The 115343-nt window shown below is 66.3% G+C and carries 93 protein-coding genes and 1 tRNA gene (1 of these 94 running past the window's edge); 42 read left to right on the top strand and 52 right to left on the bottom strand.

The window, feature by feature from the left end; genetic code table 11:
- Positions 1-2642, top strand: the 3' portion of a protein-coding gene (locus ACPUD7_RS04775) for a M3 family metallopeptidase (protein WP_135537339.1). The gene continues 52 nt to the left of window position 1, outside the view; 2642 of the gene's 2694 nt are visible here — the last part of the coding sequence; the start codon falls outside the window, past its left edge; its stop codon occupies positions 2640-2642.
- Positions 2623-3417, top strand: a complete 795-nt coding sequence (locus tag ACPUD7_RS04770) for a queuosine precursor transporter (protein ID WP_240689535.1) — start codon at positions 2623-2625, stop codon at positions 3415-3417. Before ACPUD7_RS04775 ends, ACPUD7_RS04770 begins: the two co-directional genes overlap by 20 nt.
- A gap of 141 nt (positions 3418-3558) precedes the next feature.
- Here the strand turns inward: ACPUD7_RS04770 and tgt are convergent, their stop codons facing one another.
- On the bottom strand, positions 3559-4812 hold the full coding sequence (tgt, locus tag ACPUD7_RS04765) for a tRNA guanosine(34) transglycosylase Tgt (protein WP_205683267.1): 1254 nt from the start codon (positions 4810-4812) through the stop codon (positions 3559-3561).
- Between the two features lie 21 nt (positions 4813-4833).
- On the opposite strand from tgt, the gene mmuM reads away from it, so the two are divergent.
- On the top strand, positions 4834-5937 hold the full coding sequence (mmuM, locus tag ACPUD7_RS04760) for a homocysteine S-methyltransferase (RefSeq protein ID WP_135537340.1): 1104 nt from the start codon (positions 4834-4836) through the stop codon (positions 5935-5937).
- Between the two features lie 131 nt (positions 5938-6068).
- Here the strand turns inward: mmuM and ACPUD7_RS04755 are convergent, their stop codons facing one another.
- The gene (locus ACPUD7_RS04755; RefSeq protein ID WP_240689536.1) at positions 6069-7463 is read right to left on the bottom strand and encodes an FAD-binding oxidoreductase; all 1395 of its coding nucleotides are present in this window, start codon (positions 7461-7463) and stop codon (positions 6069-6071) included.
- A 74-nt stretch (positions 7464-7537) separates the two neighbouring features.
- Positions 7538-8599: an aminotransferase class I/II-fold pyridoxal phosphate-dependent enzyme gene (locus ACPUD7_RS04750; RefSeq protein WP_135537342.1), complete on the bottom strand. Its 1062-nt coding sequence runs from the start codon at positions 8597-8599 to the stop codon at positions 7538-7540.
- A 214-nt stretch (positions 8600-8813) separates the two neighbouring features.
- On the opposite strand from ACPUD7_RS04750, the gene ACPUD7_RS04745 reads away from it, so the two are divergent.
- Positions 8814-10289 (top strand): malate:quinone oxidoreductase, encoded by a 1476-nt coding sequence (locus ACPUD7_RS04745; RefSeq protein ID WP_425119302.1) that lies wholly within the window; start codon positions 8814-8816, stop codon positions 10287-10289.
- Positions 10290-10392: 103 nt separating this feature from the next.
- Here the strand turns inward: ACPUD7_RS04745 and ACPUD7_RS04740 are convergent, their stop codons facing one another.
- The 3 genes from ACPUD7_RS04740 to ACPUD7_RS04730 all read right to left on the bottom strand — a co-directional run bounded on the left by ACPUD7_RS04740 (position 10393) and on the right by ACPUD7_RS04730 (position 14053).
- Complete coding sequence (locus tag ACPUD7_RS04740) at positions 10393-11217, bottom strand: bifunctional allantoicase/(S)-ureidoglycine aminohydrolase (protein ID WP_135537344.1); 825 nt, start codon at positions 11215-11217, stop codon at positions 10393-10395.
- A gap of 29 nt (positions 11218-11246) precedes the next feature.
- Complete coding sequence (locus ACPUD7_RS04735) at positions 11247-12554, bottom strand: DUF6986 family protein (RefSeq protein ID WP_425119301.1); 1308 nt, start codon at positions 12552-12554, stop codon at positions 11247-11249.
- Positions 12555-12673: 119 nt separating this feature from the next.
- The gene (locus ACPUD7_RS04730) at positions 12674-14053 is read right to left on the bottom strand and encodes an NAD-dependent malic enzyme (protein WP_425119300.1); all 1380 of its coding nucleotides are present in this window, start codon (positions 14051-14053) and stop codon (positions 12674-12676) included.
- A 162-nt stretch (positions 14054-14215) separates the two neighbouring features.
- Between ACPUD7_RS04730 and ACPUD7_RS04725 the strand changes: the two genes are divergently transcribed.
- Positions 14216-14998, top strand: coding sequence for an IclR family transcriptional regulator (locus ACPUD7_RS04725; RefSeq protein WP_425119299.1), 783 nt, complete (start codon positions 14216-14218; stop codon positions 14996-14998).
- Positions 14999-15146: 148 nt separating this feature from the next.
- Here the strand turns inward: ACPUD7_RS04725 and aceE are convergent, their stop codons facing one another.
- From aceE to uraD, 4 genes are all read right to left on the bottom strand, one after another.
- Positions 15147-17900, bottom strand: coding sequence for a pyruvate dehydrogenase (acetyl-transferring), homodimeric type (aceE, locus tag ACPUD7_RS04720; RefSeq protein ID WP_425119297.1), 2754 nt, complete (start codon positions 17898-17900; stop codon positions 15147-15149).
- A 115-nt stretch (positions 17901-18015) separates the two neighbouring features.
- Positions 18016-18900, bottom strand: a complete 885-nt coding sequence (gene pucL, locus ACPUD7_RS04715; protein WP_425119296.1) for a factor-independent urate hydroxylase — start codon at positions 18898-18900, stop codon at positions 18016-18018.
- Between the two features lie 157 nt (positions 18901-19057).
- The gene (gene uraH / locus ACPUD7_RS04710; RefSeq protein WP_425119295.1) at positions 19058-19381 is read right to left on the bottom strand and encodes a hydroxyisourate hydrolase; all 324 of its coding nucleotides are present in this window, start codon (positions 19379-19381) and stop codon (positions 19058-19060) included.
- A complete protein-coding gene (gene uraD, locus ACPUD7_RS04705) occupies positions 19378-19872 on the bottom strand; it encodes a 2-oxo-4-hydroxy-4-carboxy-5-ureidoimidazoline decarboxylase (protein ID WP_135537351.1) in 495 nt (164 codons plus the stop codon). The genes uraH and uraD overlap by 4 nt, the downstream gene beginning before the upstream one ends.
- Before the next feature lie 189 nt (positions 19873-20061).
- Here uraD and ACPUD7_RS04700 point away from each other — a divergent pair, with 189 nt between their 5' ends.
- Positions 20062-21273, top strand: coding sequence for a glycerate kinase (locus ACPUD7_RS04700; protein ID WP_425119294.1), 1212 nt, complete (start codon positions 20062-20064; stop codon positions 21271-21273).
- A 14-nt stretch (positions 21274-21287) separates the two neighbouring features.
- Positions 21288-21761, top strand: coding sequence for a thioredoxin-dependent thiol peroxidase (gene bcp / locus ACPUD7_RS04695; protein ID WP_135537353.1), 474 nt, complete (start codon positions 21288-21290; stop codon positions 21759-21761).
- 67 nt (positions 21762-21828) lie between these two features.
- Here the strand turns inward: bcp and ACPUD7_RS04690 are convergent, their stop codons facing one another.
- The 13 genes from ACPUD7_RS04690 to ACPUD7_RS04630 form a co-directional block, all read right to left on the bottom strand.
- Positions 21829-22818 (bottom strand): DUF559 domain-containing protein, encoded by a 990-nt coding sequence (locus tag ACPUD7_RS04690; RefSeq protein WP_425119293.1) that lies wholly within the window; start codon positions 22816-22818, stop codon positions 21829-21831.
- A gap of 150 nt (positions 22819-22968) precedes the next feature.
- Positions 22969-24324 carry an allantoinase AllB gene (gene allB / locus ACPUD7_RS04685; RefSeq protein WP_425119292.1) on the bottom strand — a complete coding sequence of 452 codons (1356 nt, stop codon included), beginning with the start codon at positions 24322-24324 and terminating at the stop codon, positions 22969-22971.
- Between the two features lie 91 nt (positions 24325-24415).
- The gene (gene gcl / locus ACPUD7_RS04680; protein WP_425119291.1) at positions 24416-26209 is read right to left on the bottom strand and encodes a glyoxylate carboligase; all 1794 of its coding nucleotides are present in this window, start codon (positions 26207-26209) and stop codon (positions 24416-24418) included.
- A 147-nt stretch (positions 26210-26356) separates the two neighbouring features.
- Complete coding sequence (locus ACPUD7_RS04675; protein ID WP_425119290.1) at positions 26357-27244, bottom strand: 2-hydroxy-3-oxopropionate reductase; 888 nt, start codon at positions 27242-27244, stop codon at positions 26357-26359.
- Positions 27245-27274: 30 nt separating this feature from the next.
- The gene (locus ACPUD7_RS04670) at positions 27275-28105 is read right to left on the bottom strand and encodes a hydroxypyruvate isomerase family protein (RefSeq protein ID WP_135537357.1); all 831 of its coding nucleotides are present in this window, start codon (positions 28103-28105) and stop codon (positions 27275-27277) included.
- 175 nt (positions 28106-28280) lie between these two features.
- Positions 28281-29564, bottom strand: coding sequence for a guanine deaminase (gene guaD, locus ACPUD7_RS04665; protein WP_135537358.1), 1284 nt, complete (start codon positions 29562-29564; stop codon positions 28281-28283).
- Positions 29565-29678: 114 nt separating this feature from the next.
- Positions 29679-30464: a xanthine dehydrogenase accessory protein XdhC gene (gene xdhC / locus ACPUD7_RS04660; protein ID WP_167854313.1), complete on the bottom strand. Its 786-nt coding sequence runs from the start codon at positions 30462-30464 to the stop codon at positions 29679-29681.
- Positions 30461-32839, bottom strand: a complete 2379-nt coding sequence (xdhB, locus tag ACPUD7_RS04655; RefSeq protein WP_135537359.1) for a xanthine dehydrogenase molybdopterin binding subunit — start codon at positions 32837-32839, stop codon at positions 30461-30463. The genes xdhC and xdhB overlap by 4 nt, the downstream gene beginning before the upstream one ends.
- Complete coding sequence (locus ACPUD7_RS04650; protein ID WP_135537360.1) at positions 32839-34344, bottom strand: xanthine dehydrogenase small subunit; 1506 nt, start codon at positions 34342-34344, stop codon at positions 32839-32841. The genes xdhB and ACPUD7_RS04650 overlap by 1 nt, the downstream gene beginning before the upstream one ends.
- A 209-nt stretch (positions 34345-34553) precedes the next feature.
- Positions 34554-36029, bottom strand: a complete 1476-nt coding sequence (locus ACPUD7_RS04645; protein ID WP_135537509.1) for an NCS2 family permease — start codon at positions 36027-36029, stop codon at positions 34554-34556.
- A 286-nt stretch (positions 36030-36315) separates the two neighbouring features.
- A tRNA-Ser gene (locus tag ACPUD7_RS04640) sits at positions 36316-36406 on the bottom strand.
- A gap of 87 nt (positions 36407-36493) precedes the next feature.
- Entirely contained in the window at positions 36494-36925 is a 432-nt protein-coding gene (locus ACPUD7_RS04635) for a nucleoside deaminase (RefSeq protein WP_135537361.1), read from the bottom strand.
- A 44-nt stretch (positions 36926-36969) separates the two neighbouring features.
- The gene (locus ACPUD7_RS04630; protein WP_135537362.1) at positions 36970-37518 is read right to left on the bottom strand and encodes a tRNA adenosine deaminase-associated protein; all 549 of its coding nucleotides are present in this window, start codon (positions 37516-37518) and stop codon (positions 36970-36972) included.
- Between the two features lie 72 nt (positions 37519-37590).
- Between ACPUD7_RS04630 and upp the strand changes: the two genes are divergently transcribed.
- The 3 genes from upp (at position 37591) to ACPUD7_RS04615 (ending at position 40419) form a co-directional block, all read left to right on the top strand.
- On the top strand, positions 37591-38229 hold the full coding sequence (gene upp, locus ACPUD7_RS04625; protein ID WP_135537363.1) for a uracil phosphoribosyltransferase: 639 nt from the start codon (positions 37591-37593) through the stop codon (positions 38227-38229).
- 327 nt (positions 38230-38556) lie between these two features.
- The gene (locus tag ACPUD7_RS04620; protein WP_135537364.1) at positions 38557-39375 is read left to right on the top strand and encodes a winged helix-turn-helix domain-containing protein; all 819 of its coding nucleotides are present in this window, start codon (positions 38557-38559) and stop codon (positions 39373-39375) included.
- 102 nt (positions 39376-39477) lie between these two features.
- Positions 39478-40419, top strand: coding sequence for an endonuclease/exonuclease/phosphatase family protein (locus ACPUD7_RS04615; protein WP_425119289.1), 942 nt, complete (start codon positions 39478-39480; stop codon positions 40417-40419).
- Between the two features lie 90 nt (positions 40420-40509).
- Here the strand turns inward: ACPUD7_RS04615 and ACPUD7_RS04610 are convergent, their stop codons facing one another.
- Together ACPUD7_RS04610 and ACPUD7_RS04605 are read right to left on the bottom strand one after the other, a co-directional pair.
- Entirely contained in the window at positions 40510-41700 is a 1191-nt protein-coding gene (locus ACPUD7_RS04610; protein WP_135537366.1) for a MarP family serine protease, read from the bottom strand.
- A 9-nt stretch (positions 41701-41709) separates the two neighbouring features.
- Positions 41710-43074: a PrsW family glutamic-type intramembrane protease gene (locus ACPUD7_RS04605; RefSeq protein ID WP_425119288.1), complete on the bottom strand. Its 1365-nt coding sequence runs from the start codon at positions 43072-43074 to the stop codon at positions 41710-41712.
- 774 nt (positions 43075-43848) lie between these two features.
- Here ACPUD7_RS04605 and ACPUD7_RS04600 point away from each other — a divergent pair.
- Complete coding sequence (locus tag ACPUD7_RS04600) at positions 43849-45828, top strand: LPXTG cell wall anchor domain-containing protein (RefSeq protein ID WP_425119287.1); 1980 nt, start codon at positions 43849-43851, stop codon at positions 45826-45828.
- 60 nt (positions 45829-45888) lie between these two features.
- Here the strand turns inward: ACPUD7_RS04600 and ACPUD7_RS04595 are convergent, their stop codons facing one another.
- Genes ACPUD7_RS04595 through ACPUD7_RS04570 form a run of 6 tightly spaced genes read right to left on the bottom strand, consistent with a single transcriptional unit; the run spans position 45889 to position 52369 of the window.
- On the bottom strand, positions 45889-46677 hold the full coding sequence (locus ACPUD7_RS04595; protein ID WP_135537368.1) for an HpcH/HpaI aldolase family protein: 789 nt from the start codon (positions 46675-46677) through the stop codon (positions 45889-45891).
- Positions 46662-47447 (bottom strand): fumarylacetoacetate hydrolase family protein, encoded by a 786-nt coding sequence (locus tag ACPUD7_RS04590; RefSeq protein ID WP_425119286.1) that lies wholly within the window; start codon positions 47445-47447, stop codon positions 46662-46664. Before ACPUD7_RS04590 ends, ACPUD7_RS04595 begins: the two co-directional genes overlap by 16 nt.
- Before the next feature lie 33 nt (positions 47448-47480).
- Positions 47481-48593 carry a 3,4-dihydroxyphenylacetate 2,3-dioxygenase gene (hpaD, locus tag ACPUD7_RS04585; protein ID WP_425119285.1) on the bottom strand — a complete coding sequence of 371 codons (1113 nt, stop codon included), beginning with the start codon at positions 48591-48593 and terminating at the stop codon, positions 47481-47483.
- Between the two features lie 49 nt (positions 48594-48642).
- A complete protein-coding gene (hpaE, locus tag ACPUD7_RS04580; RefSeq protein ID WP_425119284.1) occupies positions 48643-50148 on the bottom strand; it encodes a 5-carboxymethyl-2-hydroxymuconate semialdehyde dehydrogenase in 1506 nt (501 codons plus the stop codon).
- Entirely contained in the window at positions 50145-50885 is a 741-nt protein-coding gene (locus tag ACPUD7_RS04575) for a GntR family transcriptional regulator (RefSeq protein ID WP_425119283.1), read from the bottom strand. Before ACPUD7_RS04575 ends, hpaE begins: the two co-directional genes overlap by 4 nt.
- Positions 50882-52369 carry a fumarylacetoacetate hydrolase family protein gene (locus tag ACPUD7_RS04570; protein ID WP_135537373.1) on the bottom strand — a complete coding sequence of 496 codons (1488 nt, stop codon included), beginning with the start codon at positions 52367-52369 and terminating at the stop codon, positions 50882-50884. Before ACPUD7_RS04570 ends, ACPUD7_RS04575 begins: the two co-directional genes overlap by 4 nt.
- 129 nt (positions 52370-52498) lie before the next feature.
- Here ACPUD7_RS04570 and ACPUD7_RS04565 point away from each other — a divergent pair, with 129 nt between their 5' ends.
- Positions 52499-53881: an MFS transporter gene (locus ACPUD7_RS04565; protein WP_135537374.1), complete on the top strand. Its 1383-nt coding sequence runs from the start codon at positions 52499-52501 to the stop codon at positions 53879-53881.
- Positions 53882-53982: 101 nt separating this feature from the next.
- Positions 53983-55926, top strand: coding sequence for an FAD-binding monooxygenase (locus ACPUD7_RS04560; protein ID WP_425119282.1), 1944 nt, complete (start codon positions 53983-53985; stop codon positions 55924-55926).
- 148 nt (positions 55927-56074) lie between these two features.
- On the opposite strand, the gene ACPUD7_RS04555 is transcribed toward ACPUD7_RS04560, so the two are convergent.
- The 3 genes from ACPUD7_RS04555 to udk all read right to left on the bottom strand — a co-directional run bounded on the left by ACPUD7_RS04555 (position 56075) and on the right by udk (position 59220).
- On the bottom strand, positions 56075-56569 hold the full coding sequence (locus tag ACPUD7_RS04555; protein WP_135537376.1) for a hypothetical protein: 495 nt from the start codon (positions 56567-56569) through the stop codon (positions 56075-56077).
- Positions 56570-56754: 185 nt separating this feature from the next.
- Complete coding sequence (locus ACPUD7_RS04550) at positions 56755-58431, bottom strand: DUF222 domain-containing protein (protein ID WP_425119281.1); 1677 nt, start codon at positions 58429-58431, stop codon at positions 56755-56757.
- Between the two features lie 168 nt (positions 58432-58599).
- Positions 58600-59220, bottom strand: a complete 621-nt coding sequence (udk, locus tag ACPUD7_RS04545) for a uridine kinase (protein ID WP_135537378.1) — start codon at positions 59218-59220, stop codon at positions 58600-58602.
- Between the two features lie 263 nt (positions 59221-59483).
- Between udk and mgtE the strand changes: the two genes are divergently transcribed.
- On the top strand, positions 59484-60827 hold the full coding sequence (gene mgtE / locus ACPUD7_RS04540; protein WP_135537379.1) for a magnesium transporter: 1344 nt from the start codon (positions 59484-59486) through the stop codon (positions 60825-60827).
- A 23-nt stretch (positions 60828-60850) separates the two neighbouring features.
- Here mgtE and ACPUD7_RS04535 read toward each other — a convergent pair whose 3' ends face one another.
- Positions 60851-62392, bottom strand: coding sequence for an FCD domain-containing protein (locus ACPUD7_RS04535; protein WP_135537380.1), 1542 nt, complete (start codon positions 62390-62392; stop codon positions 60851-60853).
- Between the two features lie 149 nt (positions 62393-62541).
- Here ACPUD7_RS04535 and ACPUD7_RS04530 point away from each other — a divergent pair, with 149 nt between their 5' ends.
- Positions 62542-65976 (top strand): bifunctional proline dehydrogenase/L-glutamate gamma-semialdehyde dehydrogenase, encoded by a 3435-nt coding sequence (locus tag ACPUD7_RS04530; protein ID WP_425119280.1) that lies wholly within the window; start codon positions 62542-62544, stop codon positions 65974-65976.
- An 88-nt stretch (positions 65977-66064) separates the two neighbouring features.
- Here the strand turns inward: ACPUD7_RS04530 and ACPUD7_RS04525 are convergent, their stop codons facing one another.
- Complete coding sequence (locus ACPUD7_RS04525) at positions 66065-66856, bottom strand: GntR family transcriptional regulator (RefSeq protein ID WP_205683268.1); 792 nt, start codon at positions 66854-66856, stop codon at positions 66065-66067.
- A gap of 348 nt (positions 66857-67204) precedes the next feature.
- On the opposite strand from ACPUD7_RS04525, the gene ACPUD7_RS04520 reads away from it, so the two are divergent.
- The 6 genes from ACPUD7_RS04520 to ACPUD7_RS04495 are packed head-to-tail and all read left to right on the top strand — an operon-like array spanning position 67205 to position 72890.
- Positions 67205-68344 carry an ABC transporter substrate-binding protein gene (locus tag ACPUD7_RS04520; RefSeq protein ID WP_135537381.1) on the top strand — a complete coding sequence of 380 codons (1140 nt, stop codon included), beginning with the start codon at positions 67205-67207 and terminating at the stop codon, positions 68342-68344.
- Positions 68341-69270, top strand: a complete 930-nt coding sequence (locus tag ACPUD7_RS04515; protein ID WP_135537382.1) for an ABC transporter permease — start codon at positions 68341-68343, stop codon at positions 69268-69270. The genes ACPUD7_RS04520 and ACPUD7_RS04515 overlap by 4 nt, the downstream gene beginning before the upstream one ends.
- Before the next feature lie 26 nt (positions 69271-69296).
- A complete protein-coding gene (locus ACPUD7_RS04510; RefSeq protein ID WP_205683269.1) occupies positions 69297-70172 on the top strand; it encodes an ABC transporter permease in 876 nt (291 codons plus the stop codon).
- The gene (locus tag ACPUD7_RS04505) at positions 70169-71263 is read left to right on the top strand and encodes an ABC transporter ATP-binding protein (protein ID WP_135537383.1); all 1095 of its coding nucleotides are present in this window, start codon (positions 70169-70171) and stop codon (positions 71261-71263) included. Before ACPUD7_RS04510 ends, ACPUD7_RS04505 begins: the two co-directional genes overlap by 4 nt.
- Entirely contained in the window at positions 71260-71940 is a 681-nt protein-coding gene (locus ACPUD7_RS04500; protein WP_135537384.1) for an HAD family hydrolase, read from the top strand. The genes ACPUD7_RS04505 and ACPUD7_RS04500 overlap by 4 nt, the downstream gene beginning before the upstream one ends.
- Positions 71941-71975: 35 nt before the next feature.
- Positions 71976-72890 (top strand): endonuclease/exonuclease/phosphatase family protein, encoded by a 915-nt coding sequence (locus tag ACPUD7_RS04495; RefSeq protein ID WP_425119279.1) that lies wholly within the window; start codon positions 71976-71978, stop codon positions 72888-72890.
- 43 nt (positions 72891-72933) lie between these two features.
- On the opposite strand, the gene ACPUD7_RS04490 is transcribed toward ACPUD7_RS04495, so the two are convergent.
- Positions 72934-73836, bottom strand: a complete 903-nt coding sequence (locus ACPUD7_RS04490) for an alpha/beta hydrolase (protein ID WP_425119278.1) — start codon at positions 73834-73836, stop codon at positions 72934-72936.
- 260 nt (positions 73837-74096) lie between these two features.
- On the opposite strand from ACPUD7_RS04490, the gene ACPUD7_RS04485 reads away from it, so the two are divergent.
- A complete protein-coding gene (locus ACPUD7_RS04485; RefSeq protein ID WP_425119277.1) occupies positions 74097-76931 on the top strand; it encodes an ExeM/NucH family extracellular endonuclease in 2835 nt (944 codons plus the stop codon).
- A 13-nt stretch (positions 76932-76944) separates the two neighbouring features.
- Here the strand turns inward: ACPUD7_RS04485 and ACPUD7_RS04480 are convergent, their stop codons facing one another.
- The 4 genes from ACPUD7_RS04480 to mdlC are packed head-to-tail and all read right to left on the bottom strand — an operon-like array spanning position 76945 to position 82527.
- On the bottom strand, positions 76945-78099 hold the full coding sequence (locus tag ACPUD7_RS04480; protein WP_425119276.1) for a PrpF domain-containing protein: 1155 nt from the start codon (positions 78097-78099) through the stop codon (positions 76945-76947).
- 28 nt (positions 78100-78127) lie between these two features.
- Positions 78128-79408, bottom strand: a complete 1281-nt coding sequence (locus ACPUD7_RS04475; RefSeq protein WP_425119275.1) for an MFS transporter — start codon at positions 79406-79408, stop codon at positions 78128-78130.
- Positions 79409-79438: 30 nt separating this feature from the next.
- Positions 79439-80902: a benzaldehyde dehydrogenase gene (locus ACPUD7_RS04470; RefSeq protein ID WP_425119274.1), complete on the bottom strand. Its 1464-nt coding sequence runs from the start codon at positions 80900-80902 to the stop codon at positions 79439-79441.
- A gap of 8 nt (positions 80903-80910) precedes the next feature.
- Positions 80911-82527, bottom strand: coding sequence for a benzoylformate decarboxylase (gene mdlC, locus ACPUD7_RS04465; protein WP_425119273.1), 1617 nt, complete (start codon positions 82525-82527; stop codon positions 80911-80913).
- 150 nt (positions 82528-82677) lie between these two features.
- Between mdlC and ACPUD7_RS04460 the strand changes: the two genes are divergently transcribed.
- A complete protein-coding gene (locus ACPUD7_RS04460) occupies positions 82678-83448 on the top strand; it encodes an IclR family transcriptional regulator (protein WP_425119272.1) in 771 nt (256 codons plus the stop codon).
- Positions 83449-83483: 35 nt separating this feature from the next.
- On the opposite strand, the gene ACPUD7_RS04455 is transcribed toward ACPUD7_RS04460, so the two are convergent.
- From ACPUD7_RS04455 to ACPUD7_RS04445, 3 genes are read right to left on the bottom strand one after another with little or no spacing between them, the layout of a single operon-like run.
- A complete protein-coding gene (locus ACPUD7_RS04455) occupies positions 83484-83870 on the bottom strand; it encodes a DUF1304 domain-containing protein (RefSeq protein ID WP_135537393.1) in 387 nt (128 codons plus the stop codon).
- Complete coding sequence (locus tag ACPUD7_RS04450; RefSeq protein WP_135537394.1) at positions 83867-84130, bottom strand: DUF2277 domain-containing protein; 264 nt, start codon at positions 84128-84130, stop codon at positions 83867-83869. The genes ACPUD7_RS04455 and ACPUD7_RS04450 overlap by 4 nt, the downstream gene beginning before the upstream one ends.
- A 9-nt stretch (positions 84131-84139) precedes the next feature.
- Positions 84140-84703: a dihydrofolate reductase family protein gene (locus ACPUD7_RS04445; protein ID WP_135537395.1), complete on the bottom strand. Its 564-nt coding sequence runs from the start codon at positions 84701-84703 to the stop codon at positions 84140-84142.
- Between the two features lie 201 nt (positions 84704-84904).
- Here ACPUD7_RS04445 and ACPUD7_RS04440 point away from each other — a divergent pair, with 201 nt between their 5' ends.
- Both ACPUD7_RS04440 and ACPUD7_RS04435 read left to right on the top strand, forming a co-directional pair.
- Complete coding sequence (locus ACPUD7_RS04440; RefSeq protein WP_135537396.1) at positions 84905-85663, top strand: SDR family NAD(P)-dependent oxidoreductase; 759 nt, start codon at positions 84905-84907, stop codon at positions 85661-85663.
- Positions 85664-86076: 413 nt separating this feature from the next.
- Positions 86077-86328, top strand: coding sequence for a hypothetical protein (locus ACPUD7_RS04435; protein WP_135537397.1), 252 nt, complete (start codon positions 86077-86079; stop codon positions 86326-86328).
- 63 nt (positions 86329-86391) lie between these two features.
- Here the strand turns inward: ACPUD7_RS04435 and ACPUD7_RS04430 are convergent, their stop codons facing one another.
- On the bottom strand, positions 86392-86925 hold the full coding sequence (locus ACPUD7_RS04430; RefSeq protein WP_135537398.1) for an O-acetyl-ADP-ribose deacetylase: 534 nt from the start codon (positions 86923-86925) through the stop codon (positions 86392-86394).
- A 74-nt stretch (positions 86926-86999) separates the two neighbouring features.
- Here ACPUD7_RS04430 and ACPUD7_RS04425 point away from each other — a divergent pair, with 74 nt between their 5' ends.
- A complete protein-coding gene (locus ACPUD7_RS04425; protein WP_135537399.1) occupies positions 87000-87770 on the top strand; it encodes a class II glutamine amidotransferase in 771 nt (256 codons plus the stop codon).
- Positions 87771-87803: 33 nt separating this feature from the next.
- Here the strand turns inward: ACPUD7_RS04425 and ACPUD7_RS04420 are convergent, their stop codons facing one another.
- Both ACPUD7_RS04420 and ACPUD7_RS04415 read right to left on the bottom strand, forming a co-directional pair.
- Positions 87804-88028, bottom strand: coding sequence for a sulfurtransferase TusA family protein (locus ACPUD7_RS04420; RefSeq protein WP_135537400.1), 225 nt, complete (start codon positions 88026-88028; stop codon positions 87804-87806).
- Entirely contained in the window at positions 88025-89080 is a 1056-nt protein-coding gene (locus tag ACPUD7_RS04415; RefSeq protein WP_425119271.1) for a YeeE/YedE family protein, read from the bottom strand. The genes ACPUD7_RS04420 and ACPUD7_RS04415 overlap by 4 nt, the downstream gene beginning before the upstream one ends.
- A gap of 202 nt (positions 89081-89282) precedes the next feature.
- Here ACPUD7_RS04415 and ACPUD7_RS04410 point away from each other — a divergent pair, with 202 nt between their 5' ends.
- The 13 genes from ACPUD7_RS04410 to ACPUD7_RS04350 all read left to right on the top strand — a co-directional run bounded on the left by ACPUD7_RS04410 (position 89283) and on the right by ACPUD7_RS04350 (position 104083).
- Complete coding sequence (locus ACPUD7_RS04410; protein WP_425119270.1) at positions 89283-90674, top strand: MmgE/PrpD family protein; 1392 nt, start codon at positions 89283-89285, stop codon at positions 90672-90674.
- A 93-nt stretch (positions 90675-90767) separates the two neighbouring features.
- Positions 90768-91604 (top strand): phosphosulfolactate synthase, encoded by an 837-nt coding sequence (locus ACPUD7_RS04405; RefSeq protein ID WP_135537402.1) that lies wholly within the window; start codon positions 90768-90770, stop codon positions 91602-91604.
- A gap of 206 nt (positions 91605-91810) precedes the next feature.
- Positions 91811-92995, top strand: coding sequence for a 4-hydroxybenzoate 3-monooxygenase (locus ACPUD7_RS04400; protein WP_425119269.1), 1185 nt, complete (start codon positions 91811-91813; stop codon positions 92993-92995).
- A gap of 45 nt (positions 92996-93040) precedes the next feature.
- Complete coding sequence (pcaH, locus tag ACPUD7_RS04395; RefSeq protein ID WP_425119268.1) at positions 93041-93901, top strand: protocatechuate 3,4-dioxygenase subunit beta; 861 nt, start codon at positions 93041-93043, stop codon at positions 93899-93901.
- Entirely contained in the window at positions 93894-94478 is a 585-nt protein-coding gene (gene pcaG / locus ACPUD7_RS04390; RefSeq protein WP_425119267.1) for a protocatechuate 3,4-dioxygenase subunit alpha, read from the top strand. Before pcaH ends, pcaG begins: the two co-directional genes overlap by 8 nt.
- Before the next feature lie 5 nt (positions 94479-94483).
- Positions 94484-95854, top strand: a complete 1371-nt coding sequence (locus ACPUD7_RS04385) for a lyase family protein (RefSeq protein ID WP_425119266.1) — start codon at positions 94484-94486, stop codon at positions 95852-95854.
- 42 nt (positions 95855-95896) lie between these two features.
- Positions 95897-97252 (top strand): 4-carboxymuconolactone decarboxylase, encoded by a 1356-nt coding sequence (gene pcaC / locus ACPUD7_RS04380; protein ID WP_425119265.1) that lies wholly within the window; start codon positions 95897-95899, stop codon positions 97250-97252.
- A gap of 192 nt (positions 97253-97444) precedes the next feature.
- Positions 97445-98656: an MFS transporter gene (locus tag ACPUD7_RS04375; protein ID WP_425119264.1), complete on the top strand. Its 1212-nt coding sequence runs from the start codon at positions 97445-97447 to the stop codon at positions 98654-98656.
- 164 nt (positions 98657-98820) lie between these two features.
- A complete protein-coding gene (locus tag ACPUD7_RS04370; RefSeq protein WP_425119263.1) occupies positions 98821-99555 on the top strand; it encodes a peptidylprolyl isomerase in 735 nt (244 codons plus the stop codon).
- A gap of 235 nt (positions 99556-99790) precedes the next feature.
- Complete coding sequence (locus ACPUD7_RS04365) at positions 99791-101233, top strand: MFS transporter (protein ID WP_135537410.1); 1443 nt, start codon at positions 99791-99793, stop codon at positions 101231-101233.
- Between the two features lie 365 nt (positions 101234-101598).
- Positions 101599-102288, top strand: a complete 690-nt coding sequence (locus ACPUD7_RS04360; protein WP_205683271.1) for a basic amino acid ABC transporter substrate-binding protein — start codon at positions 101599-101601, stop codon at positions 102286-102288.
- A gap of 215 nt (positions 102289-102503) precedes the next feature.
- Positions 102504-103298, top strand: coding sequence for an amino acid ABC transporter permease (locus tag ACPUD7_RS04355; protein ID WP_135537515.1), 795 nt, complete (start codon positions 102504-102506; stop codon positions 103296-103298).
- Positions 103298-104083 (top strand): amino acid ABC transporter ATP-binding protein, encoded by a 786-nt coding sequence (locus tag ACPUD7_RS04350; RefSeq protein ID WP_276606417.1) that lies wholly within the window; start codon positions 103298-103300, stop codon positions 104081-104083. The genes ACPUD7_RS04355 and ACPUD7_RS04350 overlap by 1 nt, the downstream gene beginning before the upstream one ends.
- A gap of 89 nt (positions 104084-104172) precedes the next feature.
- Here the strand turns inward: ACPUD7_RS04350 and ACPUD7_RS04345 are convergent, their stop codons facing one another.
- Together ACPUD7_RS04345 and ACPUD7_RS04340 are read right to left on the bottom strand one after the other, a co-directional pair.
- Positions 104173-105132 carry a hypothetical protein gene (locus tag ACPUD7_RS04345; RefSeq protein ID WP_425119261.1) on the bottom strand — a complete coding sequence of 320 codons (960 nt, stop codon included), beginning with the start codon at positions 105130-105132 and terminating at the stop codon, positions 104173-104175.
- Between the two features lie 285 nt (positions 105133-105417).
- On the bottom strand, positions 105418-108117 hold the full coding sequence (locus ACPUD7_RS04340; RefSeq protein ID WP_425119347.1) for an aminotransferase class I/II-fold pyridoxal phosphate-dependent enzyme: 2700 nt from the start codon (positions 108115-108117) through the stop codon (positions 105418-105420).
- A 319-nt stretch (positions 108118-108436) separates the two neighbouring features.
- Here ACPUD7_RS04340 and ACPUD7_RS04335 point away from each other — a divergent pair, with 319 nt between their 5' ends.
- Both ACPUD7_RS04335 and ACPUD7_RS04330 read left to right on the top strand, forming a co-directional pair.
- Positions 108437-110164 (top strand): thiamine pyrophosphate-dependent enzyme, encoded by a 1728-nt coding sequence (locus ACPUD7_RS04335; RefSeq protein ID WP_135537517.1) that lies wholly within the window; start codon positions 108437-108439, stop codon positions 110162-110164.
- Between the two features lie 104 nt (positions 110165-110268).
- Positions 110269-111900 carry an amidohydrolase gene (locus tag ACPUD7_RS04330; RefSeq protein ID WP_135537413.1) on the top strand — a complete coding sequence of 544 codons (1632 nt, stop codon included), beginning with the start codon at positions 110269-110271 and terminating at the stop codon, positions 111898-111900.
- Between the two features lie 72 nt (positions 111901-111972).
- On the opposite strand, the gene ACPUD7_RS04325 is transcribed toward ACPUD7_RS04330, so the two are convergent.
- Positions 111973-113337: an aspartate aminotransferase family protein gene (locus tag ACPUD7_RS04325; protein WP_425119260.1), complete on the bottom strand. Its 1365-nt coding sequence runs from the start codon at positions 113335-113337 to the stop codon at positions 111973-111975.
- 88 nt (positions 113338-113425) lie between these two features.
- Between ACPUD7_RS04325 and ACPUD7_RS04320 the strand changes: the two genes are divergently transcribed.
- Positions 113426-114037, top strand: coding sequence for a YigZ family protein (locus tag ACPUD7_RS04320; protein WP_425119259.1), 612 nt, complete (start codon positions 113426-113428; stop codon positions 114035-114037).
- A 24-nt stretch (positions 114038-114061) separates the two neighbouring features.
- Here the strand turns inward: ACPUD7_RS04320 and ybaK are convergent, their stop codons facing one another.
- Positions 114062-114562: a Cys-tRNA(Pro) deacylase gene (gene ybaK / locus ACPUD7_RS04315; RefSeq protein ID WP_135537416.1), complete on the bottom strand. Its 501-nt coding sequence runs from the start codon at positions 114560-114562 to the stop codon at positions 114062-114064.
- Between the two features lie 236 nt (positions 114563-114798).
- Positions 114799-115146: a metallopeptidase family protein gene (locus ACPUD7_RS04310; RefSeq protein ID WP_135537417.1), complete on the bottom strand. Its 348-nt coding sequence runs from the start codon at positions 115144-115146 to the stop codon at positions 114799-114801.
- Positions 115147-115343: the final 197 nt, after the last annotated feature.

Genomic DNA, 115343 nt, shown 5'->3' with positions numbered 1-115343 from the left:
AGGGCGACTATTCGCTGCCCGACTTCACCGCGGTGACCCCGGAGGCCCTGTTGACCGCGGTTCACACGGCGACCGATTTCGCCCGCGCCGAGGTGGCCGCCATCATCGCTGATGAAGCGGAGTCCACGTTCTTCTCCACCACCGTGAGGTTCGAGTCCGCGTCCGTGCCGATGACCCGCATCGCCTCCGTGGCCGCGGCCGTCGAGTCGAATCATCTGCGTCCTGAACTCACCGACGCCATCGCCGAGGTGTGGGAGGTCCTGTCCGCGACCCGCACCGAGATCCTGCTCGACGTCGACCTCTTCCACCGGATCGAACAGGTCTCGGTCACCGACCTCAACCCCGAGGACAAACGGCAGCAGGAGCTCACCGTCGAACTCTTCGTCCGGGCCGGTGCCCGCCTCGGCGAGGAGGGCCGGGAGCAGATGGCCACGATCGCGGCGGAACTGACCACGCTGGAGAACTCCTTCTCCCGCGCCCTGCAGCTCGATACACGGGAACTGGCCGTCCACCTCGGCGAGGTCGAAGCCCTGGCCGGGATGAACGAGGACCAGATCGCGGCAGCGGCGACTCGCGCGAACGAGCGCGGGGTCGACGGCTACCTGCTGCCGCTGAACAACTTCACGCAGCAGATCGTGCTCGAATCCCTCAACACGGCGCAGACCCGTCGGCACGTGCTGAACAATTCGATGGCCCGCGGGTCCCGCGGCGGCGACGGGGACACCCGCACCCAGGTCGCTGACACCACGGCGCTGCGCGCCCTGCAGGCGCACCTGCTCGGATACCCCTCGTATTCGTCGTTCGCCATCGACAATCAGACCGCAGGCAACCCCGATGCCGCCGCGGACATCGTCTCTTCCCTCATCAATGCCGCGAATGCCCAACTCGATGAGGAGCTCGCGCAGGTCAAGGACCGCTACGGCCTCGAAGCCGTCGCAGCCGAGGACGTCAAGCACTATCTGGCGAAGTTCCGGGCCGATGAATTCGGCATCGACCCCGACGAAGTGGCTAAGTACTTCGAGTTCGACACCGTGCTCACCGAAGGAGTCTTCCGCGCCGCGACCGGTCTCTACGGCATCACCTTCGCCCCTTATGACGGAGTCCGTGCCTGGCACGAGGATGTCCGCGCCTTCGAAGTCACCGATACCACCGAACGCCCCCTGGGCCTGGTGCTCATCGACCCGTATGCCCGAGATACGAAGCGCGGCGGCGCCTGGATGGACCAGCTGGTTCCGGCCTCCCGCCTGACGGGGCTGCTGCCGGTCGTCACTCTCTCGCTCAACCTCGCCAAGCCGGGACAGGGACGGCCCACCCTGCTCAACCCGACCGAGCTGACGACCTTCTTCCACGAATTCGGCCATGTCCTCCACGGACTGTTCGCGAACTCGACATACCCGTCGACGGCGGGTACCGCGGTACCGCGCGACTATGTCGAGTTCCCCTCCCAGCTCAACGAGATGTGGCGCTTCCACCCGCAGGTCCTCCCCCACTTCGCCAAGCACGTCGACACGGGTGAGCCGATGCCGGCCGAACTCGTCGACGCCCTCATCGCCAGTGAGAAGTTCGGGCAGGGCTTCGACACGATCGAATACCTCGCCGCGGCCATGCTCGACCTGTCCTGGCATTCGCTCGAAGCCGGCGAGCACATCACCGATGTGCTGTCCTTCGAATCCGAAGTGCTTGCCGCTGCCGGGTTCTCCCCGCTCGTTCCGCCGCGCTACCGGTCGACGTACTTCGGGCACATCTTCGCCTCCGGTTATGCATCCGGCTACTACTCCTACCTCTACTCCGAGGTCATCGCCGCCTGGGTGAGCGAATGGTTCGACGAGCAGGGCGGGCTCAGCCGCGAGGCCGGCGATGCCTTCCGCGAGGCCATTCTCGCTCCCGGCTATTCGGTCGACCCGATGTCGGCGATCGAACGCTTCTTCGGCACCCGCCCCGATGTCGGCCCGCTCCTGCGCCGCCGCGGACTCGCCGAACCCGTGACCGAGGCCGAGGCAGAGACCGAGGTTGAGGCTGAAGGTACTGAAGCGGATGCGAACGCGGAGGCCGGCGCGGGAACGGGTGCGAGCCTCGGCGCGGAATCGGTGGGTGAGTCGGACCCCGCCGAGGAGGTCACTGCCGAGTCCGGGCCCGGAGCCGCCTCGTCGAGCGGGGAGACGAAGATCCACCCCAACCATGAGGCGGTCGCGGCCGATCTCGTCGCCGCGGGCATCGAACCGCGCATCGAAATCTTCACCGAATCGACGCCGACCGCGGCGACCGCAGCCGAAGCTCTGGGTATCGAGGTCGGGGCGATCGCGAACAGCCTCATCTTCTCCGCGGCCGGTTCCCCGGTGCTCATCATGGCCTCGGGAGCCCACCGCGTCGACACCGCGCATGTGGCGTCACTCATCGGAGTCGACTCGCTCGACCGGGCGAGCAAGGAACTCGTCCGTGAGGCGACCGGTCACGTCATCGGCGGTGTCGCCCCCTGCGGTCATCCGGGCCCGATTCCCACTTTCGTCGATGTCACGCTCAAGGATTATCCTGTTCTCTGGGCCGGCGCGGGGACGCCGAATTCGATGATGCCCCTGACGTATGAGCAGCTGCTCACCGTCACGGGAGGGAAGGAAATCACCGTTGTCGCAGAAGAGTCCTGAGGCGGAGTCTGGGCGCTCGGCGTCGGAGTCCGAACGTTCCGAAGCGGAGTCTGGGCAGCCGGGTCGAGCAGTCGACTCGGCGGACACCGACACCACCTCCGCTGCACGCTTCGCAGCTTTCGCTTCCTCTCGGGGCCGCTACTATGCGGTCTTCCTCGCCGTGTTCTGCGCGGTGCTCATCATCTCGAACATCTCGGCCACGAAGGTCATCGGCTTCGGTCCGATCGTCACCGACGGCGGCGCTTTCCTCTTCCCCATCGCGTACATCCTCGGCGATGTGATCAGCGAGGTGTACGGCTTCAAAGCCGCCCGCAAGGCTGTGATCACCGGATTCGGCCTGCAGATCCTCGCGACCTTCGTGTTCTGGCTCGTACTCATCTCCCCACCGGGGCCCGGCTATGAGAATCAGGAAGCCTTCGCCGCGGTGCTCGGCTTCTACCCGCGCATCGTCGCGGCCTCGCTCGTCGGGTACTTCGTCGGCCAGCTGCTCAATTCGTGGGTGCTCGTGGCCGTGAAGAAGCGGATGGGCGAGTCGAAGCTGTGGGTGCGGCTGCTGACCTCGACGGGTGTCGGCGAGTTCGTCGATACGCTGCTGTTCTGCGTCATCGCCTTCGCCGGAGTCATCCCGGGCCTCGACTTCCTCAACTACATCATCGTCGGCTTCGTCTACAAGGTCGCCGTTGAGATCATCTTCCTGCCCGTCACCTACCGGGTCATCAAACTCGTCAAACGCCACGAACCCAGTTACGAGCTCGACCCCGCCGGCGCTCACTGAGGCGTCGTCCGTCGCATTCCGGCCGGCGCTCGAGGCTCAGGTCACGCGAAACTCGAAAAAGTCGTCGCCAGCGGCGTTGTTTTCGAGTTTCGCGTGACCTGAGACGCTGAAGCCCTGCTGGCCACGGCTGCCGGACCCGAGCTACTTCGAGTAATAGCGGCCGAGGACCTCGGACTCGAGTTCGTCGAAGCGGCCATCGATCATCGCCTGCCGGATCTCGGCGACGAGTGAGACGACGAAGTGCTCGTTGTGGATCGTGCACAGCGTGGAGAAGAGCATCTCCTTCGCCTTGTACAGGTGGCGCAGGTAGGCCCGTGAGTAGTTCTGACACGTGTAGCACGAGCAGTCGGGGTCGAGCGGGCCGAAGTCTCTGCGGTACTTCGCCCCGGTGAGGTTGTACCGCCCATCGCGGGTGTAGATCGCAGCGTTGCGGGCCACGCGGGAGGGTGAGACGCAGTCGAAGGTGTCGGCACCGGTCTTGATCGCTTCGAACAGGTCATCGGGTTCGGAGATGCCCAGCAGATGCCGAGGCTTGTTCTCCGGCAGCTCCTCGCACACCCACCGGATGATGATGCCGAGGTTCTCCTTCTCCAGTGCCCCGCCGATGCCGAAACCGTCGAAGTCCATGGCCCCCAGGTCCCTGGCGGCCTTGCGCCGCAGGTCTTCGTACTGCGCACCCTGGAGCACCCCGAAGAGCGCCTGATAGGGCCGGTGCGAACGCTCCTCGGTGAGCCGGAAGTGCTCGTCGATGCAGCGGATCGCCCACTGTCGAGTCCGTTCGAGCGATTCCTCCTGGTAGCCGCGGGTGTTGACGAGCGTGGTCAGCTCGTCGAAGGCGAACATGATGTCGGCACCGAGCTCGTGCTGCACCCGCATCGAGATCTCCGGCGTGAAGCGGTGCATCGACCCGTCGAGATGCGATTTGAACGTCACCCCGTCATCGTCGACGTTCGACAGCCTTTCCTTGCCCACGGCCACGAGTTCGTCGTTCTGCACCCCCGTCGACTCCATCGAGATGACCTTCTTGAACCCCGAACCGAGGCTCATCACCTGGAATCCGCCGGAGTCGGTGAACGTCGGCCCCGGCCAGTTCATGAACTTGCCGAGTCCTCCGGCCTCGTCGATGAGGTCCGAACCGGGCTGCAGATACAGGTGATAGGCGTTGGCGAGCACCGCCTGCCCGCCGAGCTCGGCGACCTCGTCTGGGCGGACGGCCTTGACCGTGGCCTTCGTGCCGACCGGAATGAACGCGGGAGTCTGAATGTCTCCGTGCGGAGTGCGGAGGAGCCCGGTGCGTCCACCCGTGTCCATGCGGGTACCCACCTCGAAGCCGAACTGCGAACGGTCGTTGATGGGCGCAGTCTCGGATGCTGCCGGAGATTCGTCTGTAGTCACCGGACAAGCTTAACTAAGTCCATGACCTTTCCGCAGATACGCACCCACGCCGAGGCGACCGCCCCCATCGTCATCGACGGCGGGTTGGGCACCGCGGCCGAGGACCGCGGCATCGACCTCGACCACGACCTGTGGTCAGCCGAACTCATCCGCAGGAACCCCGACGCCCTCGCCGAGGTGCACGCCGCCTTCGCCGCATCCGGTGCCCGGATCCTCACGACCGCGAGCTATCAGGCGACGCCGCTCGGCTTCGAGCGGGCAGGAATCGGTGCGGCCGAGGGCCGTCGGATCGTCACCGAGAGCGTGCGGATCGCCCGAGCTGCGGCGACCGCAGCCGCAGGCATCGAATCGGAGGGCACAGGCACAGCCGCCGCGACGCCGCACAGGGTGCCGGCCGCAGCGAACGCGAACGCAGGCGAGGCATCGGCTGCAGCCACGAGTGCCGGACCTGCACACATACTCATCGCAGGCTCCGTCGGGCCATATGGTGCCGCGCTGGGCGACGGCGGCGAGTACACCGGTGCCTACCGTCTCAACTCCGAGGAGTACGCGTCCTTTCACCGTCCGCGCATCGAAGCCCTCGCCGAGGCGGGTGCGGACCTGCTCGCCATCGAGACCCAGCCGCGTCTCGACGAGATCCGCGCGATCATGAACCTGGCCGAAGAGGTGGGTCTTCCTGCGTGGGTGAGTGTGACCCTACAGGCAGGCACGGACACGACTCCGCACGACTGCCCCACCCTGCCCGACGGATCGAGCTTGGCCGAACTCGCTGAGGCAGCGTCCGTCTCGGTGGCGGTGAAAGCGATCGGGGTCAACTGTGTGCGTCCTTCGATCGTCGCCCCGGCACTCGCGGAACTCGCGCGGCACACGCAGCTGCCGCTCGTCGCCTACCCGAACTCGGGCGAAACCTATGATGCAGCGGCACTGGCCTGGGCCGGTGAGCGCACGGAGGCGGGAACCAACTCGTCGCCAGTGGCGGGGGTCGAGACGTGGCCGGTCGCGGAGTGGGCCCGACTCGGGGCGCAGATCATCGGCGGCTGCTGCCGGGTTCGGCCCGCCGATATCGCGGTGCTGAGCGGCGGTCTGGAACCCACTGGCTGCCAAGGGCCGACCGGCGACCGGTGATCGACCGGAAACCGACCAGCCACCGGAGACCGACCAGCGATCGGCCGGGACCGATAGGAGACCGGTGATCGACCGGCGACTCAGCCCTGAACAGCGGCCGAGACGTCCTCGACGATCCGGCCCCTGAAGTCTCAGCCGAGCATCTTGCCCGGGTTGAGGATCCCCAGCGGATCCACGGCGGTCTTGATCCCATCCTGCAGGGAGCGCGCCCCCGCATCGAGCTCACGGACCAGCCAGTCCCGTTTGAGGTACCCGACCCCGTGCTCGCCGGTGATCGTCCCACCGAGGTCGAGCCCGAGCTGCATGATCTCAGCGAACGTCTCCTTCGCCTCGGCCACGCTCGCCTCATCCGAGGCATCGAAGAGCACGCTCGGGTGCATGTTCCCGTCACCGGCATGACCGGCCGTGGACACCTCGACCGTGTGCCTGGCATCGATCTCGGCCAGACGTGCGAAGAACTCGCCGAGGCGGGACCGCGGCACGCACACATCGTCGATGAGTTCGCCCCCACCGATCGTCGACACGTACTTCTCCAGCGCTGGCGACACGGCCCGACGTGCGGCGACGAAGAGCTCGGAGTCGGCGGGGTCGTCGGAGAAGAAGACCTCGCTGGCCCCCTGCTCCTCGGCGATGGTCTGGAACGATTCGAGTTCTGCCACTCCGGAGGCCCCTGGAGCGTCGGACTGCACGAGCAGCAGCGCACCCGCCTCATCGGGCAGACCGAAGTCCCCATAGGCGTTGACCATCGCCACCGTCGCCCCGTCCATGAGTTCGAGCATCGAGGGTGCGGCGCCGGAGGCCATGTACGCAGACACCGTTCGGCCTGCCGATTCCATGTCCGGGAAGATGCCGACCCCGGTCACCGGCAGCGCCAGCAGCGGTTTGAGCCCCAAGGTGATCTCCACGATGACGCCCAGAGTGCCCTCGGAGCCGATGAACAGGGCAGCCAGGTCGAGGCCGGCCACGCCCTTGGCCGTCTGACGGCCCAGCTTCGTCACCGTGCCATCGGCGAGCACCACGGTCAGCGCCCGCACATAGTCCTTCGTCACCCCGTATTTCACACAGCACATGCCCCCGGCGTTCGTGGCAACATTGCCGCCGATCGTCGAAATCGCCACCGACCCCGGATCCGGAGGGTAGGACAATCCGTGCTCGGCCAGGGCATGCTTGAGATCCTGGTTGATGACACCGGGCTGGACCCGGCAGGTCTGATCGACCTCATCGATGTCGAGAATCGCATCGAGCTTGGCGACATTGAGCAGAATCGCCCCATCGACGGCGTTCGCCGCTCCGGACAGGCCCGTCCGCGCGCCCTGCGTGACGACGGGGACCCGATGCTCCGCAGCGAAACGCATCACCGCCGCCACGTCATCGATGTTCGCGGCCCTGACCAGAGCCAGCGCAGCACCGGCCGGACAGAACAAGGCCTTGTCCGACGAGTAGGAGTCGATGACGTCGCGGTCGGTCACAAGCGCATCCGGACTGAGCACAGAGGCGAGCTCCGGCAGCGGCGCTTGCGTGTTCACAATCGGGCCCCCGTTCTCAGTCGAATCCCCGCTCCCGGTCGAATCCGCACTCACGGTCGAGTTCGCACTCGTCGTCATAGAGCGGCAGCGACCTTGAGCACGCGTTCGAGAGCCTCATCGGGTCCGATGCTCACCCGCACACCGCCCTGCAGACGACGCACGGCTACGGCCTGTTCAGCGCAGGCGCCTTCGAACGCGACTGCCGCCTCGGGGTCGAGGGCGATCCACACATAGTTGCCCTGTGCCTCGGGGACCGTGAGACCCAGCTTGCGCAGCTCATCGGCGAACCGGTCGCGCACCGTCGCAACCTGCTTGGCCCGCACGGCCACCTCGTCGATCCGAGCCAGAGATTCCCGAGCCGCGGCCTGGGCACCGGCGGTGACGGAGAATGGGGCGATGACCTGGCGCAGCGCCGAGGCGATCTCGGCATCGGCGATACCGAAGCCCACCCGCAGACCGGCCAGCCCATGGGCCTTGGAGAAGGTTCGGGCGAGGACGAGATTCGGATGCTTCCGCCGCGCCGCCAGACCATCGGCCGCCTCGCTGGCGAATTCGAGGTACGCCTCGTCGAGAACGACGATGACGTCCTCGGGCACCTCGGTGAGGAACCCTTCGAGTTCGGCATCGGTGATCGTCGGACCCGTCGGGTTGTTCGGCGAGCACAGCAGCACGAGCCGGGTCGTGTCATCGATGGCCGCGGCCATCGCACCGAAGTCGTGGCGACCGTCGTCGAGGAGGTCGACGGGGCGCTTCTGCGCACCGCGGGCGGCCGCGAGGATCGGGTACATCTCGAACGACGGCCACGGGTAGACCACGGACGTGCCGTCCTCGAGCGTGATGTTCGTCAACGCTGACAGGACTTCGGAGGCACCGGCGCCGGGGACCACCTCAGCGGGTTCGACCCCGAGGTGGGAGGCGATATCGGCCACGAGCGCGGCCGACGTGGGGTCGGGATAGTTCCCCGGAATCGCCGAGGCGGAGGCGACGGCGTCGAGGACGCCTGGCAGCGGCGGCAGGTGGTTCTCGTTCGAGGACAGTTTGTACGGAGTCAGGCCCGGGGAATTGACGGGAGGCTTGCCGGGGGCATACGGAGGGAACTCGGCCAGCGCGTCACGGAGAAGGAAACGTTTGGACATGTGCCCATATTTGCACACCTTGTGGCACGCGACACAGACTGTCTTGCCAAAGTGTCCGATCGGTCGGATCTGCACGGTTTTCGCGGACACCCATCCGCTGTGAGAATGCTCTCCCACCGCGGGCCCCGGTCGGCCCTGGTTACGGCACTGCGGCATCCGAAGAGTACGCTGAGAGACAACTACAAGCAGTCAGTGACGAGGAATGAGAGTCCAAATGCCCTCACCGCAGGAAAAGGTCGACGTCGTCTTGATCGGCGGCGGCATCATGAGCGCCACGCTCGGTGCCATGCTGACCGAACTTCAGCCCGACTGGGACATCCGTGTCTACGAGAAGCTCGACTATGTGGCCACGGAGAGCTCGGACCCCTGGAACAACGCCGGCACCGGCCACGCCGCACTCTGCGAACTCAACTACACCCCCGAGGACTCCAATGGTCATATCGACCTGGAAAAGGCCTCGAACATCAACCAGCAGTTCCATCACTCGCGCCAGTACTGGTCCCACCTCGTCGACACCGGTGTGCTCACTGATCCGAAGTCCTTCATCAACCCCATCGCCCACGTCAGCTACGGACGCGGCGACAAGGGACGCGACTACATCAAGAACCGCTACGAGCAGATGGTGCGCAACCCGCTGTTCGCGGATATGGAGTACACCGAGGATCCGGCCACCCAGGCCGAATGGCTGCCGCTGATGTTCGAGGGCCGCGGCCCCGGACAGGTCAACGGCACCTCGCGCATCCAGCAGGGCACCGATGTCGACTTCGGCGCTCTGTCGAGTCAGCTGCTCAGCTACGTCGCCGACAAGGGCGCGACCGTGCGCACCAGCCACCAGGTCACCGACCTCGACCGTTCCTCCGACGGCTGGACGATCACCGTCAAGGATCTGCTCTCGCATGAGACCCATCAAGTGGGCGCGAAGTTCGTCTTCGTCGGTGCCGGCGGCGGAGCCCTGCCGCTGCTGCAGAAGTCCGGCATCCCCGAGGGACGCGGCTACGGCGGCTTCCCGGTCTCCGGCTACTTCCTGCGCACCGCGAACCAGGATCTCGTCGCCCGCCACCAGGCGAAGGTGTACGGCCAGGCCGCTCAGGATGCTCCCCCGATGTCCGTGCCGCACCTCGACACCCGTGTCGTCGACGGCAAGGACTACCTCATGTTCGGCCCCTACGCCGGCTTCTCGCCGAAGTTCCTCAAGAAGGGCCGTTTCACCGATCTGCCGTTCTCCGTGCGCGGAAACAACATCGCCACGATGCTCAATGTCGCCAAGGACAACACGGACCTCGTCACGTATCTCCTCGGTGAGCTCGCCGCGACGAAGAAGGCCCGCTTCGAGGCCCTGCACAACTTCATCCCCTCCGTCGACCCCAGCGACTGGGAGCTCATCCAGGCCGGTCAGCGCGTGCAGGTGATGAAGAAGGATCCGAAGAAGGGCGGTGTCCTTCAGTTCGGCACCGAACTCATCTCGTCCGCCGACGGTTCGCTGGCGACTCTGCTCGGTGCTTCACCGGGTGCGTCGACGGCCGTGCCGATCATGATCGAGCTGCTCAAGACCTGCTTCCCGCGTGAGTACGCGGGCTGGGAGAAGAACTTCAAGGACATGATCCCCTCGCTCGGCCGCGACCTCGCCGACGACGAGACGCTGCTCAAGGAACTCTCCGAGTACACCTCGCGGACCCTGCAGCTCATCTGAGTCGGTTCGTTCCAAGACTCAACTGCGCGCCGCCGAAACAGCGGAAACGACAACTGCTTGCCGGAATCACTTCCGGCAAGCAGTTGTCGTTTTCACGCTCGGTTCAGAGTTCGACCTGACGGTTGACGTCCTTGTAGAGCAGGTAGCGGAACCGCCCCGGTCCCCCGGCGTAGCAGGCCTGCGGGCAGAAGGCGCGCATGGAGATGAAGTCGCCTTCCTGCACCTCGACCCAGTCGCCGTTGAGACGGTAGACGGCCTTGCCTTCGAGCACGTAGAGCCCGTGCTCCATCTCGTGCGTCTCCGCGAACGGAATGACCGCACCGGCCTCGAAGGTGACGATGTTGACGTGCATGTCGTAGGCGAGATCCTCCGGATCGAGCGGACGCGTCGTCCGCCACCGGCCGTCGGTGCCGGGCATCGGCGAGGGCTCGACTTCGGCCTCGTTTCCGAACTTCGCCTCCGGGGTCAGCCCGGCCACGGGCTGATAGCGTTTGCGCACCCAATGGAAACGGGCCGCCTCGGTGCCGGTGGACTTCGCGGACCACGTCGAACCGGCCGGCAGGAACGCGAACCCTCCGGGGGTCAGAGTGTGGGCCTGCCCCTCGTGGGTGACCTCGAGCTGGCCGGCCATGACGAAGAGGAATCCTTCGACCTCGGGCTGCGGTTCCGGCTTCTCGGAGCCGCCGCCGGGGGTGACTTCGAGGATCGTCTGCGAGAACGTCACCGCTCCCCCGGCCACGGGTTTGCTCAGCACCCAGGACCGTGTCCCGGTCCATTCGGGAAGATTCGAGGTGACGATATCGCGCAGCACTCCGCGCGGGATGACCGTATAGGCCTCGGTGACCAGGGCGCGGTCGGTGAGCAGATCCGACTGCGGAGGGTGGCCTCCGGTCGGAGCCCAATAGGTGTAGGGATCGGTCGTCGTCATGGGCGGGGTCTCCTTCGGTCGGTGTGTTCTCAGTCCAGGGATCCGGTGCGGGCGAGCTGCCCGAGTTCGGCAAGGCTGAGGTTCGTGCGGGAGGTCACGAAATCCTCGGTGTGGGCACCGCAGACGAGTCCGCGGTCGAGGTAGCGGGCGAGCGCCTTCGCGGTCGCCGGTTCGTCGAGGACGGTCGAGTCCGCTTTGAACACATAGTTGTACAGGCGCTGGGCGGCCTTCGCTCCGCCTTCGCGGTAGAAGGCGAAGGTCGCGAGGAACCGGGTCGGCAGCTGATGCGGGTGGAGGTCCCAGCCCTGGTAGATTCCGCGCTTGAGATGGCGGCGCACGAGGCTGGCGTGCAGTGCCCACCCGTGGTGGACCTCGGCGGGTTCGCCCAGCGGGAGGATGTTCGTCGAACCGTCGGAGAGGTGGACCCCGGTGCCGGCGACGGCGAGCATCATCTGGTTCTTCGCGAAGTCCGCGACCGGGTGGTCCATGGCCTGGTAGGCCGCGGCCACACCCAGCGACGCAGAATAGTCGTACGTGCCGTAGTGCAGAGAGGTGACCCGACCCGCCCCCACATGCAGGGCCGGGGCCAGCGGCACGGTGCCATCGGCGCCGAGGATGAGCTGCGGGGTCTCGACCTGGATCTCGAAGGTCAGTGTGCCCTCGGCCAGGCCGTGTTCGGCTTCGAGGCTGCGGCAGGCGATCACCATGGCGCGCACCTGGTCGATCGTGGTGACCTTCGGCAGAGTGAGGACGAGGTTGTCCGGCAGCTGCCCGCCGGCCCTGACGAGTTCGGAGAGGAAGAGGTCGAGGGTGCGCAGCCCGCGGGCTCGTGTGTCCTCCTCCATGCACTTGAAGCGGATGCCCACGAACGCCGGTGCCCCGGTCTCGCTGCGCCCGGCCACCGCGTCGCGGGCGGCCTGGATCACCCACCGGTCTTCGCTCTCATCGCCCTGATCGCCGAACCCGTCTTCGAAGTCCAGGCGCAGGTCCTCGATCGGTTCGCGCTCGAGCTTCGCGGTGACCGCCTCGGCGAGCATTTCGGCTTCCCGGGCGACCTGGTGGAGGCTGGGCATCTGCCCGGCGGGGCCGGGGCCGGCTTCCTTGCGGGCGGCGGTGATGACGCGTTCGGCCAGTTGGAGCATGCCACCGTGGGCCTCGACGCATTCGAGCGCCTGCTGGCCCCACTGGTACGGCAGGTCCGGTGTCGTTCGGTCCCCGGGCACGTAGACGGTGTGCACGGGCTGGCGCACATCCCGTTCGCCCGGATAGCTCCGCTTCAGGAGCTCATCCGTGTCCCCCAGCAGTGAGTCGATATCAGCCAGTGTTGATCGTTCCACTTTCACATTCTCTTTCTCTGCACAGGATTCAACGGCGGGGCGGCGATGCCGGGCCTGTGTTCATTGTCTCTCATTCCCCGCACCTGGGCACGGCGACTCTCGGAGCGGCCGCGCTCCGTTCAGGACGAAACCGCCGCGACCGCCTCGGCAACCTTCGCCGCGACCTCGGGGTCGAAGACCGAGGGGACGACGTAGCCGGGGTGGAGTTCGTCCTCGGGGATGCACGAGGCGATGGCGTCGGCGGCCGCGACCATGATGTTCTCGTCGATGTCGGTCGCCTCGGCGTCGAGCAGGCCGCGGAAGATGCCGGGGAAGGCGAGCACATTGTTGATCTGGTTCGGGTAGTCGCTGCGTCCGGTGGCGACGACGGCTGCGTACTTCAGCGCCTCGGCGGGGTCGACCTCCGGGTCGGGGTTGGCCATGGCGAAGACGAGGGCGTCGGAGCTCATCGCCTGGATGTCGGAGCCGTCGAGGACGTTCGGGGCGGAGACGCCGATGAACACATCCGCGCCGACGACGGCCTCCTTGAGGGATCCGTCGAAGCCTTCGGGGTTCGTGTTCGCCTGCAGCCACTTCTTGTGCTCGGTGTCGACGGTCGAGTGCGGGCCGATCGCGCCGCCTCGTCCGCAGGCGATGATGTTCGTGGCCCCCGCGACCTGGAGGAGTCGGATGATCGCGTTACCGGCCGCCCCGACGCCGGAGATGACGATGCGCAGGTCCTCGATCCTCTTGCCCACGACCTTGAGTGCGTTCTTCAGTGCGGCCAGGGTGACGACGCCGGTGCCGTGCTGATCATCGTGGAAGACCGGGATGTCGAGCTCTTCGCGCAGTCGGGCCTCGATCTCGAAGCAGCGCGGGGCGGCGATGTCCTCGAGGTTGATGCCGCCGTAGGCCGGGGCGATGGCCTTGCAGATCGCGATGATCTCCTCGGTGTCCTTCGTGTCGAGGGCCACCGGCCAGGCATCGACGCCGGCGAACTGCTTGAACAGCACGGCCTTGCCCTCCATCACGGGCATGGCCGCTTCGGGGCCGATGTCGCCGAGTCCGAGCACCGCGGTGCCGTCGGTGACGACGGCGACGGTGTTGCGTTTGATCGTCAGCCGCCGGGCATCGTCCTTGTTCTTCGCGATCGCCTGGCACACGCGGGCCACGCCCGGGGTGTAGGCGCGGGAGAGATCATCGCGGTTGCGCAGGGGCACCTTCGAGGCGGATTCGAGTTTGCCGCCGAGGTGGAGCAGGAAGGTCCGGTCCGAGACCTTGTGGACCTCGACCCCGGGCAGCTTCTCCAGCGCGTCGGAGACCTCACCGGCATGGGCGACGTCGCGGGTGTCGGCGCTGACGTCGATGGTCACCGTGTGCGGGGTGGATTCGACGACGTCGAGCGCCGTGACCCCCGCACCGGTGGCCGCGGCTGCGGCCACGAGGTCGGACGTCGACGACTCTCCGACGGTCGTGCCGACGCGCAGGGTGATGGAGTATCCGGGACTGGTTGCGGCCATGGGCAATATCCTCTCTGATATTGATTTTCCGTATTACGGACATTATCTTCTACCTAGTGGAAATTCTAGAGGTTATTCACCGATTCGGAAAGTTTCTTCCATTTCGGGATTAGACTGAACCCAGTTTCACAGCCGAAACATCCCCCGGAAGAAGGATGATCGATGAGCAGCAAGGACACTCCTGCAATCCGCCAGACCAAGGGCGGTGTGCAGTCCGTCGAGCGTGCGTTCGGTCTGCTCGAATGCATCGCGAACTCCGCGGGCTCGGCGACGCTGAGCCATATCGCAGCCGACGTCAACCTGCCCTTGCCCACAATCCACCGTCTGCTGAACACGCTGGTCAACCTCGGCGTGGTCCGGCAGCTGCCCAATCGCGGCTATGCGCTGGGTCCGGGGCTCGTGCGGCTGGGCAACCTCGCCGGCTCCCAGCTCGGGGCCATCGCCCGCCCCTACCTGCGCGACCTCGTCGCCGAACTCGGTGAGTCGGCGAATGTCGCGACGATGGACGGGGACATGGTCGTCTACGTCGATCAGGTCGCCTCCGAACGTCAGATGCGCATGTTCACCGAGGTGGGACGCCGGGCGCATATGCACGACACGGGCGTCGGCAAGGCGATCCTCGCGGGTCTCGACTCCGAGCAGGTCCGCCACATCGTCACGACCGCGGGCATGCCCACACCCACGGAGTTCAGCATCGGTTCGGTCTCCGAGCTCGAGGCCGAGCTCGAGCGCATCCGCGAACGCGGCTATGCCATCGATGAGCAGGAGCAGGAGCTCGGGGTGCGGTGCTTCGCAATGGCGATCCCCGATTCCCCCGCACCGCTGGCGATCTCGGTGTCAGGGCCGGTCAGCCGCGTCGACAAGAGCTTCGCCGACCGCGCCGTTCCGCTTCTGCGGGCCGCCGCCGACCGCATCTCCGCGGAGATGCAGGGCACCGACCGGTAGTCGGCGCCACCAGTCGTCTCCGCCGAAACACGGGCGTTGGACCGAGACCCGGGTGTACACCCGTGCTTCGATCCAGCGCCCGTGTTTCGGTGCCGAAGCCCAGGGGCTTGCCCTGGGGATTGCCCAGAGCATGCCCAGGGCCGGGGTCTTAGGAATCGCCGCCGGCGGTTCCCGAGGTCCCGGCGTTGACGTCGGTGAGTCGGTAGCGTCGGGCCGCCTCGGCGGGGGTGCCGGGATCGACCTCCCCGCGTTCGGCCAAGAGCTGCAGGGTTCGGACCACCATCGAATGGGCGTCGATCTTGAAGTGCCGGCGGGCCGCCGCCCGAGTGTCGGAGAAGCCGAAGCCGTCGGCACCGAGTGTCGCGAAGTCGTGCGACAGGAACGGCCGGATGAGGTCCGGCTGGGTCGAATCGAAATCGCTTGTGGCCACGATCGGTCCGGCCTCGGCCCCGAGGCGCTGGCGCACATACGGCACACGCGGTTCCGCCTCGACCTCGTGCAGCTTCGCCGCCTCCACTTCGAGGGCGTCCCGGCGCAGCTGCGCCCACGAGGTCACCGACCACACGGCCGCATCGACGCCCCAGTCCGCGGCGAGCAGCTCGCGGGCCTCAAGCGCCCAAGGCACGGCCACGCCGGAGGCGAGCAGCTGCGCTTGCGGGCGGGACCCCGGTTCCGCCTCGGCGCCGGATCCGGCTTCCGCGATCCGGTGGATGCCGCGCAGGATGCCCTCGACGTCGACATCATCGGGTTCGGGCGGCTGGAGCATCGGTTCGTTGTACACGGTGAGGTAGTACATGACATTGCGCACATCCTCGCCGAGGTCGTGCTCGCCGTACATGCGATGCAGCCCATCACGGACGATGTGGCCGATCTCGTACCCGTAGGCCGGATCGTAGACACGTACGGCCGGGTTCGTGGCCGCCAGCACCGGCGAATGCCCATCGGCGTGCTGGAGCCCCTCCCCGGTCAGGGTGGTGCGTCCGGCAGTGGCGCCGATGATGAACCCGCGGGTCATCTGGTCACCGGCGGCCCAGAATGCATCGCCGGTGCGCTGGAAGCCGAACATCGAGTAGAACACATAGATCGGGATCATCGGTTCGCCGTGAGTGGAGTAAGCGGTGCCGGCGGCGGTGAATCCGGCGGCGGCACCGGCCTCGTTGATGCCCACGTGGAGCAGCTGACCCGAGGTCGCCTCCTTGTAAGAGAGGAAGAGCTCACGATCGACGGCGAGGTAGTTCTGCCCGTTCGGGTTGTAGATCTTCGCGGTCGGGAAGAACGCGTCGATGCCGAATGTCCGGGCCTCATCGGGGATGATCGGCACGATCCGCTCGCCGAGTCCCTTCTCCCGCATGAGGTCCTTGAGCAGTCTGACGAAGGCCATGGTCGTCGCAGCCTGCTGCTGGCCCGACCCCTTCTTCGTCTGTGCGAACGCCTTGTCGCTGACCGCAGGCAGGGTCACCTTGCTGTTCTCCGGCTTCCGCGCCGGCAGGAACCCGCCGAGCTCGCGGCGCCGCTCAAGCAGGTACTGGATCTCCTCCGTTTCGGTGCCCGGATGGTAGTAGGGCACCGCGTAGGGGTCGTCGTCGATGACCTTGTCGGAGATCGGGATGTCCATCCGATCGCGGAAGGCCTTGACGTCGGCGGCGGTGAACTTCTTCATCTGGTGCGTGGCGTTGCGGGATTCGAAGCTCGTACCCAGCCCGTAGCCCTTGACCGTCTGGACGAGGATGACCGTGGGCCGGCCCGTGGTGTTCACCGCCCGCTGATAGGCGGCGAAGACCTTGTGGTAATCGTGGCCGCCGCGCTTGAGGTTCCAGATGTCGTCATCGCTCAGGTGCTCGACGAGGCCCTTGGTCACCGGGGAGCGGCCGAAGAAGTTGTCGCGGATGAATCCACCGGATTCGGCTTTGAAGGTCTGGTAGTCCCCGTCGAGGGTCTCGTTCATGATCCGCACGAGTTCGCCGGTGCGGTCGGCGGCCAGGAGGTCGTCCCATTCTCGACCCCACAGGACCTTGATGACGTCCCAGCCGGCGCCGGTGAATGTCGCTTCGAGCTCCTGGACGATCTTGCCGTTGCCGCGCACGGGCCCGTCGAGGCGCTGGAGGTTGCAGTTGATGACGAAGGTGAGGTTGTCGAGCCCCTCATTCGCGGCCAGCTGCAGGGCCCCGCGCGATTCGGGTTCGTCCATCTCCCCATCACCGAGGAACGCCCACACCCGCTGATCGGTGGTGTCCTTGATCCCCCGGTGGTGCAGGTAGCGGTTCATCTGCGCCTGATAGATCGCGTTGATCGGACCCAGCCCCATCGACACGGTCGGGAACTGCCAGAATTCGGGCATCAGCCGCGGGTGCGGGTAGGAGCTCAGCCCGTGCGGAGCACGTGAGACCTCCTGCCGGAACCCGTCGAGATCGGCCTCGCCGAGGCGGCCCTCGAGGAACGCACGCGCGTACATTCCCGGTGAGGCGTGGCCCTGGAAGAAGACCTGGTCGCCGCCGCCGGGATGGTCCTGGCCGCGGAAGAAGTTGTTGAATCCGATCTCGTAGAGGGTTGCGGCTCCGGCGTAGGTGGAGATGTGTCCACCCACGGAGATCTCGGGCCGCTGCGCGCGGTGGACGAGCATGGCCGCGTTCCAGCGCAGCCACTTCCGGTAGCGGCGTTCGATCCGCTCATCGCCGGGATAGGTCGGTTCCTGATCGGCGGGGATCGTATTCACGTAGTCGGTGGTGGTGACCTTGGGCTGGGCGACGGAATTCGTGGCTGCGCGACGGCGCAGCGCCTCCATGATCTCGCCGGCGCGCAGGGTTCCGCGCACGTTGACGAGTCCCTCCCAGGACTCGAGCCATTCATCGACCTCTTCGTCGGTGGTGCTCCTCAGACTCGCCGAGGTGGTGTCCTGTGTCATTTCGGGGTTTCCTTCTCACGGGGTCCGGGCTCCCGGAGCCGTGTCCCGGCCGGGAGCCCGGAGACTGAAAGACCTGCTGCAGCGGCTCTGCTGACTCAGCAGGTGGTGCGCCGGGTCAGCAGAAGCCGGCGATCTGTGCCCACGCGTCCTTGTTCTCGTCGACGCCTTCGCGGGTGAACGTGGCTTCGATGAGGCCGTAGGGACGGTCGGCGACGATGAAGACCTCGTTCGGGTTCTCGAGCCCGAACCGTTCGATGTCGTAGAGGAAGTGGTGCTTGTTCGGGCAGGAGAAGCGGATCTCGTCGATCTGCGGCACGGCCTCGATGACCTTCTCACCCATCTGGTAGAGGGTGTGCTGCAGAGCGTGGGAGAAGTGGTCGGTGAAGGAGTCGAGGATGATCTCCTTGACCTGCTTGTACACGGCCTCGAAATCGAGATCGGTGGAGTTGTAGATCCACCGGGTGGCGATGTCGGTGGCGAGGATCCGGTCCTCGGTCTCCGGCAGGGTCGTGTACTTGTCCTTCGGGTAGCCGACGAAGCCCGATTCGGTCGTCTTGAGCACGGTGAGTCCGTTGAAGCCGGAGATCAGTGTGTCCTTGTCGCCGTCACGGGTGAACACGGCGGTGCGCACCTCGGGGGCGGACTTGAAGAACGAGTGATTGTGATCGTTGATCCGGCTCCAGCCGTACTCCTCGGCTTCCCAGCGTCCGCCGGTGACCCAGTCGAAGCTCGAGGTGAAGTGGTCGGCCAGACCCATGATGAACTGTTCGGGCGAACTCACGCCCAGTTCCTTGGCCTTCGCGAAGACCGTGTTCTTCTGCGTATCGGTGGCGACGACGTGTTCGTTGTTGCCTTCGGTGTGCGCGGTCTCGAAGTCACCCCACAGCTGTGAGGTGACATTGAGATCGCGGAGTTCGTGGCGTTCGGAGTCGCGGTAGACCCGCATCAGTCGGTTCTCCGCCTTGCCGTACTGGTTCGATGTCAGTCGGACCTTGCTCATCTTGGTATTCCTCCAGTTCGTCGGCATGCGGGCATGCGCATACCGTGACCATTCGATTGACGAGGCCTGCCGGCGAGTTTCCGGTCGGCTTCGGCGGTTTGTTGAGGATCTGATCCTGCAGGGGGCCTGCTTCCCCTGATGTCGCTGTGGGGGCGGCTCAGCTGCCGCGGTAGGTGCTGTAGGCGAAGGGGCTCAGCAGCAGCGGGATGTGGTAGTGAGCCTGCCCGGCCTGGACGGTGAAGTCGATCGTCACCACGGGGTGGAAGTGGTCGATGTCCCGGGCGGCGAAGTAGGCGCCGGTGCCGAAGACGATCCGGTAGTCACCGGGTTCGAGGTGGTCGGGGCCGAAGTCGGAGACGCGCCCGTTGTCGTCGGTGCGGGCCGAAACGATCTCTTCGTCGCCCGCGTAGAGGGTGACTTCGAGGTCTGCGGCAGGAGTGCCGACGGTCGAGTCGAGGGCGTGGGCGGTGATGAAGCTCATGCGAGGATTCCTTCGAGTCTCAGGGCGGCGATCTGGATCAGCTGTTCGCCGACTTCGGCGGTTTCGTCCGCATCGGTGTTGTCCATGCGCCGCTGCAGCTCGGACAGGACCTCTGCGGGTGTGCGCCCGGCGGCACGGATGAGGAACACTCGGTCGAAGCGTTCCTCGTAGGCGGCGTTTCCGGCGGCCAGCTGCGATTGCACCTCATCGTCGAGGGTGCCGAGTCCGGCCTGTTCACGACTCGAGTGGGCCGCCTCGGCGCTCTGTCCCTTCGCTTTCTCCCCGATGCGGGGGTGGTGGGACATGGCGGCGTCGATCTCGTCGGTGCGCAGCGGGGCGGCGTCATTGCGTGCCGACTCCAGCGCGGAGTCGAGGTCGGGGAACGGCCGTGCGGCGATGACCGCGTCGATCCACCGGTCGACGTCGAGGCAGGGGCGCAGAACATTCCGGGCCTCGTCGGCTGGGAGTCGATTGAACTCGGCCAGGTCCACGGTGACCTCCTTGACGTGCACTGACGGGTTTTCACGGTTCGGAATACCATTTCCGAACAACTGGTTCGAGTGTGCTGGGCCTGCGCGGCAATGTCAAATTGCTCACACCATTTTGTGGAAACTTTATTCCGAATCGTGGATAATGGCATGAGGACGATCCCGCTCCCGACGATGAGGTTGAATGAGGGAATGAGCGACACATCTTCGACACACAGCACCTCGGCACCGGCCGCACGAACAGCTGCGGCCGCGTACCCGAGGATCGTCTGCGCCCCTGATTCCTTCAAAGGCTCGGCATCCGCGCCGGCGGCCGCGGCCGCTTTGGCCCGCGGCGCCCGCACGGCCTTCCCGCACGCCGCCGTGACCGAGCTGCCCTTCGCCGACGGAGGGGAGGGCACTCTCGATGCGCTGCTCGCGGTCTGGGGAACCCCGCGACGCACCGTGGACACGGTCGACGCCCTGGGCAGGGCCGCCTCGGCGGCGTTCGGCATTTCCCCCGACGGCACGACTGCAGTCATCGAGGCCGCGCAGGCCAACGGACTGCCCCAGGTCTCGGACGTGCCGCTGCAGCCCGAGCGCGCCGACACGTTCGGGGTCGGCCTCATCGCCCGGGCCGTGCTCGATCTCGGCGTCGAGGAGATCCTGCTGTGCATCGGCGGTTCGGCGAGCACCGACGGCGGAGTCGGCATCGCCGCGGCCCTCGGCGCCCGCTTCGTCGATGCCGGCGGCGCTTCCGTCACTCCCGGCGGCGGAGGGCTGGCCGCGGTCGCCGCCGTCGACACCACGGATCTCGACCCGCGCGCCCGCACGGTGCGCTGGCGCATCGCCGTCGACGTCGACAATCCGCTGACCGGACCCCGCGGAGCCGCCGCGGTCTTCGGCCCGCAGAAGGGCGCCGACGCGGAGTCCGTGACCGTGCTCGATACGGGGCTCGGCCACCTCGCCGAGGTGCTCGCCGCCTCCCCCACCGAGGCCGAGGCACTGGCTGCGACGCCGGGGTTCGGGGCCGCCGGCGGTATCCCATTGGTGCTCACGACGCTGTTCGGCGCCGAGGTGGTGCCCGGCTCCACCATGGTCGCCGAGACCGTGGGACTGGCCGCGGCCCTGGCCGAGGCCGACATCGTCCTCACCGGAGAGGGATCGTTCGACTCGCAGTCCCTGGGCGGGAAGGTCGTCGCGGCCGTGCGGCACCACGCCCCCGCCTCGGCGCGGGTGATCGTCATCGCCGGACGCGTCGGGCTCTCGCCCGCGCAGTGCCGGGAGGCAGGGATCACGGCCGCTCTGTCGATCGCACCGGGCCCGGCCGATCTGACCACCCTGTCCGAGCGCGCCGAAGCGCTCATCGAGGACACGGCCGCGCATGCGTGCGCACTCGTGGCCGCTGGAAGCACCACTCAATGACGAAAGGATTCACCATGATCACTCAGACTCAGCTTGCCGTCGGGGACATCGCTCCCGACTTCTGCCTCACCGACGCCGAGGGGCGGACCGTGTCGAAGGAGGACTACGCCGGCCGCCGCGTCATCCTCTACTTCTACCCGAAGGCTGCCTCGCCGGGCTGCACGACCGAGGCCTGCGATTTCCGGGACAATCTCTCCGCGCTCGCGGCCGCCGGGTTCGAGGTCCTCGGCATCTCGCCCGATGATACGGAGTCGCTCAAGGAATTCGCCGCCGAGGAGGGGCTGACGTTCTCTCTGCTCTCCGATGAGGGCGCTGCCGTCGCGAAGGCCTACGGCAGCTACGGGCAGAAGACGATCGGCGAGCACACCTTCCAGGGCACGCAGCGTTCAACCTTCGTCATCGGCGCCGACGGCACCCTCACCCACGCCGAATACAATGTCGACGCGCGCGGCCACGTCGCCCGCCTCCGCACCCAACTCGGTGCCTAATTGCTACCCGACGGCGGCCCAGCAACCTCGCGCCAGGTTGCTGGGCCGCCGTCGGGTGCTTCCGCGATCATCCGGTGCGCAACCGTGAGGCGAGCACGCCGAGGATCCGCTCGAAGGGCGCGGTGCGGAAGAGTTCGCCGAAGGTCAGACGGATGACCTTGTAGCCTCGGGCTTCGAGAGCGGCCTCCCGTGCCTTCTCTGCGGCGATGCTCGCGCGGGGAGTCCGGCCGTTCATCGTGTACTTCTCAACGCCGTCGATCTCGACGATGAGTTTGGCGTCCCGATGGCAGAAGTCGACGCGGGCAAAGACCTCGCCGTGGTCACCGAAGAATTCGACCTGCGGTTCGAAGCCGGCGACCCCGTGTTCGAAGAACCGCACGGCGGCGATGGACTCCGACGGTGCCTCCCTGCGCCCGTCGGTCAAGTTCAGCGCGCAGAGGACGGCAGCGTCGCCGCGGGATTCCGGGCACTCCTCGAGGACGGCCTCCAACCGCAGCCGGCTTGTCAGACGTCGGCGGATCGCCTCGTCGAGCATCGGCACGGACACATCAGGGTCGTAGTCGCGGGCGACATCGATGAGCGTGCGCTCCACCGTCGTCACCGCGTAGATGCCGACCATCTTCCGATGCGCCGAGGGGATCTCCCGGTTGCGGACGTAGAGGTGACGGTACTTGCGGCTGACGTTCGGTCGGAACACCTCCACCCGCGTCTGTGCAGGGTAGGCAATCGGCAGACCGTGGACGAGGGCGGCCGAGAGGTGGGAGAAGACCTCGCGACCCTTCGTCACTCGCCAGCGCCCGGATGCAGTGTGGATCTGTTCGGCACGGGTGCGGATGAGGACCCGCAAGGGTTCGATCTCATCGCGCATATCGTCTCGGTGGGCGAACTCCTCGAAGTCCTCCTCACTCAGTGCCGCCCAGATGGCTTCATGCCGTGCGTCTTCGCAGGACCCGGTCGCCACATACCGCCCACGGGCGATGCGTCTCAGACAGCAGCGCACAGCGCGTCTGACTTCGTCCTTGGAAAACCCCAGCCGATACAGCTTCGCGGTCGTCATACACAAGTACATGACACCAAACTGCATCATTCGACTCCGAACGGCAATAGGCGAAGGCAATCTGTGGATAACTTCTTCCCCGGACTACCCGACGGCGGCCCAGCAATCTCGCGCGAGGTTGCTGGGCCGCCGTCGGGTAGTAAGGGAGGGTCAGCGGGCGGTGAGGAGGTGGCCGGTCGGGGTTTCGAAGTCGACCGGGGCTCCCCGCAGCAGCGTCTGCACCACGCGACCGCGGACGGCGCGGGAGTCGTACGCGCTGATCTGGTTGCGGTGGTAGAGATCCGTGGCATGCACGGTCCACTCCTCGTCGGGGGCGAATACGGCGAAGTCCGCGTCATTGCCCTCAGCGATCGCACCCTTGTTCGCCACCCGGGCCACGGCCGCCGGTGCCGCGGACATCCAGCGGACCACCTCGGCGAGGTCGATGCCGCGCTTGGCCGCCTCGGTCCACACGAGCGAGAGCCCCAGCTGCAGCGAGGAGATTCCGCCCCAGGCCGCACCGAAGTCACCGGTGTCGAGCAGTTTGAGTTCGGCCGTCGACGGCGAATGATCGGAGACGATGCAGTCGATCGTGCCGTCGATGAGTCCCTGCCACAGCGCCTCCCGGTTCGACTCCTCACGGATCGGCGGGCAGCACTTGTGCGTCGTCGCCCCGTCGGGGATCTCCTCGGCGGTGAAGACGAGATAGTGCGGGCAGGTCTCGACGGTGAGCTTGATGCCTTCCGCCTTGGCCGCAGCGATCTGGTCGAGCGAATCCGCCGAGGACAGGTGGAGGATGTGCGCCCTCGCCCCGGTCGCCCGCGCCGCGTCGATGACGCGGGCGATCGCGACGTTCTCGGCCTCGCGCGGACGCGTGGCGAGGAAATCAGCGAACTTCGGACCCGAGTTCTTCGGCGCTTCAGCCATCACCGCATGGTCTTCGGCGTGGACGATGAGCATCCCGTCGAAAGCGGCGATCTCGGCCATGTCGGCGGCCATCTCATCCGGCTCCAGCGGAGGGAACTCCTCGACCCCGGAGTCCTCGAGGAAGCACTTGAACCCATAGACCCCGGCCTCGTGCAGAGGACGCAGATCCGCGGTGTTGCCGGGGATCGCCCCGCCCCAGAAGCCGACATCGACGAAGGCCTTGGGGCCGGCGACCTCGCGTTTGGCGTCGAGCGCGGCGACGCTGACCGTCGGCGGCAGCGAGTTCAGGGGCATGTCGACGATCGTCGTCACTCCCCCGGCCGCGGCCGCGCGAGTGGCGCTGGCGAATCCCTCCCACTCGGCACGACCGGGATCGTTGACGTGGACGTGGGAGTCGACGAGCCCGGGCATCAGCACCTGATCGGCTCCAACCTCGATGATCGTCGCCCCCGCCGAGGCGGCCGTATCCAGATCCTGGCCACCGCGGGCGATCGCAGCGATCCTTCCGTCCGCGACACCGATCTTCACGGAGTCGGTGCCGTCGGGCAGCAGAGCCCTCTCGGCGTGGATGATCAGATCGAAGTTGGCGTCATTGCTCAATGTTCCTCCTCAGTCGCCCGACCCGGGCGGCCGGTGTATGCGGGTTCGGTATACCGTTCTAGCCTACTCGTCCCGGGCGTTTCGGCCCAGCCTATTTCGCTGCGGCCAGTTCTCCCATCGGTGTCAGCGCCGTCGGAGCGTCCGCCGGGGTCTGGGCCAGGGTCTCGAACTCGTTGATCGCATCGAGCGCGGCTCCCATCGAGATGTTCGTGATGCGTTCGAGGATGACCTCGACGACCACGGGCACCTGATGTTCGTCCATAAGTTCCTTGGCCACGCGCAGTCCTTCGCCGATGAGCTCGGGGTCTTCGACCCGCAGCGCCTTGCATCCGAGCCCCTGCGCCACGGCCACGTGGTCGACTCCGTACCCCGCCGAGCCGGACCCGGCGGAGTTGATGTTCTCGAACGCCAGCGACACCTCGTAGTCCATCTCGAATCCGCGCTGAGACTGGCGGATGAGCCCGAGGTAGGAGTTGTTGACGACGACGTGGACGTAGGGGATCTTGTGCTGCGCGCCGACAGCGAGTTCTTCGAGCATGAACTGGAAGTCGTAGTCACCGGACAGGGCGACGACGGTTTCGCCCGCCTTGCCCCTGGCCACGCCGAGAGCCGCGGGCCCGGTCCAACCGAGGGGGCCGGCCTGTCCGGCGTTGATCCAGCGCCTCGGCCGGTAGACGTGGAGCATCTGGGCTCCGGCGATCTGACTCAGCCCGATCGTCGATACATAGGTGACGTCCTTGCCGAACGCCTGGTTCATCTCCTGGTAGACCCGCTGCGGCTTGATCGGCACCTCGGTGAAGTTCGTCTTCCGGTGCTCGGTCGACTTCCGTGCCGTGCACTCACCGGCCCAGCCGGTGAAGTCCGGCAGAGAGCCGGCCCGGTCGCGAGCGGCCGCAATGAGTGCCTCGAGGGCCGCTCCGGCGTCCGAGACCACCCCGTAGTCGGGCGAGAACACGCGCCCGATCTGCGTCGGTTCGATGTCGATGTGGACGAACTTCCGCCCCTTCCGGTAGACGCCGAGGTCACCGGTGTGCCGGTTGGCCCAGCGGTTGCCGATGCCGATGACGAGGTCCGATTCGAGGAAGGAGGCGTTGCCGTAGCGCACGTGCGTCTGGATGCCGACCATCCCGGCCTGCAGCACATGGTCATCGGGGATGGTGCCCCAGCCCATGAGGGTCGGTGAGACCGGAATCGAGGTGAGTTCGGCGAATTCGACGAGCCGATCGGACGCATCGGCGTTGATGATTCCGCCGCCGGCGATGATGAGCGGATGCTCCGCCTCGGCGATGAGGTCGAGGATCTTCTCCGCCTGCGCCGAGGTGGCCGCAGGTTTCGACGGCGCCAGCGGTTCGTAGGTGTCGATGTCGAAGTCGATCTCGGTCTGCTGCACATCGATGGGCAGGTCGATGAGCACGGGCCCGGGTCGGGCCGAGCGCATGATCTGGAACGCAGACTGAATGGCTCCGGGGACCTGCCCGGCTTCGAGCACCGTCTTGGCCATCTTCGTCACCGGTTTCGCGATCGAGGCGATGTCGACGGCTTGGAAGTCCTCCTTGTCGAGCACGGCGACCGGGGCCTGGCCGGTGATGCACAGGATCGGCTGGGAATCGGCGGCCGCGGCGTAGAGGCCGGTGATCATATCGGTGCCGGCCGGCCCCGAGGTGCCGAGGCAGACGCCGATGTTGCCCGGTGCCGAACGGGTGTAACCGTCGGCCATGTGGGAGGCCCCTTCGACGTGACGGGCCAGGGTGTGGCGGATGCCGCCATGGGCCTTCATCGCCGAGTACAGCGGATTGATCGCGGCTCCCGGCAGGCCGAAGGTCTCCGTCGCGCCTTCCTTTTCGAGGATGAGCACAACGGCGTCGACTGCGCGCATACGTGTCATTGTTCGTCCTTTGTTCATGAACCGACGACGACACTGTCGCCGGCTCGGTTCGTGGTGGGGCGGGGCCGTCGGTGTCGTTGGGCCGACGGCCCCGCCCGGCTGGTGTGGCCTCGCGACGGGCTGATCACCCTCGCCGAGGCGGCCGTTTCAGTTCTCGTTCTTCCCGGAGAGCTGTTCGACGACGGTGAAGAGACCCGAGTGGTCGAGTCCTCCGTTGCCCTGCTGCACGGTCGAGGCGACGAGCTGGGCGACGGCGGACCCGAGCGGGATGGCGACTCCGGCCTCTCGCGCGGCGGCGGTGACGATGCCCATGTCCTTGTGGTGGAGTTCCAGGCGGAACCCGGGACCGAACTCACGATCGAGCATCTTCTGCCCCTTCTGTTCGAGCACCTTGGATCCGGCCAGTCCCCCGCCGAGGACCTGCAGCGCCGGGGTGGTCTCGACGCCGTAGGCTTCGAGGAAGACGACGGCTTCGGCCAGCAGGCCGATGTTGCCGGCGACGATGAGCTGGTTGGCGGCCTTGACGGTCTGACCGGCGCCCGAGGGGCCGACGAGCACGATGGTCTTGCCGACGGCGTCGAAGACATCGGCCACGGAGTCGAAGTCGGCTCTGTCTCCGCCGACCATGATCGACAGAACGCCGTCGACGGCGCCGGGCTCTCCGCCGGAGACGGGAGCGTCGAGCGGTTTGAGTCCGGTTTCCTTCGCCTGCTCGGCGAGTTGCTTGGCCACGTCGGGGCGGATGGTGGAGAAGTCGATCCAGGTGGCGCCGGGCTCGGCGTGGGCGAGGATGCCGTCGTCGCCGGTGAGCACGGCTTCGACGTCGGGTGAGTCCGGGACCATGGTGATGATGACATCGGCACCGGTTACCGCCTCGGCGATGGTGGCTGCGGCGGTTCCTCCCGCCTCGGCGAGGGAATCGGCTTTGGCCGGGGTGCGGTTGAAGCCGCGGACGTCGAAGCCGGCGGCGACGAGGTTCTTGGCCATGGGCAGGCCCATGATGCCGAGTCCGATGAATGCGATTGTCTTGCTCATGGGGTTTCCTTCGTGTGGAGTTCGGGGTTCTCAGGCGGACTGGGCGGCGTGGGCCAGCCAGTCGAAGGCGGTGGCACGGTCCTGCTTGTATTCGAGCGCGACCGAGCCGGTGTAGCCGAGCGCATAGGCACGGTTGATCCAGTCGCGCAGCGGCAACGATCCGGTGCCCGGTGCTCCGCGCCCCTCAGCGTCGGCGATCTGGATGTGGCCGAAGTCGGCGGCCGCGGCTTCGATGACGGCGGCCACATCGTCGCCATTGACGCTCATGTGGAAGAAGTCGGCGAGCACGGCGATGTTCGATGGTCCGTCGGCGCGGACGGCGGCGACCACCTCGGCGGCGTCGGCGAAGCGCTTGAGCGGGTAGGCCTCGGCCCCGGAGACGGGTTCGACGAGGACGGTGCCGCCGATCGCGGCGACCGCGTTCGCGGCCAGGGAGAGGTTGGCGACGGCCGTGGCGTCCTGGCCGGCGGCGTCCTGGCCTTCGGTGCGCAGTCCGTAGAGGGCGTTGAAGGCGCGGCAGCCGGTGCGGCGGCCGATCTCAACGACGATGTCGACGTTCGCGGCGAAGTCCTCCTCGGCGCCGATGACGGAGACCATGCCTCGGTCACCGGCGGCCATATTCCCTGCCCAGAAGTTCAGCCCGGCGAGTTCGACTCCGGCGGTCTCGAGCGAGGCGATGAACTCATCGACCTCCGCCGAGGTGGGGCGCGGGTTGCCGTCGAAGGGCCACCAGAATTCGACGCGGTCGAAGCCGGCGTCCTTCGCGGCCTGGGCGCGTTCGAGGACGGGCAGTTCGGTGAGCAGGGTGGAGCAGTTGAGGATGTAGCTGTCGGGAGCGGTGAAGTCGAAGGCCTGGGTCATGGAGCTCTCCTTTGAGGATCTCTTTTTTCCGTATTGCGGAAGTTCATTTCCATTCAGTGAAATAAGCATAGGCAGTTGGCGAAGCCCGCGTCAAGACCCCTCCCCAAAACAACCCGACGGCGGCCCAGCAACTTGGCGCGAGGTTGCTGGGCCGCCGTCGGGTAGTAAGGGAGGGTCAGTTTTTGGTGGGGTGGCCGTCGATCCAGACTTCGGCGATGTCAGCGGGAGTGCCCATGGCAAAGATCGTCGCCAAGGCGTCTCCGTCGTCGGCGGCATGCCGGATGCCGACGTCGAGGGGCTCGCCGGCGGCCGGGCGGACGAGCACGGCGTCGAAGCGCTTGCCTACGGACAGATCCCCGACTTCGTCGAGTTCGAGCGCCTCGGCGCCGGCCGCCGTGGCCAGGTGCAGCAGGTGCGCGGAGTTCAGTGCCACTCCCCCGGACGGGTCGAGCTGCTGCATGAAGTACGACTGCACCCCTTCCTTGAGCAGGTTGAATCCGGTGCCTGCACCCACATCGGATCCCAAGGCGACCCGGACTCCGGCGTCGAGGTGGCGGCGCAGGGGGAAGAAGCCGCTGGCCAGCGCCGAGTTCGACGTCGGGCAGTGTGCAGCGACGGCCCCGACCTCGGCCATGCGCTCGAGCTCCCGGTCCTGCGGGTGGACATTGTGGGCGAGCACGGTGCGCCGCCCGAGCAGTCCCGCCCGGTCGTAGGTGTCGAGGTAGTCCCGCGATTCGGGGTGGATCGCCGCCACCCCGGAGACCTCGTCGAGGTTCTCGTTGAGGTGCGAGGTCACCCAGATGCCGGGATTGTCGGTCACGAGCTGACCGCCCGCGGCGAGGAGTTCGGGACCGGCGGAGAACGAGAACCGTGGGGTCACCGCATAGCGCAGCCGCCCCTTCCCGTGCCAGGCGTCGATGAGCGCCTGCCCTTCGGCCACCGATCGGTCGACGTCGGTGAGCAGGGACTCCGGCAGATTCCGGTCGCTGGTGACCAGGCCCGATGTCACCCGCAGTCCGGCCCGCGCGGCGGCAGAGAAGAAGATGTCCATGGCCCCGGCGAAGTGCGAACCGAAGACCATCGCCGAGGTGGTCCCCGCCGCGATCAGTCCCGTGAGGAACTCTCCGGCCACGGCTTCCGCGTACGCGGGCTCACCGAGTCTCGCCTCTTCGGGCAGGGCGCACTGGTCGAGCCATTCGAGCAGGGGCTTGCCGAGATGACCGATGGCGCGGACCTGCGGCAGGTGGACGTGGGTGTCGATGAGCCCCGGCAGCAGCACGCCGTCTCGCAGGTCGACGACCTCTGCGTCGGGGTGGGCATTCCGGGCGGCGGCGAAGTCGGTGCGGGCGGTGATGAGCCCGTCGTCGACGACGAGGGCGATGTCGGTCTCGGAGCGCAGCTGCCCTCCGGTGAAGGGGTTGTCAGGCGTGTCGAAGACGCGCGCACGATAGATGACCACGATGGTTCTCCTTGAGTCAGGGGGTGGAAGACTGTTTGAGTCAGGGGTGGAAGACAGTGTCGGTCGGCTGCGACGGAGCACAGACGCAGAAGGCGCCCTCAGCTCCTGCCGGCCTCAGCCGATGCGGCCGAGCAGCTCGGCGGCGACGCTCACGGCGATCGTCGCCGGTGCCTTGCCCGGCAGTTCGGGCAGTCCGATGGGGCAGCGGATGGTGTCGACGACCTCGGGCGCGAAGCCCTCGGCGGTGAGGTTCTTGCGGAAGCGCTGCCACTTCGCGCCCGAACCGATGAGTCCGACGGAGCCGAGGTCGCCGCGGGCCAGCGCGGCCGCGCACAGGTGCAGGTCCTCGGCATGGTCGTGGGTCATGATGACCACGTGCGATCCGGCCGGCAGCGTGGTGAGCACTTCCTCCCCGACGACGGCGAACTCGCGGCGCAGCCGCGCCACGGGTGCCTCGAGGGAATCGAGAGCCTCCAACTGCTCGGGCCGCGAATCGGACACGACGAGGTCGACGTCGTGACGGGCGAGGATGCGGGTGAGTTCGAGTCCGATGTTGCCGATGCCGAAGATCCCCACCGAGGCGGGCACGGGCAGCGGTTCGAGCAGCACCGTGACCTCCCCGCCGCAGCATTGCCTGCCGTACTTGGCCGGGGCCTTGTCGTTGAGCCGCAGGGTGAGCATCTCCGGGGCGCGCTGATCCTCGGCGAGCAGTTCGCGGGCACGGGTGAGGGCCGTCATCTCGAGATTGCCGCCGCCGATGGTCCCGAACAGGTCATCGGCGGTGACGATCATCTTCGCTCCCGCCTCGCGTGGGGCGTGCCCACGCACGGTGGCGAGAGTGACGAGGACGGCCGGCACCCGAGCTCCGCGAAGCTCGGCTGCGGTGTCCATCCAGGTCATGACGGAACTCGTTGTCCTTCCGTCACCGAGGCGGCCGCCCTCGATTCCTCGGCGCGCACGTCCTCGATCGCCCAGAACACCGCTTCAGGGGTGGCCGGGGAGGCCAGTTCCACGCCGCGTCCGGGTCCGCCGAAGGCGCGCACCGCTTCGCGCAGGGCTTCACGCACGGAGAAGGCGAGCATGAGCGGGGGCTCGCCCACGGCCTTCGAACCGTAGACCGCTCCCTCTTCATGGGCTTTGTCCAGCAGGGAGACGTTGAAGACCTCCGGCGCCTCGGAGAAGCTCGGGATCTTGTACGTGCTCGCCGCCTGGGTGGCCAAGCGCCCTCGGCTGGGTCGGTCGGATTCGTCCCAGCGCAGGTCCTCCAGGGTCAGCCAGCCGGCCCCCTGGACGAAGCCGCCTTCGATCTGTCCGAGGTCGATGAGCGGGGACAGAGAATCCCCGACATCGTGGACGATGTCGACGCGGCGCAGCGTGTACGAACCGTCGAAGCGATTGACCTCGACCTCGGAGACCGCGGCTCCGTAGGCGAAGTACTTGAAGGGTTCGCCGCGCATCTGGCTGAGGTTCCAGTGCAGGCCCTCGGTCCGGTAGAAACCGGAGGCCGAGAGCTGGATGCGCTGGAAGTACGCGGTGTTGATGAGCTCTTCCCAGGTCACGGTCTTCGGCGAGGACAGTGCGGAGACGATTCCGCGGGAGATGTCCACCTCATGGGCGGGAGCGCCGAGGATGCCCGCGGCGACCTGCCGCAGCCGATCGAGGATCTGATCGCAGGCGTTCTTCACCGCCCCGCCGTTGAGGTCGGAGCCCGAGCTCGCCGCCGTCGCGGAGGTATTGGGCACCTTGTCCGTGCGGGTCGGCGCCAGGCGCACCGTCGACAGCGGCACCCCGAGGGTGGTGGCCGCGACCTGCAGCATCTTCTGATGCAGTCCCTGCCCCATCTCGGTGCCGCCGTGGGTGACGAGGACGGATCCGTCCTTGTACACGAGCACGAGCGCACCGCCCTGGTTGAACGCGGTGAGGTTGAACGAGATTCCGAACTTCACCGGGGTGATCGCCAGTCCGCGCTTGATGTGGTCGCTGCCGGCGTTGAAGGCCTCGATCTCGAGTTCGCGGGCCTCGAGTTCGGATTCGTCGATGAGCTGGTCCCAGCAGGCTTCGATCCGCTCGGGATGACGAACCGGCTGATAGTAGGGAGTGTCCTGCCCCTGCGCGTAGAAGTTCCGGCGCCGCAGCTCCCGGGCACTGAGCCCGAGCTGCGGGGCGACCCGGCCGAGGATGTCCTCGAGCACGAGCATGCCCTGGGGTCCGCCGAAGCCGCGGAAAGCAGTCTGCGAGGTCTTGTTGCACTTCGCGATGCGACCGGTGACGCGGATGTTCGGCACCCAGTAGGCATTGTCGATATGGCACATCGCGCGGGTGAGCACGGGTTCGGACAGGTCGAGGCTCCAGCCGCCGTCGGCGGTCAGGCTCGCGTCGAGGGCGAGGATCTTGCCGTCGTCGGTGAACCCGATCTTCCACGAAGAGTGGAATCCGTGCCGTTTTCCGGTCATCGTGATGTCCAGCGTCCGGTTGAGGCGCAGCCGCACCGGCCTCCCTGTGAGGGTGGCCCCGAGAGCGGCGAGCGCGGCATAGCCGTGCGGCTGCATCTCCTTGCCGCCGAAGCCGCCGCCCATGCGCAGGCACTGCACGGTGACTTCGTGGGCGGGGATGCCGAGGACGTGGGAGATGATGTCCTGCGTCTCGGTCGGGTGCTGGGTCGAGGACTGGACGAAGATCTGTCCGTTCTCGTCGACGTGGGCCAGGCAGGCCTGCGTCTCGAGGTAGAAGTGCTCCTGCCCGGCGAATTCGAATTCGCCTTCGAAGACGTGCGCGGCGTCGGCGAAGGCCGCGTCGACCTCGCCCTTGTCGATGTGCAGCGGCTGCCCGTGGTAGCTCTCCGCGGCGATGGCATCACGGACGGTGACCAGCGAGGGCAGTTCGTCGACCTCGGCGGTCACGGCGGCCGCGCCTTCGCGTGCGGCGTCGAGATCGTCGGCGAGCACCCAGGCCAGCGGCTGACCGAAGAACATGATCTCGTCGGTCGGCAGCATCGGCTCATCGTGTTTGACACCTTGGTCGTTGACTCCCGGAATGTCCGCGGCGGTGATGACCCGAACGACTCCGGGCATCGCATAGGCGGGCTCGACGTCGAGGGAGAGCAGCCGCGCATGCGCGGTCGTCGACTGCACAGGGTAGGCGTGGAGGACTCCGGTCAGCCGACCGACGAGGTCGTCGGTGTAGAGAGCGGAGCCGGTGACATGTCCGAAGGCGCTTTCATGGTGGTGGCGTTCGCCGACGACCGGGTCGGCGGGGCGCTGGGAGAGCTGACTCATCACTGGACCTCCTGGCTGGTCACTGCCGTGTTTCCGAGCTGTTCGGCATAGAAGCGTTCGAGTGAGGACCGCAGCATCGCGGTGCGGTACTTCGCGCTCGCGCGGTGGTCGTCCATCGGTGTGCCCTCTGCGGCGAGCGTCTCGGTCGCCGCGTGCACGGTCTCGAGGCTCCACGGCCGGCCCTCGAGCATGGCTTCGGTGGCTCGCGCCCGCAGCGGGGTGGCCGCGACTCCGCCGAGCCCGATCCGGGCCTTGGCGATCTGCCCCTGACGCACATCGACGGCGTAGCCGATGGCGACCGAGGAGATGTCGTCGAAGCGACGCTTGGCGATCTTCTGGAACGAGGTCAGCGGCGACAGCGGCAGCGGGATGCGGACGGCGGTGATGAGCTCGTCTGCTTCCCGCACGGTCTGCCGGTAGCCGGTGAAGTAATCGGCCAGGGCCACGCTCCGGTCTCCGCGCACCGAGGTGAGCACGAGTTCGGCATCGAGGGCGAGCAGCGCCGGCGGGGTGTCGCCGATCGGCGAACCGGTGCCGAGGTTGCCGCCGATCGTCGCCGCATTGCGGATGAGGCGGGAGGCGAACTGCGGGAACAGCTTGCCCAGCAGCGGAATGTCGCCGGCGAGTTCGCGTTCGAGTTCGGACAGGGTGTGGGCCGCGCCGAGTTCGATGTGGTCGGCGCTGCGGCGGACGCCGCGCATCTCGTCGAGCCGGTCGACGGCGAGGACGTTCTCGGCTCGTGCACCCTTGATGTTGACCTCGACACCCCAGTCGGTGGCCCCGGCCACGACGGTGGTGTCGGGTTCGCTGCTGAGGATCTCGACCGCCTCGGCGAGGGTGGCAGGACGGCGGTAGCGGCCGATCCTGCCGGTCGCGGTGTCGGCGCGCTGATAGTCGGTGGCCACGGCCGCGGGGGCCGGCAGTTCGCGGCGGGCCGCGAGCGCATCGTCGGCGCTCGGCTGCCCGAGGGCGAAGGCGGCGTCGCGGATGGGGCGGTATCCGGTGCAGCGGCAGAGGTTGCCCGACAGAGAGTGGAGGTCGAAACCGTTGGGCCCGCAGTGGTGCTCGGCCTCGGCGGCATCAGCGTCTGCGGCGTCTGCCGCGCGTTCGGGACGATAGTATTCGGCGGCCATCGAGGAGACGAAGCCAGGGGTGCAGTATCCGCACTGGGATCCGCCGCGTACGGCCATCTCCTCTTGGACGGGGTGGACGGTCTTGCCGTCGACGAGTCCTTCGGCGGTGACGACCTCACCTCCGTCGAGGGCGGCGGCCGGCAGCAGGCACGAGTTCACCGAGGTCCAGCGAGTGGTGCCCTCGGCGTCGGGGCGGGCGATCATGATCGCGCAGGCCCCGCATTCGCCTTCCGCGCAGCCTTCCTTGGCCGCGGTCAGGCCGTGGCCCCGGAGGAAGTCCAGGGCATTGGTGTGTGGTGGTCCGTCGAATTCGCGGGTCTCTCCGTTGACCGAGACCTCAGCGATCGAGCGGTCTGTCGTCGTCGCAGACATCGCACTTTCCTCCTGCGCCTCGTCACTGAGACGCACCGTGCATGGTTGGAGCGGTTGCTATGTTCTTCGAGACTTCTGGTTATCCATGCGAACAGCAGTGAAGAACATCGTCGTGTCGCCAGCGGCAGGTCTCGCCGCCCACGGCGATGTTCGTCATTCTCCGTGGGCGATCTGCCCTTTCGGCCAGGCTGTGATCTGACTCATCGTGCTCATCCTCCCAAGATAGCCGAAATCGGGCCGCGAACGAAGTACAGGACGAATCCGGCTGAGACGACCCACAGAAGCCAGTGGACATCACGACCGCGCTTGCTCATGGCGTGGATGAGCGCCCAGGAGATGAATCCGACGCCGATGCCGTTGGCGATCGAGTAGGTCAGCGGCATCGTGACCATGGTGAGGAAGACCGGCAGCGAGGTGCGGAAATCGCTCATGTCGATCTCGCGGATCTGAGTGACCATCATGGCTCCGACGACGACGAGCGCTGCGGCTCCGGCTTCCATCGGGATGACGGCGATGAGCGGGGAGAAGAACATCGACAGCAGGAACAGCACTCCGGTGATGCAGGCGGCGAGCCCTGTCCTCGCACCCTCGGCGATGCCGGCAGCGGCGTCGACGAAAACGGTGTTCGACGACGCAGAGGCTCCACCTCCGGCGACGGCGCCGAGGCCCTCGACGACGAAGGCTCCGCGGATGCGGGGGAACATTCCGTCCGAGGTCTGCAGGCCGGCGCTGCGAGCCAGTCCGGTCATGGTGCCCATAGCGTCGAAGAAGTTCGTGAACACGAGGGTGAACACGAGCATCGTGGCGGCGAGGACGCCGACATGCTGGAAGCCGCCGATGAGGTCGAAGGACCCGACGAGACTGAAGTCGGGGGCGGCGACGACCTGCTTGGGGAACTCCGGAGCCGCGAGATTCCAGCCCAGCGGATCCGGGTCCACCGGGTCGCCGACAGTGCCGAGCTTCGCGAACGCCTGGATGACGATCGCGAGGATCGTCGCCACGACGATGCCGATGAGGATACCGCCCGGGACATTGCGCGCCACGAGGATGCCGATGAGGATCAGCGCCACGACGAAGACGAGCGTCGGCAGTGAAGCGATGGACCCGTCCTGCCCCAGCTGGACCGGCGGACCCGACGGGGTGCGGGTGACGAATCCGGAGTTGACGAAGCCGATGAAGGCGATGAAGAGCCCGATGCCGACGGTGATCGCCACCTTGAGGGCATGCGGGACGGCATTGAAGATCGCCGTGCGGATGCCCGTGGCTCCCAGAATGACGATGATGACACCGTTGATGACCACGAGCCCCATCGCATCGGCCCAGGTGACTTCCTGGACCACGGAGACTGCGAGGAAGCTGTTCATGCCCAGGCCCGCAGCGAGTGCGAACGGCAGCCGGGCCACGACGCCGAAGAGGATCGTGATGACACCGGCGACGAGGCCGGTCACCGCGGTCAGCTGAGCGAAGTCGAGGCTGCCGCCGGCGACGTCCTCGGAACCGCCGAGGATGAGCGGGTTGAGCACAACGATGTAGGCCATCGCGACGAAGGCGACGAGACCTCCGCGGATCTCCTGTCTGATCGTCGAGCCGCGAGCTGTGATTTCGAAGAACTTGTCGAGCAGGCCGGGACTTCCGGTGCTCTCGGGGGCAGTTGTCGTATTCCGCCCTTCGTCTTTGTCAGCCATTTTCATGGACCACCTCAGGTTGTTCGATTTGGTCAGTCGCCGACATCATTGTCGCCGACCCTGCGCCTTGAACGTGCGCAATGAAGCAGACTAGCCATCGGTCCGGGACCGAAGCCGGAATTTCCACATCCCGGAAAGCTTTTTCTGTTTCATCGAGTCAGTCTGGCCGCTCGACCATCGTGTGTCAATCATCACATTTCCCGCCGTCTCGGCGCGAGCCCGCCTCGGACCAGGCCGCGAACAGACGAAAACCCCTGACCGGACGGAGCCGGTCAGGGGTTCCACATGGCGGTGGCGGTGGGATTTGAACCCACGGTAGGGGGTTGCCCTACACGACATTTCGAGTGTCGCACCTTCGGCCGCTCGGACACGCCACCGCCGACAACTGTACAGCGGTGCACTTTCCGCGGCCAAATCGAGTCAGCGTGAGGTGGGCCACGTCAGCACGGGCCCCTGGGAGTCAGTCATCGCCGAGCTGAGAAGAACTCCCGCAGCAGGTCCGCGCTCTCCGCCGCCCGCACCCCGGACCTCACCGTCGGATGGTGGAGTGCGGCACGGTCGCGCAGCAGATCCCAGACCGAACCGACGGCGCCGGCCTTGTCGTCGAAGGCACCGAAGACGACCCGGGAGATGCGGGAGCCGACGAGGGCGCCGGCGCACATCGCGCACGGTTCCAAGGTGACGACGAGCGTGGCATCGTCGAGGCGCCAGCGACCGGTGGTCGTCGCGGCCTCGGCGATGGCCATGAGTTCGGCATGGCCGAGCGGATCGGCGTCGACTTCGCGGCGATTGTGACCGCGCCCGATAACAGTGCCGACCCGGTCGAGGACGACGGCCCCGACGGGAACGTCGTCATGAGCGGGCGCCCGCGCCGCCTCGGCGAGGGCGAGTCCCATCCATTCGAACAGCTGCGCCTCGTCCGCATCTGGGGAAGCCGGGTTCAGCGTGCGGCCTCGAGCTGGTCGGCGAAGCCGACGGTCTCACCGACGTGGGCGACGACGCGAGCCGGGTCGGAACGGTACGCCTCGACCTGCTCGATGAGGGTCGCGGCAGACACTCCCCGATCGGCGTAGATGTCGGCGTCCCCTCCCCATTCGGCGTCGGGGTCGAGCTCGAGCATCTCGACCTCGTCTTCCTCGTCCTCATCCTCGGCGGCCTCATCCACGTCGATGCCGAAGTCCTCTTCGGGCTCGGCCTCATAGGCGTCGGGCCGGGAGTCGAGGAAGTCGGCGAAGATCTCTGCGAACGGGCTCGCCTCGACGGCGACGAGATCGGAGAGGAAGACCTTGACCTCGTTGTCCGCGCACAGGCGCACGAGGCCGAACCATTCGTCTTCGTGTTCGATGACGGCCACGGCCTCGCCGTCATCACCTGCTGCTCCGCGCATCGTGTCGACGAGATCGTCGAGGTCGGAGGCATCGCGGACGTCGACATCGAGGGCACGGTAGCCATCGCCGGAATCGGTCAGGATCTCAGTGAAGTACGACATGCCTCCATTGTGAACGCTTCGCCGCGTGTTGACCACTGCCGGGAGCACCGAGTTCTCCCGTACCATTTGGGTATGCATCTTCACGTAGCCGATCACCCGCTCATCGCCCATAAGCTCACTGCCCTGCGCGATCGGAACGCGGACTCCGCCCGCTTCCGCCAGCTCACCGAAGAGCTCGTCATGCTGCTGGCCTACGAGGCGACTCGGTCGGTGGCGGTCGAAGACAAGGAGATCTCGACCCCCGTGTCGACATTCACCGGCACCCGCATCGCCGAGCCCCGACCCATCGTCGTGCCGATCCTGCGCGCCGGCCTGGGCATGCTCGACGGAATGCTGCGCATCCTGCCCACCGCCGAGGTGGGCTTCCTCGGCATGGTCCGCGATGAGACGACGTTCGAGCCCAGCGCCTATGCCGATCGGCTGCCCGACGACCTCACGGGTCGGCAGATCTTCGTCGTCGACCCGATGCTCGCCACCGGCGGCACCCTGGCCATGGCGATCGATTTCCTCCTCGCCCGCGGCGCTCGCGACGTCACCGCCGTGTGCCTCGTCTCCGCCCCCGAGGGGGTGCGCCGCATCGAAGCCGACTACAGCGATGCCGCGGAAGTGAAGATCTACACGGCCGCGCTCGATGAGAAGCTCAACGAGAAGGGCTACATCATCCCCGGCCTCGGCGATGCCGGGGACCGGATGTACGGAATCGTCGACTGACCCCGCACGGAGGCGATGTCGGCTGACACCCCGCGGGCGAAGGAGCCCGCCGATGACGGGTTCGACGGGCCGCCTCGGCGAGCGTTTCGTCATAAACCGTCACAGTCGTCTCATTTTCGGCCGTTGCATTGCAGCGCCAGCGCAATGTGACAAATAATGAAGCCATGACTTCAGTGATCGAACTACAGCGAATGCCTGCGGCAGCCATGTGCATGCCCTGCGTTCGTGGTCGGTGATCGCCCTCCCGCTGTCCGGCCCCGAACGAGTAGACGCAAGCAGCGGACTCATTCAGTCATCTCGATCCGATGATCGGAGCAAAGGACAGTCATGCCGAATCCAGAACCCGCCTACGTCCACCCACGCAGTGCCGTGGCCACTCGACGTGCAGGAGCCAGGTTGAGCGCAGTCGACCCGCAGAACCCCCCGCACACCTATGGGCCGGCCGGGGTCGTTCCCTCCCCGAAGGCCGCTCGCGGAATCATCGTCTACATCGGACTCGACGAGTCCAAGGCCGCCGCCGACGGCACGAACCTCTCGGCCATCGCCGGTGAGCTGCAGGCCTATGCGAAGGAACTGGCCAGCCAGGCCGAGACCCAGGCCGTCATCGCCTTGGCCCCGGAGGGCCGCGGCAGCGACATCGACGCCGTCCGGGCCGTGGCCACCGGTTCCCCGGCCGCCACCGGCGCCCCGGCCGCCACACACGGCCCCGTGCGCTCGCGGATTCCCAACCGCATCCACCCGCCGACGCTGCGGGACGAGACTGCGCCGGCGGCTCCCGCACCGCGCGGTTTCGGAGGCCGTGCCGGAGACGCCTACACGCATGCCGCATCCGAACGTCTGCGCATCGACATCCCCCGCCGGGAGGTCCGCGTCGACGGTGACCTCGTCGATGTCACGACGAAGGAATTCGATCTGCTCGCCACCCTCGTCACGCATGCGGATGAGACCCTGCCGCGCGAAGACCTCATCAGCGCCGTGTGGTCCGGCGGCGAAGTCCCCGACGAACGCACCGTGGACGTCCACATCCGGCGACTGCGGCGCCGCCTCGGCGAATATGCCTCGGTGGTGCGCACCATGCGGGGTTCGGGCTACCGATACGACACCCACCCGGATGTCACGGTGTGGAGCGCCACCGCGCGTCACTGACGCGGTGGCGGCAGCGTCCGCACCGGGCGCGAGCCGACTGTGAGACGCATCGCACCACCCACCCAGCCTGGGGCCAGACTTCCCGGTTAAGATCGTTGATCGATGAACCAGGCATATTCTTCACCGCGCAGACGGCACAGTCCCGCAAAGGGCATCACCGCATTGATCTTCGGGATCCTCTATGCGGCGTTCCTGCTTCTCCACGAACTGCTGCCGACGCGGATGGGCATCGCTCTCATCGTCGAATCGGTGCTGCCGTGGACGGGGATCCTCCTCGCGCTCGTGCTGCTGATGTTCCTCATCCGGTTCTCGTGGCTGTCGGCCATCGGGTTCCTCGTGCCGACGCTGGTGTGGACGGGAATGTTCGGTCCGGCGCTGCTGCCCAATGAGGACTCCGGTGAGGCGGATCTGACCGTGGCCACCCACAATGTGGGTGCCCGGATGCCTCAGCCCACGGCGGCGGCACAGAATATCGTCGATCACGACCCGGACATCGTCACGATCCAGGAGCTCGAATCCCTGTCGGGCAAGATCATCCACAAAGAGCTCGACTCCTCATTCGCCCACGCACAGGTCCTCGACACCGTCGGAGTGTGGTCGAAGTGGCCGATGTCCGAACCCGAAGAGGTCGACCTGGGTCTGCAGTGGCCGCGTGCGTTCGCCACAACGGTCTCGACCGACCACGGCGACATCCGCTTCTATGCTGTGCACATGCCCTCGGTGCGGCCGGGACACGAATCGATGCGCAATGCCGCACTGCGTCGTCTCGCCACGACCGTCGAGACCGACGACGCCGAGCATGTCATCGTCGCCGGTGACTTCAACACGGCATCGACGGACAACAATCTCAAGAGCCTGGTTCCCCCGCTCGAAGACTCCCGCGTACAGGCCCGCGGCGGCTTCGGCTTCACCTGGCCCGCCCGGTTCCCCGTGACCCGGCTCGACCACGTCCTCTACCGCGGCTTCGCTGCCACCTCGGACGAGGTGCTCGAACGCGGGTCGAGCGATCACCGCGCCGTCCTGGCCGGGCTCGACCTCAAGTAGTCTGCGGGGTCGCGCGCTTCCGTTCGAGCGCGCGCTTGTGTGCAGGTCCGCAATTCTGTTCGGGCCCACGCGTCATTTCGTGCACGCGTTTCAGTTCGTGCACTGTCCGGTCGGCTGCGGGCTGCGGTTGTTCGCTCCGGCCCGCAGTTCGTCGGCGATCTCGGCGCGCGTGAGGGCGTAGCCGGTCTCATCATCGGTGGCGGATCGGGCGAAGACCATGCCGACGACATCGCCCTGATCATCGATGAGCGGGCCGCCCGAATTGCCTTCGCGGACGATTCCACGCAGCGAATACACTTCGCGCACCACCGATTTCGAATCGTAGATGTCGAGACCGCGTGCGTTGATCTTCTCTCGCACACGGGTCGGTGAGATCGTGTAGGGACCGTTGGCGGGGAAGCCCACGACCACGGAGTCGTCCCCGGGCCCGAGTCCGTCGCCGAAGTCGAGGGCGGGAGCCTGAAGCCCCGGAACACGGAGCACGGCGACGTCGGCTTCGGCCTCGAATCCGACCACCTCGGCGCGGTAGGGCCGGCCCTTTCCTCCCACCTGGACGGCGAGCTCCGAGGACCCGGCCACGACGTGGGCGTTGGTGGCGACGAGTCCGTCCTCATAGACGAATCCCGAGCCTTCGGAACCGGTGGCGCAGGACGTCGCTGTGGTCGTGATCTTCACGACCGAGTCCTCGACGTCGCGGCCGACGTCGACCACGGCTTCGTCGGGTTCGCCGACGCCGCGGATCTGCTCGGTCTGGCCGGAGAACACCTGCGGGAAGCCCGAGGCGCTCAGTCCTTTGGCGAGACCGCCGAGGGCGCTTTGGGAGGAGTAGGGAATGGTGCGGTCAACGGCTGCGATAACGGCCGAGTCGGCGACCCACCGGTTGGGGTCGACGAGCGGGGTGGTGCGGATGAAGCCGGCAGCGAGCCAGACGACGAGGATGTAGACGATACCGGCGGTGATGGTGCCGCCGATGGCGTCGATGCCCTGTCCGAGCTCGGAATCCATTGAGCGTCTGATCCATGCGCCGATGCCGCTGCCGGCGAAGGCGAAGAGGACGCTGAGGACCAGCGGCATGGACGCCAGCAGCATGAGCACGCCGGGGTTGTCCATGGCGCTCGTGCCTTCGCTGAGCGTTTCGACGAGCGGGGAGAGCAGCCGACCGAGGATCCAGCCGACGACGAAGCCTGCCGCGGTGCCGAGCCCGGTGATGAAACCTTGGCGGAAACCGGCGAAGAGCGCACCGACGCCGAAGATGATGAGGAGGATATCGAGGACTGTCACCGGACGAACTTACCGAACCGTCCGCTTGGAGGCGGCGAGCAGTCTGTCTCGGGCGTCGGCGAACTGCTGGAGTTCGGCCCGCTCGATCTTGCGCTCCTGATCGCCGCCGATGCCTGCCAACACTCGCATGCGGGTCGTCGACAGCTTTCCCGAGGTGCGGATCATCGTCTTCATCTCATCCTTGCCGCCCGGGAAGGATTTCGCCCACTGACGGCCGTTCTTCCGACCCTTCCAGGTGCCGAGCATGTCGACTTCGGCGTGAGTGAGCCAGCCGGAGTTCGCGTAGTCGCCGAGCATGTTCTGTGTGTGGATGCGTTCGCTGCGGCGCAGGACGAGTCCGAGCGCCACCCAGGCGGCAGAGAGGATGACGCTGATGACGATGAGGCCGATGATCTGAATGAGCGGTCCGATGAGACTGAACAGCGACATCGAGGCGTTCCAGAAACCGTGCAGGACCATGCCGAGGACGAGGCCGGGCAGCCACATGAGGATCAGCGACCACCAGGGCCATTTGCGGGCGGCGAAGCCGATGGACACTCCCGCACAGGTCGAGAACGTCGTGTGCAGCAGCGGCGAACCGATGCAGCGCAGGAGGAATGTCCATTTCAGGGCATCGAGCTGACCGTCGTTCCATGACTGGCCGAGATAGAGGATGTTCTCCGTGAAGGCGAAACCTGCGCCGATGAGGGCGCCGTAGACGAGCCCGTCGAGAGGACCCTCGAAGTACCGGCGGGCGGCGAGGACGATGACGAGCAGGAGGACGGTCTTCGTCGATTCCTCGAGGATTGGGGCCTGGATGACCGCACCGATGACGTCGGGAACCCCGTTGATGCCGACCAGGTAGAGCGCGATGTCGCCGACGAGCGAGAAGCCGAGGGTGAGGATGACCGCAGCGACGGCGCCCCAGAGCAGGCAGATGCCGAGGATGAGCTTCGGCTGCGGTTTCCACCGGTCGAGCCAGAGCACATAGGAGATGATGCCGACGAGCGGGATCGCTGAGAGCCCGATGAGGGCGAACAGGCGTGCCCCGAAGCTCAGCCCGCCGAGGAGCGCAAGGCCGCCCAGTCCGACGAGGAGGATGACGAGGACGAGGACGGCGGCGACGAGCCTGATGATGTTGCCGGTCGAATCGGGTGCGGTCTCCGGCTGTGCTTTCCGTACGGCTCCGGTCCACGGGGTCTCGGTGACCACCTGTTGGGGTGCCTGCATCCCGGCCCGGACCCGCATCTCCTGGGTGACTGTCGGGGCGAAGCGCGGCTGCGCGTAGACGCGTGCCTGCACCGGCGGTCGGCCCGGCATCGGCTGCCCGGGCATCATCGGCTGGCCGTGCATCATCGGCTGGCCGTGAGCCGGCTGAGACTGGCCATGCATCATGGGCTGAGGCTGTCCTTGGAAGGAAGGACTGCCCTGGCCCGGCATCGGCTGGCCCTGCATCGGCTGGCCCTGTGCTGGCACAGGCTGAGGTGCCTGCACGCCCGGCATCGGTTGACCCGGTGCAGGCACAGGCTGTGGTGCCTGGGCAGGTACCTGCTGCGGATTCTGCTGGGTGCCTTGAGGCCGAGGTCGGAACCGATCGTTGTTCTGCGGTCGTTGTGACTGCGACTGCGGCGGCACTTGCCCCGGCGGCACTTGGCCCTGCTGCGGCACCTGCGGCTCGGGCGCGGACGGAGCGTTCGGGTTCCGTGGATCCTGCACCTGGGGCGGCTGGGATCGCTGCACTCCGGGTTGGTTCGGACCCTGCGCTCCGGGACCGTTCTGTGCCGACATAGATCGTCCTTCTTCGATGGGGAATGTACCGCTCCCCACAAGTCTATGGTCGAACGTCGTCGGCAGAGACCCGCGCCATGTATCCGTCCAGCAACACTTCAGCCGACTGCCACCTATTGCGAATGTCAGCCGAAATCCGACTCGAACGTATTCGGCTGTGGACAGCAGACGGTTTGACGGCGACTGCTTCGGGCGCTGATGCGGCCGCTTCGGCGCGAAGTCCGACCGGAGGCGCCAGACCCAGGCCACCCCACTCTCCCACCCGGAGACGCCCTGATCATCGTCGACTCGAACGCTGAAACCTGTGGACACAGGACCCCGTTTCCACAGGCGCTCCGACAGCTCTGGCCCAGCGACGGACGTGCCATGTCGAATCGGTCCATGACTACTCTCAGACTCGCATCGCTGCGCACCGCACTGCTCCTCACCGTCCTCACCGTGGCCTCACTCATCGGGCTGGGCCCGGCGATGGCCGCGGGCCCGCCGGTCAGCCTCGGCGAGGTTCCCGTGCTCACCGCGCCGAACGCCTACGGACCGGGCATCTGGCACCATGCGAAGCAGGGCAAGACCTGGTACGGCTCGTATCGGACCTTCCCGGACACCTCGGCCTACTGCATCGATGCGGGGAAGAAGTCTCCGCTGGCGAAGTACTTCAAGGGCGCCGAAGCCGAACAGGTGACTTCGGCCCGCACCGCGTGGGCTCTGCACGAATACGCCGACTCGAAATCGAAGGACGTGCAGGCGGCGCTGAGCGCCATGGCCCGTCTCGACAAGGCACTCCCCCATGATCACAAGGTGCCTCCACAGAAACCGGGCGACCTGGGCAAGAAGTTCGACAGTGCTGCGAAACAGCACTCGACGATCCTTGCGAAGGCGAAGAAGTACGCGGGCCCGTACACGCTCGATATCAGCCTCGAACCAGTCCTGCAGATGCCCGTGCTCGAGCCCTATGCGGTCGCGGAGTCCTCCTCTTCTCCTGACTCCGAGACACCTGACTCCGACACGCCTGAACCCGAGCCTGATACCGACAAGGGCAAGATCCTCGGCACCCCCACCGACGAGGCGACGCTGACGATCTCGCTGACCAGCGCCTCCGGAGCACAGGTTCCCGATGTCCCCATCACGCTCCAGGCGGCCGGGGCGAAAGACGTCCCGACGACGCTGACCACCGGGGATGAAGCCGTGACTACGACGCTGCAGGCGAGCGCACCCGGCACCCTGTCGGTCACCGCCTCCGCGAAGGTCGCCCCGCAGACCGTGCGCGTCTTCGAACCGACTTCGGGCACCCGGGTCCAGCGGGTCATCACCCCCGACAGTCCTACAGAAGTCGCGGACAAGGCGACCCTCGAACTGAGTTCCCAACCGAAGGTGACCACCGAGATCTCGGACCAGACTCCGACGCCCGGCGATGCCGTCACCGATGAGTTCACCGTCTCCGGCCTCATCGGCGACCACACCGTCACTGTCGAACACACTCTGTGGCAGACAGCTGCACGACCGACACTCGGTACGAAGAACGACGATGCCCGCGCGATCGGGTCCGTGACCTCGAAGAAGGTCGGCAACGGCACGCACACCTCCGATGAGATCAGTGTGCCGGAGGATTTCCGCGGCTGGCTGTACTTCACCGAGACGATCGCCGGGGACAAGGCAACGAAGGAATGGAAGGGCATCCACGGTCAGCCCCGCGAGACCGGATTCGTCCCCTGGACTCCGCAGGCCGACACCGAGGCGGTGCTCGAGGGAACATCGACCCACGACGAGGTGGCCGTGACCGGGCTGCACCCCGGATCCGAAGCCGTGCTCACCGTCACCGCCTACCACGTGGAGGATGAGCCCGAGCAGTCCGCGAAGCCCGACGGCGAGGAACTGTCCGTGCAGGACTTCACCGTCGTCGCCGACGCGGACGGTCGCGCCGAGGTGAGCACCGAAGCCATCGACATGCCGGTCGGGTGGGTCACCTATGTGACAGAGATCGCGGGCAGCGATGTCAACGCGGCATGGACGAGCGACTGGGGCGTCCCGGCCGAGACCGTGCACCGTCCGCCCGAGGAGAAGCCGAGCACCCCGCCGGCACCACCGGAGAAACCCAGCACTCCGCCGGAATCCCCGGCCCCGCCTGAGCAGCCGACGACTCCCCCAGCGCCTCCCGAGCAGCCTGAGCAGCCCGCGGCCCCGAAGAAGCCGCAGACCCCACCGGTCGCACCGGTTGCCGAGACCCCGGCGGCCCCGGGCCCACCGGCCGAACTGCCTCGCACCGGCGCCACGGGCAATGGAATGCTCATCGGCATGGGCATCGTCCTCGTCGGCCTCGGCTCCACGGTCCTGCTCCTGACAGGTCGCAGCCGCGACAAGGAATGAGGCCGACGGCAAATGCACTTCACCCCCGACCGCATGTTCGCGGACGGGGGTGAGGTGTGCTCAGTCCTGGACCCAGGTCTTCGCCCAGGCTCGGGCACCGTTCATCATCAGTCCGACATCGGCGCCGACGAGGACGAACGAGGCCCCGGCATCCAAGTACTTCTGCGCCTGCTCCGGATCGAAGGCATTGACGCCGACGGGTTTGCCCGCCGCCTTCACCGCCTCGAAGGTCCTGGCCACCGCGTCCGTGACATCCGGATGCGTCTGCTGGCCGAGCAGCCCCATCGACGCCGCCAGGTCGGAGGGCCCGACGAAGATCTGGTCGATGCCCTCGACGGCGGCGATCTCCGCAGCATTGTCGACCGCGGTCGCCGATTCGATCTGGACGGTCAGAGACACGAACTCCGCGGCCCGCGTCAGGTACCCGTCCACAGCGTTCCACCGGGAGACCCTGGCCAGGGCCGAACCGACCCCGCGCACACCCCTCGGCGGATAGTGCATGGCCGCCACAGCCGCCTCGGCGTCGGCTTTCGTGTCGATCATCGGAACGAGCAGGTTCTGCGCACCGAGGTCGAGGTACTGCTTGATGAGCACCCGATCGTTGACCGGCACCCGGACCACGGCGGTGGCCGGATAGCCGTTCATCGCCTGCAGCAGACTCACCGTGGTCTCGAGTCCGATCGGCGAATGCTCGGCGTCGATGAGCACCCACTGCATTCCGGAGGCTGCCGCAATCTCGGCGGCCACGGGCGAACCCGAGCACACCCACATCCCGGCCAGGTGCTGTCCTTCGTCGAGGCCAGCGACCCGGTCGGCGAAGGTCTGCGGAAGTTCTACGCGAAACGACATGTGATGACTCCCAGTTCTCCGTAGTCGGCGTGGACGGTGTCGCCGGGATGGACCCACATGGGGCGGGTGAACGACCCGGCCAGCACCGTCTCCCCGGCTTGCAGCACATCGCCGTGTTCGGCGAGTTTGTTCGCCAGCCACACGATGCCGCGGGCCGGATGATCGAGCACGGCGGCGGCGACCCCGGAGTCCTCGATCGTCTCATTGCGGTAGAGCAGCGCATTGACCCGACGCAGATCCACGGCATCGACGGCGACCGGCCGCCCGCCGAGGACCATCGCACCCAACGCCGCATTGTCCGAAATGGTGTCGACGATCGTGCGCCCTTCCATCTCGATGCGCGAGGACAGGACCTCGAGCGCCGGGATGACGTATTCGGTGGCGCGGAGGACGTCGAAGAGGCTGACATCGGGTCCGCGCAGCTCGTCCTTCAGCACGAAGGCGAGTTCGACTTCGATGCGCACCCCCGAATACTTCGAGTGATCGATCACGGACCCGGTGTCATAGACCTGGTCGGCGAAGATCGCCCCGTAGTCGGGTTCGCTGATGCCGGTGGCCTGCTGCATCGGCTTCGAGGTCAGTCCGATCTTGTGGCCAAAGAGCCGTCTGCCCTCGGCCTCTCCGCGGCGGCGCCATTCGTTCTGCACCGCGTAGGAGTCCTCAACGGTCATGTCCGGGTACTTCGCGGTGAGCAGACCGATCTTCGACCGGGTCCGCTCGGCTTGCGCGAGATCGTCGGCGATGGCCGCGATCGTCGTCTCATCGAGCATTGTCATCCTCTCTGCGCTGTCGCCGGCCGTCGGTCACAGCTGGTGACCGAGCTTGAACTCGTCCTCGCCGTCATCGGCTCCCGAGCGGGCACCGAACTTCGAGTCCGCGTCCTCACGCCGGGTGTAGGAGAACCCGTCGGCGCCGATGGTCACTTCCATCTCGGAGTCGTCGGTGCGTTCGAGGACCGGCATCGGCGCCCCGTCGAGGTCGAGCACGAGCGAGGCGTCGGTGTACCAGGAGGGCACGACCGGGTTGCCCCACCAGTCGCGACGCTGATTGTCGTGGACGTCCCAGGTCACGCGCGGGTTGTCGGGGTCACCGGTGTAGTAGTCCTGGGTGTAGATCTCGATCCGGTGCCCGTCCGGGTCACGCAGGTAGAGGTAGAAGGCGTTCGAGACGCCGTGGCGCCCGGGTCCGCGCTCGATCGAGTCCGACAGTCGCAGCGCACCGAGCTTGTCGCAGATGGCGAGGATGTTGTGCTTCTCATGCGTGGCGAAGGCGACATGGTGCATGCGCGGGCCGTCACCGCCGGTCATCGCGGTGTCGTGGACGGTCGGTTTGCGACGCATCCACGCCGCATAGACGGTGCCCTCGGAGTCCTGGATGTCCTCGGTGACACGGAAGCCGAGCTTCTCCATGTAGTCCACGGCCTTCGGCACGTCCGGGGTGACCTGGTTGAAGTGGTCGAGCCGGACGAGCGCTCCCGGCGAGTACAGGTCGTAGCGCCAGGCCAGGCGCTCGACATGCTCGACCTCATAGAAGAACTCGTAGGGGAAGCCCAACGGGTCCTGCACGCGCACCGAATCGCCGATGCCGCGCACGAAGCCGTCCTTGCTGCGGCGGACTTCGCAGCCGAGCTCGCGGTAGTACGCTTCGGCGCGGTCGACGTCTTCGGGGGTCCGCACGCGGTAGGAGAACGCGGCCGCGGCGGCGACCGGCCCCTGCCGAAGCACGAGGTTGTGGTGGATGAATTCCTCCATCGACCGCAGGTAGACGGTGGTCTCGTCCTCCTCGGTGACCTGCAGGTCGAGCACGTCGACGTAGAAGTCACGCGACTTCTTCAGGTCGGTGACGACGAGTTCCATATACGCGCAGCGCAGGACATCCGGAGCGGGGACGGACGGGGTTGGGATGGCAGTGGACATGGGTTTTCCTTAAAGGGTCAGTGAGTCGAAGGAATGACGGCGGGCGGGATCACTGCTTGCCGAAGACCGGGTTGTGGACCTCGCCGAGGTTGATGTGCACGGACTGCTGTTCCGTGTAGAAGTCGATCGAACGGTAGCCGCCCTCGTGGCCGAGGCCCGAAGCCTTGACTCCGCCGAAGGGGGTGCGCAGGTCACGGACGTTGTTCGAGTTCAACCACACCATGCCCGACTCGACGGCCTGCGAGAAGTTGTGCGCCCGCTTGAGATCCGAGGTCCAGATGTAGGCGGCCAGACCGTACTTCGTGTTGTTGGCCAGCTCCAGGGCCTCCTCGTCGGAGGAGAAGGGGGTGATGGCGACGACGGGCCCGAAGATCTCCTCCTGGAAGATCCGAGCATCGGGAGCCACATCGGCGAATACGGTGGGTTCGACGAAGTTGCCGGTCTCGAAGCCGTCCGGCCGTCCGCCGCCGGCGACGAGGCGGGCCTCGGTCTTGCCGATCTCGACGTAGGACATGACCTTCTCGTAGTGCTCGGGGTGGACGAGCGCAGCCACCTCGGTGGTTTCATCCGAGGGCAGACCGACCTTCACACGCTTGGCCTGGGCGGCGTAGCGCTCGACGAACTCGTCGTAGATCGAGTCCTCGACGAGGATGCGCGAACCGGCGGTGCAGCGTTCGCCGTTGAGCGAGAAGACGCCGAAGATCGTGGCGTTGACGGCCGCGTCGAGGTCCGCATCGGCGAAGACCACGGCAGGTGACTTCCCGCCGAGCTCCATCGACAGGCCTTTGAGCCAGGGAGCGGCATTGGCGAAGATCGTCTGCCCGGTCGCCGACTCGCCGGTGAAGGAGATGAGCGGGACGTCCGGGTGCTTGACCAGCGAATCGCCGGCGAAGCCCTCTTCGCCATAGCCGTTGACCATGTTGAAGACACCGGTGGGCAGTCCGGCCTCTTCGAAGATGCCGGGCCAGAGTGAGGCCGAGAGCGGGGTGAACTCGGCGGGCTTGAGCACGACGGTGTTGCCGGTCGCGATCGCCGGTCCCAGCTTCCAGGATTCGAGCATGAACGGAGTGTTCCACGGGGTGATGAGTCCGGCCACGCCGATGGGCTTGCGGTTGACGTAGTTCGCCTGTCGCCCGGGGACCTTGAAGGCATCGTCGACCTGGGCGACGATGAGGTCGGCGAAGAAGCGGAAGTTCTCCGCCGCCCGGGCCGCCTGACCCTTGGCCTGAGTGATCGGCAGACCGGAGTCGAAGGACTCCATCGCGGCGAGCTCGTCCTTGCGGGACTCGACGATATCGGCGATCCGGCCCAGGATGCGGGCGCGCTCACGCGGCAGCATCGTCGGCCACGGGCCCTCATCGAAGGCCTTCTTCGCCGAGGCGACAGCGGCCTCGATGTCGGCCTTCTTACCCGAGGCGGCCTTGATGTAGGGCTCGTTCGTCACCGGGTTGAGGACGTCGAATTCGTCTCCGTCGATCGAGTCGACGAACTCGCCGCCGATGTAGTGGCGGATCTTCTCCGGCATATCGGTCGGTGGGGTGATGGACTGTGTCATGACTTGTCCTTTCGTGGTTCTGTGGTCGAAGCGGTGGTCATCTGCAGGTTCTGGTAGCAGTGCAGTGTGGCCGAACGGTGCTCGCGCACGGCCCGTTCGATCTCCTGAGCCGAGGCGCGGGCCCGGATGAGCGCGACGATGCGGGAGTGCTCCTCGACGGATTCGAGCGCCCGTTCGGGCACGAAGGAGAACGTCGAATCCCGCAGGTGCGAGAGCCGATCCCATTCGAGTCCGACGAGGGTGCACAGCCGTTCGTTGGGGCAGCGCCGGTAGAGCGCTTCGTGGAACTCGTGGTTGAGCCGAGTGAATTCGGACGGCTCGAAGTCCGTCAGCAGCACCCGCATCCGATCGTTGATCTCCTCGGCGGCGTCGAGATCAGCGGCGCCGAGGTGGTCCTTGGCCTGGGCGACCGCCGCCCCTTCGAGGATCGCAACGGTGTCCATCGACTGTGCGTAGGAGCCCTGATCGACCATGGCCACGCGGGCGCCGACATTGCGTTCGAAGGTCACGAGCCCATCGGCTTCGAGCCGGCGGATCGCCTCGCGCACCGGCACCACCGAGGTGTCGAGGGCGAGCGCGATCTGCGCGAGCACGAGCTTATGCCCGGGCTGATACGTCTGGTCGGCGACGCGTTCACGGATCCACCGATACGCCGTCTCGGCCTTGCTCAGCGAGGCCGTGGAGGAGGCGGACGCGGGCGACGGGGCGGACGCGGGTGACGGGGTCTCGGTCGTCACCGGGAGGCCTTCCAATCCTCGAATTTCGCCTTCCACTCGCCCTTGGGCGGGAAGAGCCCTTCGATCGGGTTGCCGGCGGCGACCTGGTCGGCCACCCAGCCGTCTTCGATCTCCTTGGCCAGGGCGGCGTCGACGACTTCCTCGGCGAGGTCGCGCGGGATGACGATGGCTCCGTCGTCGTCGGCGACGATGACATCACCGGGCAGGACGGTGGCGTTGCCGCAGGCCACAGCCACGTCCGACTCCCACGGCACGTGGCGGCGGCCGAGCACGGCGGGGTTCTTCGCGGTGGCGAACACAGGCAGGATGCCGGCCACCTCGGCGGAGTCGCGGACTCCCCCGTCGGTGATGACACCGGTGGCGCCGAGTGACTTCGCGCGCAGGGCGAGGATGTCGCCGAGTGTGCCCGAACCGGATTCGCCGCGGGCCTCGATGACGATGACCTCTCCGGGGCGGATGGAGTCGAAGGCCTGCTTCTGCGCGTTGTAGCCGCCGCCGTGGGACTTGAACAGGTCCTCACGATTGGGCACGAAACGCAGAGTCTTCGCGGTCCCGACGACCTTCGCTCCCGGCTGCAGCGGGGCCACGCCTTCGATGACGACATTGTTGAGTCCGCGAGCTCGCAGCTGCGCGGACAGCCCGGCGGTCGGGGCCTCGGTGAGCCTGGCGACGAGATCCTCGCCGAGTCCGCCCTCCACGGTCGCCGCGGCGTCCTCGGCAGGCAGCCCCGCGGCTTCGCGGGAGCCCCACGCGTCGACGGTCAGCGTCTCGTTCACGGCAGGCAGGCTGCCGAGGCTTTCGTCGAATCCGCCGGGGCCCTCGACCACGGTGGTGCTCAGACGACCGGAGCTCAGTTCCCCTCCGTTCGCCGAGGCGGCCGTGACCTCGACCTCGACCGTGTCGCCGGGCGCGACGACCGAGGATCCGGCCGGGGTGCCGGTGAGGATGACGTCGCCGGGTTCGAGGGTGAGGTGCTGGCTGAGGTCGGCGATGATGCGCGGCAGGCTGAAGATGAGCTGTTCGGCACTGGTGCCGTCGTCTTGGACGACTTCGCCGTTGACCCAGGTGCGGATGCGCAGGGATTCGGGGGCCGCCTCGGCGGCGGGGATGAGCTCGGGGCCCAGCGGGGTGTAGCCGTCGCGGCTCTTCGAGCGCACGTTCGATCCCTTGTCCGGGGTCTTCATGTCGTAGAGGCCGAAGTCGTTCGACGCGGTCACTCCGGCCACATGGGACCAGGCATCGGTCTCGGTGATGCCGCGGGCGGCGGTGCCGATGACGATGGCGACCTCCCCTTCGAAGGCGAGCAGCGAGGTTCCGGCCGGCCGCTCGATGGTCTCCCCGGTTCCGGCGACTGAGCTCGCGGTCTTGAGGAAGTAGGACGGCTGCGCGGGACGCTTTCCGCGCTGAGCCGCGCGGGACTCATAGGCCACATGAACGGCAATGATCTTGCCGGGACGGACGGGAACACCAGTTGGAGTCGACATCGATCTCACACCTCATTTCGATTGGCTTCACAATGAATCGTATATGATACGGTTCCCAGCGACAAGTAATCCAGACCACAGAGAATGCGGTCGGGATGCACCGCAGACGCACGACAGGACACAGGAGTCATGGCAGCACAGAAGCACACTCAGACCCGAGTGGCGTTCGCGACGATCGTGGGCACGAGCATCGAGTGGTACGACTACTTCCTCTACGCCGCGGCCTCGGGGCTGATCTTCAACGAGCTCTTCTTCGGCCCGCTCGGGTCGACCCTGTCGACCATGGTCGCCTTCGCGACGGTCGGCATCAGCTTCCTCTTCCGCCCCCTGGGCGCCTTCCTCGCCGGACACTTCGGCGACAAGCTCGGCCGTCGCGCCGTCCTCATCATCACACTCATCGCCATGGGCGCGGCCACGGCTCTCATCGGCGCCCTGCCGACCTATGACTCCGTCGGCGTCATCGCCCCGGCCATGCTCATCGTCCTGCGTATCATCCAGGGCATCTCGGCCGGCGGCGAATGGGGCGGAGCCGTCCTCCTCGCCGTCGAGCACGCGGACGAGGAGTCCCGCGGACTGCGCGGTTCCTTCCCGCAGATCGGCGTGTCCATCGGCCTGCTCCTGTCCTCGGGTGTGCTCGCGCTGATGACCTCGATCGCTCCGGGCGACGCCTTCCTCGAGTGGGGGTGGCGAGTGCCGTTCTTCCTGTCCATCGCGCTCGTCCTCATCGGCTACTGGATCCGCCGCGGAGTCGAGGAGTCCCCCGTCTTCCATGAGATCGCCGCACGCAAGGAACAGGTGTCGAACCCGCTGGGCAAGCTCTTCAGGGGCCACTGGCTGCTCGTCATCCTCGCCTCGCTCGTGTTCATGGGCAACAACGCCGCCGGGTACATGACCACCGGCGGATACATCCAGAACTACGCCACGGATCCGGCCGGACCCATCGGCCTCGAGCGCGGTCCCGTGCTGTGGGCGGTGGCCGCCTCGGCGGTGTCCTGGCTGATCTTCACGATCCTCGCCGGCGCGGTGTCGGACAAGATCGGGCGGCGGAACTCCTACCTGCTCGGCTGGGCCTTCCTGCTCGTGGGCATCTTCTCGCTGTTCCCGCTGGTCAACACCGGATCACTGGGCATGCTCCTGCTCGGCCTCGTCATCCTCACCGTCGGCCTCGGCTTCACCTACGGTCAGCAGCCAGCGATGTACGCCGAGCTCTTTCCCTCCAGCGTCCGCTTCTCCGGGGTGTCGGTGTCCTATGCGATCGGGTCGATCCTCGGCGGCGCCTTCGCCCCGACGATCGCGAAAGCTCTCGTGTCCGAGACGGGCACGACCACCTCGGTGGCGGTGTATCTGGGTGTCGTGGCCGCGCTCGCACTGGTCGCGACTCTGCTGCTGCGCGATCGCACCGGCATCCCGCTGGGCCCCGACCACGAGGAGGAGCAGGCCGTGAGTCCGATCATCGGGATCGGCTCGCGGAGGCAGGCGACTTCCGCCACCGAAGCGGCTCTTCGCCAGTGACCTGCGACGACGGTGACGAGTGCCACCCTGAAAACGCTCGATCGTATATGAACTGATAGCATTCGAGTATCACGACGACGTGTCAAGAACCGGAGGTTGACATGCATTTCCATCAGAACGGCTATGTGTCCGCTGACCCGCGGATCGAGGAAGCCGCGGGCTGCGGAATCGATCGCAGCGAGGACCTGCCCGATGAGGTCGACGTCCTCATCGTCGGCAGCGGCCCCGCGGGAATGATCGCGGCCGCTCAGCTCTCGCAGTATCCCGAGGTCAACGCCCGGATGATCGAGAAGCGCGATTCCCGTCTGGTCATCGGTCAGGCCGATGGCATCCAGGCTCGATCGGTCGAGACCTTCCAGGCCTTCGGTTTCGCCGAGGAGATCATGCGCGAGGGTTATCACATCACGGAGATGTCGTTCTGGAATCCGGATCCGGACAACCCCGAGCACATCATCCGCACCGGACGGCCCAAGGATGACGAACACGGGATCAGCGAGTTCCCGCACCTCATCGTCAACCAGGCCCGCGTGCTCGACTACTTCGCCCAGTTCGCCGTCCAGTCCCCCGGTCGGATCACTCCTGACTACGGCATCGAGTTCGTCGACCTCTCCGTCGGTTCCGCCGGTGAGGATGCGCCGGTCAACGACCATCCGGTGTCCGTCACCGTCCGCTACACCGCCGGTGACCGTGCCGGTGAGGAACGGACCATCCGTGCCGGTTACGTCGTCGGCTGCGATGGGGCCCGGTCGAAGGTGCGCTCGTCGATCGGGCGGACCATGTCCGGTGACCAGGCCAATCATGCCTGGGGTGTCATGGATGTCCTCGCGAACTCCGACTTCCCCGACATCCGCACCAAGTGCGCGATCTCGTCGAAGCACGGCAACATCCTCCACATCCCCCGCGAGGGCGGTCACCTCTTCCGGATGTACGTCGACCTCGGCGAGGTGCCCGAAGACGATGCTCGCAAGGTCCGGCAGACGAGCATCGACGAGATCATCCGGCGCGCGAATGCGATCATCGCGCCCTACAGCCTCGATGTGAAGAATGTCGCCTGGCATTCGGTCTACGAAGTCGGCCACCGACTCACCGATGCCTTCGACGATACCGATGAGACCGACCCGGGTTCGCCCTGCCCGCGCGTGTTCATCACCGGCGATGCCTGCCACACGCACTCGGCGAAGGCCGGTCAGGGCATGAACGTGTCGATGCAGGACGGCTTCAACATCGCCTGGAAGCTCGGCCAGGTCATCACGGGCCGGTCGTCGACGGAGCTGCTGCGCACCTATTCGGCCGAGCGTCAGGTGACGGCGAAGAACCTCATCGATTTCGACAAGGAGTGGTCGACGCTCATGGCGACTCCGCAGGAGGAACTCCCGGACAAGGCCTACCTCGAGGAGTTCTACGTCAAGACTGCGGAGTTCCCCGCCGGGTTCATGACCGAGTACACGGAGTCGATGATCACGACGTCGACGAAGCATCAGGAGCTGGCCGCCGGGTTCCCGATCGGCAAACGCTTCAAATCCGCTCGTGTCCAGCGCAGCTGCGATGCGAACTTCATCCACCTCGGCCATGAGGCGAAGGCCGATGGCCGTTGGCGCGTGTACGTCTTCGCTGATGCCGCGGCTCCGACCGCAGCGGTCGATGGCACCGCAGCGGTCGATGGCACCGCAGAGTCCAAGGTGGCAGGACTGGCGCAGTGGCTCGAATCCGATCCGACCTCTCCCCTGGTCGCCTACCGCCGCGCCGACGAAGACCTCGACGCCCTCATCGAGCTCAGCGTCATCTACCAGCAGGAGCATGCCGAGTTCGCGTTCCCCGATGTGCCGCGGGTCTTCCGCCCGCATGTCGGTGCCTTCGATCTCGAATACGTAGAGAAGATCTACGCTGCCCTGTCCGACGACGACATCTTCGACGTGCGTGAGATCAGCCGTGACGGTGCCGTCGTCGTGGTCCGGCCCGATCAGTACGTGTCGGGTGTCTTCCCGCTCGAGGCGCACTCCGAGATCGGCGACTACTTCGCAGGAGTCTTCGAACCCGTGAAGTGACGCGAATGACTGCAGCGGCTGACTGAGGCAACAGCCCCTTTTCAGAATGCTGAGGCTCAAGTGCCCTCGACCTGTGGTCGGGGGCATTTCGCTTGTGCTGCCAACCCTCGACGCCGGCAGCGATGTGTCCGAAGACCCGGAACCAGCCTCACGCGGCGGGACCATGGCGTTTGGCCATGCAGCGTTTGATTCGTTCACGGCGGTGACGATTCTTTTGGGCCTCGGCGACCAGTCCACAAATTCCCGCGGCGACGAAGAGGATGCTTCCCAGGACCCACAAACCGAAGCCTGCCGCAGGATAGGCGACCTCCATGCCCCCGGTGAGCATCCCGTTCGCGGTCTGTCCGTCCCACATCAGGATCGGCGGATCGGCGACCATCTGCAGCAGGTGCAGCCCCAGGACCGTACCGAGAACGATCGCTGCGATCGACCACCATTTCGAGGCGGACAGCAGCCAGGCAGTGAACGCGCCGGTGAGGATGATGATCCAGAGCGCGAGGTACCCCGGATTGAGGTCATTCATGTCGATCGGGGAGAATCCGAGAGACGTCACACGGATCCGCATCGATCCGTTCCCGCCGCTGTCGAGGACAGGCACGAAGGCCGTGATCACCCAGCAGGCCACCGATCCCAACGGGAGCACACGCGCTGCGAGGTTGAGACTTCGCCCTCGCGCTGTCGTCCATCGTGAACTGCCGTTCCTACCCGCCGTGCCCATACCCACGATTATCTGCAGCATTCGTGTGACAGGTGTTCCCACGATGTTCCAGATCCGACACGCTGCCTCAGCCCAGGTACGCAGCCTCGGCTCAGGTATGCAGCTCCGACTCAGTCCGGTCCGAAGACTGCCTTTACCAGTTCCGTCTCGACCGGGCTGCCTTTGCAGTCCGTCGCTGTCAGCCGCCGGTGCGCATTGCGTCTGCGCCAGTCGGCGATCTTCTCGGCACGGGTGCAATACCGCTGTTGCAACTGCTCGGGCAGTACGAATCTCGGGACGATCGACTGGAACTCGATCGGAAAACCCTCAGCCCTGCGCGGCGACTCGCCCCGCTGTGGTTCGGGGAGGTCCCGCTGTGGTTGGCGGAGGTCTCGCTGCGGCTCGAGGAGGTCCGGCTGTGGTTGGCGGAGGTCTCGCTGTGGCTCTTCTTCCCGCTGCGGTTCGAGGAATCGAGAGAGGGCTTGGCGCCAATCGACCCCTGGCGGCGAACCTCCGGGTTCGGACACCGCTTCGGGGCGCGGAAACCGCATGCGGCGGATCACCGCGGGCGTGGCCACATCGTAGGTGCGCCCGCTCGGTGTGGTGACCCGCAGGCCCTCCGCTGTGGCTTCGTGCTTCCATCCGGGGTGCTCTTTCGCGTAGTTGCAAGATGCGCACAGGCCTGAACCGTTCTCCCAGGTGGTCGCTCCACCCGATGCGACCGGCCGGGCGTGGTCGGCGTGCCGGATCGGGGCATCACACCACGGAGTCCGGCACACATCGTCGCGGAACGTGATCATCTGCCGCAGTCGTCCGGTGAACTCCCGGCTCTTCGAGTCCATTCCCACCAGCTGTCCGTCGTCGGGGCGGGTGAAGATCCTGCTGATGAACATCTTCGCCTCGTTCGCGGCAACGAATTCCCTTGCCGTCTTCGCCGGAAACGGCCCGAACCCGGGCAGCCAGGCCGGTACGAGTCCGTCAGAAAGCAGAGATTCGGCCTCGACGAGCAGATGGATCTCCGAGGGCACCGCCGTAGCGCTCGATTGGCCGCTCAGTCGTTCGACAAAGGTGTCGGCGAGCACCTGCTGGCGGTTCCGCCCGCCTGCATCAGCGGCGACAGTGATCGACTCAGCACCGGCCCGGAGGCTCTCATAGGCGGCGACGGCCTGTGGAAGCGGCAGGATCGCGGAGATCCTGGCCATCCCGTCATCGATCACGGTCAGGTTCACACGACGATTGGTCGCTGCTTTCGCTGCCCGCTTCGCAGCCGCTTCGGCGTCCATCTCGGCGCTGAGCGCACGTACTTCGGCGCGCAGGCTGCGCAGCCCTGTCGGCTCCAGACTGCGCTTCATCCGCGTATCGACCTTGCGCCGATCGGCATCGGCGAGGACCGCGGTCTCGTCGACCATGATGCGCGCTTTGTCCTCGGAGATCTCCCCCTTGGCCAGGGCCTTGAAGGTGTTGGGCATCCCGATGACGATCGTGCGGGCAGTGCTGAGAAACTTCCTGCCCGATCCGGGAGAGACCTTCTTCGCCAGTCCGACCTCGTCGCCGGCGCGCTTTCCGCAGTCGATCGCCGGCACCCGGTTGAGCCGGTCCCGTCCGATGCGCAGCGCTTCGAAGGCCACGGCCTCTTTGGACTGTGCGGCGACGACAGCGGATCTGAGTTCTTCGAGCGCAGTGATCCGCGCCAGCGTCTCCGCTTCGGTGTCGCCCTGGTCGAGACCGCGCAGGAACTCGCCGAACCGAGTGATCTCGGTCAGCGGATCCGGAGCCATCGCTGGTTCCCGTGCGGAGTCGACGTCCATATGAAGACGCTACCCGTCGGCACTGACACGACATCGGAGACAAACCCGGCAAACGCCGTTCGTCCAGGTCAGGCACGTCCAGGTCAGACATGTCAGGTCAGACACGTCCAGCTCAGAAACGTCCCAGTCAGGCACTATGCCGGCTCACACAGGATGCGGGGCCGCGACTCAGCCGGCTCCGCCGACACCCCTCTGGATCCGATTGAGGATCATGTCCATGGCCACGATGTTGTGGCCGCCCTCGGGGATGATGAGATCGGCGTTGCGTTTCGAGGGTTCGACATAGAGTTCGTGCATCGGCTTGACCGTGCCGAGGTACTGGTCTTCGACCGACTGCAGGGTCCTCCCCCGGTCGACGACATCGCGTTTGATCCGACGCAGCAGACGCACATCGGCGTCGGTGTCGACGAAGAGTTTGATGTCGAGCAGTCGGCAGATGCGCGGCTCCGCGAAGATGAGTATGCCTTCGACGATGATCACCGGCGACGGTTCGACGAGCGTCGTGGCATCGCTGCGATTGTGGATCGAGAAGTCGTAGACCGGACTCTGCACCGCCTGTGAGGCGCGCAGCGTGGTGAGATGTTCGACGAAGAGATCGTTGTCGAAGGCGTCGAGATCGTCGTAGTTGACCTTCTCACGTTCGGCATAGCTGAGCTCATCGCGTCGCTTGTAGTAGTTGTCGTGGAACAGCACCGAGGGCGGGCCCTCGCATCTGTCCAACAGCGCCTGTGTGAGTGTCGTCTTTCCGCTGCCGGTTCCGCCGGCCACACCCACAACCAAAGTCTCCACGGTTCGATTCTCCTCCTCGGCTTCGCTCCTCCCCAAATCTATACCAGCCGATTGGGAGCGCCCTGCCTCGGATTCTCGATGCCCCACCGGCGTCCGTTAGACTCGGACCGCGCGCCGATGATGCGCGCGCAGAAGTTTCTTCGAGCAGATTCCCGGGAGGTGGTTGTCAATGGATTCCGACAGTCGATTGTGCCCCCTCCCTCTCTTCCGCTGACGCCTGCCCCACCGCGCACGCGTCGACCCGACTCTGCTTGGAGTACGTCATGACCTCTGTCCTCGACGCCGCCACTGTCCGGACGCTGACCGACGATCGTGATCTCGCGGCCCTCGGTTCCGCCATCCGCGATCTCGGTCCCAACGCGACCACTGAGCTCATCGCCGAGCTCTCGGCCACCGAAGCCGCGATCGTCTTCCGCCTCCTGCCCAAAGACGAATCCGTCGAGGTCTTCGACGGTCTCGACCGCGGCACGCGCTCGGATATCATCGATGCCCTCCACACCGAGGAGCTGAGCACGATCTTCAGCGACCTCGATCCCGAGGATCAGGGCCGCCTCGTCGATGAGCTGCCCGCGAATGTCACGACGAAGCTGCTCAACGCCGTCCCCGCCTCCGACCTCGGCGCGGTGATGGCGATCGCCGGCTATGGCCGGAATTCGATCGCCCGCCGGATGTCGCCGACGGCCGTCATCGCGTGGACGAACGACACCGTCGCCGAGGTGACCGGTCGACTGCGCGACACCGAGGTCGACCTCGAGGACGTCCGCCTCATCCCCGTCCTCACCCCCGATCGTCGGATCGTCGGCACCCTCGACGCGCTCGAGCTCCTCCGCTACGCGCCCGGTACCGGAGTGGAGGGCCTGGCCGTGCCCGTCGAGGAGATCACGCACACCGATGACGATATGGAGACCGCCGCCAGAACCGCGCTGCGCGAGGACGTCACCGTCCTGCCCATCGGCGACCGTGAGGGTCGCCTCGTCGGAATCCTGCCGATCAAGGATGCCGCACGCATCATCGCCGAGGCCGACGAGGAGGACTACGCGCTGTCCGGCGGCACCCAGCCGCTCTATCGCCGGTACCTTCCCACATCGGTCCTCACCATCGCCCGCACCCGCATCGTGTGGCTGCTCGTTCTCGCGATCTCGGCGGTGCTCACCGTCCACGTGCTCGAGATCTTCGAATCGACGCTGGCCGAGGTGGTTGCGCTCGCGCTGTTCATCCCGCTGCTGACCGGCATCGGCGGCAATACGGGTTCGCAGGCCGCGACGACGGTGACCCGTGCACTGGCGATGGACGAGATCGGACTGCGCGACTTCATCCGAGTCGCCGGCAAGGAACTGACGACGGGTCTGCTGCTCGGTGTGCTCCTGGCCGTACCGGCGTTCGCGATCGCCTCCCCGCTCTACGGCCTCGAGATCGGTGCCGTCATCGCGCTGACGCTCACGGTCAACTGCCCGATCGCGGCCGTGGTCGGAGGCTCGATTCCGATTGCGGCGAAGGCGTGCAGGGTCGATCCCGCGGTCGTGTCGACACCGTTCATCTCGACCTTCTGCGATGCCAGCGGTCTGCTCGTGTACTTCACCATCGCGATCGCGCTGCTCGGCCTCTGAGCCGACCGTCTCCCAGCCCGGCCTCACCCGAGGCTGCGGGTGAGCTGAGTCCACAGCTGCTGGTCGAAGCGACGCCGACCGAGCAGACCGGCCATATGACGGACCGCATTGTCGACCTTGCCGCGCCAGACGTCGATCGCGGTCTTCGCATCCGCTCCGCTCAGCGCGCGGAACATCGCCCGATCGTCGCTGACGATGCGGTCGCTGGCCGGTGAGTAGTCGAGCTGGAGGACGGAGATGAACAGGCGCAGCCGCAGGGTCAGGGATTCGAAGGCCCGCGCCGATTCCCGCAGTCCCGAGGCTCGGGCAAGCTCCTGTTGGAAATGGAGGTCGGCGTCTTCGACGTCGATTCCGCTGCGAGTCGGTGCCGAGGCCTCGACCTGCCGCAGGGCCAACTGCACGGGCACGAGGTAACGCTGCGGGCGCAGGGACAGCGATCTCAGCACAACCTCGCCGATGGCCATGCGGGCGGCATAGAGGTCGAGCACGTCGACGGTGGTGATGAGCGGGATCCGCGCCCCGCCGCGAGAACCGTCGAGCAGCTTGTCATCGACCATCCGGCGCAGGGCGGCGTCAACGGAGGCCCTGGGCACACGCATCCGTCGAGAGAGCAGGCGCGGGTTGATTCGGTCCCCGGGTTCGTAACCGGAGTCGATGATCTCCTCGCGCAGGGCGATCGCCAGGTGTTCGGTGATCGACCGGGTCTCCTTCGGCAGCCATGAAGAGATCTCCATTGAGTCAGAACTCATGGAACTTCTCACGGGCTCGACGGGCACAGACTCCCGCCACAGCACCCCCTCGAGTCCGTGCCGGACCCGTGCGGAGAGCAGATCGAGCAGAGACCCGGGGATGTCCTGGCATCCGGCCAGCATGGCCTTGAGCGCGTCGAGGAATTCCTCGAAGTCAACGCATGCGCTCACCCGTGATTCCGGCCCCGCACCGAGGTCGTCGGGAACTTCTCGCAGCGGGTCGAAGACGAGGAAACGGCCCTCGCCTGACAACAGATCGAGCAGCTGACCGGTGGGCATCTGCCGGTGTTCGCTGTCGAAGCGCTGCCGCCACCGCCCCACGCCGGCCGAGCGCAGCGCCGCCGCGATTCCCGCGATCCGACGCTGGATCCGTCGTGGCGGCACCGACGGGCCTCCGCCCCCGTTCTCACCCTCGTCACCAGCATCGACGCGCCGGACACCGACGATGACGAGAGGGAACCCGCTGGCGGCGAGGATGATCTCGTGGCCGCCTGTCACCGTGGCCACGGGCACGGTGAGAGAGCGGACGGAGCGGGAGACGATGCTCTGACTCAGACCGGTCGCCTCCGCCAGCGCACGAGTCGAATAGTCTCGTCCGGAGATCCGGGCCCCGGCCGTCGCGACAAGAGCCTCGACGACGCGGTCGGCGGTGTCTTGGATCGGCGGGCGCCCGCTGCGCGGGCGATCGCTCAGGTCGGATCTGCTCGCCCAGCGCCGCAGCGACGTCGGGGACGCGCCCGTGGCCAGCGCCACCTCGGCGAGGGTGGAGGTCTCCAGCGCTGCCACCGCCTGACGACGGAACTCCGGGGAATACATCCCGTCATTCTAATATTTCTGACTCAAAGATGTCAGTGATGGTCTCCGGTCTCTTCACCCCCGGATTCCCGCGGAGCATACTGAGATCGAAGCCACGCGGTCAGCGCCGATGCGCGAAGGCACCATCCACGACAAGCAAGGGAGCGCAGTTGCTGCACACCGATACCGATCTCGAACAGCTCACGGCCCGGTCGATCGACACCGTCCGCAGATGGCTGCGGGTGGCAACTTCGAAGACCGCTGCGAAGAACCCGGCGGCCGAACGCCTCTCCGCGGTCCTCTCCGATGAGAACGGTCTCGACTTCACGGTCGGATTCGTCGATCGTGTGGTCCGCACCGATGATGTGCATGCGGCCGCCGATGCCCTCGCCGAGGTCGGCAAGCTCGCCCCGGAGACGATGTCCGCCCTCGACCGCGCGCAGATCAAGGCCGGCGCCGCGCTGGCGAAGATCGCCCCGCAGGTCGTCGTCCCCGCCGCCCGCACCCGTTTGCGCCAGATGGTCGGGCACATGGTCGTCGACGCCCGCGACAAGCAGTTCGGCAAAACCGTCGCGAAACTCACCGCCGACGGCCACCGGCTCAACATCAACCTCCTCGGCGAGGCCGTGCTCGGCGACGGCGAAGCCGACCACCACCTCGAGGAGACCCACCGCCTCCTCGCCCGCGAGGATGTCGACTACGTCTCGGTCAAGGTCTCCTCGGTGGCTTCGCAGATCTCGATGTGGGCCTTCGACGAGACCGTCGACTATGTCGTCGAGCGTCTCCGCCCCCTCTACCAACAGGCTGCGAAGGCCCCGACGGGCGCGAAATTCGTCAACCTCGATATGGAGGAGTACCAGGATCTCGAACTGACGATCGCTGTGTTCACGCGCCTGCTCTCCGAACCGGAGTTCAAGGACCTCGAGGCCGGAATCGTCATTCAGGCCTACCAGCCCGATGCGCTCGGCGCGGTGCAGCGGCTGAGCGAATTCTCCGCCGAACGTGTGGACAACGGCGGCGTCGGGATCAAGGTCCGCCTCGTCAAGGGCGCGAATCTCGCGTTGGAGACCGTGCACGCCGAGATCGCCGGATGGCCGGTGACGACGTGCGACTCGAAGCAGTCCACCGATGCCAACTACAAGCGCGTCCTGCACTGGCTGTTCACTCCGGAGCGGATGAAGGGCCTGCGCATCGGCGTGGCCGGACACAACCTCTTCGACATCGCCTTCGCCCATCATCTCTCCGTCGACCGTTCGGTCACCGACCGGGTCGAGTTCGAGATGCTCCAGGGCATGGCCAGCGAGCAGGCCGCCGCCGTGACCGAGGACGTCGGCGACCTCCTCCTCTACGTCCCGGCCGTGCACCCGAAGGAGTTCGACGTCGCGATCTCCTACCTGGTGCGCCGCCTCGAGGAGAACTCGGCTTCCGAGAACTTCATGTCCGGCATCTTCGACCTCGCCAACGGCAACGACGTGTTCAAGCGCGAGGCCGATCGGTTCACCGCCGCTGTCGCCGACCTCGAGTCGATCCTCGACTCCGAAGGTGAAGCCGCGCCCCTTCCCAACCGCCACCAGGACCGTTCGACAGAAGTCCTCGGCGAGACCGTCGTCCCGACCGAGTTCTTCAACGAACCCGACACCGATCCCTCGCTGCCGGCGAACCAGGCGTGGGTCCGGAAGATCATCGCCGAGGCGACCGCTCCCGGGTACCTCGACGATCGTCCGCACGCGCCGACGGTCGAATCGACCGAGCAGCTCGATGAGATGATCGCATCCGGGCGCGCCGCGGCCAAGGGCTGGCGTGAGCTCGGGGCTGCCGGACGAGCCGAGATCCTCCACCGGGCCGCGGACATCTTCGCCGCCCGTCGCGGTGAGTTCATCGCGGTCGAGGCCGCCGAGGTCGGCAAGATGCCCGCGCAGTCGGACCCCGAGGTCTCCGAAGCCATCGACTTCATCCGCTACTACGCCCTGAATTCCCTCGAACTCGACTCGCTCGACGGGGCGAAGTTCACCCCCGATGAGATGGTCGTCATCACCCCGCCGTGGAACTTCCCCGTCGCAATCCCGACCGGCGGCACCGTGGCGGCCCTGGCGGCCGGGTCGGCCGTGATCCACAAGCCTTCGAAGCCGACGCCGCACTGTTCGGCGCTCATCGTCGACTGCCTGTGGCAGGCCGGTGTCCCGAAGGACGTTCTGCAGCTGTGCGCCCCGATCGAACGGGACCTCGGTCAGCACCTCGTCTCCCACCCCGATGTCGACCGGGTCATCCTCACCGGGGCCTCGGAGACCGCGGCCCTGTTCAAGTCCTTCCGCCTCGAACTCCACGTCAACGCCGAGACCTCGGGCAAGAACGCTCTCATCGTCACGCCCGCAGCCGACCGTGATCTGGCCATGGCCGATCTCGTCCATTCGGCCTTCGGCCATGCCGGGCAGAAGTGTTCGGCCGCCTCGTTGGGCATCATGGTCGGGTCGACCTACGACTCCGAGCGCTACCGCAGCCAGCTCATCGATGCCGCGTCCTCGATGGTCGTCGATTGGCCGGCGAACCTCGCGGCCACCATGGGCCCGCTGACCGAGGATCCTTCGGACAAGCTCCGTCGCGCCCTGACCTCGCTCGAGCCCGGAGAGTCCTGGCTGCTCGAGCCCAAGCAGCTCGACGACACCGGACGCCTGTGGAGCCCGGGTATCAAGGACGGGGTCAAACCGGGGTCGTTCTTCCACCTCACCGAGGTCTTCGGTCCGGTCCTCGGGCTCATGCACGCGAAGGATCTCGACGAGGCGATCGAGTTCCAGAACGCCGTGGACTTCGGTCTCACCGGCGGCATCCACTCCCTCGACCCGGAGGAGGTGCGGACCTGGCTCGATCGTGTTCAGGTCGGCAACGCCTACGTCAACCGCGGCATCACCGGAGCGATCGTGCGCCGGCAGTCCTTCGGCGGCTGGAAGCAGTCCTCGGTGGGTCTGGGTTCGAAAGCCGGCGGGCCGAACTACCTCATGCTCTTCGGCCACTACGCCGACGATCCCGCGAGCTTGCCGGGCGCCGTCGGCCCCGAGCAGGACCTCGATCTGGCCAAGGCCGATGACGAACGCTGGCTGGCCCGCGAATTCGGGGCGGCCAAGGACCACACCGGGCTGGCCTCCGAGGCCAACATCTTCCGCTACCGCCCTCGTCCGGTCACTCTGCGAGTGACGTCGACGGCGACGCTGTTCGACCTCGAACGCTCGGTTCACGCGGCCAAGACCGTCGGGGCGACGGTTCAGCTCTCCGTCGCCGAGGATGTACCCGCCGCGGTGAAGATCGCCGTGACGAACGCCGGGGTCGCCGCACGCACCGAGTCCGCCGCGGACTTCGCCGAGATGGTCGCCGCGGGCAGGTACGACGACACGGTCGGGGCCCGCATCCGCGTGCTCGGCGCCCTTGAGGACGAACTGCTGGCCGCGGCCGCTCCTCGCCCCGAAGTTGCGATCATCGATGAGCCGGTGACCTCCTCTGCCCGGGTGGAGCTGCGCTACTACGTGCAGGAGCAGGCGGTGTCGATGACTCTGCACCGCTTCGGCAACCCCAGTCGCGACTTCCACGAACTTGCGGCCGAACTCAAGGGCTGAACGCGAACCTCTCACTGAAGGCGGCCCGCCTCCTCGCAAGGGGAGCCGGGCCGCCTTCGTCTGTGGCTTCACGCAGCCCGCGAGGACCTCAGAACCAGTTCGGCTCGTCGGCGGTCAGCCAGCTGATCGGATTGACATTGCGGCCGTTCGACATCGCCACGGACAGGATGTTGGCCAGATAGCGATCTTCGGAGATCTCCAGCGGCCGGCCCGCGCTGTCACGACTGCGGCGGAGGTGACGCAGCAGCGGTCGCCCGCGGGCGACACCCAGGAGGGCAGCGTCCTGTTGGCCGCAGACGGTGGCTGAGAAGACATGATCGGCACCGGCGAACACGATTCCGTGCTGCTGGGCGAGGCTGCGGCTGACCGATGCCGCATCACCGGGAATCTTCTCGACCATCTCGCCGAGCTGCTCGGGGTAGCTCGTCCTCTCAACCATGACCTTCTCCCCGTCGAGCAGACGCACACGCAGAACCCGCAGCACACGTGCACGGGGGTCGACTTTGAGTGCCGCGGCCGTCTCCTCCCCCGCGATGCGCCAGTTCTGTTCGATGACATGACCGCCGGGAGTCCGTCCGTGTGCACTCGCCCACTGCGCGAAGCTGCGGAACTCCTCGGCCACGGCCGCCGGACGGGGACGTCGCAGCACCGTCTTCCGCGCGCCCCGGCGGCCTCCCAGCGTGCCCTCGCTGACCAGCAGGCGCAGGGCTTCGCGCACCGTGCCCGGAGCGACTCGGTACTCGGCGGCCAGAGCCGCTTCGGATTCGAGGCTCTGACCCACCTGACGTGCCCCGGTGCGAATCGACTCCCGCATCTGCTCCGCGATCTGCTCGTACCTTGCGCCACTCGCCCCGGTTGACTCCCGCTGCGCTTCGGTCACGCCTTCAGTCCTCTCATGATGTTCCTCCAGTCCCGCCAGCACGCTCAGCACCGCATACGGTGCTGTGCATCTACGCTACCGCAAGCACCGAGATGTCGATGACAGCGCACTCACCGCATGCTGACCATCCGGATGCGGCAACGTCGACGGGCGTCCAGTGTTCACCCGAGAGGGGCGACAGTGTCACTCTCCATTCACACTTCGCTGGTGAGGTTATTCTTAATTCCACATCCTCACTAGTGAGCTAAATTGCCTATCCTTCATCTGTTCCCTATCGTGGATGGGGATCGAAGCACTTCGAATAAGAACACATGCGCTTACGCGCAAGTCCGAAAGGCGAGTACGACGATGCTCAAACACACACGAAAGCTCACAGCTGTCCTCGCAGTGGGCGCTCTGGCGGCCCTGTCCGGCTGCGGTGGCAGCGGGGAATCTGAGGAATCCGCCAATTGGCGATCGGCGACGTCGGTCGAAGACGGCGGGGGCATGGATGCTCTCGTCGAAGCGGCTCAGGCGGAGGGATCGCTCAACGTCATGGGCCTCTACCCCGATTGGGCCAACTACGGCGGGCTGCTCGACGCGTTCGCGGAGAAGTACGACATCGAGATCGACAACGACACCTCGACCGGCGCGAGCCAGGACCTCATCAACGCGGTGAAGAACAGGCAGGGGCAGGAGACCTCTCTCGACTATCTCGACACCGGCGAATCCTTTGCCGTCGATGCCGCCGAAGAGGGTCTGCTCGCCGAGTACTACCCTGAAACCGCCGATGACATCCCCGAAAACATGAAGTCACCGGACGGCACCTGGTTCAACCACCTCGGCGGGACCATGGCCATCGGCTGCGACGCCGAAGCGGTGAAGAAGTGCCCCACGAGTTTCGAGGAGCTGCTCGACCCGGAGTACAAGGGCAAGGTCGCTATGCGCGGAAACCCGACCACGGGCGAGGCCGGCTTCATGGCCGTCGTCGCCGCGTCCCTGGCCAACGACGGCTCACTCGATGACATCCAGCCGGGCATCGACTACTTCGCGGAGCTCTCGGACAAGGGCAACCTCGTGCCGACCGAGGCCGAGGCCGGAACGTTCGAGACTGGTGAGACGCCGATCGCCGTCAACTGGGACTACCTGCTCCTGCAGTGGGCGGACGACCTCGCTGACGGCGGGGTGGACATGTCGATCTCCATCCCGTCGGACGGCACTGTCGCCTCCTACTACGCAGCATCGATCAACGAGGATGCACCGCACCCGGCAGTTGCTCGCCTGTGGCAGGAATTCGTCTTCAGTGACGAGGGGCAGAACCTGCTGCTCGAGGGGTATGTCATGCCCGGACGACTCGACGCCATGGTCGAGTCCGACACGGTCGACGACGATGCGCTGTCGAAGCTGCTCGATGATGCGGTGGACCAGACAGCACCGCAGCCGACTCAGGAACAGCGGGATTCGCAGCAGAAGGTCCTCGCCGACAACTGGGCGAAAGCGATCGGATGACCTCAGTCCCACAGTCGCTGCCGCACACCGGTGGGCCGGCCGGAGAAGATTCCTCTCCGGCCGGCCCACGGCGCAGGCGCACCCCCTCACCGGCCCTGACGGCTCTGGCACCGATCACGATCATCATCGTGCTGTTCTTCGTGATCCCGATCGGCGGAATGGCGGCGACATCGTTCCTCGTCCCGGGCAGCGAACCGGGGACGAAGACCTTCGGCCTCGACAACTACACCGCGCTGGGTTCGGGTTCGCGCTCGATGGCCCTGGGCAACAGCCTGCTGCTGTCGTTCACCGCCGCCACGGTAGCCGCGGTCTTCGGCGGCATCTGCGCCTGGGCGATCTCGACCGTGAAGTCGAAGATCGTCGACTCCATCACCGCGGTCATCTCCAGCGTGCTGGCCAACGACGGAGGCGTCCCTCTGGCGTTCTCCTTCATCGTTGCGGTCGGCAACACCGGATACTTCACCGCGCTGATCACTGCGGTCGATTCGACGTTCACGCTCTACAGTGTCAAGGGCCTGATCCTCATGTACCAGTACTTCCTCATCCCCACGATGATCCTGCTCACGCTGCCCAGCTTCGTCGCGCTCAGACAGCAGTGGCGTGAGGCCAACACCTCCTTGGGCGGCACCGACCTGACCTTCTGGCGCCGAGTCGGACTGCCGGTCATCACCCCTGCCCTGCTGGGCGCCTGGCTGCTGATGTTCGGCTCCGCCTTCGGCACTCACGCCTCGGCGGCGGTGCTCATCGGCACGGGCGGCTTCCCCCTCATCCCCCTCGAGATCGCCGGCCAGCTCGCAGGCTCTGCTGCCACCGGCGGAGAAGGGGTGGCCATGGCGCTGGGTGTGACGACGGGAGCGATCGCCGTCATCGTCCTGATCGCCTTCAACGCACTGACGAAGAGGAGCGCCAAGTGGCTCAACACCTGAACAGCTCTCCGCGGATGAGGAGATTCTTGGCCTGGCTGCCACTGGCGGCCCTGGCGATCTTCATCCTCACACCGCTGTTGAGCTCGCTGACCTACTCGTTCTTCCGTGCCGACGGCAGCTTCACCACATCCGGGCTCACCGGTCTGGCTGACTCAGGAAAGATCGTGGCCCCGCTCATGCGCAGCCTCATCGTGTCGGTGCTCGCCGCCGTCATCCTCGTCGTCACGCTGGTTCCCGCGGTCGTCGCCGTCCACCTCTGGGCGCCCCGACTGCGATCGGTGCTCAGCATCCTGTGCACCCTTCCGCTGGTCGTCCCGGCGATCGCGATCGTCGCCGGGCTCTCGGCGGTTCTGCGCAGCCTCGCATCCCAGGGACGCGGCAGCTTCGGCATGCAGCTGAACACCATGCTGCAGTCCCAGGACCTGCCGCTCGTGCTCGTCGGCACCTACGTCATCCTGTGTCTTCCCTTCACCTTCCGGTCGATCGATGCCGGACTGTCCACCCTGCCGCTGCGCACCCTCTTCGAGTCCTCGTCGATCCTCGGTGCCGGACTGGGAACCACGCTCCGCCGGGTCGTCATCCCCAACATCCGCGGACCGGTGATGTTCTCCCTCTTCTTCACCTTCGCCCTGTCCATTGCGGAGTACACGGTGGCCGCGACCCTGTCGATCAACACCCTGCCGGTCTTCCTCAACACGCTCTCGAGCACGAACTTCCGCGGTTCGATCACGCTGTCCGTGCTGCTCAACCTCACCACGTGGCTGCTCTTGGCAGCTGCAACCGTGAGCGCATCGCGGTTCGGTCACCGACCGAACGCTGTGAGCGAAGACGATGAGACAGAGGCCGACGACCCGGCCCCCGCTTCGGCCGCCGCCTCAAGAAAGGACGCTGTGACCTCATGACCATCTCTGAACGCACTCGACCATCGCCCGCGGGCCCCGAGCAGTCGAACGAGCCCGAGTCCGTGCGCTTCGAGCACGTGGACAAGTCCTATGGCAGCACCGAGGTGCTCAAGGACTTCAACATCGACATCGAGGCCGGCAGCATGGTCAGCTTCCTCGGCCCTTCGGGCTGCGGCAAGACGACGACTCTGCGCATCCTCGCCGGTTTCGAACCGGTCAACGGAGGAGACGTGCTCGTCGGCGGCGAATCCGTACTGAAACTGCCGCCGAACAGCCGGGACATGGGCATGGTGTTCCAGAGCTACAGCCTGTTCCCCAACCTCAGTGTCAGCGACAACATCGAATACGGTCTGCGGATCCGCAAGGTCGATGTCGGAGCACGGCGCCGACGCACCGAGGAACTCCTCGAGATCTGCGGGCTGACCGGCATGGGCGGCCGCTTCCCGCATCAGCTCTCGGGAGGCCAGCAGCAGCGCGTGGCTCTGGCCCGCGCATTGGCCACCCAGCCGAAGGTCCTTCTGCTCGACGAGCCGCTGTCGGCACTCGACGCCTCGGTCCGTTCCTCACTGCGTGATGAGATCCGTCGGGTGCAGCAGGCGCTGGGCACCACGACGGTCTTCATCACCCACGATCAGGGAGAGGCGCTGGCGATCGCCGACCGTGTGGCCGTGATGAACGGCGGCAGGATCGAGCAGTACTCCGCCCCTCACGAGGTGTACTCCTCCCCCGCCACCGCGTTCGTCGCCCGCTTCGTCGGATCGATCAATGAGTTCGCCGTCGGCCGCGATTGGACGATCCGGGACCGTCTGCCCGTCGAACCCGCACCCGATGACACCATCTTCGTCCGGCCCGAGAATCTCTCGATCACCGCGGCCGCTGATGGCTTCCTCGAGGTCAAGCACAGCACCTACACCGGCGAGCGCACGATGGTCCACCTCGGTCTGCCCGGCGACCACAGCGCACAGTGGTCGGCATCGCTGGCCTCCGCTGACGCCGACGCTATGCGACCGGGACTGCGCATCGATGCCTCAGTCACCGCCGAGCCCGCACTGCGCCTGGGCCGCAACGACGCCGCAGGACTCCGCGCATGAGCGGCTCCATCACCGGCTTCTCCGGTGCCGTCTTCGACTGCGACGGTATCCTCGTCGACTCCGAAGCGCCCTGGATCGAACTCATGGGAGACTACCTGGAGTCGCTGGCCGCAGACGACATCGCAGCCGAGGATCTCCGCGGACTCACAGCAGCCGAAGCCGTGGCGCGACTGCAGCAGGTGCATAAGAGCCTCGGTTCCCCCAGCGATGTCCGACCGCCGACAGCCGAGGAGGTCGACCGCGCTTACAGCGCCGCTCTGGAACACGTCGCAGCACCCGTGCCCGGTGCTCCCGAACTCGTGGCATCACTGTCAGGCAGCATCCCGATCGCCGTGGCCAGCAACGGTCGCGGCGGCGACGTGCGCGGCCTTCTCGAGCGAGCAGGCATGCTCGACCTCTTCGACGCGATCATCACGATCGACGATGTCGATCAGGGCAAGCCCGCGCCGGACCCCTACCTTCTGGCCGCACAGCGACTCGGGTTGGCCGCCTCGGCGGTGGTCGCCTTCGAGGACTCACCTGTAGGGTCACAGGCAGCTCACACGGCCGGATGCACGGTGATCGGAGTCAACAGCGATCCCAGCATCGAACTGGCCGGCGAGGTGCGGCTGCGGCACTTCGCCCAGCTGCGCTTCGACTCCCGAACCCGCACGCTCCTCCTCGACTCCGACTACTGACCACCCACCCGATGCCGATCATTGGAGAAGATCCCATGCCCGCTGAGACCACTTTCACCCTGCAGACATGGAACGTCTGGTACGGCGGTCGAGAAGTCGACTTCGGCCAGGAGAAGCAGTACGCGATCGCAGCGCAGTTCCCGGCAGACGTCCTGGCGCTGCAGGAGTGCTGGGGCAGCGCTGCGGAGAACCTGGCCCCGAAGCTCCTGGCGGACCATGCGCAGCGCGGATGGGATACAGCCGTGCTCAGCACCGGGCAGCTGACGCCGGTGGACACCAGCACGCTGCCCTACGCTCAGGCCGCACTCGTGCGACCGCTGCCGGACTCGCCGCGGATCCTCGTGTGGTCCGTCCACCTCGCGCCGTACCCCTATGCGGTCTACCGAGCCCTGCAGGGTGAGGGCCAAGAGGTCGCCGATGCCGAGGAGGCTCCTCGTCTGCAGCAGATCGAAGAGATCCTCTCCGAGACTGCCCGCATCAGCGCTGAGGTCGACGAGGAGGACCTGCCGGTGGTCATCTGCGGTGATTTCAACACCCCGTCCACCGGGGATTGGGCGGCGCGCACCGACCGACCCGATATCGCCTGGCGCTCTCCCGATGCGCTGCTGGCCGCCGGATTCACCGACACCTTCCGCGCGATCCACCCCGACCCCGTCGCCGCGCCGGCCGATACCTGGTCTCCGATCGAACCGCTCACCCATGCCGGTCATGAGGAGAAGCCCGAACCGGGCCGCACCGACGGCGCCGAACCTCGTGATCGCATCGATTTCATCTTCTCCCGCGGCCTCGACATCGTCGACAGCGTGATGCGCGGCTGCAGTGCCGAAGGCCTGACCGAAGACGGGTTCGTCGATGTGGGCGGCCGCTGTGAACTCATCCCGAACCAGCGGCAGAACCGCTTCCCGTCCGATCATCAGCTCGTTGAGACGAGCTTCGCCTTCCGCAGCTGATCGTCTTGTCGCGATCGGCGGGGTGTCACGCGGTCGATCGCACTCAAGGACCGGTCTTCAGCTGCTGCCCGACCTCCTCGGCGATCCGTTCGTAGACGGGCAGCACCGTCTGTCGTGTGGCGCCGATGAGGTTGAAGCCATGACCGACCTCGGGCAGGTCGACGTGCCCGCGCAGCGACCCGGCCCGTTCGAGACGCTCGGCGTAGCGGATGCCCTCATCACGAAGGATGTCTCTGCCGCAGGTGATGATGAGGGCGGGGGCGATGCCGTCCAGTGGTGCAGTGTCGTGGTCGCCGGCCGGTGACGCCAGACGACTGCGACGGTCGGTCGCATCCGGACAGTAGGCGACGTCGAAGATCGGGCCCATGCGCGCCAGGAACGTCTCCTTGCCCTCGCGCAGCTTCTGGGCGGCGGGGATGCTCAGGTCGAGAGGCGGGTACATGAGCATCTGCAGAGCGAGTTCAGGACCGCCGTGTTCGAGCGCGAGCCGCGCCGCGCCCGCGGCCAAGGCACCGCCGGCGGACTGACCACCGATGGCGCATCGTGTGCCGTCCCAGGGGCGCTCCTTGTCCGCCGCCCACAGCGCCACATCATAGGCCTGTTCGACAGGGCCGGGGAAGCGACACTGCGGCGCGGGAATGTAATCGACGTTGATCACGGTCACCTCCGCTTCAGCTGCGAGGTACCGACACAGCGGGTCGTCCTGTTCGGGGTGGCGCAGGATGAAGCCGCCGCCGTGCAGATTCACATAGACGCCCCTGCCTTCCATCCCCTGCGGAGGGGAGTAGACCGTCGCGGGCAGACTGCCGTGACGCGTGGGAATCCTGATGTCCTCGGTGCTCGCCGGGATCTCCGCGAACGAGACCTCCGACGGTCGGCGGGAACCGCCTGGGCCCTTCTGCGCCAGACGGGCAATGACATCGGCGATGGGACGGGGAACTGCCATGACTGACCTCTTTCGGTTTCGGCCTCGTCTGAGTCTCTGCCACCTCGGCGGCATTCCGAGACGACGGTACTCCACCGTACTGCGATGCCCACACGGCGAGCCCGGATCGCTCGGATAGACGTCACATCGGCAGAAGTCCGTAGTACAGTCAGTTCACATCGTATTCACATGGTCGACACCGTTGTCGACCTGTCGCCGGATAACGTGCAGGAGATTGCGCTGATTCCGTGCGCGGTGTTCCGTTCCCACGAAAGGCCCCTATGAACGTCTCCAAGACGGCTTCATCCGCTGCTGCTCTCTGCCTCGTCGCAGGGCTCGGACTTGTTTTTCCCGCCGGCCCGGCTCTTGCTGCCGATGCTGTCCACATCAGCGAGATCGGCTACACCCTCGACACCGATTTCATCGAGATCGCCGCGGAACCGGGCACGGACGTTTCGGGGTGGACCATCGGGTCCGTCACTCGCGGCGGCAGCGTCCAGGCCGAGGAGAACACGACGACGCTGCCCGAGGACAGCACCGTCGGTGATTCCGGCGCACTGGCCGTCGAGGTTCCGATCACCAACTCCGTGAACTCCGGTCCCGCCGCCGACGGCAGCTACGGCTCGTCCGCCTACGCCATCGACGACGAGGGCGCACTCGTGTCCTTCGCACAGATCGGCGGTGTCGTCGGCGGCAAGGGCGTGACCGGGACGACGGGAAAGTACACGCCCGCACCCGTGGTCGGTGAGGAAGCCGAACCCACAGGTGCCACGGCGGCCGGCGGGCAGTCGATCCAGCTCGTCGACGGCACATGGACATCCGCGGCCCCCACCCCCAACGCCCTGCCCGGTGATGATGGCGGCGAGGATCCAGGCCCTGACCCCGAGGACGTCACTCCGATCGCTGACATCCAGGGCACGGGCAGCGAGAGCCCCCTTCAGGGTGAGACCGTGAAGACCCGCGGCGTCGTCACCGCTTCCTACCCCGACGGCGGTCTCAACGGCTACTACGTGCAGACACCCGGCACCGGCGGGGCCGATGACGAGACTCCGGGTGCCTCCGACGGCATCTTCGTCTACTCCCCCGACACCGTCGGCAGCATCAGCATCGGCGATCGCCTCGAACTGACCGGCATCGTATCCGAGCACTACGGTCAGACGCAGATCTCCGTCGGTGCGAACGGATTGACGACTCTGGAAGAACCCGCCGAGGCGGTCAAACCGGTCGAGGATGCGTTCCCCACGGATGAGGCCGAACGCGAGGCCCTCGAAGGTATGCTCCTCCAGCCCAGCGGTGAGCTCACCGTCTCCGACAACTACAACACGAACACCTATGGTGAAGTCGTGTTGGCCACCGGTGAGGAAACCCTCCCTCAGGCCACGGATGTGGCCCGCCCGGGCTCCGAAGAGGCCGAGGCGATCGAGGCGGACAACCTCGAACGCGAGGTCATCCTCGACGACGGAGCGACCGTGAACTTCCTGGAGAACGATAAGGATGTGCCTCTGCCCTATGTCTCGAACGACGCTCCCGTCCGGGTCGGCGCCACGGCAACGATCACCTCGCCGGTGGTGCTCGGATTCGATCACGAGAAGTGGCGCTTCCAGCCCACAACCCGCCTGACCGGGGCCAACGCTGACGCGGTCCAGCCGGCGAGCTTCTCCGACACCCGCACCGAGGTTCCGGAGGCCGTCGGCGGTCAGATCAGTCTCGCCAGCTTCAACGTCCTCAACTACTTCACCACGACCGGTGACCAGCTCTCCGGCTGCACCTACTACGACGACCGCGAGGGCAACCACATCACCGTCCGCGGCGGCTGCGAGGCTCGAGGGGCTGCGAATGCCGAGAGCCTCAAGCGGCAGGAGTCGAAGATCGTCACGGCGATCAACAAGCTCGACGCTTCCGTCGTCTCCCTCATGGAGATCGAGAACTCCGCGAAGTTCGGTGACGACCGCGATGTCGCGCTCGAGACGCTCGTCGAACGCCTCAACGAGGCGGCCGGAACCGAGAAGTGGGACTTCGTGCCCTCACCCGAAGAGGTCCCGGCCGATGAGGACGTCATCCGCACAGCGCTGATCTATCAGCCCGCCGAGGTGGCCCCGCAGAAGGACTCCACGATCCTTGACGATGAGGATGCGTTCTCGAACGCACGCGAACCCCTGTCTCAGGCGTTCGCCCCGAAGGACGACTCCGGTGAGGTCGAGGCCGAGAAGACCTTCGTGACGATCTCGAATCACTTCAAGTCCAAGGGCTCGGGCGAAGGTCCGGGCAATGAGGACTCCGGCGACGGCCAGGGTGCCTCGAACGCCGATCGCGTCAAGCAGGCGAAGTCGCTCGTCGACTTCGCCGGAGACCGGCAGAAGGCTGCCGGCAGCGACTATGTCTACCTCCTCGGCGACTTCAATTCGTACACACAGGAGGATCCGATGCAGGTCTTCTACGAGGCCGGCTTCAAGGACGTCGCCTCGGAGAAGACGGATAAGTCGACCTACGTCTACGGTTCGCGCACCGGCAGTCTCGACCACGTGCTCGCCCTCGATTCCGCTGGAGGCGCAGAAAACGCGGCGAACACACAGAACACCAGCACCGAGGCGGCCCTTCCTTCCAGCGGATTCGACGCGATCACCGGGGCCGATATCTGGAACATCAACTCGGTGGAGGCGCTGGCCCTCGAATACAGCCGCTTCAACTACAACGCGGCTGACCTCTTCGCACCGGATCAGTTCCGTGCCTCCGATCACGATCCCGTGATCGTCGGGCTCTTCGACGAGGACTCCGATGACGGGGGCTCGGATGGTGCGAGCTCTGACTCGGACGGCGCAGATGGCGGGTCAGAGGAAGCCGACGGTTCGGACTCTGCCGGTTCGGACGGCGCTGGAAGCAGCGCCGACGGCGCTGACGCTGGCTCCGACAGCGCGAGCGACAGCGACAGCGGGAACAACGGCACCGCGTCAGCCTCGAGCGACGCCAGCGCGAGCGACGCCGACTCGGGCAGCGACGCGGGAGGCCATCTGCCCCGGACGGGTACCGACCTGACGGTGATGATGGCGATCGCGGCGGGGCTCATCGCAATCGGCGCGGGCGTCGTCTTCCTCGTTCGTCGGCGCCGCCTGAGCTGAGGCCGGCCACCCCTCAGTCGCTGACGGCGACCTTCCCGACCATGAGCACCCGTGCGGTGCGGAACAGGGAGGTCGCCGTCACCGTCTGCGCGTCGTCGTCCCACACTGCCGAGGCGGTCACTACTCCCGATGGTGTGCCCAGTCGCACCTCTGGGCCGGTCCATTCGGGATTGTTGCGTTCGATGATTCCGCGGACGAACGAATCACGTTCGGGCAGAAGTGCGGCCGCGGCCAGGCACATCGCCGCGGTTCCCGGGACGGCTTTGTGCGCCTGTCCCATCGAGATGACGCGGACCAGGACGTCGACGTCGGCAGCCGCAAGTCCGGTGCCGTCGAGGAGTGTCGTCGCCTGCGGATTGCTGACGATCGCGACCTTCGGCACGACCTCCGGCGCCGTCTCCGGAGTCTCGCACAGCCCCATGCGCACGGCGGCTTTGCGCCGCAGCTCGTCGATGAGGCGCAATGACGGCGCGTTTGCGTCGATAGCCCCGGGTGCTTCGGTGCCACGCAGCATCACCAACGAGGACGGCACGACCACGAGCGGCAGGGTCGCATCGACAAGCGTAGCCTCGAACCGACATCCGCCCACCTCGAATTCTTCGCGTGCGACTCCGGTCGGCAACAGTGCACCGGTCCGACTGCCCGCGGGGTCGGGGTAGGTGAGTTCGATCGTCGCGCCCGTGCCGCTGACACCGGGCAGCTTCAGGTCGCCCTCGACCGCGGCCTGCCCGTCGACGACGTCGAGGCCGACGTCGACGAACTTCTCGGTGTTCGTGTTGAAGAGGCGAAAGACATGCCACCCGTCGTCGGCAGAGACCAGCCCGGACGACAGGGCGAAGGGCACGACCCCGGAGGAGAGGTTTCCGCAGTTGCCGGAATAGTCGACGACCGCCTCGGCGACTGCGACCTGCCCGAAGGTGTAGTCGAGGTCGACCCCGGCACGGGTCGAGGCGGACACGACCATCACCTTCGACAGCGAGGAGAGGCCTCCGCCCATCCCATCGAGCTGCCGGCCGAACGAGTCCGGTGTTCCCAAGGCGGCAGTGAAGATCGCGTCCCGCTCCGAGGTGTCACCCCCGGGGTCCAACGGCGGCAGAGCGTCCTCACGGAAGAACAGGCCTTTGCTTGTGCCGCCGCGCACGAAAGCGGCATCGATCCAGCGGGTCATACCCCCAGAGTAGCCAACACCCCGGACATCACTTCACCGACTTCGGCACGATGGCCATGGCCGCGAACCCGAGCACCGCGACGACGGCGAAGAGGTAGAAGCCCCAGGGGTAGGCGATGCCGGCGGTGACGAGGGCACCGGTGATGAACGGTCCGACGATGGCACCGAGGCGGCCGATTCCCGAGGCCATGCCGAGCGCGGTGCCGCGGGCCTGGGCCGGGTAGATCGCTGAGACGAAAGCGTAGACGAGGACCTGGGCGGAGAAGACGAAGACACCGGTGACGAAGACGGCGACGTTGAGCAGAATCTGGCTGGTCATCGGCACGGACAGCGCTGCGAGGAAGATCGCGGCGAGGATGAACCACATGAGGACGATCTTCTTCGTCCCGTGCTTATCGGCCAGCCATCCGGCCAGGACGAGCCCGACGACGGCTCCGATATTCATGACGAAGAGCATGACGAGGGAGTCCGAGACCTCGTAGCCGGCGTCGGCCATGATCTTCGGCAGCCAGGTGTTGAGGCCGTAGACGAGCAGGAGGCCCATGAAGCTCGCCGCCCACACACCGATGGTCACGAGTGCGAGTTTGCCCTCGAAGAGTCCGGCCATGCCCGTCTTCGCCTTCGCATCGACCCCGCCGGCGGGGTCGACGTCCGCTCCCACCGTCGCCGAGGCGGCCGCCGGGTTCCGTTTGATCTCCTGCGCGATGAGGAATGCTTCGGACTCCGGCAGCTTCCACCACAGGAGCGGAACCATGAGCAGGCCCGCGGCACCGCCGGCGATGAAGAGGAGATGCCAGTTGTGGGAGTAGGCGACGGCGAGCAGGGAGATCGCAACGGCGCCGGCGTGGTAGCCGGTCATCGTCAGGGTCGTAGCCTTGCCCGTCTTTCCGGACTTGTTGTATTCGCTGATGTAGGCCAGGGCGCTGGGCATCACGGCGCCGAGGAAGAGACCGGCGATGAACCGGAACGTCGTGAACAGGGCGACGTTCGGGGCGAAGGCGACGAGGAGGGTGAAGACACTGAAACCGATGACGCAGGCGATGATCGCCCAGCGTCGGCCGATCCGGTCGACGACGGGACCGACGGAGACGGCACCGAGTCCGACGCCGACGAGGCTGAGCGTGGCCACGACGGTGGCCGCCTCGGGGGTGAAGCCGAGCGCCTGGGTGGCGAGGAGCTCGGGGATGACCGCGCCGAGCACGACGAGGTCGAAACCTTCGAGGGCGACGGCGAGCCAGCAGAGGACGGCGGGCCACCGACCAGCCGGGGTGACGGCAGGCATGGTTGCGGACGGGGCGGATGAGGACATCGGAGTCTCCGAATCAGGTGGTGTGGCGAATCAGAACGGGTAGGGCGCGATGGTCGAACGCATCGTCACCCATTGGGTTTCGGTGAAGGCCTCGATATTGGCGTCGGCACCACCGAAGCGCGAACCGTTGCCGGAGTCCTTCATCCCGCCGAAGGGGACGTTGGCCTCATCGGAGACGGTCTGTTCGTTGATGTGGACCTTTCCGGTATCGACGAGATCGGCCAGCTCCATGGCCGACCCCACATCACCGAGGATGCCCAAGGACAGGCCGTATTCGCTGGCGTTGACCATCTCCGCGGCTTCTTCGAGGGTGGAGAACCGGGCCACGGGGGCGACGGGGCCGAAGATCTCGGTCGTCCACGCCGGGTTCGACGGGCTGAGGTCAGTGAGCACCGTGGGTGGGACGAAGGCGCCCTCGCCCACTCCCCCGGCGACGAGGCGGGCACCGTCGGCGGTGGCTTTGTCGATGATGTCGCGGACGTGGGTGCGCTGCTTCTCGTCGATGATCGGTCCGATCGCGACGTCTTCGGTGGCGGGGTTGCCGACCGGCAGATTCCGGGCACGTTCGGCCAGGCCCTCGACGTATTCGTCGAAGATCGATTCGTGGACGAGGTGGCGGCCGGTGGTCATGCAGATCTGGCCCTGGTGCATCCATGATCCGAAGGCCCCCGCCGAGGTGGCCGGACCGACCTCGGCACCGGGCAGGACGACGAGTGCATTGTTGCCGCCGAGCTCGAGGTGGCAGCGTTTGAGGAGGCGACCGGCGGCCTCGCCGACCTTGCGTCCGGCCGCGGTCGATCCGGTGAAGGAGATGACGGAGACCTCGGGGGCGGCGACGACGGCCTCACCGGCGTCGAGCCCACCGGGAAGGACCTGGAGGAGTCCCTCGGGCAGGCCCGCCTCGGCGAAGATCTTCGCAATGGTCACACCCGCGCACACGGCGGTGCGGGGGTCCGGCTTGAGCAGGACCGCGTTGCCGAGGGCCAGCGCCGGCGCGACCGAGCGGATGCCGAGGATGAGCGGGAAGTTGAAGGGGGCGATGACGGACACGACTCCGGCCGGGACCCGGCGGGCGAAGGACCAGCGCGGTTCGTTCGACGTCAGCACCTGGCCTTTCGGGTGGCTCGGCAGCGCGGAGGACTCGTAGCAGATCTGCTCGGCGGAGCTGACCTCCAAGGCGGCCTTGTCCGGGATGGAGCCGGCCTCCCGGACGATCCAGTCGGAGATCTCCGCGGAGTGCTCGGCCCACAGGGCCCCGGCGCGGCGGAGGACGGCGGCGCGTTCGGCCGGTGTCGTGCGCGCCCATTCCCTCTGCGCGGCGGCGGCACGGGCAGCGGCGGCGTTGACGTCATCGGCGCTGGCGGCGCCGAGGCGGCCGAGGGTGCCTCCGGTGGCTGGTTCGATGACGTCGTAGGTCTCCCCCGCCCCGTCGGTCCAGGTGCCGGTGAAGATCTTTTCGTGCCAGTCGGTTTCCAGGAACGTGTTCTCACTCATCGTCTTCCTCACTTCTTCTCAGGGCGGGTCTTCTCGGTGCTGACTTCGATCAAGCTCGCTTGGCCGCGTCCGGCACGGTCGATCGCCTCGCTGAGGGCACGGTCGAACTCTTCGGCGTTTCCGGCGTGTGCGGCCGACATCTGGTAGCCGGCGGCGATGGAGACGAAGTCGACCTCGCCGAGGTCGAGTCCCGGGGCCTTGTCGACGCCGAGCATGTCGGCGAACCAGTCGAGTGCCCCGTAGGTGCCGTTGCGCAGCAGGACGATGATGACTCCGATATCCTCCTCGACGGCGGTGCGCAGGGCCGAGATCGAATAATGGGCGGAACCGTCGCCGATGATCGCGACGACCGGACGGTGGGGATCGGCCAGGGCCACACCCATGGAGGCGGGCATTCCCCAGCCGAGTCCACCGGAGGCCGGGAAGAAGTAGGAACCGGGCAGCTCGAGGTTCATCTGCGCCCAGAACGCCGCGTTCGTCGAGGTGGACTCGACGACGTAGCGGGTCTCGCGCGGCATCGTCTCGCGCAGACCGGCGAAGACTTCTTCCGGGTGGAGGACACCGTCGGTCGCCGAGGTGGCCGGAGCGGCGATCTCGCGTGCCGGGGCGGCAACGGGATCGGCGATCGGGCCGGGCTCGGCGACATCGAGGGAGTTGCCGAGAGCGAGGAGGGTCTCGACGGGGTCGGCGATGAGGGCGTCGCCGAAAGGCGCGCGGGCGGCGGCCGCGGTGTCCTCGCCGATCTGGATGAGTTCGGTGGTCTCGGGCAGGTACTGGCCCGGCTGCCACTGGTGGTAACGGAAGACCGGGGCGCCGATGACGAGCGCAAGATCGTGGGGCCTGAGGATCTGCCCGATCGGGGCGATGCCGGCGGGCAGGACTCCGCGGAAGTTCGGGTGCTGGTTGGGAAACGGCAGACGCGACAGCGACGGGGCCGCCCAGACGGGCAGGTCGCAGGCCTCGGACAGGGCGATCGTCGTGTTCCAGACGCGTTCGTCGTCGACCTCGGGGCCGAGGACGAGCACCGGCGAGACCGCCGCTCGCAGCTTCTGCGCGAGTTCGGCGACGACGGCCGGGTCGACGGAGCGGGCGGAAGTGACATGACGGGAGAGCTGACCGATCCGATCGGCCGGCACCTCGGCGTCCCAATCGTCGTAGGGCACCGAAAGATAGACGGGCCCGTGTTCGGAGGCGAAGACGGACTGGGAGAACGCGCGGGGCACATCGTGAGCGCTCAGGGGTTCCAGCGATTGGCGGACGAGGGGCTCGGCGAGCTTCGGGGCCTGCACATTGGCGAGCATGACCTCGGGGCCGATCATGTCCCGAACCTGCTGACCTGCGGTGATGACGAGCTTCGACCTCGAGATCACCGAGTTCGTCAGCGCCCCGAGGCCGTTGCCTGTGCCCGAGGCGGCGTGGAGGTTGACCAGGGTGGGACGGTTCGTGATCTGTGAGTACCCATCGGCCATCGCCACCACCGCGGCCTCGTGGAGACCGAGGATGTAGCGGGCGGGCAGGTCCTTGAGGAAGGGCAGCTCATTGGAGCCGGGGTTGCCGAACATCGTGGTCATCCCATGGAAGGCCATGAGTTCGTGGACTGTCTGGCGGACCGTAACTGTCGTCATCGACGCGATGCTCCTTGAAGTGATGGATCTGGGGCACCCTCGACAGCGGACTGTGGTGCACATCTCGCCACAGTAGTGACCCGAACCACCATCGGCCACAGTGTTCCCGTTCATTGAGAATATTGTCTCGTCACCGCTAGGATCGGGATCATGGCGAACTCCCGATCCGGCGACTCGATGATCGATCGCCTCGTCCGCGTGCTCGCCTCCTTCGACCCCGACCACCAGAGCCTGAGCACCGAGGAGATCGCCGACCGCGCCGAGCTGCCGAAGTCCACGGCCTACCGTCTGGTGGGCGACATGATGCGCCATGACCTGCTGCAGCGCGATCCCACCGGGCGGCTCCGGATCGGCGTAGGGATGTGGGAGCTGTCGAACCGCGCCTCCGACGCCGTCGATCTCGCCTCGGTGGCCAGACCGCACATGATGGCCGTCCATGAGTTCGTCGGCGAGAACACCCAGTTGGGCATTCTGCGTGAGCGTGAGGTGCTCATCATCGAACGGATGTCGGCCCCGAACGCTGTCATCCACCGGTCGAAGACGGCCGGCCGCCTGCCGGCGCACGCTTCCTCGTGCGGTCTCGTCCTGCTGGCCTATGCACCCAAGCACGTGCGTGAGACCTATCTGCGCGGACCGCTGGCGGCGATCACGGAGAAGACGACGACGGATCCAGCGACTCTGCGGCGGATGTTCTCCTCCATCCGCGCCCATCACTTCGCCGAACTCTCCGGGCATATCGATGACGGCACGACCGGCATCACGGTTCCGGTCTTCGACGCCGGCGGGGTGGCGATCGCCGGGCTCGGCGTCGTCATCGACTCCGAGCACCGCAAGGGGGTGCCCGCGATCATGCAGGCACTGAGGACCGCCTCGGCGAGGATCACTCAGGACCTTGCCGCCGATGATCGCTTCGTCGGCTGAGGTCCGTCACCTCGGCTGACCACTCGCCCCAGGATTCAGACGAGCAGTGCGACGATCAGGCAGACCACGCCGAGGAGGGGCAGTGTTCCCTGCTTGAGCGCTGCCCCGAGCTGTTCGGGGCTCGACACGGCGAGCACGAACGCCGCAGCGAGCATCGATCCGGCTCCGACGAAGACGAGGGTGAGGCCGATCGGGGACGATCCGGCCGCGACGACGATGATGCCGATGATCACGGCAAGCGCGAGGAAGAGGTTGTAGAAGCCTTGGTTGAAGGCGAGGGATTTCGTCGCCTCGGCTTCGGCCTCGGTGGTGCCGAAGGTCGCACGGGCACGCGCACTCGTCCAGGCGATGGATTCCATGTAGAAGATGAAGACGTGCAGGGCGGCGGCGAGGCCCGCGAGGACGAGGCCGGCGATGATCATCCGCGGGCCTCAAATCTGGCTCGGCGCTTCTCGGCCTCGACCTCCCGATCCTTCGGCGGCGCGTTCGTCACGAGCGCGTCGAGGAGGTGCTGGGTGGAGTGGGCGATCTCGGCGACGGCGGAGTCGAAAGCCTTGGCATTGGCCAGGGAAGGCTTTGTCGTCCCGGCGATCTTGCGCACATACTGCAGCGCCGCAGCATGGACTTCGTCGGAGGTGGCGGCGGGCTCGAAGTTATGGAGTGTCCTGATGTTCCTGCACATGGTCGAAGACTACGCTCTCCTGGGTCGATAGGCGCGTCCGAAGCTGCGTCGGTTGGACTCGTCGATCTCGACGAGCTCCCAATCCACACGCCGACCGCCGGGAACGTCGAAGATCCGGGTTCCGTCGCCGAGGAAGACCGGAGCGACGTAGACCTGAAGCTCGTCGATGAGGTCGATCTCGAGCGCCTGCCGAGCGATGTCGGCGCTGATGATCTGGATATCGCGGTCCCCGGCGATCTGCTGGGCCCTCTCGACCGCCTCGGTGATGGTGCAGTTCATCGCCGTCACCGAGGCGTCTGCGGCCAATTCCTCGGGACGGTGAGTGAGGATGAACTCCGTTCCCGACCACGCACCGCCGTAGGCCTCGGATGTCATCTCGTCGCGTTCGTCGGCCTGCGCCTTGGCCGCGTCGTAGCCTCGGCGCCCGGAGATGATGACGGCGACCTTCGAAGCCATGCTTTCGGTGGTGCCCTCGGAGTTCGGTTCCGATGCCGAGAGCCAGGACATGTCATGCCCGTGCCCGGCGATGAACCCGTCGATCGAACAGGTGAAACCCCATGCCACTTTTCCCATCGCTCCCCCTCGAGCATCGGCGATCGCCGACATCTGATTGCGGAATGCAACCAGTGAACCACTGCTGTGGAGCTCAATCAATGCCTCGTGTGACCGATCAGTCCCGCAGGCAACGGAATGCTCTCCGTCCGTTCTTCGTTGTTCCTGGTGAGGGCCACACCAGCATGGCTCCACAGATTTTCGAGAAAGTAGGTCACCACCATGGCAGATTTCACGAACAAGGTCGCACTCGTCACCGGCGGCGGATCGGGTCTCGGAGAAGCGATCTCGAAGGATCTCGCTTCCAAGGGTGCGAAGGTCGTCATCACGGACATCGATCTCGATGCCGCGCAGCGCGTTGCCGATGAGATCACCGAAACCGGCGGGACCGCCTCGGCGATCAAGCAGGACACGAGCGCGAAGGAAGACTCGGAGAAGGTCGTGCAGTTCGCCGTCGACACCTACGGCGGACTCAACTATGCGGTGAATAATGCCGGCATCGGCGGCAAGCAGGCGCCAGCAGGCGAGACCGACCTGGACTCCTGGGACAAGGTCATCGACATCAACCTCAACGGCGTGCTCTACGGCATGCGGCACCAGATCCCGGCGATGCTCAAGGCCGGAGCGAAGGACTCGGCGATCGTCAATATGGCCTCGGTCCACGGAACGGTCGCGGCGATCAACAACGGCGCCTATACCGCAGCCAAGCACGGCGTCGTCGGCATCACGAAGAACGCCGCCGCAGAATACGGTGCCGAGGGACTGCGCATCAACGCGGTCGGTCCCGGCTACATCACGACTCCCCTGCTGGAGAACAGCCTCGACGCCGAAACCCTCGAGGGCCTCAAGGCCAAGCACCCGCTCGGACGCCTGGGCACCGCCGAGGAGGTCGCGAAGGTCGTGAGCTTCCTGCTCTCCGACGACGCCTCGTTCGTCACCGGTGCCTACTATCTCATCGACGGCGGCTATACCGCGGTGTGAGGTTCAATGCGGTGATCTCCTGACCGGGTGTTCAACGTTTGCCGATGTTCAATCTTTTGAACATGCACGGTTCGTTGAGCACTCGGGACCGCGAGCGAAACTCACAATTGCGGTCGTGGACAACGCAGCGAGGACGTGGGAGGTGACATGGTCATGGCGTCCGCCCTGTCTCCCCCACGATCTCCCTCACTGCGTCATTCGCTCGGGTTGAGTCCTCGAGCAGCTCGGCGAATTCGTCGAGGTCGATCTGCGACTGCAAGTTCCTCGCGCCTTCTGCAGCTAGTTCGCGAGGCGCCGACCTCGTTCCCACCGAACGCTCTTAAATCGCCCAGAACTCACACTGTTTTCCAGCGTAGCGTCGCAGGCACAGCCCAAAGACTTTGGACCGTGGACGATACCGAAGGTGATCGACCATGAGCACAAACCAGATCTACCAGCACCCGAAACCCCTGCACGTGGTCCTCGGCAGGCGAGCGGGACTCTTCCTGCTCATCGGAGTCCTCGGATTCCTCTTCGTCAAAATCATCGGCCCGATCCTCCAGACCGGTCCCGAACTCGTCGTCGAGGCCATCATCTCCGGGATCCCGCTGCTCCTTGCCGCCGGCTGCGCAATCACCGCGGCGGCGCTGGCGATCGTGCACTGGATGCGTCATTCGGCGGCGTGAGCAGCGGCCGAATCGAGCCGCTCGCGCTCCTCGCGGGCGGACGGGTGAGCGGTCTTTCCGTCCTCACCACTGATCGTGGTCGAATACCTGGCAGAACACGCTCGTCATCTGGTCGCTGAAGAGGACGAACTGGACCTCGGCGATCGATTCCCAGCGGCCGCGGGACCGCCCGTCGACGATGACGCTGTGAGCCGCCTCGGCGACGTCGCGGGCGGACCAGCCATAGACACCGCCGCCGATGGCCGGGAACGCGATCGAGGTCGCACCGAGTTCCTCGGCGAGGTTGAGACTCGACTCGAAGCACGACTCGAGGATTTCCGGATCGGCCTCACCGGCGTGCCGATTCGGCCCGACCGTGTGGATGACCCAGCGGGCCGGAAGGTCACCGGCGCTCGTGGCCACAGCCTGACCCGGCGGGAGCCCGCGCATATGTGTGGTCTGCCTGATTTCGCGGCAGGCTTCGAGCAGAGCAGGCCCAGCCGCGCGGTGGATGGCTCCGTCGACCCCGCCGCCTCCGAGCAGACTCGAGTTCGCGGCGTTGACGATCGCGTCGACGGCCACCTCGGTGATATCGCCTTCGAGAACCGTGATCTTCATGCCTCGAGTCTAGACATCGGCACTGACGTTGCCCACCGGTCGGCGTAGCCTGGAGACACCGTGAAGGAGGGTTCATGTGCAGGCTGCTCGGATTCATCTCTCCCACCCCGACCACGGCCGCGGATCTCGTCGGTGTCGATGAGTGCCGGCAGTGGCAGTCGATGGGCACCCTCCACGATGACGGGTGGGGCACGGCATGGATCAACATCGGCGCCGAGGCGGTCGCACGGTTCCGCACGCCCACCGAGGGTGCCGATGATCCGCGGTTGACCCGAGCCTTGGACGGGGACGCGAGCGAGGGTCGGATCTGCCATCTGCGGATGGCGACGACGGGGCTGACCGACCTCGAGGAGAACACGCACCCGTTCCTGGCCGATGGGATCGCGATGGCGCACAATGGTTCGGTGCATCCCATCGAGCGGCTGCGCGAATACGTGAGCCTCGGCGAGATCGACGAGATCGGCGGAACAACGGATTCGGCGATCATCTTCGCCCTCGTCCTCCGGCGGCTGCGTCAGGGCGAACCGCTGCTCGAGGCCGTGGTCGCAACGGTGCGGATGCTGCGGGCCGACTTCGATCACCCCGGGATCAATCTGCTCTTCCTCACGGTCGAGGAGATGATCGTCGCCCACGCGACGGCAGGCACCCAGGTGCCCTATCTGCAGGGGCCGCTGCCGCCGGATCATCACGATCACTACTACCGGATGAGCTGGCAGAGGCTGCCCGACAACGCAATGATCGTGTCCTCCTCGGGACTAGAACATCGAGGCTGGAGTCTCATCGAGCAGAACACGATCACGCGACTGACCGTCGCCGATGGCGCGGAGACGATCGTGGAGCTGTAGTCAGGGCGTGCCTGGATTCAACCCGTCCGGGGTTCAGGCCTTCTGGACGGTGATGGTCCAGCTGGCGTCGGTGACCCGGTCGAAGTGGGTGACGGGGTAGCCGTTCTCCGCCGCCCACTGCGGGATCGCCTCGGTGGCCTGGGTGCAGTCGAAGTTGATGACGAGTTCGTCGCCGTCGTTGAGGCCTGTCATGGCCTCTTTGGCTTCGACGAGCGGGAAGGGGCAGACCTGACCGTCGGTTTCGAGTACCTGCTTCATACGCTCCTGCTTTCCGCCGCGGGCACACTGGCCTGCGACTTCTTCGGTTTGATGGTGGCTTTGGCGGCGATTCCGGCGCCGGCGATCATGAAGACCATCGACACCCAGCCCTGATACTCGAACTGTGCGGTCGAGACCATGGAGTTGCCGACGGTGCAGCCGCCGGCGATGGCCGCGCCGACGCCCATGCCGATGCCGCCGACGATCGATTTGAGGATCGTGGCCTGATCGGGCATGCGGAGGCGGAACTCCCCGGAGGCCTTGGCCGCGATGAACGACCCGACGAGGATCCCGATGACGAGCATGACGCCCCAGTCGATGAGGCCGGTGTCTCCCGTGGTGAGGAAGCCGACGAGATGCGCCGAAGGGGTGGTGATGCCCAGTCCGGAATTGCGTCCCGTCGCCGCCGACAGCGGCCAGGCGATCGTGGCGATGACGCCGATGACCACGGCGGTGGCGAACGGGTTCCAGCGCTTCTCGGTGAGCAGGTGCGCCAGTCCCGTCTTGCGCGGCGGCAGGCTGGCCATGGGGGTCTTGAGTTTGCGGGCGGGGTAGACGGTCAGCCAGATCGCGATGGCCGAGACGATGACGACGAAGACCCAGGGGCTGAGGCCCGTGCTCGCCTGCAGGCTGCCGTTGTCCAAGGTGATGGCGCGGATGCCGTCGGTGAAGCCGGCGGCCGGGCCGAGTTTCATGACGGCGGAGAAGAGGGCGTAGAAGATGAGGGCGAACCAGCTGCCGACGAGACCCTCCCCGGCACGGTAGTAGGTTCCGGTCGCGCAGCCTCCGGCAAAGACCATGGAGAACCCGAAGATCAGCCCTCCGACAATCGAGGCCAGCCACGGGAACGGTTCCGCCTCGAGGGCGATGACGCCGAAGCTGTTGAGCAGGAAGAGTCCGATGGAGTGGACGGCGATGAGCACGATCAGGGCGGAGAACCAGCGCGTGTTCCCGGTCAGCGTGAGATCGCGGAAGGCACCCGTCACACAGAATCGGCCACGCTGGAAGACGAATCCGAGGACAAGGCCGACGATGAGTCCGGTGATGATCATTAGGCTGCTTTCTCTGCACGGCAGAATCGCGGGCGAACACAACAGTGGCCCATTTTGCTCAACAATCACGAGTGAGTCAACCGAGTCGACCGAAAATGCAGCTGCGCTCATCGCCCGTGACTCACATCACTGCAAAAGTATCTTGACATCAAGATACTTCGAGAGCATAATTTAGGTATACCTAACCTAAGGTAGAGAGGTCATGATGAATCGGAATCAGGCACTCACAGAAGTGCAGTCACTCGCACAGTTCGTCGCAGACGCTTCGCTGGACATGCTCAGCGACACCGCCCTCGAACAACTCAAGATCCGCGTGCTCGACACGATCGCAGTCGCCATCGGCGCTCTCGACGCGCAGCCGCTCAAGGAGATTCGCGCACTCGTCGAAAGTCTCGGCTCCGGACACGGAGCCACCCTCATCGGCGGTGGTCAGGCCAGCCCCGACCATGCCGCGTTCTTCAACTCCGCGCTCAGCCGGTATCTCGACTTCATGGACGCCTATCTCGCCAAGGGCGAGACCAACCATCCCTCGGACAACATGGGAGCGGTCCTGGCCTCGGCAGAAGTCGCCGATGCCTCGGGAGCGGACTTCCTCACCGCCTTCGCCGTGGCCTACCAGGTCCACGCTCGCCTGTCCGACGTCGCCCCGGTCAGGGATCTCGGCTTCGACCATACGACGCAGGGCGCGTTCGCCGCTGCCGCCGCCTCGGCGAAGGCCCTGGGACTCGGCACCGACCAGATCGCGAACGCCGCAGCCATGGCCGGCACCGCGAACGTCGCGCTGCGGGTCACTCGCACGGGAGATCTGAGCCATTGGAAGGGATTGGCGTATCCGCACGTGGCGAAGGAGGGGGTGTTCGACGCTCTGCTGGCCGCACGCGGCATCACCGGTCCGGCCGAGGTCTTCGAAGGCAACAAGGGCTTCAAGGCCTTGGCCGGGGACTTCGAACTTGACTGGTCGAAGGAGGACCTCGAGAAGGTCGCGGGCACGATCATCAAGAAGCACAATGCGGAGATCCACTCCCAGTCTGCCCTTGACGCCGCGCAGGACATCCGGCGCCACGACGGCTTCCGCACCGACGCCATCGCCAGCGTGGAGCTGACGACCTTCGACGTCGCTCATCGCATCATCGGCGGCGGCGAGGAAGGCGACAAACGCAACGTGCGCACGAAGGAAGAGGCCGATCATTCGCTGCCGTGGATGCTCGCAGTCGTCCTCCTCGACGGGGAGCTCAACCCGGGCCAGTACACGCCGAGTCGGATCACCGCCGACGATGTTCAGGATCTCATGCGCAAGGTCACGATCAGCCCGTCGCAGGAGTTCAGCGATCGGTTCCCCGAGGAGATGTGCGCCGATCTCGTCGTCACTCTCACCGACGGCATGAGGTTCCACGCCAGCACCAACGGCTATGAGGGATTCACCACGGATCCCCTCGACTGGGCGGGTGCCCGCCGGAAGTTCGATGCCGTGGTCTCGCCCTTCGCCGAGGCGGGGCTGCGTGACCGCATCGCCGATCTCGTCCGCGAGCTGGAGAACCATCGGACCAGAGAGCTGACCGAACTGCTCGCCCAAGTCCCCCGGACTCGCAGCTGAGGCTGCGACAACCGCCGGCCCGTCGCCGGTGCCCCGCCGGCTCGTGCCGGCACCCAGTCGGCCCGTCGCCGACACCCGAAGAAAGGAAAGATCATGTCGAACACCATAGATTTCGATGTGTCGATGAACTTCGTCCCCCGCGCCCATCGTCCGGCCAAACCTCGCAACCGCGGGATGACCGAGATCCGCGCCCCTTATTATTCGACCTACGGCACTCGCCATCTCCAGGACGTCTTCGACGTTGCAGGGCAGTGGATCGACGGCATCAAGTGGGCCGGCGGATCCTTCGCCCTCGTTCCACCCGAACAGGTCCGAGCTTTCAGCGAGATCGCTCATGAGAACGGTTCGTATGTGTCTTCAGGCGGTTGGATCGAAACGGTCCTGCGCTTTGGCGATGACGCGGTCGACCAGTATCTCAAGGAGGCGAAAGAAGTCGGCTTCGACGTCATCGAGATCTCGACCGGGTTCATCATGCTCCCGACCTCAGGACTCGAACGCCTCGTCGACAAGGTCGTCAAGGCCGGACTCAAGGCCAAGCCGGAGCTGGGCATCCAGATCGGCTCGGGAGGAGACTCGGGCGAAGCCGAGCTTGCCGCGGAATCAGCGAAGGACATCGGCGACCTCGTCGACCGCGGCAAGCGGGCGCTCGATGCCGGCGCATCGATCATCATGATCGAATCCGAAGGAATCACGGAGAACGTCGACGGATGGAACACGGCCGCAGCCGCCTCGATCATCAACGGTCTGGGGCTGGAGAACGTCATGTTCGAGGCCGCCGACGGTCCGGTCTTCGAGTGGTACATCAAGAACTACGGCAATGAATGCAACCTGTTCGTCGACCACTCGCAGATCCTCCAGCTCGAGGGACTGCGCCAGAACATCTGGGGCAACAAGTCCACTTGGGGACGGGTGATCAACCCGGCACCGTGAGGTGACGCTCGTGAACCGAACCTGCTGAAGTGCGCGCGGGGTGCCTGCCACCCCGCGCTACCGCGCGCCCGCCGGCTCCCGCCGCCCGCCTCCGCTTTGTCCTTTCGCCCTCCCCTCGCCTGATCCTCCCATTCATCGAGAATGACATCGCTTCGTGTCAGTGACTGGGCGCACACTGAGAGGACGAGACAGGCAAGGAGGCCACGGTGCCAGAACTACAGACAGATGTCGCTATCGTCGGCGCGGGACCCGCGGGGCTCATGCTCGCCCACCTGCTCCACAATGCAGGCATCGACTCAGTCGTCATCGACAATCGCAGCCGCGACGAGATCGCCCATACCCACCGTGCCGGAATCCTCGAGGCAGGATCCGTGCGGATGCTCGAAGCCGCAGGAGTCGATTCCCGCGTGCACACCGACGGGCACCGGCACGACGGCATCGACATCCGCGTCAACGGCACTTCGAACCATTTCGACTTCCCTGAGCTGGTCGGCGAGTCCGTCTGGCTCTATCCGCAGAACGAAGTCTTCGTCGACCTCGCCGCCGCCCGCGAACGCACGGGACGCCCGATCTTCTACTCGGTCGCGGATACCAGCCTGCGCGACATCGAATCCGACAAACCCTGGGTTTCGGCCCGGACCGCGGACGGTGAAGACCTGCGCATCGGCGCCCGCTACGTCGTCGGCGCCGACGGCTCCCGCGGACCCTGCCGCGCCATGATCCCCGAGGGCACCCGGCAGCGGTTCTTCCACGAGTACCCCTTCGCCTGGTTCGGCATCCTCTGCGAGGCCCCGCCCAGCCACGACGTCCTCATCTACTCCCGCTCCGAACGCGGCTTCGCGCTCATCTCCCAGCGTTCCGAGACCGTCCAGCGGATGTACTTCCAGGCCTCCCCGGACACGAACGTCGCAGACTGGTCCGATGACCGCATCTGGACCGAACTGCAGGCCCGGGTCGACGGTCCCGACAACTTCGAGCTCAAGACCGGACCGATCATCGACAAGACGGTTCTGCCGTTCCGATCCGCCGTGACCGAACCGATGCAGCACGGTTCGCTGTTCCTCGCCGGCGACAGTGCCCATACGGTTCCGCCGACCGGCGCCAAGGGCCTCAACCTCGCGTTCGCCGACGTCGGGGTGCTCGCCCCCGCCCTCACCTCGGCGCTGAAGGACTCCGACGCCGAGGCGCTGGCCGGCTATTCGCAGACCGCGACCACACGGGTATGGAAGGCACAGAACTTCTCCTACCAGATGACCCGGATGCTTCACACCGACCCGACTCAGGACGCCTTCGAAACGAAGCGCAGCCTCGGCGAACTCCGCTCCATACTCGATTCCGAGCACGGTCGCCGCTACCTGGCCGAGTGCTACACCGGCTGGCCCCATGGCTGAGCCGCTCCCCCACCACGACTCCCACCGAAGCAGAAAGGTTCGACGATGAGTCCACAGCAGAACACGGATGCCGACGAATCCACCGAGGCGTTCACCTCCCCGGTCGTCATCGACCAGGCCGCGAAGGGCCCCGATGACGCCGCCGAGTCTCAGGCGACGCTCTCGGCCGAGATCGCCGGCATCGAATCGCAGTACAAACAGGACGTCGCCGCCGGGAAGAAGGCCGAAACCCAGCCGCGCCTGAACTACGCGCCCTACCGGTCCTCGATCCTGCGGCACCCGACGAAAGACCCCCGCCACACGGACCCGGAGACCATCGAGCTCTTCTCCCCCGCCTTCGGCCACCGTGATATCGGCACCCTCGAATCGGATCTGACCATCCAGGCCGACGGCGAACCCATCGGCGAGCGCATCCGCGTGACCGGTCGCGTCCTCGACGGTGAAGGCCGGCCCGTGCGCAACCAGCTGGTCGAGATCTGGCAGGCGAATTCGGCCGGCCGATACATCCACAAACGCGATCAGCACCCGGCCCCGATCGACCCGAACTTCACCGGTGTCGGACGCACCCTGACCGGCGATGACGGCTCGTACTCATTCACCACGATCAAGCCGGGCCCGTACCCGTGGAAGAACCACCACAACGCATGGCGGCCGGCCCATATCCACTTCTCGCTCTTCGGATCCGAGTTCACCCAGCGCATGATCACCCAGATGTACTTCCCGGGTGACCCGCTGTTCGCGCTCGACCCGATCTACCAGTCGATCACCGATCAGAAGACGCGCGACCGCCTCGTCGCGACCTATGACCACAGCATCACCGAGCACGAGTTCCTCATGGGCTACAACTGGGACATCGTGCTCACCGGAGCCAACCGGACCTGGATGGAAGAAGAGGACGATGACTGATCACACCGCGACCCCGGATCTGACGCCGACACCCGGACAGACCGTCGGACCGTTCTACGGCTACGCCCTTCCCTATGACCATGACAATGAGCTCGTCCCACCCGGGTCGGCTCGCGCCGTCCAGCTGACCGGAACCGTCTTCGACGGGGCCGGCGACCCGGTCCCCGATGCCATCCTCGAGATCTGGCAGCCGGATGAGAACGGCACCGTGGCCCGGGAAACGGGATCGCTGCGCCGCAACGGCTTCACCTTCACCGGTTTCGGGCGCGCCGCGGTCGACCCCGAGGGCCAGTTCAGCTTCTCGACGGTCAACCCCGGCCCCACCGAGGAGGGCAAGGCACCGTTCATCAGCGTCGTCATCTTCGCTCGCGGCCTGCTCAATCGTCTGTTCACCCGCATCTACCTGCCCGAGGACACCGCTGCGCTGGCCGCCGATCCTCTCCTGTCCTCCCTCGAGGAGTCCGAGAGAAACCGCCTCATCGCCACCCGAGGGGCTGACGGATCGCTGCGTTTCGACATACGGTTGCAGGGTGCGGAGGAAACACCGTTCCTCCGGTTCCCCAGCCACGAGGACTGACACCAATGACGGACACCGCCCACACCCGCTTCCTCTTCGCCCCCGGCGACCTGCGCGGAGCTGAAGCCATCGATGATGCCGCGCTCATCACCGCGATCGGCCAGGTCGAGACCGCGTGGATCGTCTCGCAGGCACGGGTGGGGCTGGTGTCCTCCGAGATCCGCGCCGAGGTGGCCGCCGCCATCGATGCGACCACCAGGCAGCTCACCGACGATCACGCCGAACTCCAGGCCCTCGGTGAGAACTCCGAGGCAGGCGGCAACCCGGTCATCCCGTTCCTCGCCCTCGTCCGCGCTCGGATCTCCCCCGAGGCCTCCCGTTGCCTGCACCGGGGGCTGACCAGCCAGGACGTCATCGACACGGCGATCGGTCTGCTCGTTTCCCGCGTCGTCCGACAGATGCAGGCCCGTCTCGAAGTCATCGGCGCCGCCCTCGTCGACCTCTCCGAAGCCCATGCGCAGACTCTGTGCCTGGCCCGCACGCTGACGCAGCCGGCGCTGCCGACGACCTTCGGACTCAAGGCCGCGACCTGGGCCGCCGAGGTCATCGAAGTCCAAGCTCAGGCGCCGTTCGTCGATTATGTGCAGGTCGGCGGGGCTGCCGGCACTCGCGCGGCGATCCGCTGGTTCGCGGGCGACTCGACCGAATCACTGCTGCGCGAATTCCATATGCAGATGGTCGGCCCCGATGCCGCGCTCACCCAGATCCCCGTCCCCTGGCACACCGACCGGGTGCGCATTCTGTCCTGGGGCTCCCACCTGACCCAGTGCGTGACCGTGGGCGCGTCGATCGCCCGCGACGTCCTCGTCGGCGTCCGGGCGGAGATCCGGGAACTGTCCCTGGCCGCCACGGGTGGATCCTCGGCGATGCCGCACAAGTCGAATCCGACCTCGGCAGTGCTCCTCCACCGCAACGGAATGCGCGTGCCCGGTGCGCTCTCCACCCTGACCGCGGCTGCCGCCGAAGCGGTCGAGGAACGCTCGGACGGCGCCTGGCATGCCGAATGGCCGGCCCTGTCCGAACTCATGACCTTGGCGATCTCGTCCCTGATCATCCTCGATGAGATGGTCGCGGGGCTGCGCGTCAATCCCGAAGCCATGCGCGCGAACCTCGACGCCGCTGGTCCGGGCATCTTCGGCGAGAAGCTGGGCATCGTCTTCGGCGATCGGCTGACGAAGGAGCAGCTCGCGGCGATCACCGCCCCCGGAACCGACCCCGTCGCCGCACTGCGTGAAGCGGTCGGAGACGAGAGCGGAGTCGAGGATTTCTTCACACCCGAGTCCTACCTCGGAGAGGCAGAGGACATCCGCCGCACCATCCTCGCCGCCATCGACCAATCCGGACCGCAGGAGATCGACCTGCCGGCCTTCGACTGAGACAGACAGCTGACCGAGACACCGACTGAGAAAGTGACATCCATGGAGCTCACCGCATCCGTACTCGCCGCACCCCGGACACCGTCCGATGAAGCGCGGGTCCTCGTCGTCCTGCCGTCCCTGGGCACCTCGGCGGCCGCCCTGTGGCAGCAGGCGGCCACCGAACTCGGCGGGCTCAGCCCGGAGACGACGGTCATCGGCATCGATCTTCCCGGCCACGGCCGGTCAGCCCCACTCGACGTCCCCGCCGACACTGCGGTGGCGCCACGGATCACGATGTCCGATCTCTCCGAGGCGGTCCTTTCCACCCTTGATCGGGTTCTTCCCGACGTGGCGGGAGCCGGGACACCGGTCGACCTCGCCGGGGACTCGATCGGTGGAGCCATTGCTCTGCAGCTGGGTCTTGATCACGGCGGACGCTTCGGTCGCATCGCCGTGTTCTGCACGGGTGCGAAGATCGGCGAGGCGTCGGCATGGGAGGAGCGCGCACAGACGGTGGCAACCTCCGGCACGCCCACCCAGATCATCGGTTCGGCGCAACGGTGGTTCGGTGAGGGATTCATGGACCGTGAACCCGAAGCCTCGGCCGCGCTGCTGCACTCGCTGCAGGACGCCGACCGACATTCCTACGCCGCCTTGTGCTTCGCTCTCGCTGACTTCGACGTCCGCGAGCGCCTGCCCGAGATCTCCCGTCCGCTGCTGGCCGTCGCCGGATCCGAGGACCTGCCGACACCGGCGGCGAAGCTCGCCGAGATCGCGAACACGGCCCCCGGGGCCATGCTCGAAGTCATCGAAGGTGCCGCGCACCTCGTGCCGGCCGAGGCTCCGGCCGTGACAGCGAGTCTGCTCGACGGTTTCCTCCGCGGGAAGGGACTCGGCGGCAGCGCCGGCAGTGGAACCGGCGCAAGCGCTGCCGGTGCGGCAGACGGCGTTGAAGCGGGACTGCCGACGGCTTCGGGGCCGCGGGAGGCGAGCCGAGATGCGGTCCGTGAAGCCGGGATGACCGTGCGCCGTCAGGTGCTCTCCGACGCTCACGTCGACCGGGCGAATGCGAAGGTCGACGATTTCACCGCCGATTTCCAGGATCTCATCACCCGCTATGCCTGGGGCGAGATCTGGACCCGCCCCGGCCTCGAGCGGCGCATGCGCTCGGCGATCACGCTCACGGCCATGATCGCCGGCGGACACGAGGCCGAACTCGCCATGCACGTCAAAGCCGCTGTCCGCAATGGCCTGACCCGCGACGAGATCAAGGAAGTGCTGCTTCAGTCGGCGATCTACTGCTCGGTTCCGAGCGCGAACACCGCGTTCTCCGTCGCCTCACAGGCGCTGACGGAATACGAGGCGGAAACGGGAGCAGAGGCGAAAGAGACGAATCCGGAGCCGAACGCAGACTGAGCGTTCGCCCGGAACGGGCGGCCGCCTCGGCGAGGGTGCAGGTTCTGCCTGCGGCTGTTCGAATCGTCACATTGGGTCCGTGGGACTACCGGTCGGCCCGACTCGGGCAATAGGCTGGTGCGGTTGCAGTCAGCGGCGGATTCCGTCTCCGCTGCCCTGCGTTCACCCCCGTCGTCCCACCGAAGGATCTCCATGAGTGACGCTCCGGTCTCCCGCCGCGTCTACAAATTCGCCGTCTTCGCCCTGGCGATCGGCGCATTCGCCATCGGTGTGACCGAATTCGCGACCATGGGCCTGCTCCCCCTCATCGCCGAGGAGCTGGGCATCACCGTGCCGCAGGCCGGGCACGCGGTGTCGTTCTACGCCATCGGCGTCGTCGTCGGTGCACCGCTGATCACGACGATCGCGGCGCATATGGATCGGAAGAACCTCCTCCTCGGGCTCATGAGCCTCTTCGCACTGGGCAACATAGCCTCGATGCTCGCGCCCACCGCCGGACTGTTCAACATCGCCCGCTTCGTCTCCGGTCTGCCCCACGGTGCCTACCTGGGTATCGGCGCCGTCGTTGCGGCCTCGCTCGTGCCGGTCAACCGCCGAGGTCGGGCGATGTCGCGTGTGATGCTCGGTCTGACGATCGCGAACATCTTCGGCGTTCCCTTTGCCGCGGCCCTCGGCAACCTCCTGGGTTGGCGCAGCGCTTATGCCCTGGTGGCAGCGTTGGGGATCCTCACCGTCATCATGGTCGCCGTCGCGGTGCCGCGGGTGAAGCTCGGCGCAGTGCCCTCGGCTCGCGGTGAGATGAAGGCCCTGGGACGGCCGCAGATCATCCTCACCCTGCTCGCGGGGTCTGTCGGCTTCGGCGGCATGTTCGCCGTCTACACCTACATCACCCCGACCATGACCCAAGTCGCCGGCGTACCTGAGGCCGCGATCCCCTGGGTACTGGCCGTCTACGGTCTCGGCATGACCGCCGGTTCACTCATCGCCGGGCCGCTGGTCGACAAGTCCATCGAGCGCTCGGGAATCGGCGGGATGATCCTCTCCGCCCTCGTGCTCTCAGCATTCGGCGCCTTCACCCACATCGCGGCCATCGCGATCATCGCGCTCTTCCTCATCGGCATCGCCGGCTCGATGATCACCACGTCCCTGCAGATGCGCCTGCTGCGCGAATCCCATGACGCCCCGAGCCTGTCCGCAGCCATGAACCATGCCGCCTTCAACCTCGCCAACGCCCTGGGCGCCTGGCTCGGCGGCATCGTCATCACCGCCGGTCTGGGATACCGTGCCCCGGCTTGGGTGGGCGTGGGCCTGTGTCTGGCCGGCCTCATCGTTCTCACCATCGCCATCCTCCTCCGTCGAGGCGGCCGGTCCGACCCGCGAGCTAGGTCATCCGTCGAGATCTGAGCCCGCGACCTCTGCCGCGAACCGGGTGGAGTGCCGAAACACGCATGTGCGCAGCCGTTTCTCGACACTCCACCCGGTTCTCGATAAGGCGTTGCTCAAACAGCTTGACACCGCGCGAAAGTATCCGAAAGCGACCCGAAATTGAGTGCCTATACGATGAAGGCATGGATTATCCTGCGCAGAGTCGCCCTCACGCCCTGACCCACCGTCCGACGTCAGCCGTTGTTCTGGCGCTCGCGGCCCTGACCGTCCTTACCCTTCTGCTGCTGAGCGGATGTGGATCATCTGATTCCGGAGGCGATTCCGACGAGTCGTCCGGAGGGTCGGACTCCTCAGCTGCCGCGCGAACCTGCGCGTACCCTGCCGATTCGCAGTCTGCGGCAAAGGACGTCAAAGCACCGGCAGAGGAACCGGAGGCGAAGGGTACCGTCGACGCCACTATCGCTACCTCGGCAGGCGATCTGGTCGCTGCGCTGGACGCTGATCGTACTCCCTGCACCGTCAACAGCTTCCTGTCGCTGGCTGCGCAGAAGTACTTCGATGACACTGACTGCCACCGCCTGACCACCGAGGGCATCTTCGTCCTCCAATGCGGTGACCCCACGGGCACCGGCTCGGGCGGCCCCGGATACTCGTTCGCCGATGAGCTCGACGGCTCCGAGACCTACCCGGCCGGCACTCTGGCAATGGCGAACTCCGGTCCCGATACGAACGGCTCCCAGTTCTTCGTGGTCTACGACGACAGCTCACTGCCACCGGACTACACCGTGTTCGGGCAGCTGGACGAGGCGAGCACGAAGACCGTCGCCGATCTCGCAGCCAAGGGCACGAACTCCGGCGCCGGCGACGGCGCTCCGAAGGAGAAGGTGACCATCACCGGTGTCTCCTTCGACGACTGAATCGTGCTCGCAGGTGGTCCGTGGCCACATCCCTGCCGGTCACCAGCCCGAGAAAATACTCGGATAACCGAGCAATCTCGCTTTACGAGACATGGCACGCGCATGCTGTGAGACGGGCGTAGTGTCTATCCGTCGCCGTCGACGCTGTGCCCGCACAGCGCCGGCGGCCTTTCCATTGACACGAGCACCACCCGCCCGTGCCTGCATTCACGAAACAGCGGAGCACAACGACACCATGTCCACTGAAACACAGCCGGGGAACCCCACCCCATCGCCGGATCCCTCGGCCGCGACCGACGCCATCGCGGCGACCAGGAAGAACAACACCCGCGGCAAGGTGCTGACGGCCTCGATGGTCGGCACCACGATCGAGTTCTTCGACTTCTACGCCTATGCGACTGCTTCGTCGCTGGTCTTCCCGGCCCTGTTCTTCCCCAATCAGACCTCGACGACGCAGCTTTTGAGTTCGTTTGCGATCTTCGGCGTCGCCTTCGTCGCCCGCCCCCTCGGCTCGATCATCTTCGGTCACTTCGGCGACCGGGTCGGCCGGAAGAAGACACTCATCGCCTCACTGCTCATCATGGGCATCGGCACCTTCCTCATCGGGCTTCTGCCCACGGCCAGCACTCCGGGCTGGGTCGTCCTCGCACCGCTGTGCCTCGTCCTCCTGCGCTTCTGCCAGGGTGTGGGCCTCGGCGGCGAATGGTCGGGCGCGGCCCTGCTGGCGACCGAGAACGCTCCGAAGGGCAAACGCGCCGTCTGGGGCACCTTCCCGCAGCTCGGCGCCCCGGTCGGCTTCATCATCGCGAACCTCCTCTTCGTCGGCCTGAACTCCTGGACCTCCCCCGAGGCCTTCCTTGCCTGGGGCTGGCGCATTCCGTTCCTGCTCTCGGCCCTGCTGGTGGCCGTCGGACTCTACGTCCGCCTCTCCCTCATGGAGACTCCGGCGTTCCAGCTGGTCGCGCAGAAGCAGCAGATCTCCAAGGCCCCGATCGGCCGTGTCTTCGCCACGAGCTGGAAGCCGCTCGTCCTCGGCACATTCATCATGCTCGCGACCTACGTGATCTTCTACTTCATGACCGCGTTCACCCTCACCTACGGCACTTCCCCGGCCAACCCCGATCAGGCGAAGACCGCCGCCGAGGCGGCCGGACAGTCGTTCGATCCCGCAGGCTTCGTCGCGGGGCTGGGGTACACGAAGAGCGAGTTCCTCACCTATCTCATCATCGGTGTCGTCTTCTTCGGAGTCTTCACCGTCGTCTCCGGACCGCTGGCTGAGAAACTGGGACGTCGGAAGATGCTCATGGGCGTGACCGTCGCCATCGCCGCCTATGGACTCGTCGTCAACGCTCTGTTCAACGCCGGCACCGTGGGCGTGGTCATCGCCCTCATCGTCGGCTTCATCCTCATGGGGCTGACCTTCGGTCCGATGGCGGCCTATCTGCCCGAGCTCTTCCCCGCCAACGTCCGCTATACGGGTTCTGCGGTGTCCTACAACATGTCCAGCGTCATCGGTGCCGGGCCTGCGCCCTTCGCCATGGTGGCCCTGTGGCAGTACGAAGGCGGCACGATCTTCTACTGCGGCCTCTACATCATCGCCGCAGCGATCCTCACCTTCATTGCGCTGTACCTGGCCAAGGACACCTCGGAGATCGACATGGAGGATCAGCTCAGCTGAGGTTCTGATCCGAACACCGCAGCGAGTGCCCTGCTCGCCGCTTCGAGGCCCGACCCCGTCTTCGGCGGTCGGGCCTCGTCGTCTCTGGAACCGCGGCTGCCAACACTACGATTTGGCAACGACCGCCACGATGCGGGTCACCACACCCATTGTGTGACTCAGTTCACGGTAGGATTCCTCACAGAGACTGTTCAGACATCGAGGCCCGAACAGGCCGTTTGCGTGACAGCTCCGTCACCGACTCACTGGAGGAACCATGAAACGACGCTTGCCCCTGGCCACTGTGGCTGTCGGCGCCATGCTCGCCCTGTCCGCCTGCGGCGGTGGAGGCGATTCCGAACCTGCAGCGACTGCCGAAGGGGGGCGTGCCTCTCGTTGAAGAGGGCAAACTGACGACCTGCACCCACCTGTCCTACCAGCCGTTCCAGTTCGAGAAGGACGGCGAGGTCGTCGGCTTCGACGTCGACATCGTCGATGCCGTGGCGAAGAAGCTCGGCGTCGAGCAGGAGATCGTCAACGTGCCGTTCGAGCCGATCACCGCTGGAGCCTCCTTCGCCCAAGATCAGTGCGATGTGGCCGCCGCAGCCATGACGATCACGCCTGAGCGCGAGGAAGCCATCGACTTCTCGGATCCCTACTTCCCCGCCAATCAGGCGATTCTGACCAGAGATGACAAGACCGCCGACGATGAAGCAGGACTGAAAGACTTCAAAGTCGCCGCCCAGGCAGGCACCACCGGGCTCGACTACGCCACCGAGCACTTCAAGGACGCCGAAGTCATCACCTATGAAGATCTTCCGCTCTCACTCGAAGCGCTGAAGAACGGTCAGGCAGACGCCGTCATCAACGACAACGGTGTGCTCTATGACTATGCCGCGAACAACGACGGCTTCGCTGTCGGTTTCGACATCGACACCGGTGAGCATTACGGCATCGGCATGAAGAAGGGCAATGCGGAGATGAAGAAGGCCGTTGATGACACTCTCAAGGAGATCAAGGACAACGGCGAGTACGACTCGATCTACGAGAAGTGGTTCGGCGACGCTCCGAAATGATCGACCGTAATCCATCGGCCGGCCGCGGCGTCAGTGCCGCGGCCGGCCGTCTCGTCGGCTGAGCGCGAACTCGCCACCTGCACTTCACCTCCACCGGCGGTCACCACCGCCACCGCATCAGAAGGACAACACCCATGTCATCACACCATGTGACTGGAGACGGCGACCGGACCGGCACCGACATTCCCGTCGCCACTGCGACTCCCAAAGCGAAGATGAGCAAACGCCAGAAGGCGAAGATCTCGCGCGGGATCCAATACGGCATCCTCATCGTCATCGCCGCCGTCATCGCGGTCGTCGCCGATTGGCCCACACTCATCGATACCTTCGGCCGCGTCGATATCGCCATCGGCATGTTCCCCGAGGTCATCACCAAAGCGCTGAAGAACACCGTCGTCTTCACCGGCCTCGGCTTCGTTCTGGGATTGGCGATCGCCATCGTCCTCGCCCTCATGCGGCTGTCCTCGGTCGGCGTCTACCGCTGGCTGGCATTCGTCTACACCGAATTCTTCCGCGGGCTGCCGGCTCTCGTCGTCTTCCTCGTCATGGGCTTCGGTCTGCCCCTGGCCTTCAAAGGCTTCAACCTCCCACAGCTGATCATCATCATGATTGCGTTGGCCCTGGTGTCGTCCGCATATATGGCCGAGACGATCCGTGCCGGCATCCAGGCCGTTCCCAAAGGGCAGGTCGAGGCGGCCCGCTCTTTGGGAATGTCGTCCTCGCGGGCGATGTTCACGATCGTCCTGCCACAGGCGATGCGGATCATTCTGCCGCCGCTGACCAACGAACTCATCCTGCTGACGAAGGATTCCTCGCTCGCCTACATCCTCGGCTCCTCCGTCGACGGCCGCGAGCTGACAGCACTCGCCCGAGCCGAGATCGTCAATACCGCGAACCTCACCCCATTCATCGTGGTCGCCCTCTGCTACCTCGTGATCACAATCCCGCTGTCGTATCTGTCACGGGTGCTCGAACGCAAATACGGTTCCGCCGATTCAGGAGTGAAATGATGACCGACTCAGCAACCACCTCGGCGCGGGCCACGGCGACCCCGATCATCTCGATCCGCAACCTGCAGAAGAGCTTCGGGTCCAACCAGGTGCTCACCGATATCAGCCTCGACGTGAGCAAGGGCGAAGTCGTCTGCGTCATCGGCCCCTCGGGATCGGGAAAGTCGACGATGCTGCGCTGCATCAACACCCTCGAGGATCCGACAGGAGGGTCGATCGTCGTCGACGGGATGGATATGACCGACCTCGACCTCGACATCGATGCCGCTCGCACGCGAATCGGCATGGTCTTCCAGTCCTTCAACCTCTTCGGCCACCTCACCGTGCGAGAGAACCTCACGGTCGCCCAGATCAAGGTGCTGCGCCGGTCGAAGGCCGAGGCCGACAAGGTCGCCGAGGCGAACCTCGCGAAGGTCGGACTCTCCGAGAAGATCGAGGCCAAGCCCTCGTCACTGTCCGGCGGCCAACAGCAGCGGGTGGCGATCGCTCGAGCGCTGAGCATGGATCCGGACGTGATGCTCTTCGACGAACCCACCTCGGCGCTCGACCCCGAGACCGTCGGCGATGTCCTCCAAGTCATGCGCAACCTCGCCGAGGCGGGGATGACGATGGTCGTCGTCACCCATGAGATGGAGTTCGCCCGTCAGGTCGCCGACCGTGTGGTGTTCATGGACGGCGGTGTCGTCGTCGAAACCGGACCGGCCAAGGAGGTCATCGGAGATCCACAGGAGCAGCGGACGAAGGACTTCCTCTCCCGCGTGCTGCACCCGGGACAGCTGGGTTAGCGCCGCGAGTCTCCGAGAGGACCAGTTGGCTTCGAGAGATCCGGTTGCAAGCGGGCCGCTCGAAGCCAACTGGTCCTTTCGACATCGCCTCAGCCTCCGAGGTTGGCGATTTCGGCGCTGATCCGCTTGAACTCCCGTGCCCGGAAGAGGTCCGCCCATACGAGGTTGAACACCCGGAAACCGGCGTTGAGGAGCCTCATGTGTCGTTCGTGGATCTCGATGCTCGCCCGGTCGGGGCCCTTTTCGCTGAGGTAGTACTTGCCGACACCATGGAACTCCGCGATCACGGGCAGACGCTCGTGCCTGAAGTCGTTACGCGCAAGCCACGCTCCCGCCTCGTCGAAGGTGTCGACCTGCGGCTGCATTCCGGTGATGCCGAACCGGAAGAACTTCACCGCGCACAGCGACTCTCCCGGCGACTCATGCCGTTCATCTGCGAGCTTGAGTGCCTGAACCGCATCCCTGCATCCCCGTCTTCCTCGTACGATCCCGCTCGACAGGTCCTCGATCGAGGCATCGCCCCGGCGCAGAGCGGTCGAGATGATCGGAACCGACGTCTCCAAGCTGTAGTCATGTGCGATGTCGAGCAGCGTCCGTAGGATCGTCGTCACAGGAAGGTCAGCGACGGCAGAGGCGTCGTCGGCGGGGAGCTTCCGTTCTCGGATTCGGATCGTCGGCTTGCTCCGGTGGAATCCTCGTCGAATCGCCTCGGCGACATCCGTGGCAGGAAACGGTGGGTCGAGCCCATGGATGACTGCGGCAGAGATGTGTGAGAACACCGCATCCCGCGGCAGGTCGTCGGCGTGAGAGCGGATGAGGATCTTGAGCCTCTCCGTGTCGTCCCGAATGTCGCCGTAGGTGCGCGGGTGTTCGGTTGCAGAAGCTTCGTGGACGAGCCGCAGCGGCTCATGCCCCACCTGGGAACAGCTTCGACGCAGCACGAAACGACCTCGCCGAACTCGCTCCAGACAGCACTCGAGGGCATCGCGTATGCCTGCATCGGTGAAGCCGAGTTCACGGAGCTCCTTGGCACTGAAGACCGATACCATAAAGCAATTATGTGCATCACTTGTCAGCAAATGCAATCAAACGAACTAATCTTCTGGACGGAGCTCTGACGAGGTCATCCAGTTTCGAGCGCCGAATGTCAGCGAGCGGACCACTGAGCGTCGAAAGGACCGGTTGCAACTGGTCCTTTCGACGCTCAGTGGTCCGTTGGGGGTAGAAGCGACGCTGAGTGGTCCGCTGGGCGTCAAGGCGACGCTGAGGGGCCCGCTCGGTGGCGAGCGCTGGGCACGCGAGACCGAACACTCGGCACCGGACGTCTCGCCGCCTTAGCTCTGGGCGCCCTCGACCACCTTCGGCAGGATCACGCGGTAGCCCAGGCGCGGGTCATAGCCGTGGATCTCACGGGTGTCCAGCGCCGACATGAAGTCGAGCACCTCGACGGTGATGATCTGCCCGGGCACGAGCACCGGGAAGCCAGGCGGGTAGGGAGTGACGAACCCGGCCGAGACCGGCTGCTCACCTCGCTCCACGCGTCGGCGCAGCTCGTGCGGGAGCACATGCTCGATGTTCTTCCGGCGCAGACCGGCATAGTAGGCGCGGCGCAGGTCCCCGTCGGGCAGCTGCTTCGACGGGTCGTCGGCAGGCACCTCGGCGGCATAGTCGGGGGCGAAGGCACTGAAGTCCGGCAGCGAAGGCATCACCGCGGCCGGCTCCGTCAGCGCATCCTGCTCCGGGGCCTCGTGCGGGTCGTTGAACATCCCGGCCAGTTTGACGAGGACCTCGATGAGATAGGCCACGGCCGAACGGGAGGTGCCGATGTTCGTCATGAACAGCACCGTGTTCCGGCTCGTCTTGTTCACCTGGATGCCGTAGCGGTCCATAAGGTGCTCGTGCTTGAACGTGTCTCCGTCGACCCCGGTACCGGAGATCTCGACGGTGATGCGGCTGGGGTCGACGACGAATTCGTCGCGGACCCAGGCGTCCCACATCGTCGACAGGCCATCGCGCAGCGGCATCGTCCGATCCGTGACCCGGTACTCCTCAGGGATGAGATCGGCGGCGGTGAGGACCTTGAATGTCTTCTTCAGCAACGGGTGCCGAGCGATCGCCGACGACAGGCTCATCGCCAGGTCGAGCTGCTTCTGCACGAGCGCGAAGCCCTCCATCTCCACCTGCCTGCGCCCGAGGTCGAGGGAGGCGAGGATCTGATAGTTCGGCGAGGTCGAGGTGTGCGTCATGTACGCCTCGTGGAAGGCCTCCTCGGCGCCGGCGGCGAACTCCTGATCGTAGACGTGGATCATCGAACCCTGGCGCAGCGCGGTCAGCGTCTTGTGCGTCGACTGGGTCGCGTACACGCGGATCGTCGCGTCCGGCGGCGGCAGCAGGTCCTCTTCCAGCCACACCGCATCGGGGGCCGGGGCACCGGTCTCGGGGTCGAACAGGCGCTTCTGCTGCTCTCGGTACGCCGCGGCATGGGCATTGGTGGACAGGGTGTCCTCGAGGGTCTCTGCGGCGACCATGGCGGTGCGCTTGCGGGTGACCGGGTGGAACCGGGCGAAGGCGAACCAGGCTTCGTCCCAGAGGAAGACGAGGTCGGGTTTGATCGCCAGGCATTCGGACATGACCTTGTACGGGTCGTAGACGATGCCGTCGAAGGTGCAGTTGGTCAGGGTGATCATCCGCACCTCGTCGAGGCGGCCGGCTGCCCGGTAGTCGAGCAGCAGCTGCTTGATCCGACTCAGCGGAACCGCCCCGTAGAAGGCGACATCGTTGAGCGGGTAGGCCTCGAGGTACGCGGTGCGCGCACCGGTGAGCATGAGCGCGTGGTGGTGGGACTTGTGGCAGTTGCGGTCGACCATGACCACTTCTTCGGGTGAGACGACGGCCTGGTGGACGATCTTGTTCGCCGTCGAGGTGCCGTTGGTGACGAAGTAGGTGCGCTTGGCGCCGTAGGCTCGCGCAGCCAGCGCCTGCGCCTTCTTCAGCGTGTGCACCGGAGCCAGCAGGGAGTCGAGCTCGCCCGAGGTGGCGCTGGATTCGGCCAGCAGCAGATTGAGCCCATAGAAGTCGACGAAGTCCCCGATCCACTTCGACCCGACGACCGATCCGCCGCGGGAGACCGGCAGGGCGTGGAACACGCCGGCCGGGCGGCGCGCATGCTCACGGATGGCGTCGAAGAACGGGGTGTCGTAGAGATGCTGGATGCGTCGCAGCAGCGACAGGTGCAGTTCGAACTGGTCTTCACGGCGGAAGACGCGCCGGAACCGGTGGGTCAGCGCCCCGGCGAGACTTTCGATGTGCGCACCGGCCATGAGGTAGAGGTCGAGTTCCGGGCGCAGGTTCGCCAGGGTGTCGGCCAGACGCAGCACTCGGCGCACCGAGTTGAGCGGGCTCATCGGGGCCGTCGGAGATTCCTTCGTCGAGGTGTGCGCGAACTCGATGGAATCGCGCAGATCGCGGCTGAGCACCTCGCGGGTGTCGTCGGTGAACCCGGGACGGATGACGCAGGCGAGCAGGTTCGGGTTCGTCAGGGCCGCGGCGACGGCGTCATCGGCAGTGGGGACGATGACGTAGTCGTAGATGAACTGGTCAGAGGCGTTGCGGAGTTTGAGCAGGTCGGTGTGCAGCTCGTCCCTGCCGCCCTCGGTGGTCTCATCGACGATGAGCACCTCGAAACGGGGCCGGGTGTCCTGCCGGTCTTTGATCTCGGCGCGCTCGTCCTCGGTCAGGTCGTCCTCGCCCGTGTCGGGCACCGTGGTTCCACGCAGCCGGTTGACGGCCCGGGTGATCATGTCATGTGCCCGGTCGAATTCGCCGTTCGAGAGCAGCTCGGTGATCTCTTCGACGTAGCGCTGCCCGAAACCGCCCCAGTAGAGCTCGATCGTCTTCAGCGAGCGCAGGGACCGCCAGACCTCGCCGTCTTCGGCGATCATCGAGAAGTCTCCGCCGCTGACGGCCAGACGCTTGATCGCGAACTTCAGGTACTCCCAGGCATCGGAACGCAGCCGCCAGGTACTCGTCGGCATGCCCGGATCCCGTTCGAGCTGTGCCTTGCGCGGCTTCGACTGGAACCCTGCTCGACCGCGCCTTCCGTCGGCACCGCGTTCGGTGAAGTCGAGCGCCTGCGCCGATTCTTGGTCGGAGTCGATGCCGGTCATGCGTATGCCTCCTGGCTGTCAGTCCTCTTCCGTCGTCTCTGCGACGACGGTTCCCTGCTCATGGGTTCAGGCGGCGGGCCGCACTGATTCCGTTGTTGCACGATCATACGACCTCACACAGGCGAATGTTCCTGGTGGGGACCTCGTGAGACAACAACAAGAGCGAAAAGGATGATAAGCATTGAGTATGGATACCTCCGCGTCGCTTTCCGCAGGCCACCTCATCGTCGAGGAACTCGAAGCTCACGGGGTCCGCCGTGCCTATCTTGTGCCCGGCGAATCCTTTCTCGACGTCCTCGACGGGCTTCATGATTCGGCGATCACCCCGATCGTCTGCCGTCAGGAAGGCGGGGCCGCCTATATGGCCGTCGCCGAGGGGCGGATGACCGGTGTGCCCGGCATCGCCATGGTCACCCGCGGGCCGGGTGCCTCGAACGTCATGGTCGGCGTCCACACCGCTTTCCAGGATGCGACTCCGCTCGTCGTGTTCGTCGGCCTCATCCCCACCGCTCATCGCGGTCGCGAGTCGTTCCAGGAATTCGACCTCAACGGCTGGTTCTCAACGACCGTGAAGAAGGTGCTCACCCTCGACGACCCGGCCAAGGCCGCCGAGGTGGTCGTCGACGCCATGCACACCGCCGTGAGCGGTCGGCCGGGTCCCGTCATCGTCGGCCTGCCCGAAGAGGTGCTTGTGCAGGCGAGCTCCGGCCGGGTGCTGCCGCCGCGTGTGCTCGGTTCGGCCTCCCCCTACGCCGGAGACGTCACGGAGCTGCGTGCCCGCATCACCGCCGCCGACCGCCCCGTGCTCATCATCGGCGGCGAGGACTGGTCGCCGGCGACCTCACGACGCATCGCCCAATGGTCGCGCGACCGCGGCATCGGCGTGCTCGGCACCTTCCGCGCCTACGACGGCATCGACCACGACAGTCCGAACTTCCTCGGCATGCTCGGCTACGGGGCCACGCCCGTGGCCGAACGCGTCCTCGCCGAGGCGGACCTGCACATCTTCCTCGGCTGCGTCCGCACCGATGTGTCCACCGACGGCTTCACTCTGGGCACGGATCAGCGCACCGTCGTCATCGGTCCCGATGCCGACGCACACGGTCACTTCGGTCGCCTCGACCAGCACATCGTCACCTCGGTGTCGCGCTTCGCGCAGAGTCTGTTCTCCGAGGACGGGTCCCGGACGTATTCGGTGTCCTCGGACGGGTCGATCGACGAACCGCCCCTCGGTGATGCCCTCTCCGAAGCGGCCGGGGACACGGTTCCGCTGCCGGACTGGGTGAGGCAGGCGCGGGCCGAACTCGATACGTGGCGCGAACCTCAGGTCGACGGTTCCACGGACGGGCGGGCCGCCTCGGCGGGGTATGTCGACATGGACGAAGCATTCATCCACGTCAGAGACCTGCTTCCGGACAACGCGCTCATCACCTACGGAGCGGGGAACTTCTCCGGGTGGGCGACGAGATTCCTGCCCTCGCACGGGTTCCCCTCCGTTCTGGGACCGCGCAACGGGTCGATGGGATTCGGTCTGCCGGCCGCGGTCGCCGCCGGGCTCGTCCACCCCGAACGGGCCGTGTTCTGCATCGCCGGGGACGGGGATTTCCTTATGAACGGCCAGGAGATGGCCACGGCGGTCCAGTACGGGGCCGATATCACCGTCGTCGTCAACGACAATTCGGTCTTCGGCACCATCCGCGGCCACCAGGACAGGGAGTACCCGGGCCGGGCCACGGCCACGGCGCTGCAGAACCCGGACTTCGCGGCCATGGCCACGGCCTTCGGCGGACTCGGCATCCGCGTCGAGCGGACGGAGGACTTCCGGGACGCCTTCGCACGGGCGCTTGAGCACAAGGGGCTCTCACTCGTCCACTGCACCACCGACCCGTCCGTCCGCAGGGCACGCCTGCCGTGAACGCTGGGCCGGCCCGCTGTGAGCACTGGGCCTGCCGTGAAGGCGGGCGGGGCGGGCCGTGAACCAATGAACGAACTGGTGCCGAACCTGACTAAGGTGACTGCATGAGAATCGACGCGATCTTCACCGACCTCGACGCCCACACTCTCGACCCGGCGCGCCCGCGGGCGCAGAAGATCGGGGTGTTCAACAACCGGATCATCGGCTTCGACGAGGAACTCGACGGCGTCAGTGCCGACCGGGTCGAGTCCTTGGGCGGGGCGACGGTGCTGCCGGGCTTCAACGACGTCCACTGCCACACCGCGTGGTTCGGCCTCACTCTCGCCTCCGTCGACGTCACGGCGCTGCCGGGCGGGCTGTCCGATGTCTACGCCGCGCTCGAGAAGGCCGCGGCCACGACCCCGGCTGGGGAGTGGATCGAAGCCACGGGGTTCGCCCACCGCGACTACGACGGGGAGTACCCGGAGCTGGCCCGCCTCGACGAGATCACCGCAGGCCGTCCGCTGTTCATGCGGCAGACTTCCGGGCATGCCGCGATCGTCAACACCGAGGCGATGCGCCAGGCCGGGATCCTCGCCGACGGCTTCGAAGAGCCCGTCGGCGGCAAGGTCGTCCGCGACGGTGCCGGCCGTCCCACGGGGCTGCTCGAAGAGACGGCGCAGGCACTCGTGCAGGATCTCATCCGACCGTATTCGCTCGACACCCTCGTCGAGGCGATCGACCTCGCCACCGCGTACTACGCGAAGGAGGGCATCACGTCCTTCGGCGAGTGCGGAATCGCCTACGGGTGGATCGGCCACTCCCCCATCGAGATCAGCGCCTACCTGCGCGCCCGGGACGAGGGCAGACTCCGGGCCCGTGCCCAGCTCATGCCGCAGGCCGACGGGCTGCATCCGATCGCGGCGAACTCCGCCGACGGGTTCGGCATCGGTCTGGATGCGGGGCTGCGCACCGGCCTCGGCGACGATCTTCTCTCGATCGGTCCCGTGAAGTTCTTCATGGACGGAGCGATGTCCGGTGAGACCGCGGCGATGCGGGAGAACTATGCGGGCAAGGACCATCCGGGTTACCTGCAGGACGATGCCGCGGTGCTGCGCAAGCAGATTCTGAACACCTACGCCTCCGGGTGGTCGGTGGCCGTGCATGCGATCGGTGATGCCGCTGTCGATGCGGCGATCGAGAACATCGTCGACGCACAGAAGCGCTTCGGGCGGCGGTCGGTTCCCAACCGCATCGAACATGCGGCCATGGTCCACGACGAGCACCTGGCGACCTTGGCCGAGCACGGCATCGTCGTGACCCCGCAGGCGGCCTTCGCCGAGGGCATCGGCGACGGGATGAATGCGTCCCTGGGGCCTGAGCGGCGCCGCCTGCTCTACCGTGCGAAGTCCTTCATCGACGCCGGTGTGCCGATGGCGGGCAGTTCGGATCGGCCGTGTGCCGACGGCAATGTGCTGCGCGGCATCGAAGCGTATGTCACCCGCGCCACCCGCGGCGGCGACGTCATGGGTTCGGCCGCCGAATGCTTGAGCGTCGACGAGGCGATCGCGGCCTACACCTCGCAGGCGGCCATCGCTTCGGGACAGGGCGCGGACAAGGGCACGCTAACGCGGGGGAAGCTCGCGGACTTCGTCGCCCTCGAGGCGCATCCCGGCGAGGTCGCCCCGACGGAGATCGCGCAGATCCCGGTCCGCGCCACCGTCCTCGGCGGCGATTTCACCCACTCCACCCCCTAATTGCTACTCGACGGCGGCCCAGCAACCTCGCGCGAGGTTGCTGGGCCGCCGTCGGGTAGTTCTGGGAGGGTGTCAGCGGGAGAAGTCGAGGTCGGTGAGGACCTTCTCGAAGACTCCGAGGCCACGTTCGAGGTCCTCTTCGCTGATGTTGATCGGCGGGACCACGTGCAGCCGGTGATAGTTGTTGAACGGCACCACGCCGTGCTCCTTCAGCGCCGCGACCACCGAGGCGACCTCGGGAGAACCGCCGCCGTACGGTGCCAGCGGTTCCTTGGACTCCTTGTCCCAGACGAGTTCGATCGCCCAGAACGCGCCTGTGCCGCGGACTTCGCCGACGTGCTTGGAGTTCTCCGCGATCTGGCGCAGGCGCGGACCGATGATGTTCTCCCCGATCCGAGCGGCATGGTCGACCATGCCCTCGTCCTCCATCGCATTGATCGTCGCGACCGCCGCCGCACACGCCAGCGGGTGCCCGGAGTAGGTGAGCCCGCCGGGGTAGACGCGTTCGGCGAAGGTCTCGAAGATCGCCTCGTTGATGACGACTCCGCCCAAGGGCACATAACCGGAGTTCACTCCTTTGGCGAGGGTGATGAGATCGGGGACGATGTCGAAGTGTTCGAAGGCGAACCATCTGCCCGAGCGTCCGAACCCGGCCATCACTTCGTCGGCGATGAACACGATCCCGTGCTCATCGCACAGCGCCCGCACTCCCTGCATGTATTCGGGGCTGGGGATCATGATGCCGGCGGTGCCGGGGATCGATTCGAGGATGATCGCCGCGATCGTCGACGGACCCTCCAACTCGATGGTCCGGCGCAGGTGCTGCAGCGCTCGCTCGGTCTCCTCCACCTCGGTGGCGGCGCTGAATTCAGAGCGGTAGAGGAAAGGCCCGAAGAAGTGGACGACTCCGGAGTCGCCGCGGTCGCTGGCCCACCGCCGGGGATCGCCGGTGACGTTGACTGCCGTCTCCGTTCCGCCGTGGTAGGAGCGGTAGCGGGAGAGGACCTTGTGCTTGCCGGTGTGGAGGCGGGCCATGCGGATGGCGTGTTCGTTCGCATCCGCGCCGCCGTTGGTGAAGAACACGCGGTCGAGCCCGGCCGGAGTGCGGTCGGTGATGAGCCGTGCGGCTTCCGAACGGGCGGCGTTGACGGTGGCGGGGCTGATCGTGCACAGCAGGTCGGCCTGGTCTTTGATCGCGGCCACGACCTTCGGGTGCTGGTGACCGATGTTCGTGTTCACCAGCTGCGAGGAGAAGTCGAGGAACTCCCGGCCCTCACCGTCGACGACCGTCGAACCAGACGCTCGGGCAATGGTCGGGGGATCGATGAGTCGCTGGGCCGACCAGGAGTGGAACACGTGCGCGCGGTCGAGCTCATGGGCTCGGGCGGATTCGTCCTTGATCGCTGCGAGATCGACGTCGTTGAGTCGGTGCACCATTGTCACCCTTTCGCTGAAGAACCCGGGATGAGCGCGTGAAGTGCGCTCGTGAGGTCATCGTAGATCAGTTTCGGCTACAGTGACGACCATGTCTTATCGGACGATCACCCGCAGTGTCGAAGCCGAGATCGAGATCAGGAAATCCCGCTTCCTCACCCGCCTCTCCCCCGTCGCCGACGAGGCCGAAGCCCGCACGGTCATCGCCGAGGCACGTGCCGAGCATCCGAAGGCCCGCCACCACTGTTCGGCGTTCGTGCTCGACGTGGATTCGCGGACACAGCGCTTCAGCGATGACGGGGAACCGGCGGGAACCGCGGGCGCCCCGATCCTCGATGTGCTCACCGGGCACGATCTGACCTTCGTCGTCGCGGTCGTCACCCGGTACTTCGGTGGGACCCTGCTCGGTGCGGGCGGGCTCGTGCGCGCGTACGGTCAGGCCACCTCGGAGGCGGTGGATCGGGCCGGAATCGTCACCCGGCTTGAACGCGTCCCGGTGTCCGCGGCCGTCGACTACGCCCAGGCCAATGCCCTCGAGCGGGCGGCCGGGAACCGGGGATGGACGACGCGGGCCGAGTACGGCGGTGACGTCGGACTCGATATTCTCGTCCCCCTCGCCGAGGTGGATCTGGCGCTGGCGACATACGCCGACCTCACCGCCGGTCGGGCGGAGCCGACGGTCGGTGAGGTCGAATGGGTGTGAGCCGAGAGAACGGCCCGAGAGCACTCAGTCGAGTGCGGCGATCTTCGCGACCTGCGCGTTCGTGAGCATGACGAGATCCTCGGGACGGATCTCGATCTCGAGGCCGCGGCGGCCGGCGGAGACGAACACGGCCGAATGTTCGAGCGCGGTGCGGTCGATGACGACGGGCACGGCATGGCGCTGCCCGAACGGGGAGACTCCCCCGACGGGGTAGCCGGTGCGGCGTTCGGTCTCGGCGACGCCGGCCAACTGGGCTTTCTTCGATCCGCGCGCGGAGGCCAGGGCCTTGAGGTCGAGCTGTCCGGAGACGGGCACGAGCGCGGTCACGGGAGATCCGTCGACCTGGATCATCAGGGTCTTGAACACCTGGTCGGAGCCGACGCCGAGCTTGTCGGCGGCTTCCGAGCCATAGCGACGGGTGGCGGGATCGTGATCGAAGCTGTGCAGGCTGTATTCGATTCCTGCCAGATTGAGCACTCGCACGGCCGGGGTTGCCGCGCTGGTTGTCTTGGATGCAACTGTCATAAGGGGGTCGTGCCTCCTGCCCGCAGGTCTGCGGGACACGATAGGCGCAGCTGCCCAGGACCTTCTCTCCAGGCCCCGTGATCCCGCGTCGATACGGACGGAATTCTTGTATCGGTGCTGATGGGTACCCGCCCACAATAGGCGAAGTGGCGGCGCGTGCGCCAATTGCCGTCACGCGAAGCAATCTGCAAAGCAACCTGCCGGCAACCGACCCGAGAGCGTGCGCGACCCTCTGCTCAGCCCCAGCCGAGTTCGTGCAGCCGGTCATCGTCGATGCCGTAGAAGTGGGCGATCTCGTGGACGATGGTGATGACGATCTCGTCGCGCAGATGGTCGCGGTCGTCTGCGAAGTCGATGAGGTTGTCGCGGTAGATGAAGATGTTGTCGGGCATTTCGAAGCCCGCGATCCCCCGCTCCCCGATCGGCGTGCCGTCGTATAGACCGAGCAGGTGCCGGTCGCCGTCTTCCGGACGGCTCTCGACGAACAGGGCGACATTGTCCAGCTGCTCGGTCACCCCGGCAGGCAGGAGGTCGAGCGCCTCGTCGAGGATCGCGTCGAACTCCTCATCGCTCAGGGATTCCATGCCTCCTACTCTAGGTCGACGCCTCAGATGAACTCCACCGCAAGGGGGAGGTGCCAGGCGACGGTACTGCCTAGCCTCGATTTTTCATGGTGTGGCTCGCGCCCATGATTCTCGCGCTATGGAGCGCATTCGGTTCCGGTTGTGCCATTCGGGTATGACGCGACCACCGTGTCTCGCCACGGTTCGGCGGGGACCCA

The sequence above is a fragment of the Brevibacterium sp. FAM 24630 genome, assembly GCF_049804075.1.
Taxonomy (GTDB): Bacteria; Actinomycetota; Actinomycetes; order Actinomycetales; family Brevibacteriaceae; genus Brevibacterium.
The sequence above is the reverse complement of the archived record's forward strand: the minus strand, read 5'-3'. Positions and strand labels throughout refer to the sequence as shown.

What these genes read in the sequence shown, in the direction of transcription:
- mmuM (WP_135537340.1), top strand. Translation starts at nt 4,834, where the DNA reads ATGACCTTTCCGCAGATACGCACCCACGCCGAGGCGACCGCCCCCATC.
- ACPUD7_RS04750 (WP_135537342.1), bottom strand. Translation starts at nt 8,599, where the DNA reads ATGTCCAAACGTTTCCTTCTCCGTGACGCGCTGGCCGAGTTCCCTCCG.
- ACPUD7_RS04745 (WP_425119302.1), top strand. Translation starts at nt 8,814, where the DNA reads ATGCCCTCACCGCAGGAAAAGGTCGACGTCGTCTTGATCGGCGGCGGC.
- ACPUD7_RS04740 (WP_135537344.1), bottom strand. Translation starts at nt 11,217, where the DNA reads ATGACGACGACCGATCCCTACACCTATTGGGCTCCGACCGGAGGCCAC.
- ACPUD7_RS04730 (WP_425119300.1), bottom strand. Translation starts at nt 14,053, where the DNA reads ATGGCCGCAACCAGTCCCGGATACTCCATCACCCTGCGCGTCGGCACG.
- ACPUD7_RS04725 (WP_425119299.1), top strand. Translation starts at nt 14,216, where the DNA reads ATGAGCAGCAAGGACACTCCTGCAATCCGCCAGACCAAGGGCGGTGTG.
- aceE (WP_425119297.1), bottom strand. Translation starts at nt 17,900, where the DNA reads ATGACACAGGACACCACCTCGGCGAGTCTGAGGAGCACCACCGACGAA.
- pucL (WP_425119296.1), bottom strand. Translation starts at nt 18,900, where the DNA reads ATGAGCAAGGTCCGACTGACATCGAACCAGTACGGCAAGGCGGAGAAC.
- uraH (WP_425119295.1), bottom strand. Translation starts at nt 19,381, where the DNA reads ATGAGCTTCATCACCGCCCACGCCCTCGACTCGACCGTCGGCACTCCT.
- ACPUD7_RS04700 (WP_425119294.1), top strand. Translation starts at nt 20,062, where the DNA reads ATGAGCGACACATCTTCGACACACAGCACCTCGGCACCGGCCGCACGA.
- bcp (WP_135537353.1), top strand. Translation starts at nt 21,288, where the DNA reads ATGATCACTCAGACTCAGCTTGCCGTCGGGGACATCGCTCCCGACTTC.
- ACPUD7_RS04690 (WP_425119293.1), bottom strand. Translation starts at nt 22,818, where the DNA reads ATGACGACCGCGAAGCTGTATCGGCTGGGGTTTTCCAAGGACGAAGTC.
- gcl (WP_425119291.1), bottom strand. Translation starts at nt 26,209, where the DNA reads ATGACACGTATGCGCGCAGTCGACGCCGTTGTGCTCATCCTCGAAAAG.
- ACPUD7_RS04675 (WP_425119290.1), bottom strand. Translation starts at nt 27,244, where the DNA reads ATGAGCAAGACAATCGCATTCATCGGACTCGGCATCATGGGCCTGCCC.
- ACPUD7_RS04670 (WP_135537357.1), bottom strand. Translation starts at nt 28,105, where the DNA reads ATGACCCAGGCCTTCGACTTCACCGCTCCCGACAGCTACATCCTCAAC.
- xdhC (WP_167854313.1), bottom strand. Translation starts at nt 30,464, where the DNA reads ATGACCTGGATGGACACCGCAGCCGAGCTTCGCGGAGCTCGGGTGCCG.
- xdhB (WP_135537359.1), bottom strand. Translation starts at nt 32,839, where the DNA reads ATGAGTCAGCTCTCCCAGCGCCCCGCCGACCCGGTCGTCGGCGAACGC.
- ACPUD7_RS04650 (WP_135537360.1), bottom strand. Translation starts at nt 34,344, where the DNA reads ATGTCTGCGACGACGACAGACCGCTCGATCGCTGAGGTCTCGGTCAAC.
- ACPUD7_RS04645 (WP_135537509.1), bottom strand. Translation starts at nt 36,029, where the DNA reads ATGGCTGACAAAGACGAAGGGCGGAATACGACAACTGCCCCCGAGAGC.
- ACPUD7_RS04635 (WP_135537361.1), bottom strand. Translation starts at nt 36,925, where the DNA reads ATGGGACTCGCCCTCGCCGAGGCGGCGCGGGCGCCCGCTCATGACGAC.
- ACPUD7_RS04630 (WP_135537362.1), bottom strand. Translation starts at nt 37,518, where the DNA reads ATGTCGTACTTCACTGAGATCCTGACCGATTCCGGCGATGGCTACCGT.
- upp (WP_135537363.1), top strand. Translation starts at nt 37,591, where the DNA reads ATGCATCTTCACGTAGCCGATCACCCGCTCATCGCCCATAAGCTCACT.
- ACPUD7_RS04620 (WP_135537364.1), top strand. Translation starts at nt 38,557, where the DNA reads ATGCCGAATCCAGAACCCGCCTACGTCCACCCACGCAGTGCCGTGGCC.
- ACPUD7_RS04615 (WP_425119289.1), top strand. Translation starts at nt 39,478, where the DNA reads ATGAACCAGGCATATTCTTCACCGCGCAGACGGCACAGTCCCGCAAAG.
- ACPUD7_RS04605 (WP_425119288.1), bottom strand. Translation starts at nt 43,074, where the DNA reads ATGATGCATGGCCAGTCTCAGCCGGCTCACGGCCAGCCGATGATGCAC.
- ACPUD7_RS04600 (WP_425119287.1), top strand. Translation starts at nt 43,849, where the DNA reads ATGACTACTCTCAGACTCGCATCGCTGCGCACCGCACTGCTCCTCACC.
- ACPUD7_RS04595 (WP_135537368.1), bottom strand. Translation starts at nt 46,677, where the DNA reads ATGTCGTTTCGCGTAGAACTTCCGCAGACCTTCGCCGACCGGGTCGCT.
- ACPUD7_RS04590 (WP_425119286.1), bottom strand. Translation starts at nt 47,447, where the DNA reads ATGCTCGATGAGACGACGATCGCGGCCATCGCCGACGATCTCGCGCAA.
- hpaD (WP_425119285.1), bottom strand. Translation starts at nt 48,593, where the DNA reads ATGTCCACTGCCATCCCAACCCCGTCCGTCCCCGCTCCGGATGTCCTG.
- hpaE (WP_425119284.1), bottom strand. Translation starts at nt 50,148, where the DNA reads ATGACACAGTCCATCACCCCACCGACCGATATGCCGGAGAAGATCCGC.
- ACPUD7_RS04570 (WP_135537373.1), bottom strand. Translation starts at nt 52,369, where the DNA reads ATGTCGACTCCAACTGGTGTTCCCGTCCGTCCCGGCAAGATCATTGCC.
- ACPUD7_RS04565 (WP_135537374.1), top strand. Translation starts at nt 52,499, where the DNA reads ATGGCAGCACAGAAGCACACTCAGACCCGAGTGGCGTTCGCGACGATC.
- ACPUD7_RS04560 (WP_425119282.1), top strand. Translation starts at nt 53,983, where the DNA reads ATGCATTTCCATCAGAACGGCTATGTGTCCGCTGACCCGCGGATCGAG.
- ACPUD7_RS04550 (WP_425119281.1), bottom strand. Translation starts at nt 58,431, where the DNA reads ATGGACGTCGACTCCGCACGGGAACCAGCGATGGCTCCGGATCCGCTG.
- mgtE (WP_135537379.1), top strand. Translation starts at nt 59,484, where the DNA reads ATGACCTCTGTCCTCGACGCCGCCACTGTCCGGACGCTGACCGACGAT.
- ACPUD7_RS04535 (WP_135537380.1), bottom strand. Translation starts at nt 62,392, where the DNA reads ATGTATTCCCCGGAGTTCCGTCGTCAGGCGGTGGCAGCGCTGGAGACC.
- ACPUD7_RS04520 (WP_135537381.1), top strand. Translation starts at nt 67,205, where the DNA reads ATGCTCAAACACACACGAAAGCTCACAGCTGTCCTCGCAGTGGGCGCT.
- ACPUD7_RS04515 (WP_135537382.1), top strand. Translation starts at nt 68,341, where the DNA reads ATGACCTCAGTCCCACAGTCGCTGCCGCACACCGGTGGGCCGGCCGGA.
- ACPUD7_RS04505 (WP_135537383.1), top strand. Translation starts at nt 70,169, where the DNA reads ATGACCATCTCTGAACGCACTCGACCATCGCCCGCGGGCCCCGAGCAG.
- ACPUD7_RS04500 (WP_135537384.1), top strand. Translation starts at nt 71,260, where the DNA reads ATGAGCGGCTCCATCACCGGCTTCTCCGGTGCCGTCTTCGACTGCGAC.
- ACPUD7_RS04495 (WP_425119279.1), top strand. Translation starts at nt 71,976, where the DNA reads ATGCCCGCTGAGACCACTTTCACCCTGCAGACATGGAACGTCTGGTAC.
- ACPUD7_RS04490 (WP_425119278.1), bottom strand. Translation starts at nt 73,836, where the DNA reads ATGGCAGTTCCCCGTCCCATCGCCGATGTCATTGCCCGTCTGGCGCAG.
- ACPUD7_RS04485 (WP_425119277.1), top strand. Translation starts at nt 74,097, where the DNA reads ATGAACGTCTCCAAGACGGCTTCATCCGCTGCTGCTCTCTGCCTCGTC.
- ACPUD7_RS04480 (WP_425119276.1), bottom strand. Translation starts at nt 78,099, where the DNA reads ATGACCCGCTGGATCGATGCCGCTTTCGTGCGCGGCGGCACAAGCAAA.
- ACPUD7_RS04475 (WP_425119275.1), bottom strand. Translation starts at nt 79,408, where the DNA reads ATGTCCTCATCCGCCCCGTCCGCAACCATGCCTGCCGTCACCCCGGCT.
- ACPUD7_RS04470 (WP_425119274.1), bottom strand. Translation starts at nt 80,902, where the DNA reads ATGAGTGAGAACACGTTCCTGGAAACCGACTGGCACGAAAAGATCTTC.
- mdlC (WP_425119273.1), bottom strand. Translation starts at nt 82,527, where the DNA reads ATGACGACAGTTACGGTCCGCCAGACAGTCCACGAACTCATGGCCTTC.
- ACPUD7_RS04460 (WP_425119272.1), top strand. Translation starts at nt 82,678, where the DNA reads ATGGCGAACTCCCGATCCGGCGACTCGATGATCGATCGCCTCGTCCGC.
- ACPUD7_RS04455 (WP_135537393.1), bottom strand. Translation starts at nt 83,870, where the DNA reads ATGATCATCGCCGGCCTCGTCCTCGCGGGCCTCGCCGCCGCCCTGCAC.
- ACPUD7_RS04450 (WP_135537394.1), bottom strand. Translation starts at nt 84,130, where the DNA reads ATGTGCAGGAACATCAGGACACTCCATAACTTCGAGCCCGCCGCCACC.
- ACPUD7_RS04445 (WP_135537395.1), bottom strand. Translation starts at nt 84,703, where the DNA reads ATGGGAAAAGTGGCATGGGGTTTCACCTGTTCGATCGACGGGTTCATC.
- ACPUD7_RS04440 (WP_135537396.1), top strand. Translation starts at nt 84,905, where the DNA reads ATGGCAGATTTCACGAACAAGGTCGCACTCGTCACCGGCGGCGGATCG.
- ACPUD7_RS04435 (WP_135537397.1), top strand. Translation starts at nt 86,077, where the DNA reads ATGAGCACAAACCAGATCTACCAGCACCCGAAACCCCTGCACGTGGTC.
- ACPUD7_RS04430 (WP_135537398.1), bottom strand. Translation starts at nt 86,925, where the DNA reads ATGAAGATCACGGTTCTCGAAGGCGATATCACCGAGGTGGCCGTCGAC.
- ACPUD7_RS04425 (WP_135537399.1), top strand. Translation starts at nt 87,000, where the DNA reads ATGTGCAGGCTGCTCGGATTCATCTCTCCCACCCCGACCACGGCCGCG.
- ACPUD7_RS04420 (WP_135537400.1), bottom strand. Translation starts at nt 88,028, where the DNA reads ATGAAGCAGGTACTCGAAACCGACGGTCAGGTCTGCCCCTTCCCGCTC.
- ACPUD7_RS04415 (WP_425119271.1), bottom strand. Translation starts at nt 89,080, where the DNA reads ATGATCATCACCGGACTCATCGTCGGCCTTGTCCTCGGATTCGTCTTC.
- ACPUD7_RS04410 (WP_425119270.1), top strand. Translation starts at nt 89,283, where the DNA reads ATGATGAATCGGAATCAGGCACTCACAGAAGTGCAGTCACTCGCACAG.
- ACPUD7_RS04405 (WP_135537402.1), top strand. Translation starts at nt 90,768, where the DNA reads ATGTCGAACACCATAGATTTCGATGTGTCGATGAACTTCGTCCCCCGC.
- pcaH (WP_425119268.1), top strand. Translation starts at nt 93,041, where the DNA reads ATGAGTCCACAGCAGAACACGGATGCCGACGAATCCACCGAGGCGTTC.
- pcaG (WP_425119267.1), top strand. Translation starts at nt 93,894, where the DNA reads ATGACTGATCACACCGCGACCCCGGATCTGACGCCGACACCCGGACAG.
- ACPUD7_RS04385 (WP_425119266.1), top strand. Translation starts at nt 94,484, where the DNA reads ATGACGGACACCGCCCACACCCGCTTCCTCTTCGCCCCCGGCGACCTG.
- pcaC (WP_425119265.1), top strand. Translation starts at nt 95,897, where the DNA reads ATGGAGCTCACCGCATCCGTACTCGCCGCACCCCGGACACCGTCCGAT.
- ACPUD7_RS04375 (WP_425119264.1), top strand. Translation starts at nt 97,445, where the DNA reads ATGAGTGACGCTCCGGTCTCCCGCCGCGTCTACAAATTCGCCGTCTTC.
- ACPUD7_RS04370 (WP_425119263.1), top strand. Translation starts at nt 98,821, where the DNA reads ATGGATTATCCTGCGCAGAGTCGCCCTCACGCCCTGACCCACCGTCCG.
- ACPUD7_RS04365 (WP_135537410.1), top strand. Translation starts at nt 99,791, where the DNA reads ATGTCCACTGAAACACAGCCGGGGAACCCCACCCCATCGCCGGATCCC.
- ACPUD7_RS04355 (WP_135537515.1), top strand. Translation starts at nt 102,504, where the DNA reads ATGAGCAAACGCCAGAAGGCGAAGATCTCGCGCGGGATCCAATACGGC.
- ACPUD7_RS04350 (WP_276606417.1), top strand. Translation starts at nt 103,298, where the DNA reads ATGACCGACTCAGCAACCACCTCGGCGCGGGCCACGGCGACCCCGATC.
- ACPUD7_RS04345 (WP_425119261.1), bottom strand. Translation starts at nt 105,132, where the DNA reads ATGGTATCGGTCTTCAGTGCCAAGGAGCTCCGTGAACTCGGCTTCACC.
- ACPUD7_RS04340 (WP_425119347.1), bottom strand. Translation starts at nt 108,117, where the DNA reads ATGCCGACGAGTACCTGGCGGCTGCGTTCCGATGCCTGGGAGTACCTG.
- ACPUD7_RS04335 (WP_135537517.1), top strand. Translation starts at nt 108,437, where the DNA reads ATGGATACCTCCGCGTCGCTTTCCGCAGGCCACCTCATCGTCGAGGAA.
- ACPUD7_RS04330 (WP_135537413.1), top strand. Translation starts at nt 110,269, where the DNA reads ATGAGAATCGACGCGATCTTCACCGACCTCGACGCCCACACTCTCGAC.
- ACPUD7_RS04325 (WP_425119260.1), bottom strand. Translation starts at nt 113,337, where the DNA reads ATGGTGCACCGACTCAACGACGTCGATCTCGCAGCGATCAAGGACGAA.
- ACPUD7_RS04320 (WP_425119259.1), top strand. Translation starts at nt 113,426, where the DNA reads ATGTCTTATCGGACGATCACCCGCAGTGTCGAAGCCGAGATCGAGATC.
- ybaK (WP_135537416.1), bottom strand. Translation starts at nt 114,562, where the DNA reads ATGACAGTTGCATCCAAGACAACCAGCGCGGCAACCCCGGCCGTGCGA.
- ACPUD7_RS04310 (WP_135537417.1), bottom strand. Translation starts at nt 115,146, where the DNA reads ATGGAATCCCTGAGCGATGAGGAGTTCGACGCGATCCTCGACGAGGCG.